The following is a 110,827-nucleotide window of genomic DNA, read 5'->3' on the forward strand; positions in this document are numbered from 1 at the left end:
CCCGCGCCCGCTGAGGCTTCCGAAGCGGCACCCGTCGCCGAAGTTCCGCTGACGGTGGCCGAGCGCCAGGCGCAGGCTGAGGAGAAGGCGGCCCAGGCCGCAGCCGAGAAGTCGACGGATGCCCCCGCGGCAGCCTCGGCCGAGACCGACGTCGTGAAGCCCACGGGTGCTCCGAAGCCCGCCGGTTCCGCCCCGCGTCCCGGCGCTCCGCGCCCTGGCGCGGGAGGCACGCCGCGCCCCGGCAACAACCCGTTCTCGAGCTCGCAGGGCATGGGCTCGCGCCCGGCCCAGCCGCGCCCGGGCAACAACCCCTTCACCAGCGCACAGGGCATGGGCCAGCGCCCGAGCCCCGGCAACATCCCGCGCCCGCAGGCCCCGCGTCCCGGTTCGCCGCGCCCCGGCGCTCCGCGTCCGGCCGGTGCAGGCGGTCGCCCCGGCGGCGGCTTCCAGCGTCCCGGTGGCGCAGGCGCCGGTGCAGGAGCTCGTCCCGGCGGTGCCGGTGGCGGATTCCAGCGCCCGGGCGGCGGTGCACCCGGTGGCGGCTTCGGCGGCCCGCGTCCCGCTGGTGGCGGCGGCCGTGGCCGTGGCCCCGGCGGCGGCACGGCCGGCGCGTTCGGTCGTGGTGGCGGCAAGAGCAAGGCCCGCAAGTCGAAGCGCACGAAGCGGCAAGAGTTCGAGATGCGGGAGGCCCCGTCGCTCGGCGGTGTGAGCGTTCCCCGTGGCGACGGCAACACCGTCATCCGACTCCGCCGCGGCGCCTCGATCTCCGACTTCGCCGACAAGATCGACGCGAACCCCGGTTCGCTCGTGACGGTGCTGTTCCACCTCGGTGAGATGGCGACGGCGACCGAGTCGCTCGACGAGGCCACCTTCCAGGTGCTCGGCGAAGAGCTCGGCTACAAGATCCAGGTCGTCTCGCCCGAAGACGAAGACCGCGAGCTCCTCGAGGGCTTCGACATCGACCTCGACCAGGAACTCGAGGACGAGACCGACGAGGAACTCGAGCAGCGACCCCCGGTGGTCACCGTCATGGGTCACGTCGATCACGGTAAGACCCGACTCCTCGACGCGATCCGCAACGCGAACGTCGTCGCGGGCGAGGCCGGCGGCATCACGCAGCACATCGGTGCGTACCAGGTGCACACCGAGCACGAGGGCCGCGAGCGCGCGATCACCTTCATCGACACCCCGGGTCACGAGGCGTTCACCGCCATGCGTGCACGTGGTGCGCAGGTGACCGACATCGCGATCCTGGTCGTCGCGGCCGACGACGGCATCATGCCGCAGACGGTCGAGGCGCTGAACCACGCACAGTCGGCCAACGTGCCGATCGTCGTCGCGGTCAACAAGATCGACAAGCCCGACGCCAATCCCGCCAAGGTGCGCCAGCAGCTCACCGAGTTCGGCCTCGTCGCCGAGGAGTACGGCGGCGACGTCATGTTCGTCGACGTGTCGGCTCGCGAGAACATCGGCATCCAGGACCTGCTCGACGCAGTGCTCCTCACCGCCGACGCCGGTCTCGACCTGCGTGCGAATCCCAACAAGGATGCGCGAGGAGTCGCCATCGAGGCGAAGCTCGACAAGGGTCGCGGTGCGGTTGCGACCGTGCTCATCCAGTCGGGAACGCTGCGCGTCGGCGACGCGATCGTCGCGGGCACGGCCTACGGCCGAGTGCGTGCGATGGCCGACGAGAACGGCGACGCCGTGCCCGAGGCCACGCCGGCACGTCCGGTGCAGGTCCAGGGCCTGTCGAGCGTTCCGCGCGCCGGCGACACCTTCCTCGTCACCGAAGACGACCGCACTGCGCGTCAGATCGCCGAGAAGCGTGAAGCAGCCCAGCGCAACGCCCAGCTCGCGAAGGCGCGCAAGCGCATCTCGCTCGAGGACTTCACCCGTGCTCTCGAAGAGGGCAAGGTCGAAGCGCTCAACCTCATCATCAAGGGTGACGTGTCGGGTGCCGTCGAGGCGCTCGAGGAGTCGCTCATGAAGATCGAGGTCGACGACAGCGTGCAGCTGCGCATCCTCCACCGCGGTGTGGGCGCCGTCACCGAGAGCGACATCGACCTCGCGACGATCGACAACGCGATCGTCATCGGGTTCAACGTCCGCCCCGACGTGAAGGCGCGTGAGCGTGCCGCCCGTGAGGGTGTCGACGTGCGCTTCTACTCGGTCATCTACAACGCGATCGACGACATCGAGAACTCGCTCAAGGGCATGCTCAAGCCCGAGTTCGAAGAGGTGCAGTCGGGTGTCGCCGAGATCCGCGAGGTGTTCCGCTCCTCGAAGTTCGGCAACATCGCCGGTGTCATCGTGCGGTCGGGAACGATCACGCGAAACGCCAAGGCGCGCGTCATCCGCGATGGCGTCGTCGTCGGCGACAACCTCGCGATCGAGTCGCTGCGTCGCTTCAAGGACGACGTCACCGAGGTTCGTACGGACTTCGAGGCCGGCATCGGCCTCGGCAAGTTCAACGACATCCAGCTCGGCGATGAGATCGAGACGATCGAAATGCGCGAGAAGCCGCGGGTCTGATCGTGGTCGGGGCTCCCGGATCTTCCCTTCAGGTGAAGAGACGGGGGCCCCTTCACCCCGATTCACCTGAAGAGAAGATCCGGGAGCCCCTTCAAGCGGATGTCGCACACGCGCATTCGATCGAGGGGAAGGGGAGGTAGAGGAATATGGCTGATCCGGCACGGGCCAGGAAGATGGCCGACCGCATCAAGGAGATCGTCGCCAAGCGGCTCGACAAGGGGCTGCGCGACCCGAGGCTCGGGTTCGTGACGATCACCGACGTGCGCGTCACGGGCGACCTGCAGCACGCGAGCATCTTCTACACGGTGTACGGCACCGATGAGGAGCGCGAGGACTCGGCCAAGGCCCTGAAGGCGGCGACCGGGATGCTCCGCAGCGAGGTCGGCCGCAACATCACGGCTCGACTCACCCCGTCGCTCGAGTTCATCGCCGACGCGATCCCCGAGAACGCCCAGCACATCGGTGCGCTCCTCCAGGAAGCGCGAACGCGCGACGCCCAGACCGCGGCGCTCGCGTCGACGGCTGAGTATGCGGGCGAGGCCGATCCGTACGTGAAGCCGCGCGAGTTCGATGAGCTCGACGAGTTCGACGACGAGCCGCCGGCGACGCCGGCCACGGCGCCGGTCGGCGAACCCGAGGCATCCGACGACGACCTCGATCTCGACGAAGCAGCACCCGGCGACGCACGCTGACACGCCTCACGAGCGCGTCGGCACGCCGGCGAGCTCGCCGGCGACGGCGGCGATGCGTGCACGCAACGCTTCGATGAAGGCGAGCACGGTCGGTTGGCGGAGCGCCTCGGGCCGGCAGACGAGCCAGTAGGGGAGTCGCTCGTCGATCTCGTCGGGGAACAGGCGCACGAGATCGTCGTGCGGATCCGCGAGGAACGCCGGCAGCAGCCCGAACCCCGCTCCGGCGCGCGTCGCGTCGACGTGCACGTAGACGTTCGTGCTCGAGACGGCGTCGACCATGCCCCGCGTCGAGCGCCGTGCCTCGTCGAGCGCGTCGACCTGCAGCATCGACTCGATGAAGTAGACGAGCGGACCGCGCGCGAGCTCGCGCGTCGACGCGGGCGTGCCATTCCGTTCGAGGAAGGACCGGCTCGCATACAGGCCGAGCGCGTAGTCGGCGAGGTGCACCGCCTCGGCGCGGTGCACGTGCGGTCGGCCCACCACCACCTCGAGGTCGACGCCCACGCGCTGCGCCGCCGCTCGCCGGGTGGCGGCAACGATCTCGAGCGACACGTCGGGGTGGGCGCGACGCACGGCCACGATCGCGGGTGCGGCGATGTACCCGCTGAAGCCGTCGGTCGCCGAGAGGCGCACGACGCCGGCGAGCCGCGGCTCCTCGGGTGAGAGCGCCTCGATCGCCCGTTCGACCGCTTCAGCTGCCGAGATGGCGTGCTCGCCCAAGGGGGTGAGCACCCAGCCGGCGGCGCCGCGTGCGAGCACCCGGCCACCGAGGGCGTCCTCGAGCGCACTGATGCGCCGGGCGATCGTCGTGTGGTTCAAGCCGAGCTCCGCGGCGGCGGCCGTGTACCGGCCACCGCGGGCGACGGCGAGCAGCACGAGCAGGTCGTCGGCGCTCGGCGGATGCGGGGTCAGGCAGGACGAAGACGGCATCTGTGCATAATTGCACATTCCTCTTGCAGCTTTCGATATTGGCTGCACGGATGAGTGCAGCCATACTCAGGCGAGGCGCGAACGCGCCGACGTATGCAAAGGAGCATCGGATGACCCAGACCCCCGTTGGCGAGGCGGAGACGACCGCCGCGCCGCCCACCGGACTCCGACGAGTCGTCACAGCCTCGATGGCCGGCACCGTCGTCGAGTGGTACGAGTTCTTCCTCTACGCCTCGGCGGCCACGCTCGTCTTCGGCACCGTCTTCTTCCCGCCATCGGATGACCCGCTGAGCGGGATCATCGCCGCCTTCCTGACCTACGCCGTCGGCTTCGTCGCGCGCCCCCTGGGTGGCATCGTGTTCGGTCACTTCGGCGACAAGTACGGCCGCAAGCGGCTCCTGCAGCTGAGCATCATCCTGGTCGGCGTCGCCACGTTCCTCATGGGCTGCCTGCCGACGTACGCGCAGATCGGCCTCGTCGCGCCGCTGCTCCTCGTCTTCCTGCGGTTCCTCCAAGGCTTCGCCATCGGCGGCGAATGGGGCGGCGCCGTGCTCCTCGTCGCCGAGCACAGCCCGGCGCGTTCGCGCGGCTTCTGGGCGAGCTGGCCCCAGGCGGCGGTGCCGGTCGGCAACCTGCTCGCGACCCTCGTGCTCTTCACGCTGTCGGCGACCCTCACGCAGGAGGCGTTCCTCAGCTGGGGCTGGCGCGTCGCGTTCTGGCTGTCCGCGGTGATCGTGCTCATCGGCTGGTACATCCGCACCAAGATCACCGACGCCCCGATCTTCCTCAAGGTGCAGGCCGAGCGTGAAGCCGCGAAGGCGGCGTCCTACGGCGTGTTCGAGGTGCTGCGGCGGTACCCGCGCGGCGTCATCACCGCGATGGGCCTCAGGGTGGGGGAGAACATCCTCTACTACATCGTCGTCACGTTCTCGATCGTGTACCTCACGCAGGTCGTGAAGGAGGGCACGACGAACACGCTCCTCCTCCTCATCGGCGCCCACCTCGTCCACTTCGCGGTGATCCCGCTCTTCGGACGGCTCACCGACCGCATCGGCCGTCGTCCCGTCTACGCGGCCGGCGCGATCCTCGGTGCGACGTGGGGCTTCTTCGCCTTCCCGCTCATGAGCACCGCCCAGCCGGTCGTGATCTGGGCCGTGATCTCCATCGGCCTCGTCTTCCACGCCGCGATGTACGCGAGCCAGCCGGCGATCATGGCCGAGATGTTCCCGACGCGCATGCGCTACTCGGGCGTCTCGCTCGGCTACCAGGTCACGTCGATCTTCGCGGGCTCGCTCGCCCCGATCATCGCGACCGCCCTGCTCTCGCAGTACGGCTCGAGCGTGCCGATCGCGATCTACGTGATGATCGCCTGCATCGTCACGCTGGTCGCGGTCTGGGCCGCCCGCGAGACCCGCGGCCTCGACCTCAACGAGGTCGACGCGGCCGACCGTGAACGCGAGCTCGAACGACTCTCCGCCTGAGTCTCGAACGGAGAAGAGGGCGGATGCCCCGGGCCCCTGGCTCGGGGCATCCGCTCGCGCTCGTTCACGTGGCCGTCGCGACCGGGCGGGTTCCCGAGTGCAGCGGTTCCGCCTCACGCCTCGGGGAGGTGGAAGCCCTCGCCGTCGGAGACCGCGAGCCCGTCGGCGACGAGGCCGGCGACGGCGCGGTCGAGTTGTGCGGCATCCGCCCAGAGCGCAGCGAGCTCAGCCCTCATCACGGGTCGATGCGCCCCGCGCAGCTCCCGCATGACGAGCCCGCGAACCTGTCGGTCCGATCCCTCGAAGCGCGCCTGCGTCGCCTTGCGGGCACCGTCGTACGGCGGGTAGCCGGCGGCACGCCAGGCGCACGCTCCGGCGATCGGGCAGTCGTCGCACTGCGGCGTGCGCGCCGTGCACACCGTCGCCCCGAGTTCCATCGCCGCGGCGTTGAACGCGCGAGCCTCGACGTCGTCGTGGGGGAGCAGGGCGGCCATCGCGCCGAGGTCGCGGGCCGTCGAGGGCGGGCCCGGCTCACCCTGACCGGCGACCGCGCGGGCGATGACCCGCCGCGTGTTGGTGTCGACCACCGGATGCCGCGCGCCGAACGCGAAGGCGGCCACCGCCCGGGCGGTGTACGGGCCGACGCCCTGCAGCGCGAGCAGCGCGTCGAGATCGGCAGGGACCTCGCCGCCGTGCCGCTCGACGATCTCGACCGCGGCCCGGTGCAGCCACAGCGCACGCCGGGGGTACCCGAGCCGGTCCCACGCCCGCACCGCCTCCGACGGCGGCTCGGCGGCGAGCGCGGACGGCGTGGGCCAGCGGCGGATCCACGCCTCCCAACGCGGGACCACGCGGGCGACCTGCGTCTGCTGGAGCATGAACTCGCTCACGAGCACGGCCCACGGCGACACATCGGCGGCTCGCCAGGGGAGCGGCCGCGCGGCATCCGCGAACCAGGCGACGAGGCTGGCGGCGATCGTCTGGGCGTCGGCGCGGGGCATCCGTTCAGCCTATGACGGGGCGCAGGGCGTCGCGTTAGGCTCGCACCATGCGGCTTGTCACGACGCCCCGGATCACGTTCCTGCGTGCGCTCGCCGACGAGATCCTGCAGCACTACGGTCGCGGCCGTATGATCGTCGCGATCGACGGACCGCTGCAGAGCGGCAAGACCCGCTTCGCCGACGACCTCGCCGCGGTGCTCGCCGAGCGCGATCACGCCGTGTTCCGGGCGAGCATGGAGGACTTCCACCGCTCACGCGCCGCGCAGGGCGACTTCGGCGACGACACGCCGACACGATACCTCCGGTACGGCTTCGACGAGTCGGCGCTGCGCCGCGTGCTCGTCGAGCCGTTCCGACTCGGCGGATCGACCGCGTTCGTCACGCGGGTGTTCGACCCGGCGCGCGATGCGTGGGTCGAGCCGAAGTGGCTGACGGGCCCGGATGACGCGATCCTCGTGATCGACGGGCGTTTCGTGCTTCGCGAGCGGCTCGCGGGCCTCTGGGACTTCCGCATCGCGCTCGACGGCGATCCCGTGGATGCCGCCGACGTGCTCGCCTACGCCGAGAGCGACCCCCGGCTCGTCGCCTCGGCGGTCGTCGACAACCGGGACGCGGAGCATCCGCGGCGCCGCTTCTTCGACAGCTGCTGACACCGCGCGCCCCAACACCGCCACGCTCGAGGTGAACCCCGAGCTCGACGTGGCACTCAGCTACCCGCCCGCGACGCCTGACTGTGCAGCTGCTCCGCCCGCCGCCGCGGGTGGCGGCCTGCTCGTGCTGCGTCGCACACGTCGCGTTCAGGGCTGACACCCGACGATCTGACGCTCGGCTGAGGGGGCCCGGTTCGCCGGGTCCCCTCAGTTGTCGGTCCCCAGAAAGGGGGACAATGTTCCCCAATTGTGAAAATAGGAGGACACCGGGACGATTGGCACGCCATACTGGTGAGACTGCCAGCCCCCCGGCTACGCGAACCCGCCCCACCGCACCACCCGAGTACCCGATCCCCGTCGAGCGCGCCTCACCCGCGCGTGCCCGCGGTCTTGCGCCCTCCAGGCGCGACGGAGTCCTCCCAATGGTTCGCCGCGCGCCGGCACGACCAATGGAGAGACACCCGAATGAGCAAGCCCCGCGCCGCTTCTGCGCCCGCTGCCCACGGCGACACTGGAGCGAGGAAGCGATCCACGTCGCCAACCCTGTTCCGCCGCGCAGCCGCCGCCATCACCGCCCTGGTGCTCGGAGCCGGCCTCGCTCTCGTGGGCCTCGCCGCCCCTGCCAGTGCGCACACCGGCGACCTCAAGGCCAGCGCCGTGTGCAACACGGCCACCGGTGAGTACGACGTGACCTACACGCTGAAGCTCACGAACGTGCCGAACAACAAGACGGGCACGACGAAGTGGCGTGTCGGCGACACCGACTTCGACGGCACGCCGACGAGCGCGGCGAACCTGGATCGCGGCCCGATTTCCACGAACGGCAACGCCACGATCGAGCTCGGCACCGAGCACCTCGCCGGTGACACGCAGGGCTATGGACCGTGGGTCTACGCCTACACGACCTGGCCCGGATCCGACAAGGGATCCGATGGCAGACTCACGACGGCACTCGAAGGCGACTGCGCCCAGACCGGCCCGGTCGTCAAGAAGATCGAGTTCTGCCACGCGACCGGCAGCGAGACTCACCCCTACGAGCGCATCGAGACGGCTGTCGAGGCCTTCTTCAGTGCTGGTCACGATGCTCACCAGAACAACGGCGACATCTATCCCGCCTTCAGCTACCTGAAGCACGGCAAGGTCATCCACGTTCCCGCCCAGGGCGATCAGAGCCTGCTGCAGTACGAAGACTGCGTGAAGCCGCTCGTCAAGATCCCGGTCGAGGGTGAGCCCACATTCTCCGACGCCTGTGGCCCCGACAACGAGGTGCCGAACCTTCCCGGTGATACCGAGAAGATCGATTGGAACACGGTCGAGGCGAGCGGGGTCATCACCGTGACCGCCACCGCGAAGCCGGGCTACGCCTTCCAGAAGGATGCGCAGACGACGTGGACGTTCACGATCGACGACGCTCCCTGCATCGAGCCGAGCCTCAGGGTCGCGGCCGCGACCGGCACGTGCGTCGCGGATGCTCCGTGGATCTTCTACGACATCGAGCTCGCCGACCCCGATCACCAGTCGACCGGCAACACGGCGCGCCTCGTCCTGACCGACGGCACGAACACTGAGACGATCGAGCTCGGCGAGCTCGACGGCGGCAAGCTCAAGAGCAAGGTGCTCTGGCCCGGTGCCTCCGTCGCCGCCGATGGCGTGACGCCCACCGGCTGGCCGGGCTGGGCGCTCGTCGGCACCACGTGGGTGCAGGTCGACGACAACTTCGCCTGGACGCGTGGCGACATCCAGGCGACCGTCGAGGTGAACCCGACTGCTGCGGTGACGCTCTCGTACCCGCCGGCCACTCCCGAGTGCGCCACCGGGCCGAAGGCTTCAGGGTCAGGCGGCTCACCGGCGGCAGCAGGCACCGGCCTCGCCAGCACCGGCTTCGCGGGAACCACCATCGCGATCGTCGCCGGCATCATCGTCGTGGCGGGCATCGCGTTCCTCGTGATCGCGCGCATCCGACGCAAGCGCGCGTAGAGTCGCTGAGTCGATGAGGGGGGTCCGGTTCGCCGGGCCCCCTTCATCGTCGAGAGGCGCGGCCGTACCAAGTAGTCAGGAACGAACGGCGTCGATCACTCGCTGCGCCGGCAGGGAGCTGCCACCGTCCTCCACTTCGTGCACGAGCGCGGTGAGCGCACGATTGATCGGGGCGTCGAGGCCGGCGACGGATGCCTCACGCACGACCGCCCCGTTCAGGTAGTCGATCTCGGTCGGCTGTCCGCGGCGCACGCTCTGCTGCGTGGAGCCGAGGTTCGGCACGTTGCCCATGCGCACGCGCATGAGCCACGGGAGCACCTGCCCGACGACGAGCGGCAGGCGGGCGAAGAATCGGAGGCGGCGATCGCCGAGACCCTGGAGCGCACCGAAGCGCACACCTCGGGCGATGCCCACCCGCACGGTCTCGCGCATCGACGCCGCCACCACTCGTCGCAGAGGACCGTCGTCGATGACGTCTTGCACGCTGCGGCCCACGATGGTCGGCACGGCGTTGACCATGTTGACGACGAGCTTCGTCCACTGGGCGCCGCGGAAACCCGGAATGGCAACGACCGGCACGGCGTCGGAGAGCACGGCGGCGATACGCACGCATTCGGCGTCGGCGGGTCCGTCGCCGCGGCCCAGATAGCTCGTCGCCGTCGTCGTGACGCGCACCACGCCGGGTTCGGTGTAGTTCGCGGCGATGATCGAGAGCACGCCCAGGCACGATGAGGCAGGCAGGAGCCGCTCGGCGGTGGTGACACCGTCGAGGCCGTTCTGCACGACGACGACCGGCACGCCGTCGATCAGCGCGGCATTCGCCTCGATCGCGGCCGCGGCGTCGTGCGCCTTGGTGCACACGAGCACGAGTTCGGGGCGTGCGCTGAGCCGTTCGCCGGCCGCGACGCGGGCGAATGCGTCACCGTAGCCGCCGCTCAGGCGGATGCCGGCTTCCCGGATCGCCACAAGGCCGGCACCTCGGGCCGTCACCTCGACCTCGTGTCCCGCCCGGGAAAGCAACGCCGCGAACGTGCCGCCGAGCGCGCCCGCGCCGATGATCCCGATCCTCACCCTTCCAGCGTAGGCGGAGCCGCACCGGCGCCGAGCTCGCGACTGTTAGCCTGTACGGCGTGAACAGCGGCATCCTCCTCGTCGACAAGCCGCAGGGAATCACGAGCCACGACGTCGTCTCCCGCATGCGCCGACTCGCCGGCACTCGCAAGATCGGTCACGCCGGCACGCTTGATCCGATGGCGACGGGTCTCCTCGTGCTCGGCGTGAACGGTGCGACCCGGTTGCTCCACTACCTCGTCGGACTCGACAAGGAGTACCTCGCGACCGTGCGCATCGGCTGGGCCACGACGACCGACGACGCCGAGGGCGACGCGTTGGCCGCAGCACCGTCCGATGTGGTCGCCGCCGTGACCGAGCCTGCGATCCTGGCCGCGATGGCGCCGCTCACGGGCGAGATCGAACAGGTGCCGAGTGCGGTGAGCGCGGTGAAGGTCGCGGGCAAGCGCGCCTACCAGCGGGTTCGCGACGGCGAGACCGTCGAGCTCGCGGCTCGCCGGGTCACGGTGTCGGCGTTCGAGCTCCTCGCGTTGCGTCCGGGCGACGGATGGCTCGACCTCGACGTGCGGGTCGACTGCTCCTCCGGCACCTACGTGCGCGCGCTCGCGCGCGACCTCGGCATCGCGCTCGGTACCGGCGGGCACCTCACGGCGCTTCGGCGCACCCGCATCGGACGGTTCGACGTCGCCGAGGCATCCGCCCTCGAGGGATTCGACGTCGCGGCGTCGCTCATCAGTCCTGCGGATGCTGCGCGGCGGGCGATGCCCGTCATCGACGTGACCGCACAGGAGGCCGTCGACCTCGGGCACGGCAAACGCGTCGATGCCCGCGAGACACCCGAGCCCGCGGCATCCGTTGCCCGCGCCGATGCGGCCATCGCCGCGATCGCCCCCGATGACCGGCTCGTGGCCATCGTCGAGCGTCGTGGCGCGCAGTTGAAGGTCATCGCCGGCTTCGCGAGTGACGAGGCCGACGCGTGATCGAGTGGTTCATGTGGGCCCAGCTCGCGGTCGCCGTGTGCGCGGGTCTCCTCTGCATCGTGCTCGGGCTCGCCGGCCGGGTACCGAACGACCTCACCCTCGGCGCGCTCGCGCTCGTCGAGTTGCTGCTCGTGGCCCAACTGGTCGTGGCGATCATCGCCCCGGCGGTCGGCAACACGCCCACCGGAAGCGTGCTCGAGTTCTACACCTACCTCGTCGGGGCGCTCCTGCTGCCGCCCGCCGCGGCCTTCTGGGCGCTGCTCGAACGCAACCGCTGGTCGACCGTCGTGCTCGGCGTCGCGGCACTCGCGGTCGGGGTCATGGTCTACCGCATGTTCCAGATCTGGACAGTGCAGCAGGCCTGACGGCGTCTGAGAGAATCGATCGACATGACTGATGTGCGGAATGCCCGGGCCCAGGCCGATCGCGGGCGACGGATGAGCGGCGTCGGGCGGGTGCTCGTCGCCGTCTATGACGTGCTCGCGCTCGCGGCGATCGGCCGCTCGTTCGTGCAGATCGTCTCCAAGTTCGACGAGGCGCCGCTCGCGTACTCGCTCTCGGCGCTCGCCGCCGCCGTCTACGTCGTCGCGACCATCGCGCTGATCCGGTCGGGGCGGGGCTGGTACCGCGTGGCCTGGGCCACGATCGTGTTCGAGTTCGTCGGCGTCGTCGCGGTGGGCACGCTCAGCGTCCTCTTCCCCGAGCTGTTCCCGCACGACACCGTGTGGTCCTGGTTCGGTCGCGGCTATCTGTTCATCCCGCTCGTGCTGCCGGTGCTCGGCATGTGGTGGCTCGCGACCCACCGACCCGACTCCGCTGCCTCAGCGAAGGCGGATGCCGCGTGAAGACGTTCAAGGGACTCGACGGCATCCCAACGGGGTTCGGGCCCTCGGCCGTGACCATCGGCAAGTTCGACGGCGTGCACCGGGGGCACCGCGCGGTCATCGACCGCATCCGCTCGATCGCCGAGGAGGGCGAGCTGCAGGCCGTCGTCGTCACGTTCGACCGCAATCCGCTCGCGCTGCTCGCACCCGAGAAGTGTCCCGACTCGCTCGTGAGCGTGCGGCAGAAGCTCGAGCTGCTCGCCACGACCGGCGTCGATGCGACGCTGCTCCTGCCGTTCGACCGCGCGCTCGCCTCGGTGCCGGCGACCGAGTTCGTCGAGCGGGTGCTCGTCGACGGGTTGCAGGCGAAGGCCGTGCTCGTCGGCAGTGACTTCCGGTACGGGGCGCGGGGTGCGGGCGATGTCGGCCTGCTCATCGAGCTCGGGGCGAAGTTCGGCTTCACCGTCGAGGTCGTCGACGACGTTCGGCCCGAGGGCGAACGGCGGGTCTCGTCGACGTGGATCCGCGAACTCCTCGCCGAAGGCGATGTCGCGCAGGCGACCCGGCTGCTCGGACACACGCCGACCGTCTCGGGCATCGTCGTGCACGGTGCCGCCCGCGGCCGCGAGCTCGGCTTCCCGACGGCGAACCTGACGCCCGAGTCCGAGGGGCTCATCCCGGCCGACGGCGTGTACGCGGGCTGGCTCACCGACGCCGGCACGAGGTACCCGGCGGCGATCTCCGTCGGCGACAACCCCACGTTCCAGGGCGTGGCGAAGAAGCAGGTCGAGGCCTACGTGCTCGATCGTGAGCTCGACCTCTACGACCACGTGGTCGATGTCGAGTTCGTCGAACGCATCCGCGGCATGGTCGCGTTCACGAACATCCCCGACCTCATCGCGACGATCCGCGATGACGTCGACCGCATCCGGGTCATCCTCTCCGCCTAGGCTCGAAGGCGTGCAGCCGATCCAGTCCAGGCCCCTCTGGGCCGGGCGAACCCTGGCGCTCATCGGCATCGTGTTCGTCGCGTTCAACCTCCGCACGGCGGTCGCCTCGCTCTCGCCGATCCTCCACCAGCTCGAGGCCGAGATCCCGCTGAACCCGGCGGTCGTCGGATTCCTCGGCATGCTGCCGCCGCTGTGCTACGCGGTCTTCGGCATCCTCACGCCGATGGTGGCGAAGCGGATCGGGCTCGAAGCGGCCCTCATCACCTCGCTCGTCGCGCTGGCGATCGGACTCCTGGGCCGCGGAGTGGCCGGCTCGGCGCTGTGGCTGGTCGCCGCGAGCGCGCTGACGTTCGCTGCGATCGGCGTCGGCAACGTGCTGCTGCCGCCGCTCGTGAAGCGGTACTTCCCCGATCGCATCGGCCTCATGACGACGATCTACGTCATGGCCATGTCGGTCAGCACGTTCGCGCCGCCGCTCGTCGCCGTGCCGGTGGCGGATGCCGCGGGCTGGCGGGTCTCGCTCGGTGAGTGGGCGCTCCTCGCCGCGATCTCGATCGTGCCATGGGTCGTGCTGCTGGCTCATCCGAAGCGCAGGAGCCGAGCGGCACTCCCCGAAGAGGCCGATCGCGGGCAGTTGCGGCACGCGCTGCGATCCTCTCTAGCCTGGTCGCTCGCCATCGTCTTCGCGGTGTCGGGCTTCAACGCGTATGCCGCGTTCGCCTGGCTGCCGACGATCCTGCATGACATCGCGGGCTCGTCGCCCGCCGAGGCGGGCGTGCTGCTCTCGCTCTACGCGGCGATGGGGCTGCCGGCCGGGCTCCTGGTGCCGGTCATCGCCGTGCGGTACGGCAGGGTGCGCCTCCTGATCGCCGTCGCGGTCGCCGCCTTCGTCGCCGGCTACCTCGGACTGCTGCTCGTGCCCACATGGGCGACGTGGCTCTGGGTGGCCCTCGCAGGGCTCGGGCCGCTGCTGTTCCCGCTCGCGCTCGTGCTCATCAACCTCCGCACCCGAACGCACTCGGGCGCGGTCGCCCTGTCGGGCTTCGTGCAGTCGGTCGGCTATCTCATCGTCGCGATCGGGCCGCTCGCGGTCGGCATCCTCCACGACGCCACGGGTGGCTGGGGCTGGCCACTCGTCTTCCTGCTCGCGTCAGCGGTGCCGGCCGCGATCGCCGGCCTCGTGGTCGCCCGGCCGCGCTACTTCGAAGACGAACGCGTCAGCTGAGGGTCGCCGATGCTTGCGCACACCGACTCGCGCGCCGTAGCATCCGCTCCCATGGACCTCCCCACCATCTTGGCCGAAGCCGTCGCCGCCCCGAAGCCACCGAACCTGTGGGGCGCGCTCGGGTGCGCGCTCGCCTACTCGGGGGCGCTGTTCGCCACGGTGGACGCGTTCGCCGACATGCTGCTCGCGTCGGGCGACGGGTCGAGTGGCCGGCTGAGTCCGGCACTTCGGCTGAAGTCCGGGTCGAAGCTGGCGGCGGCGGCGATCACGGTGGTCTCGGCCGGCACCGTGCTCGCGCTCGACGCGAACTGGTTCGCGCTCACCGTGCTCAGCGTGGTGTTCGTCATCCTCGCGGGCATCGGAGCGATCGTGCTCGTGCGACACCGCGCCCATGCGTCCGTGCCGTCGCTTGGCGGCGATCGCGGGCTCGGCCCGGACCCGGTGGGAGCCGACGTCGGCGGCTGAGTCACGGTCGCGCGCCGGCTGCGAAGCGCCGTCGGTCAGGCGATGAACTCCGGCCGATGCACGAGCGCTGCGGCTCCGATGAGCGGGCCTTCGTCGGACAGGCCGGAGGGCACGATGCGCACCCGCCGGACGAACGGGAACGCCGCGCGCTCGGCGAGCGCGGCGCGCGCGTGGTCGAAGAGGTCGGGGGAGACACGCGAGAAGCCGCCGCCGATCGCGACCACGTCGAGGTCGAGCAGGCTCGCCGATGAGGCGATGGCGTGACCGATCGCGGTACCGGCGCGAGCGACGGCCGCGATCGCGATGGGGTCGCCCTCGGCGTGGGCGAGGGCGAGCTCCTCGCCGGTCTCGCCGGTGAACCCCTGGGTTCGGGCCCAGGCGACGGTGCGCGGGCCCGAGGCGACCGCCTCGAGGCAGCCGCGACCGCCGCAGGCGCAGAGGTCGTCGAAGCCTCCGACCTCGATGTGGCCGATGTGACCGCCGTTGCCGGTGGGACTCGGCGCGGCGCGGCCGCCGAGCAGCAGGCCGCCACCCACACCGGTCGAGACGATCATGCCGAGCAGGTTGGCGGCGTCGCGGCCGGCGCCGACCCAATGCTCGGCGAGGGCGATGCAGAGTCCGTCGACCCGCAGGGTCACGGGCGCCTCCGGCACGAGCCGGATGATCCGCTCGGCGAGCGGATGGTCCCGCCACGCGGGGACGTTGAGGGGTGACACGCGGCCCGCCGCGACGTCGACGGGCCCGGCCGCGCCCACGCCGACGCCGAGGAGCCACGCGCCCTCGGGCAACCCGGAACGGGTCGCGCTGACGACGTCGCGCACCGCCGCGTCGAGTGCGTCGCTCGAGCTCGCGGCGCCGGTCGGGCGCCGGTGGCGGGTGCCGGGGAGCAGGCGGCCGCGATCATCGATGAGGGCGGCCTCGACCTTCGTGCCGCCGAAGTCGATCGCGAGCGCGAGAGGCCGATGCATTGCACCAGCTTAGGCGCGCGACATCCGTCGGCTGGTTGCTCATATGAGCAGGATGTGCTGCGAGTGTTGCCGATGCGCCCTCCGGTGCCTACGCTGGAGGCAGCGGAAGGAGGGCGCATGGACGACGTCGATGAACTGCTGTCGATCCGGGCGGCCGAGCTCTACTACGAGGAGAACAAGACGCAAGACGAGATCGGGCAGGCTCTTCGGCTCACCCGGTGGAAGGTCGGGCGCCTGCTCGCCCAGGCGAAGCAGCGCGGATTCATCCGCATCGAGATCCTGCACCCGCGTGCGCGACGGCTTCCCATCGAGCGACGCCTCCGCGAAGAGCGCGGCCTCGTCGACGCCATCGTCGTCTCCTCGGCGGGCGTGACCTCCTCCGAAGAGCTCCAGTCGCGCACCGCTCAGGCCGCAGCCGACTACCTCACCGGGCTCCGCCCCGTGCCGCGCACGCTCGGCGTCAGTTGGGGGCGCACCCTGTTCGACATCTCCCAGCATCTTCGCAACGGCTGGGCGACCGGCGTCAACGTCGTGCAGATCAACGGCGGCGTGAGCCTCAACCGGCGCCCCGGCACCGCGGCGGCCACGGCCGTCGGCATCGCGCAGAAGGGCGGCGGCAGCGCCACGCTGCTGCCCAGCCCCGCCATCCTCGAGCGACTCGCCACGAAAGAGGCCATCGAGGCCGACCGCGTCGTCGCCGGCGTGATCGAGCTCGCCAGGTCGGCCGACGCCTACCTGTTCAGCGCCGGTGCCGCCGATCACACCTCGGTGCACGTCGAGAGCGGCTATCTCTCCGAAGCCGACGTCGACGTGCTCGTGCAGAAGGGCGCCGTCGGCGATGTCGTCGGCCGCTACCTCGACTCCGACGGGAACATCGTCGATCCGGCCCTCGACGCGCGCACCGTCGGGCTCACGCTCGACGAGCTCCGGCGCGCCTCCCTCGCCATCGCCGTGGTCTCGGGCCCGGCCAAGCATGCGGTCGCCGACGCGGTCGTGCGCAGTCGCCTGTGCACGGTGCTCGTCACCGACGAGGCGACCGCCCTCCATCTCCTCGACGGCTGAACGGGCGGCATCCGCTCGGCGCACCCTCGTCCTCACGAAAGCAAGGTCACCACCATGTCAGGCAGTTCCCTCGTCACCGCACGCGAGCGCGCGCTGGCCGTGCTCGGCGGCGAACCCGACGACCAGACCCTCCGCCGCTACCTCCACGGCATCGCCGGCGTCGACGCGGTCGGCCTCGAGCAGCGGGCGGCCGGGCTCGGCACGCGCTCGATCAAGACCACCTCCAAGCGGTGGGCCCTCGACAAGATCATCACGCTGATCGACCTCACGACGCTCGAGGGCGCCGACACACCGGGCAAGGTCCGCTCGCTCGTCGCGAAGGCGATGACCCCCGACCCGTCCGACGCCACGGCGCCGCGCGTCGCGGCGGTCTGCGTCTACGGCGACATGGTGCCCCACGCGGTCGACGCGCTCGGCGCCGCCCACGGCGACCCCGACGACGGCCTCATCTCGGTCGCGGCCGTGGCCACCGCCTTCCCGAGCGGCCGCTCGTCACTCGAGATCAAGCTCGCCGACACCGCTGAGGCGGTCGCGGCCGGCGCCGACGAGATCGACATGGTCATCGACCGCGGAGCCTTCCTCGCCGGTCGCTATGGGCTCGTCTTCGACCAGATCGCCGCCGTCAAAGAGGCGTGCCGGCGCCCCGACGGCACGAGCGCGAGCCTCAAGGTCATCCTCGAGACCGGCGAGCTCGTGACGTACGACAACGTGCGACGCGCCTCGTGGCTCTCGATCCTGGCGGGCGGCGACTTCATCAAGACCTCCACCGGCAAGGTCTCACCGGCCGCGACGCTGCCGGTGACGCTGCTCATGCTCGAGGTCGTGCGCGACTGGCACCTGGCCACCGGCCAGCGCATCGGAGTGAAGCCCGCCGGCGGCATCCGCTCGTCGAAGGACGCGATCAAGTACCTCGTCACCGTGGCCGAGACCGTCGGCGAGGAGTGGCTGCAGCCGCACCTCTTCCGCTTCGGCGCCTCCAGCCTGCTGAACGACGTGCTGCTGCAGCGCCAGAAGCTCGCGACCGGACACTACTCCGGCGCCGACTACGTGACGATCGACTGAGTTGGAGCACGACATGAGTTTCCTCGAGTACGCACCCGCCCCCGAGTCGCGGGCGATCCTGTCGCTTCGCGACAGCTACGGACTCTTCATCGACGGCGAGTTCGTCGACGGCCGTGGCGAACCATTCCAGACCATCTCGCCGGCGAGCGAAGAGCGCATCGCGATGATCGCGAACGCGAACGAGGCCGATGTCGAGACCGCCGTCGCCGCCGCCCGCCGCGCCTATGACCGCACCTGGTCGCGCATGAGCGGCCGCGACCGCGGCAAGTACCTCTTCCGCATCGCCCGGCTCGTGCAAGAGCGCGCCCGCGAGCTCGCCGTCGCAGAGTCACTCGACAACGGCAAGCCGATCAAGGAGTCGCGCGACGTCGACGTGCCGCTCGTCGCGGCCTGGTTCTTCTACTACGCGGGCTGGGCCGACAAGCTCGACCACGCCGGGCTCGGGGCGAACCCGCGCTCACTCGGCGTGGCCGCGCAGGTCATCCCGTGGAACTTCCCGCTGCTGATGCTCGCGTGGAAGATCGCGCCGGCCCTCGCTGCAGGCAACACCGTCGTGCTCAAGCCCGCCGAGACGACTCCGCTCTCGGCCCTCATCTTCGCCGAGATCCTCCAGCAGGCGGAGCTCCCGCCGGGCGTCGTGAACATCATCACCGGGGCCGGCGACACGGGTGCCGCGCTCGTCGCCCAAGAGGGCGTCGACAAGGTCGCCTTCACGGGCTCGACCGGTGTCGGGCGGGCCATCGCGAAGCAGATCGCCGGAACCGACAAGAAGGTCACGCTCGAGCTCGGCGGCAAGGCCGCGAACATCGTCTTCGACGACGCGCCCATCGACCAGGCCATCGAGGGCATCGTCAACGGGATCTTCTTCAACCAGGGGCACGTGTGCTGCGCAGGCTCGCGCCTGCTGGTCCAGGAGAACATCCACGACGAGGTCGTCGAGCGGTTGAAGCTGCGCCTGTCGACGCTCCGCCTCGGCGATCCGCTCGACAAGAACACCGACATCGGCGCCATCAACTCGAAGGAGCAGCTCGAGCGCATCCGCGAGCTCTCCGACGTCGGGGTCGCCGAGGGCGCCGATCGGTGGAGCGCGCCGTGCGTGATCCCCGAGAACGGCTTCTGGTACGCGCCGACGATCTTCACCAACGTGCAGACCTCGAGCCGCATCGCCCGTGAGGAGATCTTCGGCCCGGTGCTCTCGGTGCTCACCTTCCGCACGCCCGCCGAGGCGATCGCGAAGGCGAACAACACGCCCTACGGCCTCTCCGCCGGCATCTGGAGCGACAAGGGCAGCCGCATCCTCGCGGTCGCCGATCAGCTGCGCGCCGGCGTCATCTGGGCCAACACCTTCAACCGCTTCGACCCCTCGAGCCCCTTCGGCGGCTACAAGGAGAGCGGCTACGGCCGCGAAGGCGGCCGCCACGGCCTGGCGGCCTACCTCTCCCCGGCGCCGATCGGCCAGCCCGCCACGCGGCAGAGCCTCGCCGCCCCGGCCACGACGAAGCCGATCGAGGCAGCGGATGCCGCGCCCAAGCGCACCCGTCGAGCCGCACAGCGCCGGCAAGCAGACACTGCCACGAAGGGAACGAAGCGATGACCCGCCTCGCCGTGCCGAAGACGTACAAGCTCTACATCAACGGCGCCTTCCCGCGCAGCGAGTCCGGACGCACCTACGAGGTGCGGGCGGCCGACGGCGGCTTCCTCGCGAACGCGGCCAAGGCGTCCCGCAAGGACGCGCGCGACGCGATCGTCGCGGCGCGCGGCGCCGTGCCGGGTTGGTCGGGTGTCACCGCGTACAACCGCGGACAGGTGCTCTACCGCATCGCCGAGCTCCTCGAGGGCCGCCGTGCGCAATTCGTCGCCGAGATCGAGGAGGCCGAGGGCGTTACCCGCGCCGTGGCATCCGCCCAGGTCGACGAGGCCATCGACCGCTGGGTCTGGTACGCCGGCTGGGCCGACAAGTTCGCGCAGGTCACCGGCAATGCGAACCCCGTGGCGGGCCCGTACTTCAACATCTCGGTGCCCGAGCCCACGGGAGTCGTGGCGATCATCGCTCCCCAAGACTCGTCGCTCCTCGGATTCGTCTCGTCGGTGGCTCCGGCCCTCGTCGCGGGCAACACCGTGGTCGTCGTGGCCAGCGAGCGCTTCCCGCTCTCGGCGATCAGCCTCGCCGAGGTGCTCGCCACGAGCGACGTGCCGAAGGGCGTCGTCAACGTGCTCACCGGCTCGCCGGCCGAGGTCGCGCCGTGGCTTGCGAGCCACGCCGACGTGAACGCGCTCGACCTCGTGGGCGCCGGAGCCCTCGACTGGATCGCACTCGAGGTCGATGCCGCCGACACGCTCAAGCGGGTGCTTCGACCCGAGTCCGGGCCCGACGCCGCCGCACCCACCGTCGGCCGCATCGCCGCCTTCACCGAGACGAAGACGGTGTGGCACACGAAGAGCCTCCTGTAGGCGACGATGGCGGGGCGCGCGGGTGCTTCCGATGAACGGGACCGGCTGACTGCCGATCCCTTCGACTACCGCGTCACGAAAGAAGGCGCCGTGATCGTGTTCCGGGGCGGCCGGCCGGTGATGACCGTCGGCGGCCACGATGCGGCACGCCTCGTCGAGGCGCTGCAACTGGCCGACGATTCACAGGCTCAGCACCTGCTGGCCAGGGCGAGCGGCAACTATCGTCGAGGCAACGAACGGTCGTAGGTTGGCGACGCGGTCGATTTCCGGCCCGCTCTGGTCACCGCTACTGGCGGTCGATCGACGTGGCGTAGCCTCAGCAGGAGGCCGTCGACGGTGCGGCCGTGATCCGGCGACGAGTTCGCAGCGGATTCCTCTGAGTGATACCCGGCGAGTGCAGCGCACCGCCGGGAGACGGGAAACATCCCATGGCCACCACCCCTCGACTCCTGCGTCTCGGAGTTCTGGCGCACTCGAGCAAGCCCGACGAGAAGCGGCTGCCGTTGCATCCGTCGCACTTCGAGAAGATCGATGCCGACCTGCGCGGGCAGATGATCCTCGAACGCGGGTACGGCGAGCGGTTCGGCGTCACGGACGCCCAACTGGAGTCGTTCGTCGCCGGCCTCGCCTCGCGCGAGGAGATCATCGCCGACTGCGACGTCATCCTCCTGCCGAAGCCGCAGGCGTCCGACCTGGAGGGCCTGCGCGACGGCCAGGTGCTGTGGGGCTGGCCGCACTGCGTTCAGGACCGCGCCATGACCCAGCTCGCCATCGACAAGCGACTCACCCTCATCGCCTGGGAGGCGATGAACCACTGGACGGCGAGCGGTGGCTTCGGTCTGCACGTGTTCCACAAGAACAACGAGCTGGCGGGCTACTGCTCTGTGCTGCACGCACTGCAGCTCTGCGGGTCGACGGGTGACTACGGCCGGCGCCTCAGTGCGGTCGTGATCGGGTTCGGTGCCACCGCCCGCGGGGCGGTCACGGCGCTGAACGCCCACGGCGTCCACGATGTGCGGGTGCTCACGAACCGGGACACCGCCGCGGTGGGGTCGCCGATCCCGTCGGTCGACATCATCCAGTTCGAGCACAACCCCGATGCGCCGTTCCTGAGCACCGTCAACACCGAAGACGGCCCGGTGCCGCTCGCCCCGTTCCTGGCTGAACGGGACATCGTCGTGAACTGCACCCTGCAGGACCCGAACGCCCCGCTCACCTACCTGCGCACGGAGGACCTCGGCGCGTTCCGCCCGGGCAGCCTCATCATCGACGTGTCCATCGACGAGGGGATGGGCTTCAGCTGGGCCCGGCCGACCTCGTTCACCGAGCCGATGTTCACGGTGGGGGAGTCGACGAACTACTACGCCGTCGATCACAGCCCGTCGTACCTCTGGAATTCGGCGACCTGGGAGATCAGCGAAGCGCTCATGCCGTTCCTCCGCACGGTGATGGAGGGTCCTGACGCGTGGGCCCAGTCGGAGACGATCCAACGGGCGACCGAGATCGCCGACGGGCGCATCCTGAATCCCGCGATCCTCGAGTTCCAGGGCCGGTCGGCGGAGTACCCCCACCTCCCGGTCTCGTAGGCGGCACACGGCCCCCGAATGGGATGTAACGAAATGGTAACGGGCTTGCTAGAGTGACCTGCACCGTCGCGCAAAGGCGCGCGCCCGGTGGAAAGGCCCGAACCCGTGACCCGAACCTCTCGTGCGATCGACCCGCCGAACGCACCCCAGGCCTTCTCCGAATGCCCACCGGCCCGACGCCTGCTCGATCACCTCGCACATCCGCCCCGTCGCGCCGTGCGCATCCTGCTCGCGACACTCGCCGTGACGACGACCGCGTCCGCGCTCCTCATCGCGGCCACCCCGACGACCGCCTCGGCGGTCGACGTATTCGGGGCGCTCCGCGTGCCGGGCGAAGCCGCGTTCATCGTCGGGCATCGCGGTGACCGCGCCGAGGCGCCCGAGAACACGATGCCCTCGCTCGAGCTCGCGATGGACGACCTCGACTTCGTCGAGACCGACGTGCAGATGAGTCGAGACGGGGTCCCGGTGCTCTTCCACGACACGACCCTCGAACGCGTGGCGGGTGCGAGAAGTTCGATCGGCGACCTCGATCTCGAACACCTGCGACGCCTCGACGTCGGCGCCTCGTACGGCGCCGAGTACGCGGGCGAGCGGATCCCCACCCTCGACGCGTTCCTCGAGGCGCTCGCCGACCGCGAGACGGCTCGCGCCCTCGTGGAGCTGAAGGCCGACTGGACCGTCGAGGAGGTGCGCACGGTCGTCGACCTCATCGAGCGCCATGCGTTGCGAGGCCGCGTGGTGCTGCAGAGCTTCAGCCTCGAGACGCTCTTCGCGATCCAGCGGGTGTCGCCCACAACGCCCCGCATCATGCTCATCCGCGAACTGCCAGTCGACCCCGTGCCACTCGCCGGGCGGCTCGGGGTGATCGGGTTCGGCACCACCGTGGCATCCGTCACCGCCGTGCCCGACGCCCTCGAGGCGTTGCACGAGGCCGGCGTGGCCGTGCTCTGCTACACCCTCAACAGCCACGACCACTGGCAGGAGGTGAGCGCGCTCGGCGTCGACGGGATCATCACCGACCAGCCGAGCGAGCTCGACGAGTGGCTCGCCGTCACGGCGCCCGGCACCTGAAGCCGAGTCAGCCGGTCTCGATGCCGAGATGGCCGGCCGCGGCCTGGAACTCGTCGTGCATGCGTTGGGAGAAGAGCACGAAGCGCACGAGCGGCGGGGCCGTCTGCGCCGCGGCGACGGTGGCGATGGCCACGCGCGCGGCGTCGTCGGCCGGCCAGCCGTAGACTCCCGCCGAGATCGCCGGGAAGGCGACGGATGCTGCGCCGAGCCCGGCGGCGACGGCAATCGAGTTGCGGTAGGCCGCCGCGAGCAGCTCCCGCCGTGCGTCCGCCTCGGCGCCGGGCCCCGGCCATACGGGCCCGACCGCGTGGATGACCCAACGCGCGTGCAGCCGCCCGGCGCCGGTGGCCACCGCCTCACCGGTGGGCAGGCCGTCGGGGAGTGTCGTGGCGCGCAGGCGCCGGCACTCGGCGAGGATCTCGGGTCCGCCGGCACGGTGGACCGCACCGTCGACCCCGCCGCCGCCGAGCAGGGCCGAGTTCGCGGCGTTCACGATCGCGTCGACGTGCTCGGCCGTGAGGTCGCCCGTGACGAGCTCGATGCGTGGCATCCGCCGGACTATCCCCGGTTGTTGGAGAGCTCGAAGATGCGCACGAGCTCGCTGACGGCAGCATCGCGCTGCTCGCCGCCCGCCTCGTACATGTCGCTCACGTGCGTACGCAGGTGGTTCTCGACGAGCAGCTTGTTCAGGGAGGCGAGCGACTTCTGAACGGCGAGCGACAGGGTGATGATGTCGACGCAGTAGTCGTCGTTCTCGATCATCTTCTCGATGCCGCGCAACTGGCCCTCGATGATCTTCGTGCGGTGCAGGGAGCGCTTCTTGATGTCCTCGATCACCCTCACAGGATACTCCGTTTGCATGAGATACCCCCTGGGGGTACCGTTGGGCTTCGGAAGACCGCACAGGAGGCACTGGATGACCCTGCAACACGATGCCCGCACGATCGACCTCGACATCGAGGGAATGACCTGTGCGAGCTGTGTGGGGCGGGTCGAACGACGTCTCGGCCGGCTCGACGGCGTCGAGGCAGAGGTGAACCTCGCGACCGAACGGGCGCGCGTGCGCTTCCCGTCGACGACCTCGATCGACGAGCTGCTCGACGCGGTGCGTGCCGCCGGATACCGTGCGCAGGTCACCGCCCCGCCCGAGCCGCCGGCGTCCGCCCCATCGGTCGCATCGGTCGAACCCCGAGGGGTCGTGACGGATGCGACGGCACCTGCGGATGACCCGCTGCGCACGCGACTCGTCGTCTCGGCGCTGCTCACGGTGCCCGTCGTGGTGCTCGCGATGGTGCCCGCGCTCCAGTTCACGTACTGGCAGTGGCTCTCGCTCACCCTCGCCGCTCCGGTCGTCGTGTGGGGCGGCTGGCCGTTCCATCGCGCGGCCGCCGTCAACCTGCGCCACGGTACGCTCACCATGGACACCCTCGTCTCGCTCGGCACGCTCACCGCATTCGCATGGTCGCTCTGGGCGCTCTTCCTCGGTCACGCCGGCATGCCCGGCATGACGCACGGGTGGACCTTCGGCGTGCGCGGCACCCCGGGCGGAGACGTCTACCTCGAGGTCGCGGCCGGTGTCGTCACGATCCTCCTACTGGGCCGGGTGCTCGAGGCGCGCTCGAAGCGTCGCGCGGGGGAGTCCCTGCGCACGCTCCTCGACCTCGCGCCTCGTGAGGTCGCCGTGCTCCGACGCGCCGGCCGCGGCGCCGCTGACGCCGCCGGCACCCTGTCGGCGGAGCTCGAGGAGCGCGTGCCCATCGCCGCGCTCCGCGTGGGCGACCGCTTCGTCGTGCGCCCCGGCGAGCGCGTCGCGGCCGACGGCATCGTCGAGCGGGGTGAGGCGGGCGTCGACGAGAGCATGCTGACCGGCGAGCCGGCCCCGGTCGACGTCGCAGCGGGCGACACCGTCACGGCGGCGACGATCGTGCACGGCGGCAGCCTCGTCGTGACGGCGACGCGAGTGGGCTCCGACACCCGCCTCGCGCAGATCGCACGCCTCGTCGAGGACGCACAGCTGGGCAAGTCCCGCTCGCAGCGTCTCGCCGATCGCATCTCCGCCGTCTTCGTCCCGATCGTCATCGCGATCGCCCTCGGCACCGCCGTCGTGTGGCTCGCGACCGGCAGCCCGCTCGAGCAGGCGGTCACCGCGGCCGTCGCCGTGCTCGTCATCGCGTGCCCGTGCGCGCTCGGGCTCGCGACCCCCGTGGCGATCCTCGTGGGCACCGGCAGGGGCGCCGAGCGCGGCATCCTGATCACCGGTCCCGAGGCACTCGACCGCACCGCCGGCGTCGACACGATCCTGCTCGACAAGACGGGCACGCTCACCACCGGACACATGCGGCTGACGGGTGTCACCACCACCCCCGCCACCGACCGGGCTCGGGCGCTCGGCATCGCCGCCGCGCTCGAGCGGGGCTCGGAGCATCCGGTCGCCCGCGCCATCACCGAAGCGGCCGAAGGCGACGCCCAGGTGCCGATGCTCTCCGTCGCGGGATTCCGCGCCCACAGCGGCCTCGGCGTCTCGGGTTCGGTCGACGGGATCGCCTCGGGCGCCGGGCGGCCGGCCTTCCTCGCCGAGCGCGGCTATACGATCCCCGAGCAGCTCGAAGCCCGCGCGGCCGAGTCCGATGACACGCTCGTCGCCGTCGGGTGGGACGGCGAGGTACGCGCGCTCCTCGAGATCGGCGACTCCGTGCGCGACGGTGCCGCCGAGGCGGTCGCCCGCCTCCGGTCGCAGGGGCTCCGCCCGGTGATCGTCACCGGGGACACGCCCCGGGCGGCCGCCCGCACCGCCGCGAGTCTCGGCATCGACGACGTGCACGCCGGGGTGAGCCCCGAGGGCAAGCTCGCGATCGTGCGCGGGCTCCAGGCCGGCGGCGCCACCGTCGCGATGGTCGGCGACGGGGTGAACGATGCCGCCGCACTCGCCGCGGCCGACCTCGGCATCGCGATGGGCGGGGGCACGGATGCCGCAGCCTCGGCGAGCGACCTCGCACTGACGCGCGACGAGCCCGCGGCGATCCCCGATGCCATCGCGCTCGCCCGCGCCACTCGCGGCACCATCCGCGGCAACCTGTTCTGGGCCTTCGCGTACAACGTCGCGGCGATCCCGCTCGCGGCGGCCGGGTTCCTCAATCCGATGATCGCCGGGGCGGCGATGGCGTTCTCGAGCGTCTTCGTGGTGCTCAACAGCCTGCGGCTCCGACGCGCGTGAGGACCGCCGAGCGCTAGCGTGGTGGCATGGCCCGTGTGCGCTCCGCCCGATCGTTCGCCGCCGCGGTGCTCGCCGCGGGCCTCGCGCTCGCGCCGGCCGCAGGTGCCCTCGCGATGACGCCGGGTGCGGAGCCCGACGGCCGCGGCGACGCCGTCGCCGCGGCATCCGCCGTCATGGGCCTGCCGGCGGGCGTCGACGACTTCACCTTCGCCTCCTTCGATGCGATCTACGAGCTCTCCCGTGACGCGGGCCGCCGCTCGGTGCTCGAGACCACCGAGACGCTCGTCGCGGTCTTTCCCGACTTCGACCAGAATCGAGGCATCCGGCGGGCGATTCCGCTCGACTACGACGGCCACCCGACCGACCTCGAGATCCTGTCGGTGACGGATGCCGCGGGGGAGCCGCGCCGGTTCGAGACCGCCGAAGACGACGCCGGTGAGTTCCTCCTCGTCACGATCGCCGGCTCCGACTACGTGCACGGCGAGCAGACCTACGTCATCGAATACCGCCAGCGGAACGTGACGCACGTGCCCGACGATGCGGCGATCGACGAGTTCTACTGGGACGTGAACGGCACCGGCTGGGCCCAGCCGTTCGGGCGCGTGAGCGCCGAGCTGCGCATGAGCGACGAGGTCGGCCGCGGGTTCGATGGCGACGTCGCGTGCTACCGCGGATGGAGCGGCTCGAGCACCCCGTGCGAGGAGCTCGCCGTCGACGAGTCGCCGCCGCCCGTCGTCACCGCCGCGGCGGCCGAACTCGGCCCCTACGAGAACCTGACGATCGCAGCCGGCTTCGAGTCGGGTACCTTCGTGCCGCGCGACGAGGCCTTCACGTCCTCTCCGGCCGCGGTCACGAGCGGGGTCGCGGGCCTCGTCGCGCTCATCACCGCGGTCGCCGCGATCGTCACCCGGGCGACCCGCTGGCGTGACCACCCGGGCCGCGGCACGGTCATCGCCCAGTACGAACCGCCCGCCGACGTGAGCGCGATGGTGGCCGCCGACCTCGTCGGGCGGCCCGGCAAGGGAGTGACCGCGACGATTCTCGAACGAGCCGTCGACGGTGAGGTCCGCATCGTCGAGACCGGTCGCAAGTCGTACGCGGTCGAGTACACCGGCGAGGGTGCGGTCCCGGCCGATGCCGAGGCGCGCCGAATCCTCGCCGCACTCTTCGGCGGCAATCCGGCACGCGGAGCGCTGCGCTCGCTGAAAGCCCGCGACACCGCACTCGGCAAGCGCCTGCTCGCCATCCGCCAATCGGTCACCAAGCACGTCGTGCAGTCAGGGCTGCGCCGCCGCCCCGAGCTCGGGCGGCGCGTGCTGTTCGCGCTCGTCGCGCTCGTCGCCACCGTGCTGAGCGTGGTCTTCGGCATCGTCGCGCTCGACGATCGCATGGGTGGCGGCTGGCCGTTCCTCTGCCTCATCCTCGCCATCGCCGCAGCGCTCGCGACGCTCGTGACCGTCGCCGGCGTACGGCCGCTGACCGAGCGCGGTCGCGCGATCCGCGACCACCTCGAGGGGCTGCGGCTCTACATCCGCCTCGCCGAGGCCGATCGGCTTCGGGTGCTCCAGAGTCCGGTGGGAGCCCTGCGGGTCGAGCGCGACGGGCTGTCGTCGGCATCAGGGCCGCCCGATCCGGTCGTGGTGCTCAAGCTCAACGAGCGGCTCCTGCCCTACGCCGTGCTGTTCGGCCTCGAGCGCGAGTGGAGTCGCGAGCTTGCGGCCCTCTACGAGCAGACCGGGGAAGCACCCGGCTGGTACGACGGACGTTCCACGTTCAACGCGAGCGCCTTCGCGGCCGGCGTCTCGTCGTTCTCCTCGACGTCGAGCACCTCGTGGTCGGGCTCGAGCTCGAGTTCGTCGTCGAGCGGCTCCAGTGGCGGCGGGTCCTCGGGCGGCGGTGGCGGTGGCGGCGGTGGCGGCGGCGTCTGACGCCGGTCACTCCTCGCCGGCGACGCCCTCGTCGGCGAGGTCGACGCGGCGTTCCTCGTCGATGCCCGGCGGTTCGTCGTCGAGGCTGTCGTCGAGCGCGCGGTCGTCGTCATCGACCGCCGCACCCGGCTCGTCGAACTCCGTGTCCTGCGCGACCGTGAAATCGTCGTCTTCGGGTGCGATCTCCGCGCCCGCCCCCGCGATGTCGTCCATGCCCCCAGAGTAGGCCTGTCGGACCGATCCCGCACTGACAGGACTCGGTGCGGCTGACGCGCCAGACCGCGTCGACGCGGCACGCGCGTCCGGTGTGCCGTGAAACGGCGGGCATCCGGCTAGAATGAACGTGCGCCCGACGAATCCGTTCTTCGGCCGACCGCGTGAGCCCGGCTCGCGTGCTGCTCGGTTCGGGATTCGGCGTCCCGCCATCCGATGCATCCCCGTGATGTTCTGGGCGGGCTCGATCACCACGACCGGTGGCGAGGGGGCGTGCCGGAGACGGCAGACGAACGGGAGGACCATGGCCCAGACGAGGCAGCGCCAGCGCACGCGTTCACGCGACGATGACGCACCCATCATCCCGATCCTCGCGCGCAAGGTGCGCGAGGTCGAGCAGAAGGCGCAGAAGGGCAAGCTGGGGCCCACGAACCGCACCAAGTTCCAGGTCATCGCGCTGCTCATGCGTGAGGAGCGTGCCCGGGTCAAGGCCGACTCCGAGGTGACCGACTCCGCGCGCGCCGAGCTCCTCAAGCGACTCGACGGCATCGCCCAGATCCTCGCGAAGACCGCCGCACGCGACACGAGCCTCATCGCACTGCTCGAGCCCGACGCCTCGATCTCCACGGTCGCGCAGCGCTTCCGCCGCGACTGGCTCCTCGAGTCCGGCGCCGAGCTCTCACCCGACGAGCTCATCATCACGCGCGAGCCCGAGATCAAGCTCGAGCTCGCCGAGAACCAGGTGATCCCGGCATCCGTCCGGTCGCGCCAGCTCGCGAACCCGTTCCTCCCGCCCGACTTCTCCAAGCCCACGACTCCGGTCGTGCCCGTGCGGCGCCTCGCGAACTGGGAGCTGCTCGGACCGCTGTTCAAGTCGTTCGAGGTCGGCTCCGGCGGCCAGGCCGCGAGCATGGAGCTCCCCGAGGCGCCCAAGGTCGATCGGCTCTCGCCGCGCGGCCTCGAGCTCATGAAGCACCAGGTGCGGTTCATCGAGTCCGCCCGTGAGGGCCACCGCACGTTCCTGCTCGCCGACGAGCCGGGCCTCGGCAAGACGGCGCAGTCGGTGCTCGCGGCATCCGTCGCCGGCGCCTATCCGCTGCTCGCGGTCGTGCCGAACGTCGTGAAGATGAACTGGGCCCGCGAGGTCGAGCGCTGGACGCCGAACCGCCGCGCGACGGTCATCCACGGCGACGGCCACTCGCTCGACGCGTTCGCCGACGTCGTCATCGTCAACTACGACGTGCTCGACCGTCACATGGCATGGCTGTCGACGCTCGGCTTCAAGGGCATGGTCGTCGACGAGGCGCACTTCATCAAGAACCTGCAGTCGCAGCGCTCGAGGAACGTGCTCGCCCTCGCCGAGCGAATCCGCCGCGCCGCCCCCGGCGGCGACCCGCTGCTGCTCGCGCTCACCGGCACGCCGCTCATCAACGACGTCGACGACTTCCGAGCGATCTGGAAGTTCCTCGGCTGGATCGACGGTGACAAGCCCTCGCCCGAGCTCCTCGGTCGCCTCGAAGAGACGGGGCTGACGCCTGCCGATCCGGGCTTCTACACCGAGGCGCGTCGCGCCGTGATCGACCTCGGCATCGTGCGCCGCCGCAAGGTGGATGTCGCGGCCGACCTGCCAGCCAAGCGCATCGCCGACCTCCCCGTCGAACTCGACGACGAGTTGGGCCGTTCGGTCCGTGCCGCCGAGCGTGAGCTCGGCAACCGCCTCGCCGGGCGCTTCCGCGCCCTCGTGGAGGCGCGCAAGCTGCGCATCGGCGACCTCGACGACGAGCAGCGCGACCAGTTCATCCGTGCCGTCGCGAGTGCCGAGCTCGAGGAGTCGAAGTCGGCGAAGTCCGGCGAGAACGTCTTCACGATGGTCCGTCGCATCGGCCAGGCGAAGGCGGGCCTCGCGGCCGATTACGCCGCGCAGCTCGCGCGGTCGGTCGGCAAGGTCGTCTTCTTCGCGAAGCACATCGACGTGATGGACCAGGCCGAGGCGGCGTTCGCAGCCCGCGAGCTCCGCACCGTCTCGCTCCGCGGCGACCAGACGGCCTTCCAGCGCCAGGCCGCGATCGACGCGTTCAACAAGGATCCCGAGGTCGCCATCGCCGTCTGCTCGCTCACCGCGGCGGGCGTCGGCGTGAACCTCCAGGCCGCCTCGAACGTGGTGCTCGCCGAGCTCAGCTGGACGGCCGCCGAGCAGACGCAGGCGATCGACCGCGTGCACCGCATCGGGCAGGACGAGCCGGTCACCGCGTGGCGCATCATCGCCGCGCACACGATCGACGCCCGCATCGCGGAGCTCATCGACTCGAAGCAGGGCCTCGCCGCGCGTGCGCTCGACGGCAGCGACGTCGAGCCGGGCTCGGCCGACTCGGTGCAGCTCGACGCGCTGCAGAGCATCCTGCGCTCGGCGCTCGACGGCAGCCTCTGACCGGAGGCTGACCGGCCGACGGAGGGTGCACCTGCGGAGGCTATAGACTGCGGCAGTCGAATTGCCCCGCCGACGTGGCCACCGGCAACACCATGTTCATTGAGCACCTGGAGTCGTCCACACCATGAAGATCGGGATCCTGACGAGCGGCGGCGACTGCCCCGGACTGAACGCGGTCATCCGCGGCGCGGTGCTGAAGGGCGTCATCTCGCACGACGCCGAGTTCGTCGGGTTCCGCTGGGGTTGGCGAGGCGTGGTCGAGGGCGACTTCATGCCGATCGAGCGCCACGATGTGCGGGGGCTCTCGAAGCAGGGCGGCACGATCCTCGGTTCGAGCCGCACGAACCCGTTCGAGGGCGAGGGCAGCGGCCCCGAGAACATCCAGCGCATGCTCGACGAGAACGGCATCAACGCGATCATCGCGATCGGCGGCGAGGGCACCCTCACCGCCGCGCGCCGGCTCACCGACGCCGGCCTGAAGATCGTCGGCGTGCCGAAGACGATCGACAACGACCTCGCAGCCACCGACTACTCCTTCGGCTTCGACACCGCGGTCGAGATCGCGACCGAGGCCATCGACCGTCTGCGTACGACCGCGGAGTCGCACGGGCGCTGCATGGTGGTCGAGGTCATGGGACGCCACGTGGGCTGGATCGCCCTGCACTCCGGCATGGCGGGTGGGGCGCACGCGATCCTCATCCCCGAGCACCCGACGAACATCGACCAGATCTGCGAATGGGTCGAGTCGGTGCGCGACCGGGGCCGTGCTCCGCTCGTCGTGGTCGCCGAGGGCTTCCACCTCGACGACATGGACGAGGCGCACTCGCACAAGGGCCTCGACGCGTTCAACCGGCCGCGGCTCGGCGGCATCGCCGAGCGACTCGCTCCGATGATCGAGGAGCGCACCGGCATCGAGTCGCGCGACACCGTGCTCGGCCACATCCAGCGCGGCGGCGCCCCTTCGGCCTACGACCGGGTGCTCGCCACACGACTCGGCATGGCCTCGGTCGACGCGGTCTACGACAGCGCCTGGGGCTCCATGGTCACCCTGCGCGGCACCGACATCGAGACGGTGTCGATCGCCGAGGCGGTCGGCAGCCTGAACCGCGTGCCCGAGTCCCGCTACGACGAGGCGAAGATCCTCTTCGGCTGACGGATGCCACTGCCCCAGGTCTGCGTCTGCTACCTCCTGCGCGAGCGCGAGGGGCGCGTCGAGGTGCTGCTCGGTCGCAAGAAGCACGGGCTCGGCATGGGGTACTTCGTCGGACTGGGCGGCAAGCTCGAGCCGGGCGAGACGGCGACGGATGCCGCCGTGCGTGAGGTCTTCGAGGAGTCGGGCGTGACCGTGGCGGCGGGCGACCTCGAACCGCGGGGACTCCTGACGTACCACTTCCCGCACCGTGAGGCGTGGAGCCAGGAGTCGAGCGTGTTCGTGTGCCGCCGATGGGAGGGCGAGCCCGCGGCATCCGACGAGCTCGATCCCGAGTGGTTCGACGTGGCGACGGTCCCGTTCGCGCAGATGTGGGATGACGCCCGGCGATGGCTGCCCGGGGTGCTCGATGGAGGCCTGGTTCGGCGCACCTTCGTCTTCGGTGCCGACCTCGCGACGGTGGTGGAGGAGCCCAGTTCGGTCGCGTAGTATCGTCGATTGCACGGCGATCGCCGGTACTGCAACCAACGTCCGCTGAACATCTGGTGAAACTCTCACCGATCCCAGAGAAAGACGCCGGTGGATCTCACCCTCATCGTCGTGCTGGTCATCGCACTGGCGCTCTTCTTCGACTTCACGAACGGCTTCCACGACACCGCGAACGCGATGGCAACGCCCATCGCCACCGGGGCACTCCGTCCCAAGGTCGCGGTCGGCCTCGCCGCGATCCTCAACCTCGTCGGTGCGTTCCTCTCGACCGCGGTGGCAACGACCATCTCCGGCGGCATCATCAATGAGGGCGAGGGCGGGGTGCTCATCACCCCCGAGCTCATCTTCGCCGGACTCATCGGTGCGGTCGTCTGGAACATGGTCACGTGGCTGCTCGGCCTCCCGTCCTCGTCGAGCCACGCGCTCTTCGGCGGCCTCATCGGAGCTGCGCTCGTCGGATTCGGGGTCGAGGCGATCAACTTCAGCGTCGTCCTCTCGAAGGTGATCCTGCCCGCGATCCTGGCGCCGCTGACCGCGGGCCTCATCGCCTACGCGGCGACGAAGCTCGCCTACGCCATCACCCGGCGCTACGACGGCAAGCCCGACGGTCGCGATGGCTTCCGGCACGGACAGATCTTCTCGTCCTCGCTCGTCGCGCTCGCGCATGGCACGAACGACGCGCAGAAGACGATGGGCATCATCACGCTGACCCTCGTCGCAGCAGGCCTGCAGAGCTCGGGCGACGAGGTGCAGACGTGGGTGATCGTCACCTGCGCCATCGCGATCGCGCTCGGCACATACATGGGCGGATGGCGCATCATCAAGACCCTCGGAACAGGCCTCACCGATGTGAAGCCCGCTCAGGGTTTCGCTGCAGAGACGTCGACGGCCGCGACGATCCTCGCCTCGACGCATCTCGGCTTCGCGCTCTCGACGACGCAGGTCGCGTCGGGATCCGTCATCGGCTCAGGGCTCGGCCGCCGCGGCTCGAAGGTGCGTTGGCGCACGGCGGGCCGAATCGGCATCGGATGGCTGTTGACCCTCCCGGCCGCAGGCGCGGTCGGTGCGCTCGCCGCGTTCATCGCACTGCAGGGCGTGGTGGGCGTCATCATCGACGCGGTCGCCGGGGTCGTCGTGATCTCGACGATCTTCCTCTGGTCTCGTCGCAACGAGGTGTCGCACCGGAACGTCGTCAGCGAGGTCGCCGCGTCGGGCCGCGCGGTGAAGATCAAGCGGAATCCCAAGCCCAAGCGGAAGGTGGCGCCGTGATCGACTGGTTCGCATTCGTCATCGTGCTCGTGACGGCGCTCGTGGGCTCGACCATCGTCGTCGTCGCCTACGCGTTGGGTATCCGGCTCCTCACGCTCTCGGGTCGCACGCCCATCGTGTCGCCGGCGGAGTTCACCGACGCGATCACCGTGGTCACGCCCGCTGAGATCCGCCAAGCCGAGAAGCGCGCCGCGAAGGCGGCGAAGAAGTCGCCGCTCAGCCAGGGGCAGAAGCGTGCAGCCCTCATCGGCGCCCGGGCCTGCTTCGTCGTGAGCGCCGCAGCGGTGATCTTCGGCATCTACCTCATCGTCGGCGAGCACCTGCTGCTCCTGTTCGGCTGAGCGCGCTCCTCCCGGTGTGCGCCCGGCCGTTCCGCCTCGCTACAGTCGTCGGGTGACTACATCGACGCCCCCCGAGGCTCCGCCGCAGCGCGCGAAGCCCGTCAACGCCATCGACCGCTTCTTCGAGATCACCGCGCGTGGCTCCACCGTGGGAACCGAGGTGCGTGGCGGCATCGTCACCTTCGTCACCATGGCCTACATCGTGATCCTGAACCCGATCATCCTCTCGTCGGGTGTCGACGTCGACGGCGATCAGCTCGGCTTCGCGCAGGTCTCGGCGGTCACCGGCCTCACCGCCGGCGTGATGACGATCCTGTTCGGCCTCGTCGCCCGGCTTCCGTTCGCGTTCGCCGCCGGTCTCGGCATCAACTCGTTCCTCGCGGTCTCGGTCGTCGGACAGGTGACCTGGCCCGAGGCGATGGGCCTCGTGCTCATCAACGGCCTCATCATCGTGCTGCTCGCGGCCACCGGGCTTCGCCGCCTCATCTTCGATGCCGTGCCGATCCAGCTGAAGCTCGCGATCACGGTCGGCATCGGGCTCTTCATCGCGTTCATCGGCTTCGTCGACGCCGGATTCGTCACGGCGACGGGCGCCGGCTCGCCGCCCGTCGGCCTCGGTGTCGATGGCTCGGTCGCGACGGTTCCGGCGCTCGTGTTCGTGGTCACGCTCCTGCTCACGGCGATCCTCATGGCCCGCAGGGTGCGAGGGGGCATCCTCATCGGCCTCGTCTCCGGCACCGTGCTCGCGGTCGTCGTCGAGGCGATCTGGAACATCGGCCCGAAGTTCGCGGGCGACGACGTCAACCCGGGCGGCTGGGGCCTCTCGGTGCCCGAGCTCACGGGGTCGTGGGTCAGCGTGCCCGACCTCTCCCTCGTCGGCCAGGTCTCGTTCGGGAGCTTCGAGCGCATCGGCGTGCTCGCCGCCCTGATGCTCGTCTTCACCCTCGTGTTCACGAACTTCTTCGACGCGATGGGCACCATGACCGGCCTGTCGAAGGAAGCCGGCCTCTCCGACGCGAAGGGCGACTTCCCCCGCCTGAGGTCGGCGCTGATCGTCGAGGGAGTCGGCGCGGTCGCCGGCGGATACGCCTCGGCATCGTCGAACACGGTCTTCATCGAGTCGGGTGCCGGCATCGGCGAGGGCGCGCGAACGGGGCTCGCGAACATCGTCACCGGCGTGCTGTTCCTCGTCGCCATGTTCTTCACGCCGCTCGTGTCGATCGTGCCCAGCGAGGTCGCCGCGGCCGCGCTCGTCATCGTCGGTGCGCTCATGATGGCCCAGATCAGGGGCATCGACTTCAGCGAGTTCTCGGTGCTCATGCCGGTGTTCCTCACGATCACGGTGATGCCGCTCACCTATTCGATCGCGAACGGCATCGGTGCCGGGTTCATCAGCTGGGTGATCATCCGGTCCCTCGCCGGCCGGGCGAAGGAGATCACCCCGTTGCTTTGGATCGTGTCGGCGGGCTTCCTCATCTACTTCGCGCGGGGCCCGGTCGAGGCGCTGCTCGGCGGCTGAGGCGCCGGGCCGCGGGCGCGCCCACCACGCGATCGGGGGGATAGCCCCATATTGCGGCGCCCGAGGCATCCGTAGCGTGGAATCACACCCACGAACAGGAGATCTTCGATCATGACCACCGCCACCCACACCGAGCCGCAGGCCCCGTTCGCCACGCCGAACCCCCACGCCGTGCCGAGCGCGGAGACGCGCGGGTTCAGCATCTCGAGCCTCGTGCTCGGCCTCGTGTCGATCGTCGCGAGCTACACGTTCTTCGTGCCCGTCGTCGGGCTCGTGCTCGGCATCATGGCGCTCAAGCGCGAACCCGCGTCGCGCACCATGGCGATCTGGGGCATCGTCCTCAACTCGGTGATGCTCGCCGGCGCCGTGCTCGTCACGGTCGGTGCGCTCGTCTTCGGGCTGGCCATGCTGCCCTTCGCGTTCCTCTGAGCGCAGGCGCCGTCAGGGCGTGACCTCGCGATGGCGGGCGGTGCTTCGGCACCGCCCGCCATTCGCTGTTCTCGCTGGCGAACGTGGCGGGCGATAGGCTCGGTTCGAGTGAACACGCGCCACAAGCGCAACCGAACGGCAATGGAGCCAACTGTGTCGAACCCGACCGCACACCTGTCCGATCCCGACACCCTGGGGGCCAGCATGCACTTTCCGGGCCCCGGAGAGCCCACCCGCACCGAGACCGACTCGCTCGGCTCCGTCGAGGTTCCGGCCGACGCCTACTGGGGCGTGCACACGATGCGCGCACTCGAGAACTTCCCGATCTCCAAGCGGCCCATCTCGGTCTACCCCGACCTCATCGTCGCCCTCGCCTCGGTGAAGCAGGCCGCCGCCCGCGCCAACCGCGAGGTCGGCGTGCTGAACGCCGAGAAGTCGGCGTGGATCGACGAGGCGTGCCAGCGCATCATCGACGGCGAGCACCACGACCAGTTCGTGGTCGGCGTCATCCAGGGCGGCGCGGGAACGTCGACCAACATGAACGCGAACGAGGTCATCGCGAACCTCGCGCTCGAGATCGCCGGCTACGAGAAGGCACGCTACGACGTCGTTCACCCCATCGACGACGTGAACCGCAGCCAGTCGACGAACGACACCTACCCCACAGCACTGAAGATCTCGCTCGCATTCTCGCTCAAGACGCTCCTCACCGAGCTGGAGCTGCTCCGGCAGTCGTTCAGTCGCAAGGCCCAGGAGTTCCACGAGGTGCTGAAGGTGGGGCGCACCCAGCTGCAGGACGCGGTGCCGATGACCCTCGGCCAGGAGTTCCACGGCTTCGCCACGACGCTCGGCGAAGACCACGCCCGTCTCACCGAGACCATCTGGCTGCTCTCCGAGATCAACCTCGGCGCCACCGCGATCGGCACCGGCATCACGGCCGACCCCGGCTACGGCGCTGCCGCCGTGCGTCATCTGAACGAGATCACCGGACTCAGCCTCGAGTCCGCGCCCGACCTCATCGAGTCGACGAGCGACGCGGGCGCGTTCATGTCCTTCTCGGGCTCGCTCAAGCGCAGTGCCATCAAGCTGTCGAAGATCTGCAACGACCTCCGCCTGCTCTCCTCTGGCCCGCAGGCGGGCTTCGGCGAGATCAACCTCCCGCCCCGCCAAGCCGGCTCGAGCATCATGCCGGGCAAGGTCAATCCGGTCATCCCCGAGGCCGTCAGCCAGGTCGCCTACGCGATCGCGGGCACCGACGTCACGGTGACCATGGCCGCCGAGGCGGGCCAGCTGCAGCTGAACGCCTTCGAACCCGTGATCGCCCACTCGCTGCTGCAGTCGATCGTCTGGCTGCGGCAGGCGTGCTGGACCCTCCGCGTCAACTGCGTCGACGGCATCACGGCGAACGTCGAGCGACTCGACTCGATGGTGGCCTCGAGCGTCGGCGTCATCACCGCCCTGATCCCGTTCATCGGCTACACTGCCGCGGCGGTCATCGCGAAAGAGGCCCTGGCGACCGGCCGTCCGGTCGCCGACCTCGTGGTCGAGGCAGGTCTGATGAGCCGGAGCGACGTCGTGCGGCAGCTCGCGCCGTCACGGCTCTCGGGCATCCACCCGATCACGACCGCCATTCCGGTCATCGACCTGCAGGGCGAGCCGTCGGAGTAGCCGCCAGCGACGCTCAGATGACGCGGCAGTGGGTGGTGAGCGAGCCGATGCCGCCGATCGAGACGGTGACGGTCGCGCCGTCGCGGAGGAACACCTGCGGGTTGCGCGAGTAGCCGGCGCCGCCCGGACTTCCGGTCGAGATGAGCGTGCCCGGCGGGATGGTGGCCGAGCGCGAGAGGTACGAGATGATCTCGGCGACGCTGCGCACCATCTCGCTGGTGGAGGCATCCTGCAGGATGCGGCCATCGACGTTCGTGGTCAGCCAGAGGTCTTGCGGATCGGCGATCTCATCGGCCGTGACGACGACCGGGCCCGTCGGTGTGAAGCCGTCGAACGACTTGCAGCGCGACCACTGCGCCTCGCTGAACTGCAGGTCGCGCGCGGTGATGTCGTTGACGACCGTGTATCCCCAGACGTAGTCGAGCGCGTCGCGCGCGTGCACGCCTCGCGCCGGCCTGCCGATGATGACGCCGAGCTCGGCCTCGTAGTCGACCTGCTTCGTGAGGTCTTCGGGCCAGGTGGTGGTGGCGCCGTGGCCCGTGAGCGAGTTCGGCCAGAGGGAGAAGATCGTCATCGCGGTCTCGGAGCGCAGCTTCAGCTCGGAGGCGTGCGCGGCGTAGTTCGCGCCGATCGCGATGACCTGCGCGGGGCGCAGCACGGCCGAAGAATGACGCAGCTGCGCGACGGCCGTGAGCTCGGCGCCGGCTGCAAGGCCGGCATCGACCGCGATGCGGGCCTCTGCGAGGCCGGCATCGCCGCGTTCGATGAGGTCTTGGAGGTCGCGCGGGGCGCGCTCCATGATCTCGTCGAGGAAGATCGCGGAGTCTCCGACCACCGCCGCGAGCCGAGGGGTGGTCTGGCCTTCGACTCTGAGGTGGGCGAATCTCACTCCTTCAGGCTATCGGGCCGGCTCGTGGCGTGACTGTGCGGGGTGTACAACGAACCGGCCCGAATGCGCCGTGACGTCGACAATCGATCAGTGCGCCGCCGGTCGCAGGCGAAGCTCCTGCATGCCGCCGTCGACGGCGAGCGCCACACCAGTCGTCGAGCCGGCGTTCGGGCTGGCGAGGTACGCGACCGCCTCGGCGACCTCATCGGCCGAGACCAGCCGGCCATGCGGCTGGCGTGCCTCGAGGGCGGCGCGCTCGGTGGCCGGGTCGGGCGCCGAGGCGAGGAGGCGGCCAATCCAGGGGGTGTCGGCGGTTCCCGGGTTCACGGCGTTCACCCGGACGCCCTGGCGCAGATGATCAGCGGCCATCGCCCGTGTCAACGCGGCGACGGCACCTTTGCTGGCGCTGTAGAGGGCCCGCTCGGGGAGACCGGCGGTCGCGGCGATCGATGAGGTGTTCACGATCGCAGCGGCGGGGGAGCGGCGCAGGTGCGGGAGTGCGGCCCGCGCGACACGCACCATGCCGAGCACGTTGATGTCGAAGACGCGGTGCCATTCGTCGTCGGCGTTCGCCTCGATCGTGCCCTGCGCGCCGATGCCCGCGTTGTTCACGACGATGTCGATACGGCCGAACTCGGCGGCGACCCGCTCAACGGCCGCTCGTACGCTCGCATCGTCGGCGACGTCGACGGCGATGGCGAGGTCGGCGTGCGGTGCGCCATCCGGCTGCAGGTCGAAGACGGCGACCCGCGCGCCGCCCGACTTGAGACGGCCCGCGATCGCGGCGCCGATGCCGGAGGCGCCGCCGGTGACGATGGCGATGAGGTCGGTGAAGTCCTGGTTCATGATGGTCCCTTCCGGATCAGGCCGAAACGTAGCTCTGGCGCTGGCGCCCGAGTCCGTCGATCTCGAGCTCGACGACGTCGCCAGGGGCGAGGTACGGGAAGCGACCCGAGAGCGCCACGCCCTCCGGCGTGCCCGTGAGCACGAGATCGCCCGGCTCGAGCGCGAGCACCTGGCTCAGCTGCCAGACGATCGTGTCGATGCCGAAGATGAGGTCGCTCGTGCGCGAGTCCTGACGGGGTTCTCCATTGACGAAGCTCCGCAGGCGCACGTCGTCGGCGTCCACGTCGTCGCCGGTGACGAGCCACGGGCCGGTCGGGCAGAAGCCGGGCGCGCTCTTGCCCTTGCTCCACTGGCCGCCCGAGGTCGCGAGCTGCCAGTCGCGCTCGGAGAGGTCGTTGACCGTGACGTATCCGGCGATGTGGGCACTCGCGTCCGCGGCGGAGTCGAGGTAGCTCGCCCGAGCGCCGATGACGATGCCGAGCTCCACCTCCCAGTCGGTCTTCGCACTGCCTCGGGGGATCGTGACGTCGTCGAACGGACCGACGACCGTATTCGGCGACTTCATGAACATGACGAGCTGGGTGGGTGGCTCAGACCCGGACTCGGCGGCGTGGGCCGCGTAGTTCATGCCGATGCAGTACACGGCAGACGGGCGCGCGATGGGGGATCCAACGCGAAGCGACGCGGCATCCGGAAGCTCGGGGAGGCTGCTCGCGGCGACGGCGGCCCGTGCTCGCTCCACGCCGCCGTCGGCGAGGAATGCGCCATCGATGTCGGCGGTGACGGGGCGCAGGTCGAGCGTGCGCCCCGCATCGATGACGACGGGGATCTCGGCGCCGGCTGCGCCGAGGCGGGCGAATCTCATATGGGTCCTCTCCGTTGAAGCACTCCATGAACATCTGAGCTCTCAGCTGTTGTCAGTGCGGAATGAGGAAGATTCTTGCATACCTTCCAAGAGTTGACAGCACAGACATCCGATGTTTATGCTCGAGTTCGCCACGAAAGGACGCAATGAGCACGATCGTCAGCGTAGACACCCGGGACATCCGCTTCCCGACTTCCCTCGAGCTCGACGGCTCCGACGCGATGAACCCCGATCCCGACTACTCGGCGGCATACGTCGTCGTCGGCACGGATGCCCCCAGACGGCCTCTCGGGCCACGCGTTCGTGTTCACCATCGGCCGGGGAAACGACGTCGAGGTCGCAGCGCTCGAGGCACTTCGCGGTCACCTGCTCGGCCGGGACGTCGAGCAACTCCTCGGTGACATGGGCGCGACCTGGCGGCTCCTCGCGCACGACTCCCAGCTGCGCTGGCTCGGGCCCGAGAAGGGGGTCATGCACATGGCCATCGGGGCGGTGCTCAACGCCCTGTGGGATCTCAAGGCCAAGCGCGCCGGCCTGCCGCTCTGGCAGCTCCTCTCGACACTGAGCCCCGAAGAGCTCGTCGACCTCGTCGACTTCCGCTACCTCAGCGACGCGATCACCCCCGAGGAGGCGCTCGAGCTGTTCCGCAGCGCGGAGTCCGGCCGCGCCGAGCGCATCGAGACCCTGCTCGCCTCGGGCTATCCGGCGTACACCACCACGCCGGGCTGGCTCGGCTACTCCGACGAGAAGCTCGACCGGCTCTGCCGCGAAGCCGTGGCCGACGGATTCCCCCAGATCAAGCTCAAGGTGGGTGCGAGCCTCGACGACGACGTGCGTCGTCTGCGGATCGCGCGCGCTGCGGTCGGCGAGGGGTATCCGATCGCCGTCGACGCGAACCAGCGGTGGGACGTCGCCGCTGCGATCGAGTGGGTGAACGCCCTCGCCGAGTTCGAGCCCGCCTGGATCGAGGAGCCGACGAGCCCCGACGACGTGCTCGGACACGCGGCGATCGCGCGCGGCGTGGCCCCGATCCGCGTCGCCACGGGCGAGCACGTGCAGAACCGCGTGGTGTTCAAGCAGCTGCTCCAGGCTGGCGGCATGCAGGTCATGCAGATCGACGCCACGCGCGTCGGCGGCGTCAACGAGAACATCGCGAATCTCCTGCTCGCCGCGAAGTTCGGCGTGCCGGTCTGCCCGCACGCGGGCGGGGTCGGGCTCTGCGAGGCCGTGCAGCATCTCTCGATGTTCGACTACGTCGCGCTGTCGGGCACGATGGAAGGACGCATGATCGAATACGTCGACCACCTGCACGAGCATTTCGTCACGCCCGTCGTGATCGAGCGCGGCCGCTACGTCACCCCCACGGCACCGGGCGCCGGCACTGAGATGCTCGCGGCATCCGTCGAGGAGTATGCCTGGCAGGGCGTGCACGCCGGCGAGGTGGCGCTGTGACCGCCGACCTGACCTCCCCCGAGCGGCTCGGGCCCATCGGGTACGGCGCCGCGTCGATCGGCAACCTCTACCGCGAGGTCGGCGACGCCGAGGCCGATGCCGCGCTCGCCGCCGCCTGGGATGGCGGCATCCGTTACTTCGACACCGCTCCGCACTACGGTCTCGGATTGTCAGAGCGCCGGCTCGGCGCATTCCTGCGCACTCGTCCAGACGACGAGTACGTGCTTTCGACGAAGGTCGGCCGCGTGCTCGACCCGAATCCTGAGTTCTCCGGCGGCGACGACCTCGCCGCCGACTTCGCCGTACCGGACGAGACCGTCCGACGGTTCGACCCGAGCGAGGCCGGCGTGCGGCGCAGCATCGAGGACTCGCTCGAGCGACTCGGACTCGACCGCATCGATATCGCCTTCCTGCACGACCCAGACGCGTACGACCTCGACCGCGGCCTCCGCGAAGGGCTCCCCGCGCTCGTGAAGCTCCGCGACGAGGGCGTCGTCGGCGCCATCGGCATCGGCACCAACAGCGCGGATGCCGCGGCCCGCGCGGTGCGCGAGGCCGACCTCGATCTCGTGATGATCGCCGGTCGCTACACGCTCATCGAGCAGCCGGCGCGCGACGAGCTGCTGCCGCTCTGCGAGGAGCGCGGCGTCGGCGTGGTGGCGGCGGCGGTCTTCAACTCGGGGCTGCTCGCCACTGACGCGCCCGATCGCACCGCGCGATACAACTACGGCGAAGTACCTCCCGAGGTGCTCGCGCACACCGGGCGCCTCGCGGAGGCGTGCCGCGCCGCGGGCGTGTCGCTGCCTGCGGCAGCGCTCCAGTATCCGCTGCAGCATCCGGCGGTCCGGTCGGTGGTGGTCGGGTCGGCGCGAGCCGCAGACATCCGCCAGAACATCGATCGGGTGCACGCGACGGTGCCCGACGGGTTCTGGGACTCGCTGCGTGCCGACGGGCTCATTCCGTGACGATCGAAACCAGTAATCCGACCTCTCGTGGTCGAATGATGCAGAATCACAACAATGTGTCCTGAGGGCTGATCAAACATCGGATGAGCAGTACACTCATCCCGAATCTCAAGGAAGAGAGGCGAACGTGCTGAGCGGCATCCACCCGATCCTCAGCGGCGAGCTGCTCGCCGCGCTCGATCGTCTCGGCCACGGCGACGAGCTCGTCGTCGCCGACGCGAACTTTCCCGCGCATCGCATCGGCGAGACGGTCATCGAGGCGGCGGGCCTCGCTGCCCCCGCGGTCGTCGGCGCGATCCGCACGGTGCTGCCGCTCGACTCGTACGAGGGGGCATCCGTTCTGCTCATGGCCGCAGAGGGCGGCGAACGGCTCCCGGTGCAGCACGAGCTCGTCGAGGCCGCGGATGCCTCGCCCGACCGCGTGGACGAACTCGAGCGCTTCGCCTTCTACGAGCGGGCCGCGAGCGCACGCCTCCTGGTGCGTACCGGCGAGCTCCGGCCCTACGGCAACCTCATCGTCCGCAAGGGCGTCGTGAACCGCTACGATCCGACGGGAGCCGCACGATGACGGCGAGCACCGATTCCGCAACGCCGCTGCTCCACGTCGAGGGTGTGAGCAAGGGGTTCCCCGGCGTGCAGGCGCTCGATGATGTGCGGCTCGACCTCCGCCATGGCGAGGTGCTCGCGCTCGTCGGCGAGAACGGCGCCGGCAAGTCGACGCTCATGAAGCTGCTGGCGGGCATCTACACCCCCGACACCGGCACGTTCCGGCTGAACGGGGAGGAACTCGCGATCGAGGGGCCGCGCCACGCGCAGGAGCTCGGCATCTCGATCATCCACCAGGAGTTCAACCTCATGCCCGACCTCACGGTCGCGCAGAACATCTTCATCGGCCGCGAGCAACGCAGCGCCGGGGTGTTCCTCGACGATCGCGCCCTGAACCGTCGCGCGCAGGAGCTGTTCGACCGGCTGGGGCTCGCGCTCGACCCGTCCGAGCGCGTCGAGCAGCTCACGGTCGCCAGGCAGCAGATGGTCGAGATCGCGAAGGCGCTCTCGTTCGACGCCAAGGTCCTCATCATGGACGAGCCCACCGCAGCGCTGAACGACGCCGAAGTCGACGTGCTGCTGGACCTGATCCGGCGGTTCCGCACGCCCGAGACCGGGGTGATCTACATCTCCCACCGCATGGAGGAGCTGGCGCGCATCTCCGATCGGGTCACGGTTCTGCGCGACGGGCGTTACGTCGGCACGAGGGTGACCGCCGAGACCGATCCGAAGGAGATCATCTCGCTCATGGTGGGCCGGGAGATCACCGGCGAGCAGCGACCGGCCTCGACGCCGCACGAGGGCGAGCCGATGCTCTCGGTCCGCAACCTCAGCACCAAGAACCTGCTGCGCGGCGTGAGCTTCGAGGTCCACGCCGGTGAGATCCTCGGCTTCGCCGGGCTCATGGGCGCAGGGCGCACCGAGGTCGCCCGGGCGATCGTCGGCGCCGACCGCCTCGATGCCGGCGAGATCCTCGTGCGCGGCCGGGCGGTCACGATCACGAATCCGGCCGAGGCGGCGAAGCTCGGCATCGGCTACCTCTCCGAGGACCGCAAGCAGCTCGGCGTGCTCCTCGAGCGCAGCGTGCGCGAGAACATCGTGCTCGCGTCCCTGCGCGACTATGTCACGCGCCTCGGCTTCGTGCGCGACGGTCGAATCGAGGCCACGGGCCGCGAGTACGTCGAGAAGCTCCGCATCAAGACCCCGTCGACCGCACAGCTCGTGCGGAATCTCTCCGGCGGGAACCAGCAGAAGGTCGTCATCGCGAAATGGCTCGCGAAGGACTGCGACGTCCTCATCTTCGACGAGCCGACGCGCGGCATCGACGTCGGAGCCAAGGAGGAGATCTACACGCTCCTGCGGCAACTCGCCGACCAGGGGAAGGCCGTCATCATGATCTCCTCGGAGCTGCCCGAGGTGCTCCGCCTCTCCGACCGCATCGCCGTGATGGCCGAGGGTCGGCTCACTGCGGTGCTCGACAACGCCGACGCCACGCAGGAGAACCTCATGGACTACGCCACCCGATTCTCAAGCGAAGGAACGATCGCACAATGAGCCCGACGACCACGCAACCGACCTCCGGTCCGACCCCGTCGACCACGGCGTTCGCCGCGGTCGAGGCCGGGACGCCACGACTCGCGTGGCTCCGGGGCTCGGTGCAGCAGCTCCTCGCATTCGCGAGCCTCATCGTCATCGTGGCGGTGTTCTCGTTCGCGAGCCCGCACTTCTTCACGACGAACAACCTCGTCTCGATCCTGACCGCCGCGACCGTCACGGGCATCCTCGCGCTCGGCACGACCTTCGTCATCATCACCGGCGGAATCGACCTCTCGATCGGCACCGCGATGGTGCTCTGCGGCGTGATGGCCGGCGTCTTCCTCACCTACCTGGGGTGGCCCCTGTGGGCAGGCGTCGGGGCGACGATCCTGTTCGGGGCGCTCATCGGGTTCATCAACGGCGTGAACATCTCGGTGTTCGGCATCCCGCCCTTCATCGCGACGCTGGGCATGATGCTGATCGCCGCAGGCCTGTCGCTCGTGATCTCCGGTACCAAGCCGATCTACTTCACCGAGACGCCCGACTTCCAGTCGATCATGAACCTCTCGATCGTTCCGGGCATGCGTTTCCCGCTCGGCGTCGCGATCTTCATCGTGATGATCGTGGTGGCCGCGGTGCTGCTGTCGAAGACCATCGTCGGCCGCTACACCTTCTCGATCGGTTCGAACGAGGCGGCGACGGCGCTCTCGGGCGTCAACGTGCGGCGCTGGAAGATCATCGTCTACACGCTCGCCGGGCTCTTCGTCGGACTCGCCGGAGTGCTCAGCGCATCACGTCTCTCGTCGGCGCAGCCGACGGGCGGCATGGGCCTCGAGCTCGAGGCGATCGCCGCCGTCGTGATCGGCGGCACGTCGCTGCAGGGCGGCAAGGGCTCGATCGTCGGCACCGTCATCGGCGCCCTCATCATGGCCGTCCTCACGAACGGCCTGCGCATCATCTCCGTTCCCCAGGAGTGGCAATCCGTCGCCGTGGGCATCGTGATCCTCGTCGCCGTCTACCTCGACATGCTGCGACGTCGTCGCACCTGACCAGACCCGGAGCGCTGCCCCTGACCCAGGCACTCGGTCGCACGCGCTCCACCCGCGAATACCCACCACAACACCAAGGAGTGAGCATGTTCAAGAAGCGCACGATGGGCGCCATCGCCGGCGCGGTTGCCGCAGCCCTCATCCTCGCCGGTTGCGCCAACGATGGCGGCGGCAGCGGATCCGACGAGGGGGGCGGCGGCGACAAGCCGTACATCGCACTCGTCTCGAAAGGGTTCCAGCACCAGTTCTGGCAGGCCGTGAAGACGGGGGCCGAGCAGGCCGCCGAGGAGTTCGACGTCGAGATCACCTTCGAGGGTCCCGACACGGAAGCCGATGTCGACCAGCAGATCCAGATGCTGCAGACCGCCCTCGACAAGAACCCGGCGGCGATCGGGTTCGCGGCGCTCGACAGTCAGGCGGCCGGCCCGCTGCTGCAGCAGGCGAAGGATGCCGGCATTCCGGTGATCGCGTTCGACTCGGGTGTCGAGAGCGACATCCCGCTGACCACCGCGGCAACCGACAACACCGCTGCCGCAGCCGAGGCCGCCAAGCAGATGGCCGAGGCGGTCGGGCACGAGGGCAAGGTCGCGCTCGTGGTGCACGACCAGACCTCGGTGACCGGCCAGGAACGCCGCGACGGGTTCGTGGACTACATGGAGGAGAACGAGCCGAACATCGAGATCGTCGACGTGCAGTACGGTGGCGGCGACCAGGCGAAGTCCGCCGACCTCGCCAAGGCGATCATCTCGGCCAATCCCGACCTGAAGGGCATCTACGGCTCGAACGAGGGTTCGGCGATCGGTGTCGTGCAGGCCGTCAAGGAGCTCGGCATCGACCCGACGCAGCTCGTCGTGGTCGGGTTCGACTCGGGCAAGGCGCAGATGGATGCGATCCGCGACGGACTCATGATCGGCGCGATCACGCAGAACCCGGTCGGCATCGGCTATGAGACGGTGAAGGCGGCCGTCGAGGCGCTCGACGGCAAGGACCTGCCGAAGACCATCGACACGGGCTACTACTGGTACGACGCGTCGAACATCGACGACGAGGAGATCCAGGCCGTCCTCTACGAGTAGGGAACGATGCCACGAGGGGTGTCGGCGTCGGCCGGCGCCCCTTCTCCGCGCAGTCGGGCTGCTCAGGGCGCGGTGCCGGGCAGTCCGTAGAACGAGGTCGCGGTTGCGGCGTCGACCGCCTCCCGCTCGGTGGTCGACGGGTTCGTCGCGGCGTGCACCCGGTCGATCCACTCGCCGAACGTGCCCGCGGCTCCGAGCTTCGCACTGACGGGCCAGTCGCTTCCGACCATCGAGCGATCGGCGCCGAACGCCTCGACCGCGTGCCGGATGAAGGCGGCCGCATTCCGGTCGAGCGACGCGGCGTCGCGAGCCTCGGGCGCGAGCCCCGAGACCTTGATGCTCACCGAATCGAGCGCGGCGAGGTCGTCGATTGCTGAAGCCCATCGCCGGCCCGACTCCCCGTCGATGCCCTCGTCGACCGGCGGCTTGCCGAGATGATCGACGACGACTCGCAGCGATGGCGACTGCTCGAGCAGCGACGCGAGCAGGGGGAGTTGTTCGTGCCGCACGCAGGCGTCGAACGTCAACCGGCGCTCCGCGAGCGCAACGAGCCCGTCGCGCAGGGCCGGGCTCCTGAAGAAGTCGTCGGGCTCGCCCTGCAGGAGATGGCGCACACCGACCACACGCCGCATCTGCGTGAGGGCGTCGAGGTGCGCGGCGAGGCCGACGCGGTCGCGGAGGTCGACGCCGGCCACGATTCCCGCGAGCTCCGGCCAATCGAGCCCATCGACCCAGCGCGCCTCATCGAGCGCGCTGCGCGAGTCGCAGTCGGCCTGCACGAAGACCATCGCGCTGACGCGGCCACCGGCGCGGTCGATGTCGGTGGGCAGCATCGGTCGGTCGAGCGGTTCGAGCCCGTTGAGCCACGGGTAGTCGAAGCGTCGTGGATCCCAGATGTGGGTGTGCGAGTCGACGACGTGCATCGGACGCCTTCCTAGGACTGCGCGGCGGCGCGCAGCCACTGCTCGATGCCGCTCACGTGCACCACGGTGAGCGCGGAGGCGAGCTCGGCGTCATGGGCATCGATCGCGTCGAGGATCGCGTGGTGCTCCTGCAGGGTGCGCTCGACGGCGCCCTCCTGGGTGATGCCTCGCCAGATGCGGGCGCGCACGGTGTGGCTCGACAGGGAGTCGATGAGGCTGGCGAGATAGGTGTTGCCGGTGGAGTCGGCGATGCCGCGGTGGAACTCGAGGTCATGGGCGACGAGGTCTTCGACACCGGCGGCGTGGTCGACCTGCGCAACGGTCTCGCGGAGTCGGGCGAGCTGGGCGTCGTCGGCGTTCGCGGCGGCGAGCGCCGACGCGGCAGGCTCGAGGATGCGGCGGACGGCGAAGATCTCGAGCACCGACTGGTCGTCGTGCAGGTCGACGACGAACGACATCGCCTCGAGGAGGAGTCGCGGCTCGAGGCTCGTGACGTAGGTGCCGTCGCCCCGGCGCACGTCGAGCACCCGGATGACCTCGAGCGCCTTCACGGCCTCGCGCAATGAGGATCGCGAGAGTCCGAGACGCTCGCTCAGCTCCTTCTCGGGCGGGAGCCGATCGCCGGGTGACAGCTCACCAGCGAGGATCATCTCTTTGATGCGCAGAATTGCTTCGTCGGTGACCGCCATGGTCGCATCGTAGCGCGGCAGCGGGCAGACGTCAGATCTTTACGCCCGCGGCGCGCCAGAGGTGCATCGACGCGTAGCTGCGCCACGGGGCCCAGCGCGAGCCGAGCCCAGCCAGGGCGGTGGCTGATGCGGGCAACCCGAGTCGTTCGGCGCCGCTGCGCAAGGCCAGGTCACCGGTGAGCAGCACGTCGGGCGCGCGGGTGACCCGCATGGCGACGTACCCGGCCGTCCAGGGGCCGATGCCGGGGATGGCGAGCAGGTCGGCTTGGAGCTCATGCCGCTCGCGCTCGGACGCGACGACGAGCTCGCCGGACGCGAGACGCTGCGCGACATCGAGGATCGTGCGCACCCGGGCCGCCGGCCCCCGCAACACCGTGTCGCCCTCGAGGGCGATCGCACTTGCCGTGGGAAAGAGCAGGCTCGGCCCCTCGTCGGCGCGGGACATGCGCTCACCGAGTTCGACGGCGAGTCGCGTGAGTGAGGTGCGGGCGGCCTTGACCGACACCTGTTGCCCGATGAGCGCGCGGAAGACGAGTTCGTGCGGGTCGAGGCATCCGGGTACCCGGATGCCGGGCGTCTCGGCGACGGATGCCGCGAGGGCGGGGTCGTTGCCGAGCGCGGCGTCGATCGCCACTGCGTCGGCGTCGAGGTCGAACAGCCGACGCACCCTTGCCACGAGCGGCGGCAGGTCGGCGAGTGTCGCAAGTCTCGCGTCGACTTCGATGGCCGGTGCCGCATCGTCGTGATTGCCCGCGAAGGCGACGACGGCCGGACCGCCCGGCAGTCGCAGGGTGCGCTCGTACCGGTCGTCGCTCGCGAGTTCGATGCCGTCGAGTGCCCGCGCCGCGAGCCAGGCGAAGACGCCGGCCGCGTCGAACGGCGGCCGGGCCGGCAGGCGGAGGTGTACGACGCCGGCATCGACTGCGGCCGGCGGGCTCGACGAACCGGGCGACGGCGACCCGGGCTGCCGAGCCGGTCGGCGCTCGCGCTCGCGCACCCGCGCTGCGGCGCGCAGCTCGAGCGGACTGCGCTCGTAGACCGCTCGGATGGTGTCGTTGAACTGGCGGATGCTGCCGAAGCCCGACGCGAAGGCGACGTCGGCGGCCGGCAACGAGGTCGCGGTGAGCAGGGTGCGAGCGGTCTGCGCCCGGTGCGCTCGGGAGAGGGCGAGCGGCCCGGCGCCGAGCTCTGCGGTGAGGACCCGCGTGACGTGTCGCGGCGTGTAGCCGAGTCGTGCGGCGAGCCCGGGCACGCCCTCGCGCTCGACCACGCCGTCGGCGATGAGTCGCATCGCGCGGGCGGCGAGGTCGTCGCGCAGGTCCCACTCGGGGGAGCCGGGAACCGCATCGGGCAGGCAGCGCTTACAGGCCCGGAGACCGGCTTCGTGGGCGGCTGCTGCCGTGAGGTAGAAGCTCACGTTCGAGGCCTTCGGCGCGACGGCAGGGCAGCTCGGCCGACAGTAGATGCCGGTCGAGTGCACACCCGTGATGAACTGCCCGTCGAAGCGCGAGTCGCGGGCCTGCATCGCCCGGTATCGCTCGGCGAAGACGGGGTCGGCCAGTGGATCGGCCGGCCGTCTGAGTGTGCGCTGCGCGTCGGTCATGCGTCCAGCCTCGCACGGCCCGGCGACATCGACTGGCGGGAATCGGACACCGCCTCCGGCGCTAGGGTGGTGGGATGCCGCACGACGTCGTCTCCCAGCTCCGGCGCGCCATCGGAGCATCCGTCTCCACCGATCCCGAGTCGCTCGAGGCAACGCGGGAAGACCGCTCCGGATGGCGGAGCGCCGTGGTCCCGCTCGCCGTCGTGCACGCGACATCCGTCGACGAGGTCCAGGCCGTCATGCGCATCGCCCACGCGACGGGCACCCCGGTCGTGCCCCGTGGGGCCGGCACCGGGCTCGCCGGCGGCGCCATCGCGAGCCCCGGCGCGATCGTGCTCGACCTCTCGCGCATGAACCGCATCATCGAGATCTCCGAGGCCGACGAGCTCGCGGTGGTCGAGCCGGGCGTGCTGAACGGCGACCTCAACGACGCGCTCGCGCCCCTCGGCATGTGGTTCGCGCCCGACCCCGCGAGCCGCGCGATCGCCTCGATCGGCGGCAACATCGCCACCAACGCGGGGGGCCTGCTGTGCGCGAAGTACGGCGTCACGCGCGAGGCGGTGCTCGGCCTCGCCGTCGTCCTCGCCGACGGGCGCCTGCTCCGCACCGGCCACCGCACGGTCAAGGGGGTCACGGGCTATGACCTCACGGCCCTGTTCACGGGCTCCGAGGGCACGCTCGGCGTCATCGTCGAGGCGACCGTGCGGCTGCGTCCCGTGACCATCGGCGACACCGTGACCGTCGCCGCCGCGTTCCCCGACGTCGAGACGGCCGCCGCGGCATCCGCTGCCGTCACCGCTGCCCGCATCCGCCCGGCGGTGCTCGAGCTCATCGATGCGGCGGGCCTGGCACGGGTCGCCGCCTTCCTCGGTCCCGTGGCGCTCGCGGGCACGCCGCTCGAGACGATCGCCCCCGACGAGACGTTCCTGCTCGCCCAGAGCGACGCCGCCGGCGCCGCGGTCGAGGCCGCCGAGATCGCGGCGCTCTTCGCGGCCAACGGCGGGCGCGTGACGATGTCGACGGATGCCGCCACGGGCCAGCGCCTGCTCGACATCCGGCGGGCGGTGCACCCCGCGCTCGCGGCCTCGGGGCAGGTGCTCATCGAAGACGTCGCGGTGCCGCGCTCCCGGCTGCCCGAGATGTTCCGCGCGATCGACGAGATCGGGCGGCGGCATGGCATCGAGATCCCCACGATCGCGCATGCCGGTGACGGCAACCTGCACCCGAACTTCGTGTTCACGGGCAGCGAGGTTCCCGAGCACATCTGGACGGCCGCCGACGAGATGTTCCGTGCCGCGGTCGCGCTCGGCGGCACGCTCACGGGCGAGCATGGCGTCGGCATCCTCAAGCGACGCTGGCTCGCCGACGAGCTCGGCGACGACTCCTTCGAGTTGCAGCGGGGCATCAAGGCGCTGTTCGATCCGAGCGGCATCCTCAAACCCGGGGGTCATGTTCGAGGCATCCGTCGGCCCTGCTCGATAGGCTGCCCGCGTGACCAACGCGTCTCCCAGCCCCGCGCCCAACCCAACGCCCGCGCCGTCGCTCTTCGCCGCACCGCCGCCCGCGCGCGGCGGCACGGGCGTCTTCGCCGCCATCGGCATCGTCGTCGGCGCCCTCGTGGGCCTGCTCGTCATCGCCTACATCGGGCTCGCGCTGGGCGTCTCGGCGCTCGTCATCGGGTCGCTGCTGGCGCTCGCGCCCCTCGCGATCGTGCTGTTCACCGTGGCGTGGGTCGACCGGTGGGAGCCCGAGCCGCGGTGGGCACTGTGGTTCGCCTTCCTCTGGGGAGCGGCCGTGTCCGTCGCCATCGCGCTCCTCGTCGACCTCAGCCTGCAGCTGCTGCTCGCGTTCACCGAGCCCGGCGGAAGCCCGAACGCGGCGCTGGCGGCGGTGGTGCAGGCGCCGATCGTCGAAGAGACCGCGAAGGGCATCGGCGTGCTCTGCTCCTCTACGCGTTCTCGCGCTCGCACTTCGACGGACCGGTCGACGGCCTCGTCTACGCGGCGACGGTGGCCGCAGGCTTCGCGTTCACCGAGAACATCCTCTACTTCGGTGCCGCGCTCGCCGAGGGCGGTCCGAGCGAGCTCGGCGCCACGTTCGTCGTGCGCGGGCTCTTCTCGCCGTTCGCACACGTGCTGTTCACCGCCTGCACCGGGCTGGCCATCGGCATCGGCGCACGGCGCGGCGGTGGGGCGGGCGTCGTGGGGTGGTTCCTGCTCGGCCTCGCCGGTGCGGTCGTCCTGCACGCCCTCTGGAACGGATCGCTCACGTTCGCCGACGACATCGTCGGGCTCTACTTCACGGTGCAGGTTCCGATCTTCGTCGGTGCCGTGCTGCTCACGGTCTTCCTGCGTCGTCAGGAGGTGCGGGTGACCCGCGCACGCCTTCGGGAGTACGCGGCCGCCGGATGGTTCAGCGCGGCCGAAGTCGAGATGCTCGCGACGCCGGCCGGCCGGCGACAGGCCCGTGCCTGGGCGGGGGCGCAGACCCCACCGCGCACCGCGCTCATGCGACGACTCATCGCCGACGCCACGAAGCTCGCCTTCAATCGGCACGCGCTCGTCACGGGTCGCGCCGACGTGCGACGCATCATCGATGAGCGCGTGCTGCTCGAGGCCGTCGCCGCCGACCGGGCGGCGCTGCTGCGCTGACGCCGTGCACCGTGCACTGGTACCGGCACGAAGAAACTCGCCGCCCAAGTGGTGTGGCAGTGCCGACAGCGCTCCGTGGGCGACGAGTTCTCGGATTCCAGCGTGCAACGTGTTCGCAGTCAGCGCAAGAGGGGGGTGGACGGTTGTCCACGTTTGCCTCGCGGGCGGGCATCTGTTTGGCTGGACGCATGACCGATACCAGCAAGAAGCCCGAGATCGACGCCCCCGAGGGGCCCGCCCCCGCCGACCTCGTCATCGAGGACATCGTCGTGGGCGACGGTGCCGAGGCCGCGTCCGGCTCGACGGTCGACGTGCACTACCTCGGCGTCGAGTACGACACCGGTGAGGAGTTCGACTCGTCGTGGAGCCGCGGCCAGTCGATCAACTTCCCGCTGCGCTCGCTCATCGCGGGCTGGCAGGAGGGCATCCCCGGCATGAAGGTCGGTGGCCGCCGCAAGCTCACGGTGCCGCCGCAGAAGGCCTACGGCCCCGCTGGCGGCGGACACCGCCTCTCGGGGCAGACCCTCATCTTCGTGATCGACCTGCTCGGCGTCAGCTGAGCGAGCTGCACGACCTCGAGGCCGGTGGGCAGTCGCCCACCGGCCTTCGTCGTGTCTGCCGGAACATCGGTGCGACGGATGCCCGGGGCCGCTCACCCGCTCGGCTACGATGCTGAGACGCCCGGGGAACCCGACCACTCGAGAGGCACGCGTGTGACTGCGCCCGACTCCGCATCAACTGGCGTTCGCGGCGCGCCCACGGCCCGTCGCACCCTCGTCGCGTTCGCGCCCTTCCTCGCCCTCGCGGTCGTGCACCTCGCCATGATCGCGCTGGGGCTCGACGAGGCGGCGCGCGTCTCGAAGCTGCTGCTCATGCCGGCGCTCGCCTTCGCGGTCATGCTCGCGCTGTGGCCGGTGCGCAGCGACGCCTCGTGGCTGCTCATCACGGCGATCGCCTTCTCATGGGGCGGTGACGCGGCGCTCACCGTCCCGGGTGAGTGGTGGTTCATCATCGGGCTCGGGTCGTTCCTGCTCGCGCATCTCGCCTACATCGCGCTGTTCTTCCGGCTTCCGGCCGAAGGGCGCAGGCTCAACGCCTGGGCGCTCGGGTACGCCGTCTGGTACATCGGGTTCCTGGCGCTGCTCGCCCCGCACCTCGGCGGCATGATCGTGCCCGTCGCGGTCTACGGTGCGGTGCTCGGAGCGATGGCCGCGCTGGCGGCAGCGCACGGCGGGCTCATCGCCGCCGGTGGTGCGTTCTTCGTGGTCTCCGACTCGGTGCTCGCGCTCGGCAGGTTCCTGCCCGGCTACGAGTTCGCGCTGCACGACGTGACGGTGATGACGAGCTACCTCGCCGCGCAGGGGCTCATCGCGTTGGGGGCCGTGTCGGCGATTCGCGCCGACCGCCGCGCTCGGGTTCCGTCGCGTCCTGCACGCGATCGACGAGCTTCCGCCACGGCCCGGTGAGCTGCCGTTCGGCGAGGGTCGCCTCGTGCGGCTCGCAGCGGATGCGGTAGACGAACCGGTCGGGTTCGGGCGGAACCGGCGGGGGCGCGCTCCACGGGATCTCCTCGATCAGGAGATACCACTCGTCGCGATCGGGCTGGTCGTCGATGCGGACATGCCAGGTCAGCCGGAGTCCGGCGAGGCCGCCGCTTCGCGACACGAAGACGTCCATGCCCGCGATGCTACTCCCGTGGCACCTCGATGCCCACGGCCGACCAGCCTCCGGCGACCGCCCGCTCCTCGGCGGAGTCTCGGCCGAACCGCTCGCGTGCGGCACGCGCGGTCTCGGCGGCGAAGCGGTGGAAGCCGTCGTTGGCCCGGAGCCGGCCCGAGGTGAGCACGTCGTACCAGATGCGGCCCACGTGCTCCCACGCGAACCCGCCGAGCTCGACCGCGGCGAGGGCGAAGGCCCGGTTGGGGATGCCCGAGTTCAGGTGCACGCCGCCGTTGTCGTCGGTGGTCTCGATGTACCGGTCGAAGTGGTCGGGCTGCGGGTCGCGGCCGAGCACGTCGTCGTCGTAGGCCGTGCCCGGCTCGAGCATCGAGCGGATGGCGCGACCCTCGACCAGCTCGGTGAACACGCCCTCGCCGATGAGCCAGGTGGCGGCCTCGGCGTCTTGGCCCATGGCGTACTGCTCGACGAGCGCGCCGAAGACGTCGGACACGTGTTCGTTGAGGGCACCGGACTGGCCCTGGTACCGCAGCCCCGCGGTGCGTTCGGTGACGCCGTGCGCCACTTCGTGGCCGATGACGCTGAGCGATTCGGTGAACCCGCGGAACACCTCGCCGTCGCCGTCGCCGAAGACCATGCGCTCACCGTCCCAGAAGGCGTTGTCGTAGCGGTCGCCGAAGTGCACGGTGGCCTCGAGGGGCATGCCGGCGTCGTCGATGGAGTCGCGGCCGTAGACCCGGGCGAACAGGGCGAAGGTCTCGCCGAGGCCGTCGTAGGCGTCGTCGGCTGCGGCGTCGCCGGTGGGCGGCTGGCCTTCGCGGCGCACGATGCGACCGGGCAGGGTTTCGAGGCCGCCCGCGTCGGAGATGCGCCGATCGGGTGCGGGCGCCTGGCCCGGGAGCGCCGCCGGCCGCTCGTCGCGGGCAGGGCGCGCGGGGTGCTCGGACGCGATGAAGGACGGTACCTCGCCGGAGCGGCGCCATTCGCGCAGCGGCGCGTCGCGGAGGAGCGAACGGCGAGCGGCCTCGGATGCCGCGCCGAAGCGAGGATCGTCGGTCGCCGCGATGCGCGCCAGGAGGTACGGCGGCACGATCGCCGCGTGCGGCGACGGATGGGTGTAGGGCCGGGGCATCCGCGTCATGCATCGATGGTGGCACGTCCCCACGACAGCGCGTCCTCGTGTGACGGGCGAGCCGCGGGAGCGGACTGGACCCGGCACCGGGCGACCCGCGGTGGACGCACGACTTGCCGCAGCCCCGAGCCCTTGCGAAGCTTGGGCCGTGACCTCCGCCGCCCTCGCCGCACCGTTCGAGGTGCGCACCCACCCCATCGGGCTGGTGCCGGCCGCCATCGTCTGCGGCGCCGCGGTGCTGCTGTTCGGATTCCAGCTGCGCATCCCGGGCTACGTGATGCTGGCCGTCGGGCTCCTCGTCGCGTGGCTCGTCGACCGGTCCGGCCGCACGACCCGCCTGCTTCCCGACCTCGCACTCATCGCCCTCGGACAGGTGATCATCTCGACGATGTCGCTCGAGGCCGATATCAGCTACCCCAACATGGTCCGATTCACGATCGTGCTCGGGTCCGCTGTCCTCGTGCCGTATCTGATCTCGCGGTTCGTGTACCGCGATCACGTGATCCGATTCCCATGGCGCACGGGCAGGCGCTGGACGCGCGTGCAGTGGGGCTACCTCCTGCTCGTGCTGTTCCTCGGCTGGGCGATCCTGCCGTTCTACTTCATCACGTCGGGCGTGTACACGAACTGGCCCACCGTCACCGAACCCGACGAGATCGCGCGCCTCTTCGTCGGCGTCAACGCCGTGGGCACGTGGGACGAGCTCTTCTTCATCTGCACGGTGTTCGCGCTGCTGCGCCGCCACTTCCCGACGTGGCAGGCGAACCTGCTGCAGTCGATCGTGTTCGTGTCGTTCCTCTGGGAGCTCGGCTACCAGAGCTGGGGTCCGCTGCTCACGATCCCGTTCGCCCTGCTGCAGGGCTATACGTTCAAGCTCACGAAGTCGCTCACGTACGTGCTGGTCGTGCACCTGCTGTTCGACGCGATCGTCTTCGCCGTGATCGTGTACGCGCACAACGGCTGGCCGGCGATCTTCCTCCTGGCCCCGTGAGCGAAGGCGAGCGGCTGCCGCCACTCGAGCGCAGCGCGGCCGGCCACGATGCGGCAGCCGACCTCGCGGCCCGAATCACGGCTACCTGAGCTGTCCGCGAATCTCGCCCGGGCCGTTCAACGGCGTGTGCACGTTCACGTAGTAGTCCTTCGGGTTCGCCTCGATCGCGGCGAGCACTGCGGAGCTCACCGTCTTGCACTCCGACACCTCGGAGGTCGCGCCGGGCGGCGTCATGAGCGGGACGACCACGGGGCCGGGGGTGTTGCGCTCGCCGATGTGGATGTGCGCGGCCACAGGTGCCGCCGAGAGGCCGGTGACTGAGAGCGTATAGCAGAGCTGGTCGCCGTCGATCGAGTAGGAGAAGGAGCCGTGGGCGCCGCCGACAGACGGTGCGGGCGTCTCCTGGCCGGTGTTCAGCGGGACGGTCGTCATGGTGGGGGGTGCCGCCTGTGCGGCGCCGGCGCCGCCGAAGGCGAGGGCGGCGACGGCCGCGAGGCCGACTGCGGTGATGCGCGCGTGCCTGCTCATGGACATGATGGAGTCTCACTTCCTCGGGTCATTCCGCACGCTACGCCGACCGCGGGCAAGTCTCAAGGGTCGACGGATGCCCCGTGCTCGCCGAGCCAGTCGAGCAGCACGGCGGCGTGGTTGACGAGCTCGTCGCGGGCGCCGAACAGGAGGGTGACGCGGTCGTGCTCGCGTCCCAGCTGGAGCAGCGCCTGCGCCGCCGGGTTCGCGTCGAGCTCGGAGCGGTACGTCGCCGCGAACTCGTCGAAGCGCTCGCGGTTGCGGTGCCACTCCGTGCGGAGCGCGGCGGAGGGCGCGGCATCCTTCGCCCATTCATCGAGTTCGGCCTTCTCCTTGCTCACTCCTCGCGGCCAGAGCCGGTCGACGAGCACCCGGTAGCCGTCGGATGCCTCGGCCGGCTCGTAGACGCGCTTGATGGCGAACGCCATGCTCAGGCCTGACCCCTCCTGCGCAGCCCGAACAGCACGAGCGCGATGCCGGCGATCGCGATGATCGGTCCGAGGACCGCCCAGAAGCCGGAGCCGGTCATGGCGCTGCCGCCGACGAACCCGAGGCCCTGCAGCGTGAACACGACGCCGCAGAGGGCGACGATCACGCCGACCGTGATGAGAACGGGCTTGCGCATGTGGTCTCCTTCGCGCCGGGCTCGTGACCCGAGCGCAGCGCCTCCATTGTCGCTCCCCGCCACCCCTCGGGCGCAAGGCTCGGCCTCGGGCGCAAGCTCGAGTGCCGCTCCACGCGGCGATCCGGGGTCATCCGCTCTGGTAGAGTATTGAGGTTGCCGTCATGACGGCCGCGCACAAAGAGAGCCCAGGCATTCGGCCACGGGCAGCGCGCAACGAATGAGAAAGGGGATCCCATCTATGGCACTTGAAGCTGATGTCAAGAAGGCGATCATCGAAGAGTACGCGACGCACCCCGGTGACACTGGATCCCCCGAGGTCCAGATCGCGCTCCTCACGAAGCGAATCAAGGACCTCACCGAGCACCTGAAGGAGCACAAGCACGACCACCACTCGCGTCGTGGCCTGCTCCTCCTCGTCGGTCAGCGTCGTCGACTGCTCGGCTACCTCGCCGACGTCGACATCGCGCGCTACCGCAAGCTCATCGAGCGTCTCGGTCTGCGCCGCTAGGCAAGTACTGCGCCGCACTCGTGCGGCCTTGCGGCTCTCGCTGATACCGCGAACTTCTTGCGAACGCCCCTGCTCCGGCAGGGGCGTTCGTCATTTCCGGGCGGATGCCACGACGCGGCGTGGAGACCGCCTCAGATCAGCCCCTGGTCGATGCCTGCCGCGATGCGGTCGAGCATGTCCTCGGCACCGCGCTGCGCGGCAGCGGGATCGGACGGCGGCTCCAGCGTCGCCAGGGTGTACGTGAGTTCCGACGTCGCGGCGCGCGCCGGCTCGATCGTCACGGTCACGACCTCGCGCGGGTCGTCGAACTCCAGCACCACGCGGTGGGGTGGATCGAGCTCGCGGTACCGGAATCCGAACGGGATCTCCGAGCCGTCGGCATCGGAGACCATCACCGCCTCGACGCCTCCGCCGGGCTGGGGCGTGCTGCGGATCCGTTCGGCCGGGGTCTGGAACCCGTCGACGACGAACCACTGCTCGAGTCGCGACGGGTCGATGAACGCCGCGAAGACGCGGTCGGGCGGGGCATCGAGGTGCCGTCGAACGGTGAAGACCTCGTCGTCGGTCGCGGGCACGATCGCTCCTCTCAGCCGGCCTCCACTCACGGTAGGTCGGTTGGACGCGGGCGTCCAGCCCAGAAGCGGTCACACGGCGCGTGCGCGGTACGCGCGCACCGCCATGCGGTTGCCGCAACGCGTGGTGCAGAACCGGCGTGAGGCGTTCTTCGAGAGGTCGACGTAGAGGCTCTCGCAGTCGTCGGCGTCGCAGACGCGCAGCCGGTCCATCTGGTCGGCGCGGATGACGTCGACGAGGGCCATCGCCGCCTCGACGAGGATGCGACGGGCGAGCGGTGCATCGGGTTCGGTCGCGTGGATGTGCCAGTCGATGTCGTCGTGGCGCACGAGGCGGGGGAGCGCTCGAGCTTCGGCGAGGAGCTCGTTGACCGCGTCGGCCGCGTCGTCGCGGTCGAGCAGCCACAGTTCGCGCAGGCGGGTGCGGACCTCGCGCACCTCGTCGAGCTCCACATCGCCGCCATCGCGACGCCCGGAGTACTTCCAGGCGTCGAGCAAGGCCGTCAGCTGCGCTTGCGTCGCCAGCTCGTCATCGCCCGAATCGGACGCCTCGGGCGTCGTGTCGGCGAGCGCCGCGACGAAGCCGAGTGCAGCTTCGGTGTCATGGGTGAAAAACATTTGACTCCTGACGCACAGCTCAGATACCGTCATGAGTATAACGAGTTTCGGGCATGACGGTGCCGGTGACTCGCGGATCGGACGGGGATACGCATGCGCGGCTCACGCGGCTTCATCGGAATCGTGCTCGGCCTTGCGGCCGGCCTCGCGTTCGGCGCGGGCGGCGCGATCGTCAAGCCGCTGCTCGAATCCGGCTGGTCGCCGGGAGCCGCAGTGTTCTTCCGCATCACGGTGGCGGCCCTGCTGCTCGCGGTGCCGGGGCTCATCGCCCTTCGGTTCGACCTGCGCCCGCTCTGGCGTGCGAAGTGGACCGTGCTGGTCTACTCCGTCATCGCGGTCGCGGGCGTGCAACTCGCGTTCTACACGGCGATCGCGCGAATCCCCGTGAGCACGGCGCTGCTCATCGAATACCTCGCGCCCGTCGCCCTCGTCGCCTTCGCGTGGGTGCGCACTCGTCATGCTCCTCAAATCGTCGTGCTCGCCGGCTCGGTCGTCGCGATCGCGGGACTCGTGCTCGTGATCGGGCCCACCGGCGGCCCGCTCGATCCATTCGGCGTCGTGATCGCCGGCGTGGCGATGCTCGGCGTCGCGGTCTACTACGTGCTGGGCGAACGATCCGATCTCGGGGTCCCGCCGATCGCGCTCGCCGCGGCCGGATGCCTCATCGGAGCCCTCGTGCTCGGCGCCGCGGCGCTCGCCGGGCTCGTGCCCTTCGAAGCCGAGTTCACCGACGTCGGGTTCTTCGGCGGCACCGCCCCCTGGTGGGTCCCCGTCCTCATGGTGGCGGCGATTTCCACGGCGTTCGCCTACGTGGCCGGCATCCAGGCGATCCGGCTGCTCGGCACGAGGCTCTCCTCGTTCCTCGGCCTCTCGGAGGTCGTGTTCGCGGGAATCGTCGCCTGGGCGCTCCTCGGCGAGGCGATCGGGCCGGTACAGCTCATCGGCGGCATCCTCATCCTCGGCGGCATCGTGCTCGTGCGCCTCGAGCGGAGCGCGCCCCGCGCCGGCGTCCCCGTCGCCCCGGCGCTCGACGCCGACGTCGAACCCGGGCCGGGCCGGCTCGAAGTCAACCCGTTGCCGCCTGCACCGGCGCCTGCCTACCGTGGACCCTCCGACGAGTGAAGGAGGAGTCATGCCATCGCAACTCGAGGGCAAGAGGGTCGCGTTCCTCATGACCGACGGGGTCGAGCAGGTCGAGTTCACCGAACCGTGGAGCGCGCTCAGGCAAGCCGGCGCCGAGGTGACGCTCGTGTCGCCGACCGAGGGCACCGTGCTCGGGCTGCATCACCTCGACAAGGCCGACACGTTCGACGTCGACCTCGGCGTGACCGGCGCCGACGCATCCGACTTCGACGCGATCGTGCTGCCCGGCGGCGTCGTGAACGCCGACCACTTGCGCATGGACGCGGCATCCGTCGCCTTCGTGCGGAGCTTCTTCGAACAGCACAAGCCGGTCGCCGCGATCTGCCACGCACCGTGGATCCTCGCCGAGGCGGGCGTCATCCGCGGTCGCAGTCTCACGTCGTACCCGAGCCTGAAGACCGATCTCGTGAATGCGGGCGCCGACTGGAGCGACGAAGCCGTCGTCGTCGACCAGGGGCTCGTCACGAGCCGCAGGCCCGACGATCTCCCGGCCTTCATCGACAAGGTCATCGAGGAGATCGCCGAGGGCGAGCACGCCGGGCAGACCGTGTAGCCGGCCCTCCCGGAGCGGACCGCCACACTACGACGACCACCCACTGCTCGCGTCGCGGATCCGTAGACTCGGACCATGCGCTTCGGCATCGTCATCCTCCCGCAGTACGACTGGCCCGATGCGACGCGCTACTGGCGCGGCGCCGAAGCGTACGGCTTCGACCATGCCTGGACCTACGACCACCTCTCCTGGCGCAGCCTCGCGGGTCAACGCTGGCATGCCACCGTGCCGACGCTGACGGCGGCCGCGATGGTCACCGAGCGCATTCGGCTCGGAACGTTCGTCACGAGCCCGAACTTCCGCCACCCGGTGCCCTTTGCGAAGGAGGTCGCGACGCTCGACCAGATCTCGGGCGGGCGCCTGGTGCTCGGCGTGGGCTCCGGGGGCACCGGATTCGACGCGTCGGTGCTCGGCCAGCCCGAGCTCACGCCTCGCGACCGCTTCGCCCGGTTCGCCGAGTTCACCGAGTCGCTCGACACGCTCCTGCGATACGAGCAGCCGGGCGCCGGCGGCATCTCGTTCGAGGGCACCTGGTTCACGGCATCGGGCGCGCGAATGGTCGGCGAGCCCGCCCAGCTGCCGCGCACGCCGATCCATCTCGCGGCGAACGGGAGGAAGGGGCTCGCGCTCGCGGCACGCCTGGCCGACGGCTGGATCACGACCGGCCCCGACGACGACGGTACCGACGCCTGGTGGCGCGGGGTCGCCGAGCTCGCCGAGCGATTCGACTCGGCCTGCGCTGAAGCCGGCCGCGAACCCTCGAGCGTCGACCGCACCCTCTCGCTCGACTCCGAGCGGCGGTACAGCCTGACGAGCGCCGCGGCGTTCGAGGACGCCATCGGCCGGGCCGCCGAGTTGGGCTTCACCGACGTGGTGACGCACTGGCCGCGCCGCGACGGCATCTACGCCGGTGACGAGGCCGTGCTCGACGAGGTCGCGTCGCGTCTCGCGACGCTGCGCTGACGCGCTCGCCACCGTTCGTCGCGATACCCTGAGGCCCATGCCCGCGCCCCGATCGAAGCCCCTGCTCGCCTGGGAGCCGCTCCCGTACTTCGTGCTGTTCGTCCTCGTCGTCGCCGTGAGCCTCGTTCGGCCCGAGCGGGCGCCCTGGGGGTTCTGGCCGCTGCTCGTGCTCGTGGTCCTGGTCGCGGCGTGGCTCGTCCGTTCCATCATGCGAGACCGCCGGCCCGCGAATCCCGACCGATGGGGCGACCTCTCGAGCCTCGAGGGGCTCGACGGCCTCGAGGTCGTCGACGCGCCTGCGGTCGATCGCGCGGTCCGCTCCGTCGTGCCGGTCGTCGACACCGAGCGACACCAGGCGGCGATCGAGCTCGCGCGCCTCCACGGCGGCGCCGAGCAGGCAGCGTTGCTCGTGCCACGTGCGAGCCGATGGATGTCCCGTCGCTACCGCATCGGCGTACAGCTCGTCGGCGGTGACCGCCCTCGCCACGCGGGATTCCTGGGCACGCGAGCCGACGACCGCTGGCGCGACGTGCTCGATGCCGCCCGCATGCGCGGAGTGCTGATGCGGGTGCCCGCGCTCGTCACCCGCGACGCGCGGCCCTTCGGGGTCGAGCTCGATCTCAGCGGGCTCGCGCGACTCGAAGAGGCGGCCTGACCGGCATCCTCGGTCGCTGCGCGCGGACGGTCAGGCGGATGCCGCGCCGGATCGTGCTTCGGCGTCGGCTTCCTGACGGTCGAGGTCGGCGCGCACCTGCTCCATGTCGAGGGCGCGCACCTGTGAGATGAGTTCGTCGAGCATCGGGCGGGGGAGCGCGCCAGCCTGGGCGAAGACGCCGATGCCGTCCTTGAAGGCCATGATCGTCGGGATCGACGTGATGTTCATGGCCGCCGCGAGCTGCTGCTGGTCTTCGGTGTCGACCTTCGCGAAGGTGAGGTCGGGGTTCGCCTCGGCGGCCGCCTCGTAGTTCGGCGCGAACTGGAGACACGGGCCGCACCATCCGGCCCAGAAGTCCACGAAGACGGTGCCGCCTCCGAGGATCGTCTGCTCGAAGGACTCCAGGGTGAGTGCGACGGTAGCCATCGCTCCAGCCTAGGGCGACGAACTGGGCGTCTGCCCGGGTTTCGCTGTGAGCGACCGATGAACGGACGCTCGCTGCGTCGATCCCCGCGGCGTCGCAGGTCTTCGCTATCGTGAATCCGTGGTCGCATTCGGAGGCGTGCTCGGGTCGTTCCGGCGTCGCTCCGCCGCGGGCTCGCCGCTCTCGGCCGCGGTGGGTGCCGACGACGCGCTCGCGCTCGACGCGTCGCTTCACGAGGTCGACTGGCGCACGTTCCCGCCGGGTACGGAGTTCACCAGATTCGAGGCTCCGAGCGGCCCGCTCGCACGCGTCGCGCTGGGGCCGGTCGATGCGCCACGTGTCGTGCTGGTACCGGGCGCGACCGGCTCCAAAGAGGATTTCATCCTCATGTTCCCGCTCTTCGCCGCGGCGGGCTACCGGGTCGAGTCGTTCGACCTCGCGGGCCAGTACGAGTCGTCGGGCGCCGGGCCGTGGAATCTCGACCCGCCGCGGTCGAGGTACGACGAGCGCCTGTTCCTCGACGACCTCATCGCCGTGCTCGACGACGGGGCGGCACACGCCCACGTGCTGGGCTACAGCTTCGCGGGCACCCTCGCCGAGCTCGCCCTGGTCGAGCGGCCCGACCGGTTCGCGAGTCTCACCCTGTTGAGCGCGCCGCCCGAGCCCGGCCAGGCATTCCGCAACGTCAAGCGCATCGGCCCGATCAGTGCGTTCACCTCGCCGCGCCAGGGAGCGGCGCTCATGCTGTGGGGCATCCGCAACAACCTCAATCGGGTGCTTCCGGGCCGGCTCGCCTTCGTGCGCGAGCGCTTCGCGCACACCCGGCGCGACAGCGTCGACGACATCATCGCCCTCATGATGCAGACGCCCGACGTTCGCGCCCGGGTCGCGCTCGCGACCGTGCCGAAGCTCGTCGCGGTCGGCGAGCACGACCTCTGGCCGCGCGAGCTGCACGAGCGCTCGGCCCGCGAGCTCAACGCGACGTTCGCGGTCTACGCCACCGGTCACAGCCCGTGCGAGACGGCACCGCATCAGCTCACCCGCGACATGCTCGCGCTCTTCGAGGCGAGCGGCCACACCGCCTGAGCGGCAACGGCGCAGGTCACACGGCCAACGGGCGCTCGCCGTCGGCGTCGGCGTCGAATGCCGGCCCGCCGGCCGTGCCGTGGTGAGGCGCGCGACGACGATCGGCCCGGCGCTCGAGTGGCGGCCACTCGGGCCATTCGACGGCGAGGGTGTGGAACCCCATGCCCACGCGCCGGGCGAGACCGGCCACGCTCGAGAACGGCCGCGCCGAGACGCCGACGATGAGCCGGTGCTCGCGCACGACCGTCATGCCGGGTTGCAGCCACCACGACAGGTCGAGGTCGTCGTGCACGTCGGCGCGATCGCGGTGCACGATGTCGCGCAGCCGCCGCCACGCGTCGCGCCGAATCGCATAATTCGAGCCGAAGACCGGCGGGTGGCCGAGCAGGGCGCCGATGACGGTGAAGTAGCTGCCGAGGTAGATGTTGTGGGCGATCCAGCGCAGCACCGCGTTGCCGCCGTAGAACTGTCCCGAACCGGTGACCACGGTGGGCCGATCGGCGCCGCGCATGCGCCGCTCGATCTCGGCGATCCAGTCGGGCGCCGGGACCGAGTCCGCGTCGAGCCGTGCGAGCAGGTCGCCGGATGCCGCGTCGAAGCCCGCGGCGGTCGCGGGCCAGATGCCGCGCAGCGGCTCGTCGACGACTCGAGCGCCGGCGGCGCGGGCGACGGCGGTCGTGTCATCCGTCGAGCCGTTGTCGACGACGATGACCTCGTCGGCCGGGCGGGTCTGGCGAGCGAGCGCGTCGAGGCAGGCGGCGAGGTAGCCCGCGTCGTTGAGACTCGGAATGACGACCGAAATGGTGCCCATCGTGGCGAGTCTAGCCACCGCGTGAGTCGCTGACGCACGTTTCGTGCGTCGTGCCCGGCTGGATCGGGGCAGGGGCTGTTGTGGGTGCTGAGGGTCCGCATATGCTGACCCTCAGCCGGGGGCCAATGGGGGCACCCGGTTCCGAAGGGAAGACGATGTACACATCTGCAACACTTTCCAATCGCGCGAAGACGGTGATGATCGCCACCGCGGCCGTCGCCACCCTCGCGCTCGTGCCGGCCGGAGCCGCATTCGCGGCGCCGAGCTCGCAGGGCTGCGACAGCCGCACGAACAACACCTACGACAAGTTGCTCGGCTGCGTCACGGTCGACGGCGTGCTCGAGCACGAAGAAGCCTTCCAGGCCATCGCGGATGCCAATGACGACAACCGCGCGGCAGGAACCACCGGCTACACCGAGAGCGTCGAGTACGTCGTCGACACGCTCGAGGCCGCCGGATGGAGCGTCGAACTCGACGAGTTCGACTTCACCTATGTTCCGCCGCCAACGCTCGAGCAGCTCACCCCGGTGGCTGCGGAGTACGAGTCGGCGGTGTTCACGGGCACCGGGTTCGGCGACGTCACCGGCAACGTGGTTCCGGTCGACGTCGTGCTCGCACCGCCGCGCGATCCGGTGACCAGCGGCTGCGAGGCGGCGGACTTCGCCGGCTTCCCGGTGGGCAGCATCGCCCTCGTGCAGCGCGGCACCTGCGAGTTCGGCGTCAAGGCGATCAACGCCCAGAATGCCGGCGCCTCGGCCGTCATCATCTTCAACCAGGGCAACACCGATCTACGCTCGGGTCTGGTCACGGGCACGCTGTTCGGCGTCAACCAGACGCCGCTGAGCATCCCGGTCGTCGGTGCGAGCTTCGCCGATGGTGCTGCGCTTGCGCAGACCGGCTCGACCGCGCGCGTCGCGGTCTTGTCGCCTGAGTCGCGCCCGCAGGTCAACGTGATCGCAGAGCTGCCCGGCAAGAACGACGACAACGTCGTGATGGCCGGTGCGCACCTCGACTCGGTGCAGGCGGGCCCCGGCATCAACGACAACGGCAGCGGGTCGGCGGCGCTGCTCGAGATCGCCCAGCAGATCTCGAAGCTGAAGCCCGAGAACACCATCCGGTTCGCATGGTGGGGTGCCGAGGAGAGCGGCCTTCTCGGTTCGCGTGCCTACGTCGCCGACCAGGTCGCCGCGGGCACGCTCGACGAGGTGGCGCTCTACCTGAACTTCGACATGGTGGCCTCGCCCAACTACATCTTCATGGTGTACGACGGCGACGAGTCCGGCTGGGACGCGCCCCAGGGCGTGCCCATCCCCGAGGGCTCGATCCAGATCGAGGATCTCTTCGAGAGCTACTACACGTGGGCCGGCGTGCCCTACGACGACGCGCAGTTCAGCGGTCGCAGCGACTACCAGGCGTTCATCCTGAACGGGGTGCCAGCGGGCGGCCTGTTCACGGGCGCCGAAGTCGTGAAGACCGCTGAGCAGGCTGAGATCTGGGGCGGCACCGCCGGTGCGCAGTACGACCCCTGCTACCACCTCGCGTGCGACGACATCGACAACCTCGCGCTCGACGCGCTCGACGTCAACTCCGACGCCATCGCGGCGGCGGTGCTGACCTACGCGTACTCGACCGAGACGGTCAACGGCGTGGTCGGCACGAAGGTTCCGGGCAACTTCACGTTCCCGGCTCCTGCCGGACCCGAGGGCACCGTCAACCTGCCCGGTGGTGGCGGGCTCGCGCCCGACCACGGTCACGAGCACGACGCCGTCGACTGATCCGACGCGCTGAAAGCGGGGCGGGGGTGCCGAACGGCGCCCCCGCCCTTCGCGTGTGCGAAGTCGGTTCGCATCGGGAATAGTGGGCGAGGGGCATCCGTTCAACACGATGTATGCAAATGCATGCAACGTGTGACACAGGGATGAGCCCAGGAGGGCGACATGCAATTCGGAATCTTCACCGTCAGCGACATCACGCAGAACCCGACGACCGGCCGGACGCCGACTGAGCATGAGCGCATCACCGACGTGCTGACCATCGCGCAGCACGCCGAGGAGGTCGGCCTCGACGTCTTCGCGCTCGGCGAGCACCACAACCCGCCGTTCTTCTCCTCATCGCCCACGACGACGCTCGCCTACATCGCGGCGAAGACCTCGAAGCTGCAGCTCTCGACGGCGACGACCCTCATCACGACGAACGACCCGGTGAAGATCGCCGAGGACTTCGCGATGCTCCAGCACGTCGCCGACGGTCGCGTCGATCTCATGCTGGGCCGCGGCAACACCGGTCCCGTATACCCCTGGTTCGGCAAGGACATCCGCCAGGGCATCAACCTCGCCATCGAGAACTACGCGCTGCTCCACCGGCTGTGGCGCGAGGACTTCGTCGATTGGGAGGGGCAGTTCCGCACGCCCCTGCAGGGCTTCCAGTCGACGCCGCGTCCCCTCGACGATGTGCCGCCGTTCGTGTGGCACGGGTCGATCCGCAGCCCCGAGATCGCCGAGCAGGCCGCCTACTACGGCGATGGCTTCTTCGCGAACCACATCTTCTGGCCGGCCTCGCACACGCAGCGCATGATCGCCCTCTACCGCCAGCGCTTCGAGCACTACGAGCACGGCACCGCCGAACAGGCGATCGTCGGCCTCGGCGGTCAGGTGTTCATGCGCAAGAACTCGCAGGACGCGGTGCGTGAGTTCCGCCCGTACTTCGACAACGCGCCGGTGTACGGCCACGGGCCGAGCCTCGAGGAGTTCACCTCGCAGACGCCGCTCACCGTGGGCAGCCCGCAGGAGGTCATCGACAAGACGCTCGGCTTCCGCGACTACGTCGGCGACTACCAGCGCCAGCTGTTCCTCATGGACCACGCCGGCCTGCCGCTGAAGACGGTGCTCGAGCAGCTCGACCTGCTCGGTTCCGAGGTCGTGCCGGTGCTGCGCCGGGAGTTCGCCAAGAACCGCCCGGCGACGGTTCCGGATGCCCCGACGCACGCCTCGCTCGTCGTGGCTCGCAACGCGGCGACCGCAGCATCTGCCGATGCCGCGCCCAAGGGCGCCGCGTTCGGCGCCGCCGCCGTGAAGGGAGCCTGAAATGACCACGCGCACCCTCGCGGTCGTCTCGGCCGGCCTCAGCCAGCCGTCGTCGACCCGCATGCTCGCCGACAAGCTCGCCGACCAGACGGTGGCGAAGCTCAAGGCCGAGGGCATCGACACGACCGTCGAGACCTTCGAGCTGCGCGACGTCGCGACCGACGTCATGAACCACATGCTGACGGGCTTCCCGAGCCCGAAGCTCGAGGCCGTCATCGAGGCCGTCACGGGTGCCGACGGCCTCATCGCCGTCACGCCGATCTTCACGACGAGCTACTCGGGCCTGTTCAAGTCGTTCTTCGACGTCATCGACAGCGCCGCGCTCGCCGGCATGCCGGTCGCGATCGGCGCGACCGCCGGCACGCCGCGCCATTCGCTCGCGCTCGACTACGCCCTTCGGCCGATGTTCACCTACCTGCACGCAACCGTCGTGCCGACGGGCGTGTTCGCCGCGACGAGCGACTGGGGCGACGCGGCCGACTCGGTGAAGACGCTGCCCGCCCGCATCGATCGTGCCGCGGGTGAGCTCGCCGCACTGGTGGCCGCGAGCGACCGGTCGACGACGGTGCGAGACCCGTTCGCGCTCGACCGGCCCTTCGGGCACCTCATCGGCGGGCTCGCGGGGGAGTGATCGAGCGGATGCCGCGGGCGAGCGCTTCGCTCGCGGCATCCGATGCTCAGGGCTCCTCGACGACGTCGGTGGGCCGCCGCGAATCGCGTCGCAGCGCGTCGAGATCGCATGCCGAGCTCGCGGGCGGCGCGAGCGGTCACCCGTGAGTCGCGTGCAAGGTCGCTCAGTCGTCGAGCACGAAACTGACCTCGAGCACCACGGACCACGCCGTGATCTTGCCCTCGGTCGCCTCGACCTTCTGCTCCTTCACCCACGCGCCGCTGACATGGCGCAGCGTCTGCGCGGCGCGTTCGATCCCGGTTGCGACAGCATCTTCGAAGCTGGTGTCCGAACGAACAGTGATGGTGGTGACCCTTGCGACGGATGACATGGCGTTTCTCCTTGATCGGTCAGGTGTACTTCAGGGCAATCATCCGCCGTTCACCGGCTGAACGCGAGGGCTTGACGCGTCGGACGCCAGAGCACGACGCTGCGCCGACGGGCGGGCGAACGGCATCCGTCGTCTTGGTGAACCCTCGCCGTCGCGAGGCGGTTCCGGCCGTCGCGGAGCTCGGCCGCCGTCACGCTGGGATCGTGAAGGTCCTCCTCCTCGCCGAATCGTTCCTCCCGCACATGAACGGGGTGACGCATTCGCTGCTGCAGGTGCTTCGTCACCTCGAACGGCGTGGCCACGACTCGCTCGTGGTGGCGCCGCGGTCCGGCCCCATCGACCACACCCTCTACGGCGCACGTGCCGTGCTGCTGCCGTCGATGCCGCTGCCGAGCTACCCCGACGTGCGTGTGACACTCGCGACCGCCAATCGACTCGCCTCCGTCATGCGCGAGCACCGGGCTGACGTGGTGCACCTGGCGTCACCGTTCGTGCTCGGCTGGCGGGGCGTGCTCGCCGCCGAGTCGCTCAGCGTGCCGACCGTCGCCGTCTACCAGACGGACATCCCCGCCTATGCCGAGCGTTACGGCGTGCCGGGCGCCGCGCCGGCGTTGACCCGGCACCTCGGCCGGCTGCACCGCCGTGCCACGCTCACGCTCGCGCCGTCGTCGTCGGCCATCGAGCGGCTCGCGTCGGTCGGCGTCGACCGCATGCGCCTCTGGCGACGTGGCGTCGACACGGAGCGGTTCGCTCCCGAGCGGCGCAGCGACGACTGGCGTCGCGAGGCGGCCCCCGGCGGGGAGCTCATCGCCGGGTACGTCGGCAGGCTCGCACCCGAGAAGCAGGTCGAGGACCTGCAGGCGATCGCCGGCCTGCCGGGCGTCCGGCTCGTGATCATCGGCGACGGCCCGTCGAGGGCGGCGCTCGAGCGGCTGCTGCCCTCCGCGCACTTCGCCGGGTTCCTCGACGGCGACGAGCTCGCCCGTGCGACCGCGAGCCTCGACGTGTTCGTGCATCCGGGGGAGAGCGAGACGTTCTGCCAGACCATCCAGGAGGCGCTCGCCAGCGGCGTCCCCGTCGTCGCGACCGGGCGCGGCGGCCCCCTCGACCTCGTGCAGAGCAGCGTCAACGGATGGCTCTACCGCCCGGGAGACCTCGACGACCTGCGGGATCGGGTGCGCGACCTCGTCGGCGACGACGCGAAGCGGCGCGCGTTCGGCGAGCGCGCACGTGAGTCGGTGGCAGGACGCAGCTGGAGCCGTCTCGGCGACGAGCTCCTCGACCACTACGAGGAGGCGCGCCGCCTCCCTTCGATGCGGCCGGTTCGCTCACGTGGGTCGCACGCCGGCGCGATCGCCCGGCGCAGGGCCGGGGGCGCGGTGATCGGCGACCCGATCACGACGGTGTCGACGGATGCCCCCGGTGCCGACGTCGACGGAACCGATCGCGCCGCCCGGCGTTCCCGCTTCGCGCCGGTGGCGGCGCTACGTCGCCGTCGGCGACTCGCTGACCGAGGGTCTCTGCGACGTCTCCCGGATGCCGGACGGCGAGTACCGCGGCTGGGCCGACCGGCTCGCACTGCTGCTCGCGCTCGCGAGTCCCTCGTCGGCGCCGGTCTCGTATGCGAATCTCGCGGTACGGAGCCGCAAGGTGCGTGACGTCGTCGAGGTGCAGCTCGCGGAGGCCGAAGCACTCGGCGCCGATCTCGTCTCGGTGCTCGTCGGCGCGAACGACCTCGTCGGAGCACGCGTCGACCCCGTGCGGCTCGCCGATCGCCTGGAGGAGCGCATCGCCTCGATCCGTGCGGCGGGCGCCGACGTGCTGCTCGTGACGCCGTTCATGCCCCAGCGGCCGGCGACGACGCTCTTCCGACGCCGGTTCGCGGCGTACAACGCGCGGCTCCGCGCGATGGCAGAGCGAACCGGGTCGATGCTGCTCGAGGTGACCGCGGACTCGGAGCTCGTCGCCCTCGACCGATGGGCCGAGGATCGCGTGCACCTGAACTCCACCGGCCACCGCGGTCTCGCGTATGCCGCCGCACGGGTGCTCGGCGTGCCCGACGCGAGCGAACTCGGCGCGCTGGAGCTCGCCGTGCACCGCGCGGACGAGGATCAGCCGGCTCGTGGCGTGGGTGACCTCGAGTGGTTGCGCAAGCACGCGGCACCGTGGGTGCTGCGTCGCCTCCGCGGCCGTGTGGCGGGTGACGGACGAGGTCCGAAGCGGGCCGCGCTCGAGCCGGTGATCCGGCCGGGCGGGTGACTAGCCGCTCTTGCGGCGGAACTCGCGCTTGTGGTCGGCCGGGCCCTGCGTGTGCTGGGCGCCGCCGCCGCCGTCGAGGTGCGATTCGCCCTCTCGCTGCTTCGAGGCCTTGTTCTTGCGATCGAGGGCCTCGCGGAACTTGCGCTTCGTCTCCTCGGAGGGGCCAGTGGTGCTCTGCTCGTCGGAACTCATGCATTCGAGTCTGCCATGGATGCGAGGGGTGCACGGCGCAGGCCCGCGTCGGGAGCGTGCCGCGCTCACGGGACATCCGCGGTTCATGGGCCGGAAATCGCCACTCTGCTAGCATTGGGTCGGTACCCGATGGGTTGCCCTCGTCTGGAGTGCCGCGAACGCGGCGCGACATCCGTTCGGATGCAGGCGAGCAACTGAACATCGAGCACCGATGGAGCAGGCCGGCAGGAAGCTGGTCCCCTGTGGTGGATCACCAACGACGAGCGTCGGGTGGTGGACTTCTACTGGTGGCCAGCGTGAGCGCATCGTCTGATGCGTTTCGTAATGCCTGTTCCCTGCTCCGGAGTATGAGTCGCGCCCACACGGGGTGCGACGTAAAACAAAGGAGAAGACCTCTTGGAAGGTCCTGAAATCACGTTCGCCGAAGCCGTCATCGACAACGGCAAGTTCGGCACCCGCACCATCCGCTTTGAGACCGGCCGTCTCGCCCAGCAGGCGCAGGGATCCGCCGTCGCCTACATCGACGAAGAGACCATGCTGCTGTCGGCGACCTCCGTCTCCAAGCAGCCGAAGGAGCACTTCGACTTCTTCCCGCTCACGATCGACGTCGAAGAGCGCATGTACGCCGCGGGCCGCATCCCCGGCTCGTTCTTCCGTCGTGAGGGCCGCCCCTCGACCGAGGCGATCCTCACCTGCCGCCTCATCGACCGCCCCCTGCGCCCCTCGTTCGTCGAGGGCCTCCGCAACGAGGTGCAGGTCGTCGTCACCGTGCTCGCCATCGAGCCCGACGAGTACTACGACGTGCTCGCGATCAACGCCGCGTCGCTCTCGACGCAGCTCTCGGGCCTGCCGTTCTCCGGCCCGGTCGGCGGCGTCCGCGTCGCGCTCATCGACGGCCAGTGGGTCGCGTTCCCGAAGTACTCGCAGATCGAGGACGCCGTGTTCAGCATGGTCGTCGCCGGTCGCGTGGTCACCGAGGCCGACGGCTCGCAGGACGTCGCGATCATGATGATCGAGGCCGAGGCCACCGACAACGCGTGGAACCTGATCCAGGCCGGCGCGACGAAGCCCGACGAGGCGGTCATCGCGCAGGGCATCGAGGCGTCGAAGCCGTTCATCAAGCAGCTCGTCGAGGCGCAGCAGTCGGTCGCCAAGACCGCAGCCAAGCCCACCGCCGACTACCCGACGTTCCCGCCCTACCAGCCGGGCACGAAGAGCGTCGTCGAGGCGATCGCGCTCGAGGAGCTCAAGGGCATCTACCAGATCGCCGGCAAGGTCGAGCGCCAGAACGCCGACGACGAGCTCAAGGCCCGCGTCAAGGCCGAGGTCGCCGAGAAGGTGTCGAACGGCGAGCTCCCGCAGTCCGCCAACGATGAGGTCTCCGCTGCCTACAAGTCGGTCACGAAGCACGTCGTGCGCTCGCGGGTCCTCGAAGAGGGCGTCCGCATCGACGGCCGCGGCCTCGCCGACATCCGTCCGCTCGATGCCGAGGTGCAGGTCGTGCCCCGCGTGCACGGCTCAGCCATCTTCCAGCGCGGCGAGACCCAGATCATGGGCATCACCACGCTGAACATGCTGAAGCTCGAACAGCAGATCGACTCGCTGAGCCCGGTCACCAAGAAGCGCTACATGCACAACTACAACTTCCCGCCGTACTCGACGGGTGAGACGGGTCGTGTCGGTTCGCCGAAGCGTCGTGAGATCGGGCACGGCGCACTCGCCGAGCGCGCGCTCATGCCGGTGCTGCCCACGCGCGAGGAGTTCCCCTACGCGATCCGCCAGGTCTCCGAGGCGCTCGGCTCCAACGGATCGACCTCCATGGGCTCGGTCTGCGCGTCCACGCTGTCGCTGCTCAACGCCGGTGTGCCGCTGCGCGCCCCGGTCGCCGGCATCGCGATGGGCCTCATCTCCGACACCGTGAACGGCGAGACCCGCTACGCGGCCCTCACCGACATCCTCGGTGCGGAAGACGCGCTCGGCGACATGGACTTCAAGGTCGCCGGCACGTCGGAGTTCGTCACGGCGATCCAGCTCGACACGAAGCTCGACGGCATCCCCGCGTCGGTGCTCTCCGGCGCGCTGACGCAGGCGAAGGACGCCCGCACGACGATCCTCGCCGTGCTCAACGCCGCGATCGACGGCCCCGACGAGATGGCCGCCACGGCGCCTCGCGTCATCTCGGTGCAGATCCCCGTCGACAAGATCGGCGAGCTGATCGGCCCGAAGGGCAAGACGATCAACGCGATCCAAGACGAGACCGGCGCCGACATCTCCATCGAGGAAGACGGCACCGTCTACATCGGCGCGACCGACGGCCCCTCGGCCGAGGCCGCCCGTGCCCAGGTCAACGCCATCGCGAACCCGACGAACCCCGAGGTCGGTGAGCAGTTCCTCGGCACGGTCGTGAAGATCGCCGCCTTCGGCGCGTTCGTCTCGCTGCTCCCCGGCAAAGACGGGCTGCTGCACATCTCAGAGGTGCGAAAGCTCGCCGGCGGCAAGCGCGTCGAGAACGTCGACGACGTGCTCGGCGTCGGCCAGAAGATCCTCGTCGAGATCACGAAGATCGACGACCGCGGAAAGCTCTCGCTCGCCCCGGTGCTGGCCGAAGACGCCGACACCGACGGCCGCGACTCGAGCGGCGTGCACGCCGAGGAGCCCGCAGAGGGCGTCGACGCGTAGTCGATCGTCTCGTTCGGATGCCCGTCCTGCTTCGGCAGGGCGGGCATCCGTCGTCTCGGCCCCCTTCAGGCGCCGGCGAGCCTCGCGAGCGTCGCATCGGCGAGGCGGCCGGCGCTGCCGGGCGCGAGGTCGAAGTAGAGCATCGGTTCGATGAGCTCCAGCTCGAGCACCGCGAGGCGCCCGTCGACGCGCACGACATCGAATCTGGCGTAGAGCAGGTCGAAGGGCAGGCGGGCGAGCATCGCCTCCACCTCGGCCGCGTCACCGGCGCTCGCAGCCGCTGCGACGACCGTGCCGCCGTAGATCCCGTGTGCACGGAAGTCGCCCTTCGCCGGCCGCTTGCGCAGCACATGGCTCAGTGCTCCGCCGACGAAGATGAACGAGAGCTCTCCCTCGTCGAGGATCGCGTCGACGAAGGGTTGCACCATCACCTCGGTGCCGGACGGAATGGCTTGGAGCACGTCCTCGAGCGACGCCAGGTCGGTGCGCACGACACCCGACCCTCCGACGCCGACGGCGGGCTTCAGCACGAGTTCGCGCCACCCCGAATCGGTGATCGCTGCGCGGATCCGGGTCGCATCGGCAGGCGTTCCGCGAACGAGCGGCACGATGGGGACGCCCAGCCGGTCGAGGTCGTCGAGGTAGCGCTTGTCGGCATTCCACCGCACGGCGTCCGGCGGATTGAGGAGCATGCAGCCCGACCGTTCGATCGCCGCAGCCGTCTCGAGGAACCGCGCGGGGCGGTCGACGTAATCCCAGGTGCTGCGCAATACGGCCGCGTCGTACGCTCTCCAATCGGCAGCGGGGTCGCTCCACGCCACCGGCTCGGCATCGACGCCGCGCTCGGCGAACGCCTCGATGAGCCGCCGGTCGTCGCCGAACAGCGACTCCACGTCGGATATCTCCCACGTCACGAACCGCGGGAGCCGCTCGCACCGGAGCACCGCGACGCGCATCGGTGTCACGCCGTGCGGTCGAGGAGCGGGCCCAGCCGGTAGGGGATCAGCTCTCCCATGGCGAGCGACGTCTCGGTGCGCTCGACCCCGTCGATCGCGAGGATCTCGCCGTCGATGCGGAAGAGGTCGTGGGCATCACGGCAGACGACGCGCACGAGCAGGTCGACGGCGCCGGAGAGCCCGTGCGCCTGGATGACCTCGGGGATCTCGGCGATCTCGTCGACGACATCGCGCAGTCGCTTCTGCCGCACATGCACGGCGATGAACGCCTCGAGCGGATAGCCGAGCGGCGCCGGGTCCATGCTGCGCTCGAAGGAGAGGAAGGCGCCGGATGCCTCGAGGCGCGACATCCGCGCCTGCACCGTGTTGCGCGAGAGGCCGAGCTGGTCGGCCAGCGCCACGACGGTCGCCCTGGGGTCGGGGGCGAGGGCGACGAGGAGGGCCCGGTCGATCGCGTCATAACCGCTCATATCGCCACACGATAGCACCTGAATCGCGGTTGCAACTTGGCAACATGCTCAACGGCGGCTCGCTCGGTTGAGCTGTGTGCCAGATCGACGTAGGCTCAAGTATCCGGCAGAGTTGCCGGGCGCGGGCCGCCCACGAAGCAGGCCCGCCGATAGCGAGGATCGACGATGACCCCATCCGACCGAGACGCCACCGGGCTGTTGACCCGCCCCGACGACTTCGTGCAACTCGTGAGCCCCACCGGCGAGCGGCGCGCGAACGCGGACTTCGATGCCTGGATCACCGACATCGACGCCGCCGCCCTCGGTCGCCTCTACCGCGACATGGCCATCGTGCGCCGGCTCGACACCGAGGCCACCGCACTGCAGCGACAGGGCGAGCTCGGGCTCTGGCCGCCCCTCGCCGGCCAGGAGGCCGCCCAGATCGGTTCGGCACGCGCGCTTCGCGACGACGACTTCGCCTTCTCGAGCTACCGCGAGCACGCCGTGGCGTGGTGCCGCGGCGTCGAGCCGGCCGAGCTCCTCACGGTCTGGCGCGGCACGGCGTCCTCGGGCTGGAACCCCTTCGACCGCGGCATGGCCGTGCCGCAGATCATCATCGGCGCGCAGGCGCTGCACGCGACCGGCTGGGCGATGGGCGCCGCTTGGGAGGGGTCGGACGCCGCGGCAGTCGCCTACTTCGGCGACGGCGCCACGAGCGAGGGCGACGTGAACGAGGCCCTCGTCTTCGCCGCGAGCTTCGACGCCCCCGTCGTCTTCTTCTGCCAGAACAACCAGTGGGCGATCTCCGAGCCCGTCGGCCTGCAATCGAAGCAGCACCTCGCACGCCGCGCCGATGGCTTCGGGATGCCCGGCATCCGAGTCGACGGCAACGACGTGCTGGCCGTGCTCGCCGCGACCCGCATCGCGCTCGACCGTGCACGGCGCGGCGATGGGCCGACGTTCATCGAGGCCGTCACCTACCGCATGGGACCGCACACGACGGCCGACGACCCCAAGCGCTACCGCACCGATGACGAGCTCGCCGACTGGCGGGCGCGCGACCCGCTCACCCGCGTGCTGGCCCTGCTCGAGGCATCCGGCGTCGACGTCGCGGGCTTCGAGCGCGACGTCGCGGCCGAGGCCGATGTCGCCGCGACGGAGCTCCGCGCCGCGGTCACGACGATCCCCGACCCCGCACCGCTCAGCGTCTTCGACCATGTCTACGCCGAGCCGAACAGCCACGTCGACCGCCAGCGCGACCACTACACGCGCTACCTGGCGCTGTTCGATGACCCGGATGCCGCGGCATCCGGTGCTGCCGAAGGAGCCGCACGATGACGACGCTCACCCTCGCGAAAGCCCTGAACGCCGGCCTCCGGCGCTCGCTCGCCGGCGACGACAAGGTCGTGCTGATGGGTGAGGACATCGGTACCCTGGGCGGGGTGTTCCGGGTCACCGACGGACTGAAGGCCGAGTTCGGCGCGAACCGCGTCGTCGACACCCCCCTGTCGGAGGCCGGCATCGTCGGCACCGCCGTGGGGCTCGCGTACCGCGGCTTCCGCCCGGTCGTCGAGATCCAGTTCGACGGGTTCATCTACCCCGGCTTCGACCAGATCGTCGCCCAGGTCGCGAAGCTCCACTACCGCTCGCGCGGCAACGTGCGCATGCCGATCACGATTCGCGTGCCGTTCGGGGGCGGCATCGGCGCGGCCGAGCATCACTCGGAGTCGCCCGAGGCGTACTTCGCCCACACCGCGGGGCTCCGCGTCGTCGCGTGCTCCAACCCCGCCGACGCCTACGTCATGATCCAGCAGGCCATCGCGAGCGACGACCCGGTGCTCTTCTTCGAGCCAAAGCGCCGCTATCACGTGAAGGGCGAGGTCGATGAGACCGCGAGCGTCGCCGACGCGCGCCCCATGGGCGTCGCGACGACCATCACGAACGGCACCGACGTCACGCTCGTGACCTACGGCGCCCTCGTGCAGACCGCGCGAGACGCGGCCATCGCGGCGGCCGAAGACGGGGTCTCGATCGAGGTCATCGACCTGCGATCGCTCGCGCCCGTCGACTATGCGACGGTCGAGGCATCCGTGCGCCGTACCGGACGCCTCGTGGTCACCCACGAGGCCGGCCAGCAGGGCGGCGTCGGGGCCGAGATCGCCGCGAGCATCACCGAGCGGTGCTTCGAGTTCCTCGAGGCCGCGCCGGTGCGCGTGACCGGCCACGACATCCCGTACCCGCCGGCGAAGCTCGAGCGGCACCACCTGCCCGACCTCGACCGCATCCTCGACGGCGTCGACCGGGTGCTCGGGCGTCCGAACTCGCTGAGCGGGGTGGAGGCGTGACGAGCATGATCCGCGACTTCGCACTGCCCGACCTCGGTGAGGGTCTCACCGAGTCCGAAATCGTCGCCTGGCGGGTCGCCGTGGGCGATCGCGTCGAGCTCAACCAGATCATCGCCGACGTCGAGACGGCCAAGGCCGTCGTCGAGCTGCCGTCGCCGTTCACCGGCGTCGTCACGGCCTTGCACGCCGCCGAGGGCGAGACCATCGACGTCGGCGCGCCGCTCTTCTCCTGCGAGACGGGCGACGGCCCCGTCTCCGTCGCCGACGAGCCTGACGCCGCGGGCCGAGAGCCGGCTGCTGCGGCGGCTGCGACGACGGCGACGTCGTCGAGCGAGGCGACCCCGGTGACGGATGCCGCGCCCGGGCCGAACCTCGTCGGCTACGGCGCCCGCGACGAGGGCGGTCCGAAGCGCCGCACCCGCCGCAGCGCGTCGCTCGTGGATGAGCTCGTACCATCGATCCCCGCCGGCGGCGAGGTCGCGCCCTCGCCGGAGACCGCACCCGCACCTGCGGGGGTGCCGTCGGCTGATGGCCACGGCACGCGTGAGCGCCCCGCCGAGCGGCCGCGCTCCACGCCGCCGGTGCGCAAGCTCGCACGCGACCTCGGCGTCGACCTCGAGGCCGTGACCGGCACGGGGGAGCGCGGGCTCATCACGCGTGACGACGTCGAGCTCGCGGCATCCGCTCAGCCGCTCGCCGCGGCGGAGCCCACCGTCACGACACGCCGGGTTGCCGGGCCGCCGGCCGCCGGTGAGACGCGGATCCCGATCAAGGGCGTGCGCAAGCACACCGCGGCGGCGATGGTGCGCAGCGCGTTCACCGCACCGCACGTCACCGAGTTCCTCACGATCGACGTGACCGGCACGATGGAGCTCCTGCGGGGCATCCGCGACGATCGCGCCTTCGCGGGCCACAAGGTGACCCCGCTCGCGGTCGTCGCCAAGGCACTCTGCATCGCCGCTCGACGCACGCCCGAGGTCAACGCGCGCTGGGACGACGACGCGCAGGAGATCGTGCAGTTCGGCGGCGTGAACCTCGGCATCGCGGCGGCCACCGAACGCGGCCTCGTCGTGCCGAACGTCAAGGGCGCCGAGCGGCTCACGCTCATCGAGCTCGCCGACGCGATCACCGCGCTCGCCGAGACGGCTCGCGCCGGGCGGACGACCCCGGCCGACCTGTCGGGCGGCACCATCTCGATCACGAACATCGGGGTGTTCGGCATCGACGCGGGCACGCCGATCCTCAACCCCGGAGAAGCGGCGATCCTCGCCATGGGCGCCGTGCGCCGGCAGCCGTGGGAGCATCGCGGTGAGATCGCCCTGCGCGAGATCATGACGTTGAGCCTCTCGTTCGATCACCGGCTCGTCGACGGGGCGCAGGGATCACGGTTCCTCGCGGACATCGGCGCGATCCTCAGAGAGCCGGGTGTCGCGCTCACCATGGCGTGAACACCACGTCAGCGGGAGGATGTGCACATGGACCAACAGCGCATCCTCTCGCCTGACGATACCGCCGACGAACTCGCTGGCACCGCCTTCGTCCACGTCGGCGAACAGCTGGCCGGCGCGTACGCCACGGCCGACTTCGCGAGTGCCGTGCGTCTCGTCGACGCCGTCGCCGTCGTCGCCGATGAGGCCGATCACCATCCCGACATCCGGCTCGGCTGGGGCAGGGTCGAGTTCGAGCTCTCCTCGCACGATGTCGGGGGCGTGACCTCGCGCGACCTCGCGCTCGCCCGTCGCATCGGCGACATCGCCGAGGAGCAGGGCGCGAAACCCGGCAACTGAGCGCTCAGCGCGTGCGGGCGGCATCCGCCCGCCGCTCTCAGTCGAGCGTGTAGACGCGCTCCTCGAGCTCGGTACCGCGGGCGTTCGCGAAGCCGACCTCGATGGCGAGCTGCCGGAACCCGAGCTTCTCGAGCACTGCGATGGAGCCGGCGTTGTCGGAGGCGACGCGGGCACGCACCGGACGCTCGGGCAGGGAATCGATGAAGAGCCGCATCGCGCGGGTCGCGATGCCCTGGCCCCAGCGTTCGGGGTCGATCCAGTAGGTGATCTCGGCGAGGCCGTCGTCGAACCAGCGGGCGACGCTGCCCGCGATGTCGCCGTCGGCGCGGATGGTGCGCGCGTCGACGGCCGGGTCGGCGAGCAGGCGTTGCCAGTGCGCGTCGAACGATGCGCGGTCGTCGGGGTCTGCCGCCGTGAACGCGGCCATGTGCACCGCCCCGGGATGCCGCGCGAACTGGAACAGTGCGTCGAGATCGCCGGCGCGGGTCGCGCGCAGGGTCACGACATGAGGCTCGCCCATGCCATCTCCTCCAAGATGCCGCGGATGGTGCCGTCGGCGGGTCTGCGCCCAGGGATGCGGGCGCTGTGCGGAGTGGAGTTCAGGAGGCCGAAGGCCGCGTGAGCCCGGAACCTGAGCTCCGCCTCGGCCCGATCGGGCCGGAGTCGGGAGAGCACGTCGACCCAGTGTTCGACGTAGCGGCGCTGGAGGAGCCGCACCTCGTGCCGGGCACCGAGATCGAGCTGCTCGAGCTCGCGGTCCTGCACGAGGATGACATCGGCGTCGCCGAGCGCGAAGTCGACATGGTGGGCGATGAGCGAGCGGAGAGCGGATGCCTCGTCGGGTGCCTGTTCGAGCACCCGCTCGGCACCGTCGAGCAGTGCTTGGCTGGCGCCCTGCAGGATCGCGGCGAGCACGGCCGCCTTGCCGGGGAAGTGCCGGTAGACGGCCGGACCGGACACGCCGACCGCGGTGCCGAGGTCTTCGATGGTCACACCGGCGTAGCCGCGTTCGGCGAAGAGCGTCGCCGCCGCGCTGAGGATCGCGGCGCGACGGTCGGCCTTCTGGCGGCTGCGTTCGGTGAGAACGGGAACCGAAGCCGCGTCGGCGGCGCCGAGTGTGCTTGCCATGTCGGTGAGTGCTCGCTAACATCGGGAATCGAGTTAGTGCACACTAACCGAAATCCGGCGCCGTTCACAAGAGGACGCGCCGTCGACGAGGACAGGCGGACCGGATGGGAATCCTGCACACGGCCATCGACCCTGCAAGCGAGCGCGCCCGGGCGAATGCAGCGGCACTCGCCGAGCTCGTCGGCGAACTGCGTTCGCGGGTCGCGACCGCGGCGCTCGGCGGGCCGCAGGTGTCCCGCGAACGACACGTCGCACGCGGCAAGCTGCTGCCCCGCGACCGCGTCGACCGGCTGCTCGACGAGGGCAGCCCCTTCCTCGAGCTCTCGCCGCTCGCAGCCGAGGGCCTCTACGACGGCGACTCGCCGGGCGCCGGCATCATCACGGGAATCGGGCTCGTGCACGGGCGCCCGGTCATGGTGGTGTGCAACGACGCCACCGTCAAGGGCGGCACCTACTATCCGATGACCGTGAAGAAGCACCTCCGCGCCCAAGAGGTCGCCAAGGAGCACCGGCTGCCGTGCGTCTACCTGGTCGACTCGGGCGGCGCATTCCTCCCGCTGCAAGACGAGGTGTTCCCCGATCGCGAGCATTTCGGCCGGATCTTCTACAACCAGGCGCAGCTCTCGGCCGCGCGCATCCCGCAGCTCGCCGCCGTGCTCGGCTCGTGCACCGCGGGCGGCGCGTATGTGCCGGCCATGAGCGACGAGAGCGTCATCGTACGCAACCAGGGCACCATCTTCCTCGGCGGCCCGCCGCTCGTGAAGGCGGCCATCGGCGAGGTCGTCACACCCGAGGAGCTCGGTGGCGGTGAGCTGCACTCGCGCATCTCGGGCGTCACCGATCACCTCGCCGACGACGACGAGCACGCGCTCGAGATCCTGCGCGACATGGTCGCGACCCTGCCCGAGCAGGCGCCGCGGGCCTGGGCCGTGCGCGAGCCCCGCCCGCCCGCGGTCGACCCGGCCGGACTGACCGCGGCCGTGCCGGTCGACGTGCAGGAGCCCTACGACGTGCGCGAGGTGATCGCGCGGCTCGTCGACGGCAGCGAGTTCGCCGAGTTCAAGCGCGAGTACGGCGACACCCTCGTCACGGGCTTCGCGCATCTCGACGGGCACCCGGTGGGCATCATCGCGAACAACGGCGTGCTGTTCAGGGAATCGGCCATGAAGGGCGCCCACTTCATCGAGCTCTGCGACCAGCGGGGCATCCCGCTCGTCTTCCTGCAGAACATCTCGGGCTTCATGGTGGGCCGCGACGCCGAGGCGGGCGGCATCGCCAAGCACGGCGCGAAGATGGTCACCGCTGTGGCGACCACGCGTGTGCCGAAGTTCACGGTGGTGATCGGCGGTTCGTTCGGTGCGGGCAACTACTCCATGTGCGGCCGCGCGTACTCGCCGCGGTTCCTCTGGATGTGGCCGAACGCGCGCATCTCGGTGATGGGCGGCGAGCAGGCGGCATCCGTGCTCTCGACGGTCAAGCGCGACCAGCTCGCGGTCAAGGGCGAAGAGTGGTCGGATGCCGCAGCCGAGGCCTTCAAGGCGCCGATCCGCGCGCAGTACGACGACCAGGGCAGCCCGTATCACTCGACCGCACGGCTCTGGGACGACGGCATCATCGATCCGGCCGACACTCGCACGGTGCTCGCGATGGCCCTCGAGCTCGCGAGTCGCACCCCGCTGCCCGAGCCGGCGTTCGGCCTGTTCCGGATGTGAGCGGGATTACGACCCCGATGCCGCGGCGGCCTCGCTGACCTCGCGCACCGCTTCGTCGACGCCGCGGTTCCACGGCGTGCCGTGGCCGGGGAGCACCCAGGTGGCTCCGAGCCCCTCGAGCCGGCGGAGTGACGCAAGCGCCTCGGCGGGGTCGTCGGTGAACGGCGCCGGCTGCGGGCCCAGCGCGCCGGTGAGCACGTGCCTCGTGGTGAGCGCGTCGCCGACGAACACGGCGTCGGCGATGGGGACGTGGATCGCGATGCTGCCGGGGGAGTGCCCCGGCATGCCGATCACCCGCGGCGCGCCGGGGAGGTCGAGCACGTCGCCGTCGCGAACGGCGACGACCTCGGTGAGCGGCGTCGTGCGCAGCCCGCTGTTCCGCAGGGCGTACCAGAGGAATCGCGCCGTGGGGCCGACCTTCATGTGGCCCCATTCGGGCTTCGAGGCGACCTCGCCGCGGGCGCGGGCCGCGTCAGCCTCGTGCACGTGGATCGGCACGCCGTGGTCGCGGCGCAGCCGCTCGGCGAAGCCGATGTGGTCGGTGTCGCCGTGGGTGAGCACCACTCCTCGGATGTCGACGAGCGAACGGCCCATCGCCTCGAGCTCGGCCGTGAGTTCTCGCCACTGGCCGGCGAGCCCGGCGTCGATGACCGTGACGCCCTCGGCCGTGTCGACGAGGTAGACCGCCACGATGTCGGAGCCGATGCGGTGCAGGGAGGGGCCGAGTCTCATCATGGTTCCTTGCCGGTCGAGTGTGTCGTGATGGTGATAGCTATGCTACATAGCTATGATGGCTACGGTCAATAGCCGTACGAACCGATGGATGGAGTCCCGATGCCGACACCCGACCGCACCTCGCTCGACGAGATCGTCGCCGCCGGACGCTCGCTGCTCGAATCAGGCGGTCTCTCAGGCCTCACGATGCAGGCCGTCGCCGACCGAGTCGGCGTGCGTGCGCCATCGCTCTACAAGCGGGTGCGCGATCGCAGCGAGCTCGTCGCGCGCGTCGCGGAGGCGACCATCCGCGAGCTCGGCGACCGGCTGGATGCCGCCGCCGCGGGCGAGCCCGATCCGCGACGGGCCCTCGCGGCGCTCGCGCGCGCCGTGAGATCGTTCGCGCGCGGGCGGCCGGTCGCATTCGGGGTCGTGTTCAGCCCCGGCGCCGATCTCGACCTCGATCCCGAGTCGCTTGCGCGGGCGAGCGCCACGGTGATCCGCATCGCGGCCGAGCTCGCCGGCGAGGAGCGCGCGCTCGACGCGGCGCGAACCGTGACCGCCTGGCTGAACGGGTTCGTCGGAATGGAGCTCTCGGGCGCGTTCCGCCTCGGCGGCGACGTCGACCGCGCGTTCGAGTTCGGCATCGTCACCCTCACGGAGGCCCTGACGCGGCGTGGGTGAGTTGTGCCAGGCGGCCTCTTGCCATTCCCGGGACCCCGCACTAGCATCGGTTTCAGTTAGTGCGCGTTAACTGTGCGCATGCGAGGCATCGTTGCGAGAGGCCGTGGGTGTGCGCCGCTGCTCACCGGCAGAGGAAAGGACCCCGGCCCGATGAAGATCGTCGTCCTCGTGAAGGAGGTCCCCGACACCTACGGGGAACGCAAGCTCGACCTCGAGACGGGACTCGCCGACCGTGCCGCGAGCGAAGCCGTGCTCGACGAGATCAGTGAGCGGGCACTCGAGGTGGCGCTCTCGTTCGCCGACTCGAACGATGCCGAGGTCGTCGTCGTGTCGATGGCGCCCGAGAGCGCAGCCGCGACCGTTCGCAAGGGCCTCGCGATGGGAGCGGCATCCGCCGTGCACGTCGCCGACCCCGCCCTCGCCGGAGCCGACCTCGGTCTGACCGCCCGCGTACTCGCGGCCGCGATCCGCCGAACGGGGTTCGACCTCGTGATCACCGGCAACCTCTCGACCGACGGAAGCGGCGGCGTGCTTCCCGCGATGCTGGCCGAACTGCTCGACGTGCCGAACGCGACCGCCCTCTCCTCGGTCGAGATCACGGCCGACTCGGTGTCGGGCACGCGCAACACCGACGACAGCACCATGCGTGTCAGCACGAAGCTGCCCGCCGTCGTCTCGATCACGGAGGCGCTCCCCAATGCGCGCTTCCCGAACTTCAAAGGCATCATGGCGGCCAAGAAGAGGCCGTTCGAGACGTTGAGCCTGGCAGATCTCGGCATCGAGCCGAATGATTTCTCGGTCGCCATGTCGATCATGACCGCCATCGCCGAGCGGCCCCCGCGTGCAGCGGGCATCAAGATCACCGATGAGGGCGATGGCGGCACGAAGATCGCCGAGTACCTGATCGCGAACCGGCTGGTCTGAGAGGAACACATGCCCGACTACCCCGCAGACTCGATCCTCGTGCTCCTCGAGACCTCGCCGGGCGGTGAACTCGCCACGAGCGCCGCCGGTCTCCTCGGCGCCGCCTCGCTCATCGGCACGCCCATTGCCCTCGCGGTCGTCCCGCCCGGCCAGGCGCAAGCGCTCGCCGAGCAGGCTGCCGCTGCCGGAGCAGCCAAGGTCCTCGCCGTCGAGACGAACTCGACGCAGTCCCAGCTCACGGTGCCGCTCGTCGACGCGCTCGAGGCCGCCGTCGCTGCCGTCGACCCTCACGCCGTGCTCGTCTCGAACTCGATCGACGGCCGCGACATCGCAGGCCGCTTCGCCGCCCGCACGAGCGCCGCGATCGCCGTCGACGCGATCGGCGTCTCGCGCGACGACGAGGGCATCATCGCCCACCACTCCGTCTACGGCAGTGCGTACAGCGTCGACTCCGCCGCGACCTTCGGACCGCTCGTCGTGACCGTGCGACAGGGCGCCATCGAAACGCGTGCCGACGCACGACCCGTTGCGCTCGAGCAACTCGACGTGCACGCCTCGGGCGCGGCGTCCGCCACCATCGACTCGATCGAGCCCGTGATCGAGACGTCGAGCCGCCCCGAGCTGCGGGGAGCGACGCGGGTCGTCTCGGGCGGTCGAGGCCTCGGCTCAGCCGAGAAGTTCGCACTCGTCGAGGATCTCGCCGACACGCTCGGCGCCGCCATCGGCGCATCGCGCGCCGCCGTCGACGCCGGCTACATCCCGGCGAGTCACCAGGTGGGGCAGACCGGCGTCTCGGTATCGCCGCAGTTGTACATCGCGCTCGGCATCTCGGGTGCCATCCAGCATCGCGCCGGCATGCAGTCCGCCAAGAACATCATCGCCGTGAACAAGGACCCCGACGCGCCGATCTTCGAGGTCGCCGATTTCGGCGTGGTCGGCGATGTCTTCACCATCGTGCCGCAGCTCATCAGCGCCCTCGCCGAGCGGAAGCGGTGACCAGTGGCCGCCCACATGCCGACCGCGCGCCGCGGCCTTCCTCGCCAACGCGGGGGTGGCGCCTGGCCTCCGGTCGGCGAGGCGCCCGACGACCTCGTCGCCGCGCCGGCAGAGCCCCTCGCGTCGGCTGAAGCACCGGTTGCAACGGCAGCTGCTCCGTCGGTCGCGGCCGCTCCGGTCGTCGTCGCACCGGCATCGCACGCTCGCCTTCGAAGCGGGCTTCCGCGGGCGACGGGCGGTCCGCCGTGGCCGGAGGCCGGCGAGGCGCCTCGCGCGGCGGACCCCGAGGTGACGGATGCCGCGGCCGTCGCTCCACCGGCGAGTGTCGGCGAGTCGAGGCAACTGCCGGCCGCTCCTCAGCCTGCCGCACCACAGCCCGCCCCCGCCGCTGCGCGCGCGGCGGCATCCGTCAGTGCGGTACGTCGCGGCCTGCCGCGAGTCGCCGCGGGAGAGCCGTGGCCGTCGCCATCGCCGGTCGTGCCGGTCGCAGTATCCACGGCCGCCCCCGCGCCGGTCGTCGCCTCGGTACCGGCGGCTCCAGTTCCCGCGACCGCCGTCCCCCCGGCGCCGGCACCTCCCATCGCCCCACCACCCGCGCCTTCCGCAGCGGCACCTCCCGCAGCAGTACCTCCCGCCCCGGTCCCTACCGCCGCGGCGTCGGCGCCCGCGGCGTCCGCGACCCAGGCGAGCGCCACCACGGCCTCCGGTTGGAAGCGATACGGCACGCTCACGCCGAGGCAGTGGGTCGGCGCATCCGTTGTCGGCATCCTCGCGATCATCGGCGCCGCGACCATCGTCGTCCAGCTCACGCGGTGGTTCCTCGGGCTGGACTTCATGCAGGACTTCCTGGCGACCTATCCGGGCGAGGTGCACCTGCCCGAGGGTGCGCCGGTGGGCCTGCCGGCCTGGCTCGGCTGGCAGCACTTCTTCAACGCCTTCCTCATCGTGCTCATCATCCGCTCGGGGCTGCAGATGCGCACCGAGAAGCGACCGGTCGCGTTCTGGACCCCGCGATGGTCCAAACTCGGGCGGAAGATCAGCCTGAACCTGTGGTTCCACCAGGCGCTCGACGTCCTCTGGCTGGTGAACGGCGTCATCTTCGTCGTGCTCCTGTTCGCCACCGGCCAGTGGATGCGCGTCGTGCCGACGAGCTGGGAATACCTCCCGAATGCGGTCTCGGCCGGGCTCCAGTACTTGTCGCTGGACTGGCCGCTCGAGAACGGCTGGGTCAACTACAACAGCCTCCAGGTGCTCGCATACTTCGCGACGATCTTCATCGCGGCGCCCCTCGCCGTCGCGACCGGCGTGCGCATGTCGGGGGTCTGGCCGAAGAACGCGGCGACGCTCACCCGGGTCTACCCCGTCGAGTGGGCACGCGCCGTGCACTTCCCGGTGATGCTGTACTTCGTCGCCTTCATCGTGGTGCACGTCGTGTTGGTCTTCACGACCGGGATGCTTCGCAACCTGAACCACATGTACGCGGCGCAAGACGCCGACAACTGGCTGGGCTTCTGGATCTTCGTCACCTCACTCGTGGTGATCGCGGCGGCGTGGGTCGCGGCTCGACCGACGGTGCTTGCCCCGATCGCGGGAGTGTTCGGCAAGGTCGGTCGGTAGCGCTGCGGCGCTTGTCATTTCAGTTAGCGACCGCTAACATCTACTTCAGTTAGTGCGCGCTAACTGGATGGCGCGCGGACTTGTCGCAGAGAGGCGCGGATGGTCACGCACATGAGCCCGCCCGATCGTCCATCGACGCCGAGCCCGCACGCCGCGCCGCCGCGGCCCTTCGACCGAGTGCTCGTCGCCAACCGCGGCGAGATCGCCGTTCGGGTCATCCGAACGCTGCGCCGCCTCGGCATCCGCTCGATCGCCGTCTACTCCGACGCCGACGCCGACGCGCCGCACGTGCGGCTCGCCGACGAGGCGGTGCGAATCGGGCCGGCGCCCGCGACCGAGAGCTACCTCGACCCCGAGCGCATCATCGCCGCCGCCCTCGAGACCGGCGCCGAGGCCGTGCACCCGGGCTATGGATTCCTCTCAGAGCATGCCGGCTTCGCCCGGGCGTGCCGCGATGCGGGGTTGGCGTTCGTCGGGCCCGGCATCGAGGCGCTCGACGTCATGGGCGACAAGATCCGTGCCAAGCAGCACGTCGAGGCGTCGGGTGTGCCGACGGTGCCGGGCGTCGCCGACCCGACGCTCGACGATGCCGCGCTCCTCGTGGCGGCCGACCCCGTCGGCTTCCCCGTGCTCGTGAAGCCGTCGGCGGGCGGCGGCGGCAAGGGCATGCAGATCGCCCGCGATGCCGGCGAACTCGCCGCAGCACTGCCCGCGGCGCGCCGCATCGCGCTTGCGGCCTTCGGCGACGACACGCTGCTGATCGAGCGGCTCATCGAGCGCCCCCGACACATCGAGGTGCAGGTGCTCGCCGACGCACACGGCACCGTCGTGCACCTCGGAGAGCGCGAATGCTCCCTGCAGCGACGGCACCAGAAGGTCATCGAGGAGTCGCCGTCACCGCTGCTCGATGCCGCGACGCGGTCGCGGATCGGGCAGGCTGCGTGCGACGCCGCCCGAAGCGTCGACTACCTGGGTGCGGGCACGGTCGAGTTCCTCGTGTCGGATGTCGCGCCCGATGAGTTCTTCTTCATCGAGATGAACACCCGGCTCCAGGTCGAGCACCCCGTGACGGAGCTCGTCACCGGTGTCGACCTCGTGGAGCAGCAGCTTCGCATCGCCGCGGGCGAGCGGCTCGCCTTCGCGCAGGACGAGATCCAGCTGCGCGGGCACGCGATCGAGGCCCGCGTCTATGCCGAGACCCCGCACCGCGGCTTCCTCCCGTCCACGGGTTCGGTGCTCGCCTGGCGGGCTCCGGCCGGCGAGGGCGTGCGAGTCGACGCGGGCATCGACGAGGGGCTCGAGATCACCGCCCACTACGATCCGATGATCGCCAAGGTGATCACGTACGGCTCCGATCGCGCTCAGGCCCTCGACCGGCTCGACCGCGCACTCGCCGACACCGTGGTACTCGGCGTCGACACGAACATCGCCTTCCTCCGACGGCTGCTCGCCGACCCCGCGGTGCGCTCGGGTGACCTCGACACCGGATTGATCGACCGGATGCCCGAGCTCGATCACGCCGACCTGTCGCCATCGCTCGTCGAGGCGGCTGCGCGCCGGCTCGCGAGTGACGAGGCCGCCGACCGGCTCGCGTCGGCCGCCATAGGGCCGAGAGCGTGGCAGTCGGCAATGGGCTGGCGCCCGGGGTCTGCGCGTCCCACCGAGGTGCTCCTCGCCCCGCGCGATCATCCGCACGATGTGCGGTCGGTCGTGGCGGAGCCCGACGGCACCCAGCCTGCCCGCCGCCCCGACGACACGGTTTCACGGGTCGGCGACGACGGCTCGGTCTGGGTCCACCGCGATGGCGAGTCGGCCGCATTCGTGCGCATCGACCGTCGCGCCCACGCCGAGCATCGTCGAGCCGCAACCGAACGCGGAGGCGCGCTCGCTGCCGACCCCGAGCTGCGCGCACCGATGCCGGGAACCGTCACCGCGGTGTTCGCAGTCGATGGCGACGCGGTCGAGGAGGGCGACGCCATCGTCGCCATCGAGGCGATGAAGATGGAGCACCGCGTCGTCGCCGCACTCGACGGCACCGTTCGGCTCAGCGTCGCCGTGGGCGATCTCGTGAGTCGTGACCAAGCGGTCGCACGCATCGAGCCGCACCCTCTGGCATCCGAATCCGACTCGACCGACGGCCCTCACGAGGGCGCCGTCGCACACGCATCCCACCAGGAATGAGGAACACCATGCACGACCTGAGTCCCGAGGAACAGCAGCTCTACGACATGGTCTGCGAATTCGCCGACACCGTGGTCGCCCCCCAGTCGTACGAGGCCGACCGCACCCACACGTTGTCGATGGACGTCGTCGCGCAGATGGGCGAACTCGGCCTCTTCGGCCTGCCATTCCCCGAGGAGCTCGGAGGCCAGGGCGGCGACTACATGGCGCTGGGGCTCGCCATCGAGGCACTCGCCCGTGTCGACCAGTCCATCGCGATCACCCTCGAAGCGGCCGTCGGGCTGGGAACCATGCCGATCTTCCGTCACGGAACGGATGAGCAGAAGGCCGAACACCTGCCTGACCTCGTCGCCGGACGCGCGCTCGCCGGGTTCGGCCTCACGGAGTCCGAGGCCGGGTCCGATGCCGGCGCCACGCGCACGACGGCGGTGCTCGAGGGTGACGAGTGGGTCATCAACGGCTCGAAGCAGTTCATCACCAACTCGGGCACGCCGATCACCAAGTTCGTCACCGTCACGGCGGTGACCGGTGAGCGCACGCGCCCCGACGGCTCGGTGTCGAAGGAGTTGTCGACGATCATCGTCCCGAACGGCACGCCCGGCTTCACCGTCGGCCCGGGATACGACAAGTCGGGCTGGCGCGCCTCCGACACGCACCCGCTGACGTTCGACGACGTGCGGGTGCCCGCCGCCAACCTGCTCGGTGAGCGGGGCCGCGGCTTCGCCAACTTCCTGCGCACGCTCGACGAGGGGCGCATCGCGATCGCCGCGCTCGCGACGGGTGTGGCGCAGGGCTGCCTCGACGAGGCCCTCGCCTACGCGAAGACCCGCAACGTCTTCGGCGTGCCCATCGCCTCCCACCAGTACATCGCCTTCACGATCGCCCAGATGCAGGCGCGCGTGTACACCTCCCGCCTTGCGTGGCACGACGCCGCTCGGCGTGTCGACGCGGGCCTCCCGTTCAAGAAGGAGGCCGCGATGGCGAAGCTCGTCTCGAGTGACGCGGCCATGCTCAACTCGCGCGATGCCACCCAGATCTTCGGCGGCATGGGTTTCATGAACGAGAGCCTCGTCGCCAGGCACTACCGTGACTCGAAGATCCTCGAGATCGGCGAGGGCACGAACGAGGTGCAGCTCATGGTCATCGCACGTGAGCTGGGCCTCGAGTAGGAGGTCCCCATGACGGATGTCCCGATGCGCGAGGTCGTGCAACGCGGCCTCTGGTTCGAGGAGTTCGAGGAGGGCGTGCGCTACCTGCATCGTCCAGGTCGCACGGTCACTGAGGCCGACAACGTCCTGTTCACCACGCTCACCATGAATCCGCAGCCGCTCCACCTCGACGCGGCATGGTCGGCCGACCAGCCGTTCGGCCAGCGGCTCGTGAACTCGCTGTTCACGCTCTCCACGCTCGTGGGGCAGTCCGTCAGCCAGCTCACGCAGGGCACCCTCGTGGCGAACCTCGGATTCGGCGCGGTCGCGTTCCCGCACCCGGTCTTCGTCGGCGACACGCTCTACGGCGAGAGTGTCGTGGAGTCGAAACGGCTCTCGTCGTCGCGTCCCGGCGAGGGCGTCGTCTCGCTGGCCCACACGGCGCGCAACCAAGATGGCGTGGTGGTCGCCACGGCGTCCCGCACGATGCTCGTGTGGACGCGCGAGGCGGGCGAACGGGCCGCGGCCGCTGGTGGAGCCGGCCGCGAGGAGGCCGACGGATGACGCACCCGCCGTTCCGCTTCGGCCCCGCGCTGCTCTTCTGCCCGGCCGACCGGCCCGACCGGTACGCGAAAGCGCTCGAGCGCGCCGACGCGGTGATCCTCGATCTCGAGGATGCCGTCGCCGAGGATGCGAAGGAGGCGGCGCGTGCCGCGCTCGTCGCAACGCCCCTCGATGCCGAACGCGTGATCGTGCGTGTGAACCCCGCGTCCACGCCGCACCTCGCCCGCGACCTCGCAGCGCTCGCCGAGACCGAGTACCGCACGGTGATGCTCGCGAAATGCGAGGACACGGCCGATCTCGTCGCCCTCGCCGACTTCGAGGTCATCGCGCTCGCCGAGACCGCGCGAGGGGTGCTCGCCGCGGCCGAGGTGGCCGCCCTGCCGAACGTCTCCGCCCTCATGTGGGGCGCCGAAGACCTCGTCGCCTCCTTGGGCGGCTCGTCGAGCCGTTTCGCCGACGGCACCTACCGCGACGTCGCGAGGCATGCCAGGTCCCAGGTGTGCCTCGCGGCGGGCGGCAACGGCATCGCCGCCGTCGATGCCGTGCACCTCGAGATCGGCGATACGGCCGGCCTCCGGGCCGAGGCTGAAGACGCCGCAGCGCTGGGCTTCGCGGCAACCGCCTGCATCCACCCGTCGCAGGCCGACATCGTGCGAGCGGCGTACCGCCCCGACGCCGACCGCCTCGAGTGGGCGCGCGCGGTCGTCGCGGCTGCGGCCGACGAGCCCGGCGTGTTCGCGTTCCGCGGCTCGATGGTCGATGCGCCGCTGCTCCGCCAGGCGGCGGCGCTGCTTCGGCGCGCCGGCCACTGAGCTGCGGCGGCCACGCCCTCGAGCACGCCGAGCGGATGCCGCGACCACACGTTCGGTCGCGGCATCCGCTCGCTCGTCAGACGGCGACGTCGCGGCGCCGGAACACGATCCAGCCGATCACGAGGAGCACCGCCGCAACGGCGTAGAGCAGCCAGATCCGCCAGTCCCAGCCGTTGGTCAGCGGCTCGGAACCGAACGCCCAGGCATACGGCGACCAGTCGTGCAGGCCATCGAGGTCGTCGCTCTGGTTCGAGAGGGCGTTCATGACGTAGCCGTAGACCGCGATGCCCGCGCCGGCCCCGAGGGCCCAGCTGCGCCGGCCGGCGATGGCGCCGACGGCGATCGCGGCCGCCGCCGAGAGGAAGCTCAGGCCGACGAGCGCGGCTGAGGTCGCGACCAGCGGCCCGACCTCGATGCCGAGCTCCGACGGCTCGTTCAGCGCGAGCACCGTCACGACGGCGACGAGGGCGAGCCAGGCGAGCTTCACGAGCACTGCGGCGCTGCGTTCCGCGAGCACCTGGCCACGCGTCACGCCGTGCGCGAGGGTGAGCTCGAGCTGTCCGTTCTCCTCGTCGTTCGCGATCGCGCCGGTGCCCCAGCCGACCGCGGCGATCGTGAGCAGCACGAACCCGACCAGGCCGAAGAACGTCGACTGGGCGTAGCCGGCGCCGGTGCTGATCTGGTCGTAGCCGATGGTGCGCACGAGCTCAGGCGGAAGCGACTCGACCAGCTCCTGCATCTGGCCGTTGCCGCCGAACGACGGGTAGATCGGCAGGTAGAGCAACAACGTCGCGACGACGCCGGCGGTCCAGCCGGCGAGTCCGCGCCAGGAGTCCGCGAGAGTGCGGCGGAAGAGGGGAAGCACCCGGTTCATTGCACGCCCGCCTCGTCGTCGTAGTAGGCGAGGACGGACTGCTCGAGGTCAGGCTCCTCGATGGTCAGATCGACGAGGTCGTGCCCGGCGAGCGCCTTGACGAACGAGTCGACATGCGTGTCGAGGGTGGCCTCGACGCCGACCGTGCCCGGCAGGTCGCCTGAGACGCGCAGCTCCGCCACGCCCGGCACGCGTTCGAGCGTCGCCTGGAGTGCGGGAGCATCGGCCTCGGCGACGATCACCCGCACCCGGCGCACCGCCGCCTCGCGGAGGCCGGCGACCGTCGCGAGCTTCACGATGTTGCCGGCGCGGAGGATGGCGACCTCGTCGGCCGCCTGCTGCACCTCGCTCAGCACGTGCGAGCTCAGGAGGACGGTGCCGCCGCGCCGCTTCACCTCGTGCAGCATGCGAAGGAACTCCTGCTGCACGAGGGGGTCGAGCCCACTCGTCGGCTCATCGAGCACGAGCAGCTCGGGCTCGTGCATGAACGCCTGGATCAGGCCGAGCTTCTGCTTGTTCCCCTTCGAGAGGCTGCGGACGGGCCGTGCGAGATCGAGGCCGAGTCGATCGGCGAGCGAGTCGACGACGCCGGCGCGCACCGGCCCGGAGATGTGCGCATAGTGCGCGAGCAGCTCGCGGCCCCGGATGCGGCTCGCGAGGTGCAGCTCACCGGGCAGGTACCCGATGCGGCGCCGCAACGCGGCCCCTCCGGTGCGCGGCTCCTCGCCGAGCACGCGCAGCTCGCCGCCCGACGGGCGGATAATGTCGAGGAGCAGGCGCATCGTCGTGGTCTTGCCGGCGCCGTTCGGCCCGATGACGCCGAACACGCCGCCTCGGGCGATGTCGAGGTCGATGCCGTGGAGCGCCGTGCGTGATCCGTATCGTTTCGTGAGGCCGCGCGTCGTGACGGCGGCGGTTGCGGTCGTGGTCATTCCGGTCCGTTCCGAGGTCGAGTGGTCGACGGATGCCCCAGCGGTGCTCCGTCGGTTGTGACGTGTCAGTCGGTGCGCGGGGGATCGGGGTCCTGGTTCGGGTTGCCGGGTCCCTTGTCGGAACGCATGGTCTCGCCGGTGGCGATGGTGCCCTCGAGGGCCGCACGGGCGGCGTCGAGCACGGTCGTGTCGGTGTAGAGGCCGTGGGTGTAGAGCTCGAGCGACGGCAGGGTCATTCGGCGCACGCCCGCCGAGCTGTCGAGCGGCACGCCGAGCACCCGCGCGACCTGCTCGCGGAGGAGGAGCGGCGCGAGGCCGTTGAGCGTGATCATGACGGCGCGCATCTCGGGGTCGTCGCTTGGATGCATCGCGCCGGTGTCGACGCCGTGCTCGAGCATGGCGGCCGTCTCGCGGAGCAGCAGGTCGAAGAGCCGGTTGCCGCCCTCGCCGCCCGCCGCCAGCATGGTCGCGAAGTACTCGATGAACGGATGGAAACGGCTCGGGTCATCGAGCCAGCCGCGCATCGTCTCCGCGATCGCCGGCCCCTCCGTCAGCCCCTTCTCGCTCACCAGCTCGCGGACGAGCCACTCGTCGCACGCCTGGCGCAGTCCGTCTTTCGAGCCGAAGTGGTGGATGACGAGGCCTGGGCTCACCCCGGCGTCGCGCGCGATGTCGCGAACCGACGTGCCGTCGTAGCCGTGCGTGCCGAATCGGGCGATCGCGGCGTCGCGGATGCGGGCGTTCGCCGTGAGGTCGGTGGAGCGGGTTGAACGCATGTTCACCATGCTAAACAATTGCTCAGCCCGGCGGCAAGACCTCTGGCTGCAAACGATTCGATAACAGTTCACGCGGCGTTTCTCGGAGCGCATACCCCGCCACGTATGGTCGAAGTCAATCCTGGGGAGGAGGAGCGCGTGGCACGACGGCACCTGTATCGAGCCAACACGGCGAGCGTCGCGGGGGCGGCACTCGCCGAGGCCACCGAGCTCGACACCGATCTGGCACGAACGTCCGTCGCCGGTGTCGAGGTGACGGCAGCCGACGCGGCGATCCGTCACGCCTCATCCTTGGGTGACACGCTCTCCTCGAACCCCATCTCCGGTCCGATCACCGTGCCGTGCCGCGTTGCCATCGGCGAGACCGGCATCGAGGCGCATCCGCTCGCTCTGGGTGGCAGCACCTTCGGGTGGACGCTCGGACCCGAAGCGGCCTTCGATGTGCTCGACCGTTACGCCGGGGTCGGCGGAACGCTCGTCGACACCGCCGACAGCTACGCGGCCGGCCGCAGCGAATCGATCATCGGCACGTGGATGGACTCCCGCGGCACGCGCGACCGCATGACCGTCATGACGAAGGTCGGGCGTCACCCCGACCACCGCGGCCTCGGCCCGGTCGACCTCACAGCGGCCGTCGACGACTCGCTCACGCGGCTCCGCACCGACCGCATCGACGTGCTGTACTTCCACGGCGACGACCCCATGGTCCCGCTCGAGGAGAGCCTCGGCGCGGTCGACGCGCTCATCGCCGCGGGCAAGGTGGGCGTGATCGGCGCCTCCGACTTCTCGCCCGAACGACTCATCGAGGCTCGGGTCCTCGCCGCCAACGGGCTGCCGCGGTTCCAGCTGCTCACCGCGAGGTACAACCTCATGGACCGTCTCCCGTTCGAGGGTGCGCCCGAACTCGTCGCGCACGCGCAGGGACTGGCCGTCCTGCCCTATTTCGGACTTGCGAACGGATTCCTCGGCGGGCAAGTACGGCGTCGGGCCGACGTGCGCCACGACGCACGCGGGGCCCGGCAGGCCCGCCACCTCGGGCGGCGCGGCCACCGCGTGCTCACCGCGGTCGACGAGATCGCCTTCGCGCACGGCGTGCAGCCGGCGACCATCGCGCTCGCATGGCTGCTCGCCAAGCCGACGGTCGTCGCACCGGTCGTGAGCGCGAGCCGGCCCGACCAGGTCGACGCGCTCGTCGCCGCGGCATCCGTCGAGCTGCAGCGCTCGGAGCTCGTCGAACTCGACCGCGCTTCAACCTGACGCCACGCCGAGCGGCTCGCCGTGCCGCATCCGACCCGCGCGTTCCCGACGCCGGTGCCATAGGCTGTTCACGATGAACGGCGCCGTCGACCTCCCTCTCGGCACGTCCGAACTCTCCTTCCAGGCGGCGGGCGACTCGCGCGTACGGCGCAGCATCCTCCCCTCTGGCGTGCGGGTGCTCAGCGAACAGGTGCCGGGCAGCCGCAGCGTCACGGTCGGCTTCTGGGTCGCCGTGGGCTCCCGCGACGAGCAGCGCGCCGAAGCCGCCCACCCGGCGACCTACGGGTCGACGCACTTCCTCGAGCACCTGCTGTTCAAGGGCACCGCGACGCGCACGGCACTCGACATCGCGATCTCGTTCGACGCGGTCGGCGGTGAGCACAATGCCATGACCGCCAAGGAATACACCTGCTACTACGCGAAGGTGCAGGATCGAGAGCTCCCCATGGCCGTCGAGGTGCTCGCCGACATGTTCACCTCCTCGCTCCTCGACCCCGACGAGTTCGAGAACGAGCGCGGCGTCATCCTCGAAGAACTCTCGATGGCCGGCGACGACCCAGCCGACGTGGCGAACGAGCGGTTCTTCGAAGCGGTGCTGGGGGAGCATCCGCTCGGTCGCCCGATCGGCGGCAGCCCCGAGGCGATCCGGCTCGCCACCCGCGACGCCGTGTGGGAGCACTACCGGGCCAACTACCGGCCCAGTGACCTCGTGGTCACGGTCGCCGGCGCCGTCGACCACGACGTGCTCGTCGCCGAGCTCGAGCGCGCGCTCACGACCTCCGGCTGGGACCTCTCGGTCACGGATGCCCCGGTCGAACGTCGTTCGCCGGGCAGCTCGCCGCTCGCGGTCGGCCGCCCCCTCACCGTCGTCGAGCGGCCCAACGAGCAGGTGAACCTGCTGCTCGGCGTTCCGGGCCTCGTCGCAACCGACGAGCGACGCTCGACCATGAGCGTGCTCAACGCGATCTTCGGGTCGGGCATGTCGTCGCGGCTCTTCCAGCAGGTCCGCGAGCGTCGCGGACTCGCCTACTCGGTGTACTCGTTCGCGCCCGCCTACTCCGACGCGGGGCTGTTCGGCATGTACGCCGGGTGCGCACCGGCCAAGGCCGGCAACGTCGCCGAGCTCATGCGCGCCGAACTCGAACGGCTCGCCGAGCACGGCGTCACCGCCGACGAGCTCGCGCGTGCGGGGGGCCAGCTCGCGGGTGCCTCGGCGCTCGCCCTCGAGGACTCCGACACGCGGATGTCCCGCCTCGGGCGCGCCGAGCTCACCCTCGGCGAGTTCGTCGACCTCGACGAGGCGCTGCGCCGCATCGCACTCGTCACCGAAGACGACGTCCGGACGCTCGCGGCCGACCTCGCCGCCCGGCCGTTCTCGCTCGTCGCCGTCGGCGCGATCGACGAGTCGGCGTTCCGCACCGCGGTCGACCAGGCCGCCCCGAGCATCGACGTCGCCTGAGCGGCCCGAGCAGTACAGGAACCGATACACGTGCCACACCACCTCTACCTCGTCCGCCACGGCGAACAGCTCGATGCCGAGCACGGCATGCCCGACGGACCCTTGTCACCCAGAGGCAGGCGTCAGGCCGAACTCCTCGGCGAGCGGCTCGGCGGCATCCCGTTCGACAACGCGTGGCACTCGCCCCTTCAGCGGGCCACCGAGACGGCAGCGATCATCGCGGCGAAGATGCCGGCCCTGAACCCCGAGCCGTCGGCGTTGCTGTTCGACTGCATCCCGTCGGGTCCCGCACCCGAGACGCCGAAGGTGTACGACCCGTTCTTCGGGTCGGTGACCGAGGCCGAGATCGAGGCCGGCAGCGCGCAGATGGCCGACGCCCGCGCCGAGTTCCTGCGCGGTCACCGCGAAGACCGGCACGACCTCCTCATCACGCACAACTTCGTGATCGGCTGGTTCGTGCGCGAAGTGCTCGACGCACCGGCCTGGCGCTGGGTCGGCATCAACCAGGCCAACTGCGGGCTCACGGTACTGACCCAGCGGTCGGGCAGGCCATGGAACCTCGTCACGCACAACGACCTCGCGCACCTGCCGCCCGAGCTGCGCACCGGACTCCCTGAGGCCTACGGCGTCTGACCCGCCGTCCGGGCGGTCAGTCGAGGCGCTTGCCGAACCAGTGCGTCGCGTTCGGGTTCGCGTTGTACGGCTCGACCTCGGTGTATCCGCTCGAGCGGTAGAGGGCCCCGGCCGCTTCGAGGCTGGCATTCGTGTCGAGCACGACCTCCTGGGCGCCGAGCTCATGCGCCCGCCGCTCGAGTTCCGCGAGCAGTCGGCGTCCCTCGCCGTGCCCGCGCGCCGTGGGCGCGAGCCACAGGTGCTTCACCTCGAAGCGCACCTCGTTGGTGTCTGGGCGTCGCTGGATGCGGCGAACCCCGCCGCAACCCACCGCCTCGTCGCCATCGTCGACGATGAGGAACACGCCGGCCGGGGGAGTGAACTGCGCGCTCGACGGCCACGTGGGCGAGTACGCGCCCTGTGTGGCGGGGAACCCGGCCGCGCGCTCGGCGAAGTACGCCTCGAGCAGGGCGTGCCCGTCGGCATCGGTGACGTCGGCCTCTCGGAAGCGCAGCATGCTCCAAGCCTATTCGTGTCCGAGGTGGCGGCATTCCGGTCGGATGCCTCCGCAACCCTCCCGCACGGTGCCTTGGTAGGGTGAGTGCCGTGACGATACGGGTGGCCGTGGCCGGTGCGACGGGCAAGATGGGCAAGCTGGCAGTGCGGCTCATCGAGGCATCCGACGATCTCGAATTGCATGCGGCGCTCGACTCGCGCTCGAGCCTCGACGAGATGCTCGGCGCGGACGTGGCGCTCGATGTCACGCACCCGGGTGCCAGCGCCGGCATCGTCGAGTTCGCGACCGGTGCGGGAATCCCGATCGTCGTCGGCACGTCGGGCTGGTCGAGCGACCGCATCGCCGAGATCACCCGCTTCGTGCGCGGCCACGCCGACGCCGGCGCCGTGCTCTTCATCCCGAACTTCTCGGTCGGCAGCGTGCTCGGCACCGCGTTCGCAACCCTCGCCGCGCGCTTCTTCGACTCGATCGAGATCGTCGAGGCGCATCACGCGAGCAAGGTCGACTCGCCGTCGGGCACCGCGGTGCGCACCGCCGAGCTCATCGGCGCCGCCCGCGGCGATGCCGGGCCCGTCGCGGCGCCGCACACCGACCAGCGCGCCCGCGGCCAGCTCGTGTCGGGCGTGCCCGTGCACAGCCTGCGCATGTCGGGGCTCCTCGCCGAGCAACGCGTCGTCTTCGGCGGCGAGGGCGAGACACTCACGATCACGCACTCGACGCTCTCACCGACCTCGTACGAGGCGGGCATCCTGCTGGCGCTCCGCAGCGCGCCCGAGGCCGACGGCGTGCTCGTGGGGCTCGATGCCCTGCTCGACCTCGGCCTCCCTACGCGATGACCGCGAAGTACAGCGCGCTCCTGATGGCCGCGCTGCTCGCGGTCTACGTGGTGCTCGTCGGCTGGCGTGCCGTGCAGTTCGTCTCGACCGGAGAGCCGGTCGGTGTGGCCATGGGCATCGCCCTCATCGTGCTGCCGATCATCGCGGCGTGGGCCATCTGGCGCGAACTCGCGTTCGGCATCCGCTCGCAGGCGCTCGTGAAGCGGCTCGACGCCGAAGGCGGTCTCGACCTCGGACTCCCGCTATTGCCGAGCGGTCGCCCCGAGCGTTCCGCGGCCACCGCGGCCTTCGACGGCTTCCGCGCCGATGTCGACGCCGAGCCGGCATCGTGGCGCGCGTGGTTGCGACTCGGCCTCGCCTACGACGCCGCCGGCGACCGCCGGCGTGCCCGACAGGCCGTGCGGAAGGCTATCGAACTGGAGCGCGCCGCCCGCTGAGCATCGTCTCGAGTGCCGCCTCGACGGTGGCGTGCCGGAATCGGTAGCCGTCGTCGATGAGCCGCTGCGGGCGCACCTTCTGGCTCGAGAGCAGCAGTTCGTCGGCGGCACGACCCAGCGCGATCTCGAGCATTCGCTCGGGAACCGTGAACGCGTAGGGCCGGTGCATCTGCTCGGCCATCGCGGTCATGATGCGGTCGGCCGTCGCTGGGGTGGGACCCGAGAGGTTGACCGGTCCCGCGACACGGGACGTGAGCAGGTGTGCGATCGCACCGACCTCGTCGTCGAGCGAGATCCACGGCCAGTGCTGGCCGCCCGTGCCGAGCCGTCCCGAGACGCCGAGACGTGTGAGGGTGCCCACCCGCTGCATCGCCCCGCCATGACCGACCACGATGCCGGTGCGGAAGACGACGGTGCGCGTGGTTTCCGGGGCGAGGAAGGCCGCCGACTCCCACTTCGCGACGACATCGGAGAGGAAGCCGGTTCCGGCGCTCGAGTGCTCGGTCAGCAGCTCGCCGGGCCGATCACCGTAGTACCCGACGGCCGACGCGTTCAGCAGCACCGCCGGCGGGTTGCGGGCCTTGCGCATCGCGTCGGTGATGGTGCGGGTCGCGGCGACCCGGGAGTCGAGGATCTCGCCCCGGTACGAGCGCGTCCACGGCAGGCGGGCGAGCGAGGCACCCGAGAGGTTCACGACCGCGTCGACCCGGTCCATGACGGTGAACTCGATGATGCCGGCCGTCGGCGACCAGGATGCCTCGTCGGGACTCTGCGCCCGACGTCGCACGAGGCGCACCACCTCGTGCCCGTCGGCGAGGAGGCGCTCGACGAGCGCGGTACCGATGAAGCCGGACGCGCCGGCGACGAGCACCCGCACCGTCAGGCGAGTTCGGCTTCGATCGTGATCGGGATGCTGAGCGCCTGGGAGATCGGGCAGTTGCGCTTCGCGTCTTCGGCGATCGCCTCGAACTGCTCTTCAGAGATGCCGGGAACCCGCGCACTCACGAGCAGGTGACTGCCGAGCACGCCCTTGCCGGCCTCGAACGTGACGGCCGCGGTGGTCTGGATGCTCTCGGGCGGCGTGCCCGCCTGCGCGAGCGCGAGCGAGAGCGCCATCGAGAAGCACGACGAGTGCGCCGCGGCGAGCAGCTCCTCGGGGTTCGTCGTGTTCGCCTGCCCCTCGGATCGCGCCTTCCAGTTGACGGCGAACGTGGCGAGGCCCGACGAGTCGAGTGCGACGTTGCCGCCTCCCTCGAAGAGCGTGCCGGTCCAGACGGTGGTCGCTTCACTCGTGACTGCCATGGGTCCTCCTCATCGAGCCGAGATCCCAGCCTAGCCCGCGACGACTCCGGTGTGTCAGGTCCTCGCGATGACTCTGGCACGCACGAGCAGCAGGTAGATCTGGCATCCGAGGCAGTACCCGAACGCGGCGTTCAGGAAGGCGGCGACGAAGGCGAGCCCGGCGGCGATCGGCACCGCGTTCTCGACCCCGAACGCGCCCAGGATGACGCCGGCGACGGTCACCACGAACCCGACGGCCTGGGCGAACGTCGGTGGGCGCGGATCCTCGAGGTCGGCCGGCGGCGCGAGCCGGGGGCGCACGAGCCGCTGAAAGATCACGCCGAAGGGGTTGCGGCGCACGCCGGCCACGGCGCTCCACGCGAAGACGGCGCTGAGCGCGGCGAGCAGGACCCAGGCGGCGAGTTCCGCTCCTCCGACGGCGAGCACGACGGTCGCGAGCAACAGCGTCGCGGTGATCGCTGCAGCGAATCGCGGGCCGCGCGGGTCGATGCCGGCGGGTTCGGCTGCTTCAGTGCTGGACATGGGTCCTCCCGGTGAGGGTGTCGAGATGGCGGCGCACCGCGGCGGCACGAGGGACGCCGCCGATGCGGGCGGTGAGCGCGCCATCGGCGCCCAGGATCAAGGTCGTCGGCGTCTGCAGCACCGCGAACCGGGCCGCGAGGTCGGCGCGGTGCGTGAGGTCGATCTCGACGTGGCGCACCCCGTCGTAGTCACCCGCGACGGCCGAGAGTTGCCGAGCGGTCGGGCGGCAGCCGCTGCAGTACTCCGTCGAGAACTGCACGAGCGTGGCCCGGTCTCCGAGCGTGTCGGCGTCGAGGTCGAGCGCAGCGGCGGCACTCGTGCCGGCAGGGCCGGGGGCGGCCGTGCCGGAGGCGACACGCACCCGGCCGGTGCGCGCCTTCCAGACGAGCCCGACCGCGGTCGCGGCCGCGAGCAGCGCGACGCCCGCGATGAGTGCAGCCGGCCAGTCCATGCGGTGATGCTACGTGGGGCGGATGCCCCGCCGGCGGTGTGTGACGGACGATGACGGGCTGCCGCGGCGCGCGCCGGGGCATCAGCTCGCTGTCGGCGGGCGGGGTTACGATCGACCCGATGGCCGAGACGATTCCCACGCCCTACGAAGACCTGCTGCGCGATGTGCTCGAGCACGGCACGCACAAGACCGATCGCACCGGCACGGGCACGCGCAGCGTGTTCGGGCGCCAGCTGCGGTTCGACCTCTCGCAGGGCTTCCCGCTCGTCACCACGAAGCGCGTGCACTTCAAGTCGATCGCCTACGAGCTGCTGTGGTTCCTACAGGGCTCGTCGAACGTCGGCTGGTTGCGCGAGCACGGGGTCACCATCTGGGACGAGTGGGCGGATGCCTCGGGCGAGCTCGGTCCCGTCTACGGCGTGCAGTGGCGCTCGTGGCCGACGCCCTCGGGCGAGGTCATCGACCAGATCTCGCAGGTCGTCGAGCAGATCCGCACGAATCCCGACTCACGCCGGCTCATCGTGTCGGCGTGGAACCCCGCCGACATCCCCGACATGGCGCTCGCTCCCTGCCACGCGCTGTTCCAGTTCTACGTGGCCGACGGCAAGCTCTCGTGCCAGCTCTACCAGCGCAGTGCCGACCTCTTCCTCGGGGTCCCGTTCAACATCGCGTCGTACGCGCTGCTCACCCACATGGTGGCCGAGCAGACCGGGCTCGAGGTCGGCGACTTCGTCTGGACCGGCGGCGACTGCCACATCTACGACAACCACGTCGAGCAGGTGACCGAGCAGCTCACGCGCACGCCCTTCCCGGCACCCACGCTGCGGTTCGCCCGCACGCCCGACTCGCTCTTCGGCTATGAGTTCGACGACTTCGTGGTGGAGGACTACCAGCATCACCCGGCTATCCGTGCCGCGGTCGCCGTATGAGCGTTGCCGGCGACGTTGGCCGCTCGTCGCCCCGCGTGGGGCTCATCTGGGCCGAGGCCGAGGGCGGTGTCATCGGCCGCGACGGCGGCATGCCCTGGCACGTGCCCGAAGATCTCGCCCACTTCAAGCAGATCACCCTCGGTGCTCCGGTGATCATGGGCCGAAAGACCTGGGAGTCGTTGTCGCCGCGGTTCCGGCCGCTGCCCGGCCGCCGCAACATCGTCGTCACCCGGCGGGCCGACTGGTCCGCCGAGGGCGCCGAGACCGCCGCATCGGGCGAGGCGGCACTCGAGCTCGCGGCCGAGGGCGACGACGAGTGGGTGTGGGTCATCGGAGGCGCCGAGCTGTTCACTGCGGTCGTCGACCGAGCCGATCGGCTCGAGGTCACCGAGCTTCGCCACGACGACGGTGACGCCGGCGCGTTCGCGGCCGCCGAGGGCGACGTGCTCGCGCCGGCCATTCCCGCTCCCTTCCGGCTCACTGCCGCCGATCCACCCGAGGGTGCGCACGTCTCGCGCTCCGGCATCCGCTACCGCTTCCTCAGCTACGCCCGGGCCTGAGCTCCACTCCCGCGGGGTGGCCTGCGCCGGATCGGGTGCGCGCGAACCGATACGCTGGAGGGCGTGACTTCTGAGAATCCCTTCGGACAAGTGCTCGTCGCACTCGTCACGCCGATGACGGCAGACGGCGAAGTCGACTGGCCCGGAGTCGAGAAGCACATCGACGACGTCATCACGGCCGGGGCCGACGGCATCGTCGTCACCGGCACCACGGGCGAGACGTCGACGCTCACCGACCCCGAGAAGATCAGGCTCGTCGAGGTCGGCAAAGACGTCGCGGCCGGTCGCGCGAAGATCATCACGGGCGGCGGCTCGAACGAGACCGCGCACGCGATCGAACTGTACAAGCACAGCGAGCAGGCCGGTGCCGACGGCATCATGATCGTGACGCCGTACTACAACAAGCCCACCCAGGCCGGCATCCTCACGCACTTCCGGCTCGTCGCCGATGCCACCGACCTCCCGGTCATCCTCTACGACATCCCGGGTCGCACGGGCGTGCCCATCAAGTACGAGACGATCCTGCGCCTCGCGAAGCATCCGAACATCCTGGCGGTGAAAGACGCCAAGGGCGACTTCTCCGAGGTCAGCCGGGTGCTGAACCAGACCGACCTGATGTACTTCTCGGGCGACGACGCGAACGTGCTCCCGCACCTCGCGATCGGCGCCACCGGGCTCATCGGCGTGACGTCGAACATCGCGCCGGCGCCCTACCGCCAGATCATCGACGCTGTGAACGCGGGCGACCTGGCGACCGCGACGGCCGCGCATCGCCAGCTCGAGCCGCTCGTACGCGCGGTCATGACGCACGTGCCCGGCACCGTCGCGGTGAAGTACATCCTGCACGGCCTCGGGCGCATCGCGAGCCCGCGTGTGCGGCTTCCCCTCGTCGGCCCCGAAGAATGGGAGGCCGCACTCATCGAAGACGAGATCGACCTCGTGCAGGGCATCGCGGGCGTCGACTTCCACAACTTCCGTCCCGACCGCAACGCCGCCGCAGGCGGCGCGTTGCCGAAGGTGGCGGGCACCACGCGCTGAGCGCACCCTCGGGCGTTCGCGCCCCCGAGACATCCGCGGCCCTGAACGGCCGCACTGAACTGAACACCGCAACGTAAGGAGGGCACATGCCCGACGTCGTCATCGAACCTGCCCCGGTCGAAACCGGAACACTTCGCATCATCCCCATCGGCGGCCTGGGGGAGATCGGCCGCAACATGACCAGCTACGAGATCGACGGCAAGATCCTCATCGTCGACTGCGGTGTGCTCTTCCCCGAGGAGCACCAGCCGGGCGTCGACCTGATCCTGCCCGACTTCGGCTTCCTGAAGGAGCGCATCGCCGACGTCGTCGGCGTCGTGCTCACGCACGGCCACGAAGACCACATCGGCGCCGTGCCCTACCTCCTGCGGCTGCGCGCCGACATCCCCCTGATCGGCTCGCAGCTCACCCTCGCGCTCGTGGAGGCGAAGCTCAAGGAGCACCGCATCCAGCCCTACAGCCTCACGGTGAAAGAGGGCCAGGCCGAGCAGATCGGGCCGTTCCGGCTCGAGTTCATCGCGGTCAACCACTCGATCCCCGACGCGCTCGCCGTGGCGATCAAGACGAGCGCCGGCACGGTGCTCGCGACCGGCGACTTCAAGATGGACCAGCTTCCCCTCGACGGCCGGCTCACCGACCTGCGCGAGTTCGCACGGCTCGGCGAAGAGGGCGTCGACCTGTTCATGGTCGATTCCACGAACGCGGACGTCCCGGGCTTCACGCCCCTCGAGCGCTCCATCGGCCCGGTGCTCGACGAGGTCATCAACCGTGCACCACGCCGCGTCATCGTCGCGAGCTTCTCGAGTCACGTGCACCGCGTGCAGCAGGTGCTCGACGCCGCGTGGGCGAACCACCGCCGTGTCGCGCTGCTCGGCCGCAGCATGGTGCGCAACATGACGATCGCCGCCGAACTCGGCTACCTCAAGGTGCCCGAGGGCGTGCTCATCGACTACAAGAAGGCCGGCGACATCCCCGACGACCAGATCGTCTACATGTCGACGGGTTCGCAGGGCGAGCCGATGGCGGTGCTCTCGCGCATGGCCAATCGCGACCACCAGATCGAGGTCGGCGAAGGGGACACCGTCATCCTGGCCTCCAGCCTCATCCCGGGCAACGAGAACGCGGTCTACCGCGTCATCGACGGGCTCACGAAGCTCGGCGCGAACGTCGTGCACAAGGCCAATGCGAAGGTGCACGTCTCCGGTCACGCGGCGGCGGGCGAGCTGCTCTACTGCTACAACATCCTGAAGCCCAAGAACGTGCTGCCGATCCACGGCGAGTTCCGGCACCTGTTCGCGAACGCGAAGCTCGCTCGCGATACGGGCATCCCCGAGGCGAACACCTTCATCGGCGAGAACGGCACGGTCTACGACCTGCGCGACGGCGTCGTGAAGGTCGTCGGCCAGCTCGATCTGGGATTCGTCTACGTCGACGGCTCCACGGTCGGCGAGATCACCGACGCCGACCTGAAGGACCGCCGTATCCTCGCCGAAGAGGGCTTCATCTCGGTCATCGTCGTCGTCGACGCGACGACGGGCCGGGTCATCACGGGTCCCGAGATCCATGCGCGCGGCTTCGCCGAAGACGACTCGGTGTTCGAAGACGTCAAGCCGAAGATCATCGCCGCGCTCGCCGAGGCGGCGCAGAGCGGGGTTCGCGACTCGCACTCCCTCTCGCAGGTCGTGCGCCGCGTGCTCGGCGGCTGGGTGAACCGGCGCCTGCGCCGTCGCCCCATGCTCGTGCCGCTCGTCATCGAGGCATAGCGGGCCGGTACGAGCCGTCCGCGCGCGAAACGCGGCCGAAACACCCATGGCGTAGCCTCCGCCCATGGTGGACTTCTCGATCCGCCCGGCCACCTCCTCCGACGGCGCATTCCTCGCCGACATGGTGGTCGAGGCGGCGAACTGGCGCGCCGGGGTCACGAGACCCCGTCCGACGGTGCTCGCCGACCCCGTCCACCGTGGGTACATCGCCGGCTGGCAGCGTCCCGCCGACCGTGGCTTCGTCGCCGTCGATCGAGCCGGTCGCGCCATGGGCGCGGCGTGGTACCGCCTCTTCGCCGCCGACGCCCGGGCGTACGGCTTCGTCGCGACGGGGGTGCCCGAGCTCATCATCGGCGTCCGTCCGCTCTGGCGCGCGCAGGGCGTGGGCCGTGCCCTCATGCGACAGCTGACGGATGCCGCCCGCGCTGCCGGCTTCGCCCGCCTCACCCTGAGCGTCGAGCACGGCAATTTCGCGCAGACCCTCTACCGCACTGAGGGGTTCGCGGTCCGTCGCATCCGTCGCCGGACGCGACACCATGGTGCGCGTCCTCGGCTGATCCGGCTGCGGGTCGAAAGCGCGTCGATCGGCCCGGGAGTCGCCGAACCGCGGGCGTCGGCGCCACCTTCTTCTGGTCGGCCGATCGCAGACACTCGCGGCGTCCTGACGGCGCGAGTCGGCGGGCGGCCTTAATGTGGGGAGCATGGCTACGAGCACCAGGTCGAACGGTCGTGCCTCGGGCACGTCGACGCGTGGCTCGAGCACTCGAACCGCACCCACGAAGAAGCTGCCCGCCTCGACGACCCGTGGGGCGGCGGCATCCAAGCGCGCCCCGGCGGCGCCCGAGAAGCCCAACCTCCTCGTGCGGGCGTGGATGGGGCTCGCGCACCTCACGGGCGGGGCGGCCCGCGCGCTCGGGCCAGAGACGCTCCAGAAAGAGGAGCGGCGCGACGGCCTGCCGTTCTTCATCGTCGTGCTCGCGATCGCCGGTGCGGTCGTCGAGTGGTTCTTCATCAACGAGCCCGTCGCACAGGCGCTCGACTCGTGGACCTTCGGGGGCCTCTTCGGCCGCGTCGCGTTCGCACTGCCGGTGATCATGCTCCTCTTCGCAGTCTGGCTGTTCCGGCACCCGAGCTCGGTGCACGACAACACGCGCATCGGCATCGGCCTCGGCCTCCTGCTCCTCACGGTGTCGGGGCTCTGCCACCTCTTCGGCGGCCAGCCCGAGCCGAGCGCGGGCATGGCGGTGCTGGCTCGCGCAGGCGGCATCCTCGGCTGGATGCTCGCGGCACCGCTCGTGCTGCTCATCACGCCGGCGGGTGCCACCATCGTCGTGATCCTGCTGCTCCTGCTCGCCGTGCTCATCATCACGAAGACCCCGCCCACTCGCATCCCGGCGCGATTCCGCGAGCTCTACACGTGGCTGTTCGGCGCACCCGCGGGCGACGAGGCGGTGACGGATGCCCCGACCAAGCCGTCCCGGCGCGACCGCAAGAAGGCCGTGCAGACCGAACTCGACGGCATCGACGGCCCCGCCGATGCCGACGAGGCCGAGCACACCGGGCTCGTGCCGTGGTGGCGCCGCAACGACTCCAACCGCGAAGAGAGCCCGGCGTTCGAGCCGACCGGCCTCGAGGGGCTCACCGAGGTGTTCGGCCCCGGCTCGGCGGCCGGCAGTTTCGAGACGCCGCTCGAGGGCGTCGGCGGACCGGCATCGTACGGCACCGAAGTGCTCGGCGACCTCGCGCGAGCCGAGTCCGCCCTGCAGCAGTTCACGGGTGACGTGCCCCGTGGCGGCACGGGCCTTCGCGGTGACGACGGCGGGGCGACGTCGGTGCTCGCCGTGTTCGATGATCCGGCCGACGCCGGCCAGGCAGCCGGCACGAGCGGCGACGCGGTTCCGGCGGCAGTCGCACCCGAAGCGCAGGCGATGCCCGACCGGCCCTATCACCTCCCGGCCGCATCGACCCTCGCTGCAGGCCCGCCCGCGAAGGCGCGTTCCGCGGCGAACGACGACGTGGTCCGCCAGATCACCGGGGTACTCGAGCAATTCCAGGTCGACGCGAAGGTCACGGGCTTCTCGCGCGGCCCGACCGTGACGCAGTACGAGATCGAGCTCGGTCCGGGCGTGAAGGTCGAGCGCGTCACCGCCCTGTCGAAGAACCTCGCCTACTCCGTCGCCTCGAACGAGGTGCGCATCCTCTCGCCGATCCCGGGCAAGAGCGCCATCGGCATCGAGATCCCGAACGCCGACCGTGAGATCGTGACGCTCGGCGACGTGCTGCGTTCGGGCAACGCCGCGAACGCGAACCATCCCATGACCATCGGCGTCGGCAAAGACGTCGGCGGCGGTTACGTCGTCGCGAACCTCGCGAAGATGCCCCACCTGCTCGTCGCGGGTTCGACGGGCTCCGGCAAGTCGAGCTTCGTGAACTCGATGATCACCTCGCTCCTCATGCGCGCGAAGCCGTCAGACGTGCGCATGGTGCTCATCGACCCGAAACGCGTCGAGCTCGCGCCCTACGCCGGCGTGCCGCACCTCATCACGCCCATCATCACGAACCCGAAGAAGGCCGCCGAGGCCCTCTCCTGGGTCGTGAAGGAGATGGACATGCGATACGACGACCTCGCGTCGTTCGGGTTCCGCCACATCGACGACTTCAACAAGGCCGTGGTCAACGAGGAGATCGTGCTCCCGGCCGGTTCGGAGCGAAAGCTCAAGCCCTACCCGTACCTCCTCGTCGTCGTCGACGAGCTCGCCGACCTCATGATGGTCGCCCCTCGCGACGTCGAGGACTCGATCGTGCGCATCACCCAGCTCGCGCGTGCCTCGGGCATCCACCTCGTGCTCGCGACCCAGCGGCCGTCGGTCGACGTGGTCACCGGCCTCATCAAGGCGAACGTCCCCTCGCGACTCGCCTTCGCGGTCACGAGCGTCACCGACTCCCGCGTCATCCTCGACCAGCCCGGCGCCGACAAGCTCATCGGCCAGGGCGACGCGCTCTTCCTGCCCATGGGTGCGTCGAAGCCGATCCGCGTGCAGGGCGCGTGGGTCAGCGAGGCCGAGATCGAGAAGGTCGTGAAGCACGTCACCCGACAGGCTCGACCCGAGTACCGGCAGGATGTCGCGGCGGCCGTCGAGCGCAAGGAGATCGACTCCGACATCGGCGACGACCTCGAGCTGCTGCTCGCCGCGGCCGAGCTCGTCGTCTCGACGCAGTTCGGCTCGACGTCGATGCTGCAGCGCAAGCTCCGCGTCGGGTTCGCGAAGGCCGGCCGGCTCATGGACCTCCTCGAGTCCCGCGAGATCGTCGGTCCCTCCGAGGGATCGAAGGCGCGCGACGTCCTCGTCACGGTCGAGCAGCTGCCCGGAGTGCTCGCGCGGCTGCGCGGTGAAGAGCCCGTGGCAGCGCACGCTGCAGCGCCTTCCGGCGGCGCAGTCTCCCAATCGACCGGCCCGCTCGGCGGCGGCATCGGCGGCACCGAGTCCTACGGCGCTCCCGACGCGCGGTACGACGGCGATCCAGTCGCCCAGTCGAGCCAGGGGCTGCCCGAGGTCGAGGGCGACTCCGACGATGACGCGTGGGGCCTCACCGGCCGCGACTGACGACGCCGTGGCACGACGCCCAACGGCCTCCGGGCCGAGCTGCGGCATCCGTGCCCCGCTATCCTTGGGCGTATGACCTCCTCCGCCGGTACCCCCGGGCGCTCGGCGAACTGGAACCTCCCCAACGTGATCACGGTCGTGCGCATCCTGATGGCGCCGCTGGTGTTCTGGCTGCTCCTCGCCGATGGCGGGGCCGACGGCCCGCTGCGGTGGTGGAGTGCGGTGCTGTTCATCATCGCGATCTCCACCGACTGGGTCGACGGCTGGCTCGCGCGGTCCCGCGGTCTCGTCACCGACCTCGGCAAGATCCTCGACCCGATCGCCGACAAGCTCCTCACGAGCGGGGCGCTCGTCTGCCTGTCGATCCTCGGCGAGCTGCCGTGGTGGGTCACGGCGATCATCCTCGTCCGCGAGATCGGCATCACCGTGTGGCGTCTCGTGGAGCTGCGTCGGGGCAATGTGGTGCCCGCGTCATCCGGCGGCAAGCTCAAGACCATCGTGCAATCGGTCGCGATCTCGTTCGCGCTCGTCCCGCTCTGGACCGTGTTCGGCGAGTGGGTGCACTGGGTGAACGGCGTCCTCATGACCGCGGCCGTGATCCTCACCATCTGGTCGGGCCTGCTCTACGTCCGCGATGCCGCGCAGCTCGCGCGTGCCGCACGGCGACCCCTGAAGTGAGCGAGCGGATGTCCCGTCACGACGGCCCGGATGCCGCGAGCGT

111 protein-coding genes and 4 pseudogenes (2 of these 115 cut by a window edge) are annotated in these 110,827 nt (G+C 70.4%); 78 read left to right on the top strand and 37 right to left on the bottom strand.

Annotated features, from left to right (window positions below):
- Nucleotides 1-2,532: the 3' portion of a translation initiation factor IF-2 gene (gene infB / locus QFZ26_RS15860; RefSeq protein WP_307043806.1), read on the top strand. Its footprint begins 282 nt before the window's first position; only the last 2,532 of its 2,814 coding nucleotides appear in the window; the start codon falls outside the window, past its left edge; it ends in the stop codon at nucleotides 2,530-2,532.
- 146 nt (nucleotides 2,533-2,678) lie between these two features.
- On the top strand, nucleotides 2,679-3,224 hold the full coding sequence (gene rbfA / locus QFZ26_RS15865) for a 30S ribosome-binding factor RbfA (RefSeq protein WP_307043808.1): 546 nt from the start codon (nucleotides 2,679-2,681) through the stop codon (nucleotides 3,222-3,224).
- Between the two features lie 6 nt (nucleotides 3,225-3,230).
- Here the strand turns inward: rbfA and QFZ26_RS15870 are convergent, their stop codons facing one another.
- The gene (locus QFZ26_RS15870; RefSeq protein ID WP_307043810.1) at nucleotides 3,231-4,154 is read right to left on the bottom strand and encodes a LysR family transcriptional regulator; all 924 of its coding nucleotides are present in this window, start codon (nucleotides 4,152-4,154) and stop codon (nucleotides 3,231-3,233) included.
- A gap of 110 nt (nucleotides 4,155-4,264) precedes the next feature.
- Between QFZ26_RS15870 and QFZ26_RS15875 the strand changes: the two genes are divergently transcribed.
- A complete protein-coding gene (locus QFZ26_RS15875) occupies nucleotides 4,265-5,635 on the top strand; it encodes an MFS transporter (protein WP_307043812.1) in 1,371 nt (456 codons plus the stop codon).
- Between the two features lie 113 nt (nucleotides 5,636-5,748).
- On the opposite strand, the gene QFZ26_RS15880 is transcribed toward QFZ26_RS15875, so the two are convergent.
- Nucleotides 5,749-6,636, bottom strand: a complete 888-nt coding sequence (locus QFZ26_RS15880) for an A/G-specific adenine glycosylase (protein WP_307043814.1) — start codon at nucleotides 6,634-6,636, stop codon at nucleotides 5,749-5,751.
- Nucleotides 6,637-6,683: 47 nt separating this feature from the next.
- On the opposite strand from QFZ26_RS15880, the gene QFZ26_RS15885 reads away from it, so the two are divergent.
- Entirely contained in the window at nucleotides 6,684-7,286 is a 603-nt protein-coding gene (locus QFZ26_RS15885; RefSeq protein WP_307043816.1) for a hypothetical protein, read from the top strand.
- Nucleotides 7,287-7,751: 465 nt separating this feature from the next.
- Entirely contained in the window at nucleotides 7,752-9,263 is a 1,512-nt protein-coding gene (locus QFZ26_RS15890; RefSeq protein ID WP_307043818.1) for a hypothetical protein, read from the top strand.
- Nucleotides 9,264-9,338: 75 nt separating this feature from the next.
- Here the strand turns inward: QFZ26_RS15890 and QFZ26_RS15895 are convergent, their stop codons facing one another.
- Nucleotides 9,339-10,334, bottom strand: a complete 996-nt coding sequence (locus tag QFZ26_RS15895) for a ketopantoate reductase family protein (RefSeq protein WP_307043819.1) — start codon at nucleotides 10,332-10,334, stop codon at nucleotides 9,339-9,341.
- A 59-nt stretch (nucleotides 10,335-10,393) separates the two neighbouring features.
- Between QFZ26_RS15895 and truB the strand changes: the two genes are divergently transcribed.
- The 6 genes from truB to QFZ26_RS15925 are packed head-to-tail and all read left to right on the top strand — an operon-like array spanning nucleotide 10,394 to nucleotide 14,778.
- Nucleotides 10,394-11,314: a tRNA pseudouridine(55) synthase TruB gene (gene truB / locus QFZ26_RS15900; protein WP_307043821.1), complete on the top strand. Its 921-nt coding sequence runs from the start codon at nucleotides 10,394-10,396 to the stop codon at nucleotides 11,312-11,314.
- Nucleotides 11,311-11,679, top strand: coding sequence for a hypothetical protein (locus QFZ26_RS15905; protein ID WP_307043823.1), 369 nt, complete (start codon nucleotides 11,311-11,313; stop codon nucleotides 11,677-11,679). Before truB ends, QFZ26_RS15905 begins: the two co-directional genes overlap by 4 nt.
- 24 nt (nucleotides 11,680-11,703) lie before the next feature.
- Nucleotides 11,704-12,159, top strand: coding sequence for a hypothetical protein (locus tag QFZ26_RS15910; protein WP_307043825.1), 456 nt, complete (start codon nucleotides 11,704-11,706; stop codon nucleotides 12,157-12,159).
- Complete coding sequence (locus QFZ26_RS15915) at nucleotides 12,156-13,088, top strand: bifunctional riboflavin kinase/FAD synthetase (protein ID WP_307043826.1); 933 nt, start codon at nucleotides 12,156-12,158, stop codon at nucleotides 13,086-13,088. The genes QFZ26_RS15910 and QFZ26_RS15915 overlap by 4 nt, the downstream gene beginning before the upstream one ends.
- A gap of 10 nt (nucleotides 13,089-13,098) precedes the next feature.
- Entirely contained in the window at nucleotides 13,099-14,313 is a 1,215-nt protein-coding gene (locus QFZ26_RS15920) for a CynX/NimT family MFS transporter (protein ID WP_307043828.1), read from the top strand.
- Nucleotides 14,314-14,364: 51 nt separating this feature from the next.
- Complete coding sequence (locus QFZ26_RS15925; RefSeq protein ID WP_307043830.1) at nucleotides 14,365-14,778, top strand: hypothetical protein; 414 nt, start codon at nucleotides 14,365-14,367, stop codon at nucleotides 14,776-14,778.
- 35 nt (nucleotides 14,779-14,813) lie between these two features.
- On the opposite strand, the gene QFZ26_RS15930 is transcribed toward QFZ26_RS15925, so the two are convergent.
- Nucleotides 14,814-15,746: an ROK family protein gene (locus QFZ26_RS15930; protein ID WP_307043832.1), complete on the bottom strand. Its 933-nt coding sequence runs from the start codon at nucleotides 15,744-15,746 to the stop codon at nucleotides 14,814-14,816.
- 117 nt (nucleotides 15,747-15,863) lie between these two features.
- Between QFZ26_RS15930 and QFZ26_RS15935 the strand changes: the two genes are divergently transcribed.
- From QFZ26_RS15935 to QFZ26_RS15965, 7 genes are all read left to right on the top strand, one after another.
- Complete coding sequence (locus QFZ26_RS15935; RefSeq protein WP_307043834.1) at nucleotides 15,864-16,808, top strand: sugar-binding transcriptional regulator; 945 nt, start codon at nucleotides 15,864-15,866, stop codon at nucleotides 16,806-16,808.
- A 54-nt stretch (nucleotides 16,809-16,862) separates the two neighbouring features.
- Nucleotides 16,863-17,870: a deoxyribose-phosphate aldolase gene (gene deoC / locus QFZ26_RS15940; RefSeq protein WP_307043836.1), complete on the top strand. Its 1,008-nt coding sequence runs from the start codon at nucleotides 16,863-16,865 to the stop codon at nucleotides 17,868-17,870.
- Nucleotides 17,871-17,883: 13 nt separating this feature from the next.
- Nucleotides 17,884-19,464 (top strand): aldehyde dehydrogenase family protein, encoded by a 1,581-nt coding sequence (locus tag QFZ26_RS15945; protein WP_307043837.1) that lies wholly within the window; start codon nucleotides 17,884-17,886, stop codon nucleotides 19,462-19,464.
- A complete protein-coding gene (locus QFZ26_RS15950; protein WP_307043839.1) occupies nucleotides 19,461-20,321 on the top strand; it encodes an aldehyde dehydrogenase family protein in 861 nt (286 codons plus the stop codon). Before QFZ26_RS15945 ends, QFZ26_RS15950 begins: the two co-directional genes overlap by 4 nt.
- 6 nt (nucleotides 20,322-20,327) lie before the next feature.
- Nucleotides 20,328-20,567, top strand: coding sequence for a hypothetical protein (locus tag QFZ26_RS15955; protein ID WP_307043841.1), 240 nt, complete (start codon nucleotides 20,328-20,330; stop codon nucleotides 20,565-20,567).
- Nucleotides 20,568-20,749: 182 nt separating this feature from the next.
- Nucleotides 20,750-21,907, top strand: coding sequence for a N(5)-(carboxyethyl)ornithine synthase (locus QFZ26_RS15960; protein WP_307043842.1), 1,158 nt, complete (start codon nucleotides 20,750-20,752; stop codon nucleotides 21,905-21,907).
- Nucleotides 21,908-22,012: 105 nt separating this feature from the next.
- Complete coding sequence (locus QFZ26_RS15965; RefSeq protein ID WP_307043844.1) at nucleotides 22,013-22,981, top strand: glycerophosphodiester phosphodiesterase; 969 nt, start codon at nucleotides 22,013-22,015, stop codon at nucleotides 22,979-22,981.
- A 7-nt stretch (nucleotides 22,982-22,988) separates the two neighbouring features.
- Here QFZ26_RS15965 and QFZ26_RS15970 read toward each other — a convergent pair whose 3' ends face one another.
- Both QFZ26_RS15970 and QFZ26_RS15975 read right to left on the bottom strand, forming a co-directional pair.
- Entirely contained in the window at nucleotides 22,989-23,531 is a 543-nt protein-coding gene (locus QFZ26_RS15970) for an O-acetyl-ADP-ribose deacetylase (protein ID WP_307043846.1), read from the bottom strand.
- 8 nt (nucleotides 23,532-23,539) lie between these two features.
- Nucleotides 23,540-23,818, bottom strand: coding sequence for a metal-sensitive transcriptional regulator (locus QFZ26_RS15975; RefSeq protein WP_307043848.1), 279 nt, complete (start codon nucleotides 23,816-23,818; stop codon nucleotides 23,540-23,542).
- Between the two features lie 79 nt (nucleotides 23,819-23,897).
- Between QFZ26_RS15975 and QFZ26_RS15980 the strand changes: the two genes are divergently transcribed.
- Together QFZ26_RS15980 and QFZ26_RS15985 are read left to right on the top strand one after the other, a co-directional pair.
- Complete coding sequence (locus QFZ26_RS15980) at nucleotides 23,898-26,195, top strand: heavy metal translocating P-type ATPase (protein WP_307043850.1); 2,298 nt, start codon at nucleotides 23,898-23,900, stop codon at nucleotides 26,193-26,195.
- 26 nt (nucleotides 26,196-26,221) lie between these two features.
- Nucleotides 26,222-28,123 carry a DUF2207 domain-containing protein gene (locus QFZ26_RS15985; protein WP_307043852.1) on the top strand — a complete coding sequence of 634 codons (1,902 nt, stop codon included), beginning with the start codon at nucleotides 26,222-26,224 and terminating at the stop codon, nucleotides 28,121-28,123.
- A gap of 6 nt (nucleotides 28,124-28,129) precedes the next feature.
- On the opposite strand, the gene QFZ26_RS15990 is transcribed toward QFZ26_RS15985, so the two are convergent.
- Nucleotides 28,130-28,336: a hypothetical protein gene (locus QFZ26_RS15990; protein ID WP_307043854.1), complete on the bottom strand. Its 207-nt coding sequence runs from the start codon at nucleotides 28,334-28,336 to the stop codon at nucleotides 28,130-28,132.
- Nucleotides 28,337-28,640: 304 nt separating this feature from the next.
- Between QFZ26_RS15990 and QFZ26_RS15995 the strand changes: the two genes are divergently transcribed.
- The 8 genes from QFZ26_RS15995 to QFZ26_RS16030 all read left to right on the top strand — a co-directional run bounded on the left by QFZ26_RS15995 (nucleotide 28,641) and on the right by QFZ26_RS16030 (nucleotide 37,629).
- Nucleotides 28,641-30,764 carry a DEAD/DEAH box helicase gene (locus tag QFZ26_RS15995; protein WP_307043856.1) on the top strand — a complete coding sequence of 708 codons (2,124 nt, stop codon included), beginning with the start codon at nucleotides 28,641-28,643 and terminating at the stop codon, nucleotides 30,762-30,764.
- A 124-nt stretch (nucleotides 30,765-30,888) separates the two neighbouring features.
- Nucleotides 30,889-31,917 carry a 6-phosphofructokinase gene (locus tag QFZ26_RS16000; protein WP_307043858.1) on the top strand — a complete coding sequence of 343 codons (1,029 nt, stop codon included), beginning with the start codon at nucleotides 30,889-30,891 and terminating at the stop codon, nucleotides 31,915-31,917.
- A gap of 3 nt (nucleotides 31,918-31,920) precedes the next feature.
- Nucleotides 31,921-32,403 (top strand): 8-oxo-dGTP diphosphatase, encoded by a 483-nt coding sequence (locus QFZ26_RS16005; RefSeq protein WP_307043860.1) that lies wholly within the window; start codon nucleotides 31,921-31,923, stop codon nucleotides 32,401-32,403.
- A gap of 90 nt (nucleotides 32,404-32,493) precedes the next feature.
- Nucleotides 32,494-33,672 (top strand): inorganic phosphate transporter, encoded by a 1,179-nt coding sequence (locus tag QFZ26_RS16010; RefSeq protein WP_307043862.1) that lies wholly within the window; start codon nucleotides 32,494-32,496, stop codon nucleotides 33,670-33,672.
- The gene (locus QFZ26_RS16015; RefSeq protein WP_307043864.1) at nucleotides 33,669-34,013 is read left to right on the top strand and encodes a peptidase; all 345 of its coding nucleotides are present in this window, start codon (nucleotides 33,669-33,671) and stop codon (nucleotides 34,011-34,013) included. Before QFZ26_RS16010 ends, QFZ26_RS16015 begins: the two co-directional genes overlap by 4 nt.
- A 52-nt stretch (nucleotides 34,014-34,065) precedes the next feature.
- A complete protein-coding gene (locus QFZ26_RS16020) occupies nucleotides 34,066-35,532 on the top strand; it encodes an NCS2 family permease (protein WP_307043866.1) in 1,467 nt (488 codons plus the stop codon).
- A gap of 111 nt (nucleotides 35,533-35,643) precedes the next feature.
- Nucleotides 35,644-35,961 (top strand): DUF4190 domain-containing protein, encoded by a 318-nt coding sequence (locus tag QFZ26_RS16025; protein ID WP_307043868.1) that lies wholly within the window; start codon nucleotides 35,644-35,646, stop codon nucleotides 35,959-35,961.
- 204 nt (nucleotides 35,962-36,165) lie between these two features.
- Nucleotides 36,166-37,629: an aspartate ammonia-lyase gene (locus QFZ26_RS16030; RefSeq protein WP_307045109.1), complete on the top strand. Its 1,464-nt coding sequence runs from the start codon at nucleotides 36,166-36,168 to the stop codon at nucleotides 37,627-37,629.
- 13 nt (nucleotides 37,630-37,642) lie between these two features.
- On the opposite strand, the gene QFZ26_RS16035 is transcribed toward QFZ26_RS16030, so the two are convergent.
- The 3 genes from QFZ26_RS16035 to QFZ26_RS16045 form a co-directional block, all read right to left on the bottom strand.
- Complete coding sequence (locus tag QFZ26_RS16035; protein ID WP_307043869.1) at nucleotides 37,643-38,518, bottom strand: fumarylacetoacetate hydrolase family protein; 876 nt, start codon at nucleotides 38,516-38,518, stop codon at nucleotides 37,643-37,645.
- Nucleotides 38,519-38,605: 87 nt separating this feature from the next.
- Entirely contained in the window at nucleotides 38,606-39,364 is a 759-nt protein-coding gene (locus tag QFZ26_RS16040; RefSeq protein WP_307043871.1) for an SDR family NAD(P)-dependent oxidoreductase, read from the bottom strand.
- Between the two features lie 16 nt (nucleotides 39,365-39,380).
- A complete protein-coding gene (locus QFZ26_RS16045; protein WP_307043874.1) occupies nucleotides 39,381-40,229 on the bottom strand; it encodes a fumarylacetoacetate hydrolase family protein in 849 nt (282 codons plus the stop codon).
- 146 nt (nucleotides 40,230-40,375) lie between these two features.
- Here QFZ26_RS16045 and QFZ26_RS16050 point away from each other — a divergent pair.
- The 6 genes and pseudogenes from QFZ26_RS16050 (at nucleotide 40,376) to QFZ26_RS16075 (ending at nucleotide 46,853) form a co-directional block, all read left to right on the top strand.
- A pseudogene (locus QFZ26_RS16050) lies at nucleotides 40,376-41,681 on the top strand (L-fuconate dehydratase).
- On the top strand, nucleotides 41,678-42,646 hold the full coding sequence (locus tag QFZ26_RS16055; protein ID WP_307043876.1) for an aldo/keto reductase: 969 nt from the start codon (nucleotides 41,678-41,680) through the stop codon (nucleotides 42,644-42,646). Before QFZ26_RS16050 ends, QFZ26_RS16055 begins: the two are co-directional and overlap by 4 nt.
- A gap of 127 nt (nucleotides 42,647-42,773) precedes the next feature.
- Nucleotides 42,774-43,214 (top strand): RbsD/FucU family protein, encoded by a 441-nt coding sequence (locus QFZ26_RS16060; protein ID WP_307043878.1) that lies wholly within the window; start codon nucleotides 42,774-42,776, stop codon nucleotides 43,212-43,214.
- Nucleotides 43,211-44,746 carry a sugar ABC transporter ATP-binding protein gene (locus tag QFZ26_RS16065; protein ID WP_307043881.1) on the top strand — a complete coding sequence of 512 codons (1,536 nt, stop codon included), beginning with the start codon at nucleotides 43,211-43,213 and terminating at the stop codon, nucleotides 44,744-44,746. The genes QFZ26_RS16060 and QFZ26_RS16065 overlap by 4 nt, the downstream gene beginning before the upstream one ends.
- A complete protein-coding gene (locus QFZ26_RS16070) occupies nucleotides 44,743-45,777 on the top strand; it encodes an ABC transporter permease (protein WP_307043883.1) in 1,035 nt (344 codons plus the stop codon). The genes QFZ26_RS16065 and QFZ26_RS16070 overlap by 4 nt, the downstream gene beginning before the upstream one ends.
- 86 nt (nucleotides 45,778-45,863) lie before the next feature.
- The gene (locus QFZ26_RS16075; RefSeq protein ID WP_307043885.1) at nucleotides 45,864-46,853 is read left to right on the top strand and encodes an ABC transporter substrate-binding protein; all 990 of its coding nucleotides are present in this window, start codon (nucleotides 45,864-45,866) and stop codon (nucleotides 46,851-46,853) included.
- 62 nt (nucleotides 46,854-46,915) lie between these two features.
- On the opposite strand, the gene QFZ26_RS16080 is transcribed toward QFZ26_RS16075, so the two are convergent.
- The 3 genes from QFZ26_RS16080 to QFZ26_RS16090 are packed head-to-tail and all read right to left on the bottom strand — an operon-like array spanning nucleotide 46,916 to nucleotide 50,068.
- Complete coding sequence (locus tag QFZ26_RS16080) at nucleotides 46,916-47,776, bottom strand: amidohydrolase family protein (protein ID WP_307043887.1); 861 nt, start codon at nucleotides 47,774-47,776, stop codon at nucleotides 46,916-46,918.
- An 11-nt stretch (nucleotides 47,777-47,787) separates the two neighbouring features.
- Nucleotides 47,788-48,465, bottom strand: coding sequence for a FadR/GntR family transcriptional regulator (locus QFZ26_RS16085; protein WP_307043889.1), 678 nt, complete (start codon nucleotides 48,463-48,465; stop codon nucleotides 47,788-47,790).
- Between the two features lie 31 nt (nucleotides 48,466-48,496).
- Nucleotides 48,497-50,068: an AlkA N-terminal domain-containing protein gene (locus tag QFZ26_RS16090; RefSeq protein WP_307043891.1), complete on the bottom strand. Its 1,572-nt coding sequence runs from the start codon at nucleotides 50,066-50,068 to the stop codon at nucleotides 48,497-48,499.
- 74 nt (nucleotides 50,069-50,142) lie between these two features.
- Between QFZ26_RS16090 and QFZ26_RS16095 the strand changes: the two are divergent.
- From QFZ26_RS16095 to QFZ26_RS16110, 5 genes and pseudogenes are all read left to right on the top strand, one after another.
- Nucleotides 50,143-51,513, top strand: a pseudogene (locus tag QFZ26_RS16095) (FAD-binding oxidoreductase); the annotation flags it as partial.
- Between the two features lie 172 nt (nucleotides 51,514-51,685).
- A pseudogene (locus QFZ26_RS18925) lies at nucleotides 51,686-51,943 on the top strand (PrsW family intramembrane metalloprotease); the annotation flags it as partial.
- On the top strand, nucleotides 51,835-52,719 hold the full coding sequence (locus tag QFZ26_RS16100; protein ID WP_307045111.1) for a PrsW family intramembrane metalloprotease: 885 nt from the start codon (nucleotides 51,835-51,837) through the stop codon (nucleotides 52,717-52,719). The pseudogene QFZ26_RS18925 and the gene QFZ26_RS16100, both read left to right, overlap by 109 nt.
- Before the next feature lie 188 nt (nucleotides 52,720-52,907).
- Nucleotides 52,908-53,279 (top strand): FKBP-type peptidyl-prolyl cis-trans isomerase, encoded by a 372-nt coding sequence (locus tag QFZ26_RS16105; RefSeq protein WP_307043892.1) that lies wholly within the window; start codon nucleotides 52,908-52,910, stop codon nucleotides 53,277-53,279.
- A 153-nt stretch (nucleotides 53,280-53,432) separates the two neighbouring features.
- Nucleotides 53,433-54,185, top strand: a complete 753-nt coding sequence (locus QFZ26_RS16110; protein ID WP_307043895.1) for a lysoplasmalogenase — start codon at nucleotides 53,433-53,435, stop codon at nucleotides 54,183-54,185.
- Here the strand turns inward: QFZ26_RS16110 and QFZ26_RS16115 are convergent.
- A complete protein-coding gene (locus tag QFZ26_RS16115; protein ID WP_307043897.1) occupies nucleotides 54,085-54,396 on the bottom strand; it encodes a protealysin inhibitor emfourin in 312 nt (103 codons plus the stop codon). The genes QFZ26_RS16110 and QFZ26_RS16115 overlap by 101 nt on opposite strands.
- A 10-nt stretch (nucleotides 54,397-54,406) precedes the next feature.
- Complete coding sequence (locus QFZ26_RS16120; protein WP_307043899.1) at nucleotides 54,407-55,537, bottom strand: M4 family metallopeptidase; 1,131 nt, start codon at nucleotides 55,535-55,537, stop codon at nucleotides 54,407-54,409.
- Nucleotides 55,538-55,676: 139 nt separating this feature from the next.
- Between QFZ26_RS16120 and QFZ26_RS16125 the strand changes: the two genes are divergently transcribed.
- A complete protein-coding gene (locus tag QFZ26_RS16125; RefSeq protein ID WP_307043901.1) occupies nucleotides 55,677-56,519 on the top strand; it encodes a CPBP family glutamic-type intramembrane protease in 843 nt (280 codons plus the stop codon).
- Between the two features lie 81 nt (nucleotides 56,520-56,600).
- Here the strand turns inward: QFZ26_RS16125 and QFZ26_RS16130 are convergent, their stop codons facing one another.
- From QFZ26_RS16130 to QFZ26_RS16140, 3 genes are read right to left on the bottom strand one after another with little or no spacing between them, the layout of a single operon-like run.
- Nucleotides 56,601-57,053 carry a CHRD domain-containing protein gene (locus tag QFZ26_RS16130; protein WP_307043903.1) on the bottom strand — a complete coding sequence of 151 codons (453 nt, stop codon included), beginning with the start codon at nucleotides 57,051-57,053 and terminating at the stop codon, nucleotides 56,601-56,603.
- A gap of 56 nt (nucleotides 57,054-57,109) precedes the next feature.
- A complete protein-coding gene (locus tag QFZ26_RS16135; protein ID WP_307043905.1) occupies nucleotides 57,110-57,475 on the bottom strand; it encodes a DUF488 domain-containing protein in 366 nt (121 codons plus the stop codon).
- Between the two features lie 2 nt (nucleotides 57,476-57,477).
- Nucleotides 57,478-57,672, bottom strand: coding sequence for a hypothetical protein (locus QFZ26_RS16140; RefSeq protein WP_307043907.1), 195 nt, complete (start codon nucleotides 57,670-57,672; stop codon nucleotides 57,478-57,480).
- Nucleotides 57,673-57,910: 238 nt separating this feature from the next.
- Here QFZ26_RS16140 and rpsO point away from each other — a divergent pair, with 238 nt between their 5' ends.
- Complete coding sequence (gene rpsO, locus QFZ26_RS16145; protein ID WP_307043909.1) at nucleotides 57,911-58,180, top strand: 30S ribosomal protein S15; 270 nt, start codon at nucleotides 57,911-57,913, stop codon at nucleotides 58,178-58,180.
- Nucleotides 58,181-58,311: 131 nt separating this feature from the next.
- Here rpsO and QFZ26_RS16150 read toward each other — a convergent pair whose 3' ends face one another.
- A complete protein-coding gene (locus tag QFZ26_RS16150; RefSeq protein ID WP_307043911.1) occupies nucleotides 58,312-58,755 on the bottom strand; it encodes an SRPBCC family protein in 444 nt (147 codons plus the stop codon).
- Nucleotides 58,756-58,824: 69 nt separating this feature from the next.
- Nucleotides 58,825-59,370, bottom strand: coding sequence for a CGNR zinc finger domain-containing protein (locus tag QFZ26_RS16155; protein ID WP_307043912.1), 546 nt, complete (start codon nucleotides 59,368-59,370; stop codon nucleotides 58,825-58,827).
- A gap of 93 nt (nucleotides 59,371-59,463) precedes the next feature.
- Here QFZ26_RS16155 and QFZ26_RS16160 point away from each other — a divergent pair, with 93 nt between their 5' ends.
- From QFZ26_RS16160 to QFZ26_RS16175, 4 genes are all read left to right on the top strand, one after another.
- Nucleotides 59,464-60,492, top strand: coding sequence for an EamA family transporter (locus QFZ26_RS16160; RefSeq protein WP_307043914.1), 1,029 nt, complete (start codon nucleotides 59,464-59,466; stop codon nucleotides 60,490-60,492).
- 10 nt (nucleotides 60,493-60,502) lie between these two features.
- Nucleotides 60,503-61,066, top strand: a complete 564-nt coding sequence (locus tag QFZ26_RS16165) for a type 1 glutamine amidotransferase domain-containing protein (RefSeq protein WP_307043916.1) — start codon at nucleotides 60,503-60,505, stop codon at nucleotides 61,064-61,066.
- A gap of 75 nt (nucleotides 61,067-61,141) precedes the next feature.
- Nucleotides 61,142-62,029: an LLM class flavin-dependent oxidoreductase gene (locus QFZ26_RS16170; RefSeq protein WP_307043917.1), complete on the top strand. Its 888-nt coding sequence runs from the start codon at nucleotides 61,142-61,144 to the stop codon at nucleotides 62,027-62,029.
- Between the two features lie 37 nt (nucleotides 62,030-62,066).
- Nucleotides 62,067-62,684 (top strand): hypothetical protein, encoded by a 618-nt coding sequence (locus QFZ26_RS16175; RefSeq protein WP_307043920.1) that lies wholly within the window; start codon nucleotides 62,067-62,069, stop codon nucleotides 62,682-62,684.
- Between the two features lie 30 nt (nucleotides 62,685-62,714).
- Here QFZ26_RS16175 and QFZ26_RS16180 read toward each other — a convergent pair whose 3' ends face one another.
- A complete protein-coding gene (locus QFZ26_RS16180; protein WP_307043922.1) occupies nucleotides 62,715-63,110 on the bottom strand; it encodes a thioredoxin family protein in 396 nt (131 codons plus the stop codon).
- A gap of 118 nt (nucleotides 63,111-63,228) precedes the next feature.
- Between QFZ26_RS16180 and QFZ26_RS16185 the strand changes: the two genes are divergently transcribed.
- On the top strand, nucleotides 63,229-64,194 hold the full coding sequence (locus QFZ26_RS16185; protein WP_307043923.1) for an alpha/beta fold hydrolase: 966 nt from the start codon (nucleotides 63,229-63,231) through the stop codon (nucleotides 64,192-64,194).
- Between the two features lie 16 nt (nucleotides 64,195-64,210).
- On the opposite strand, the gene QFZ26_RS16190 is transcribed toward QFZ26_RS16185, so the two are convergent.
- Nucleotides 64,211-65,005, bottom strand: a complete 795-nt coding sequence (locus QFZ26_RS16190; RefSeq protein ID WP_307043925.1) for a glycosyltransferase family 2 protein — start codon at nucleotides 65,003-65,005, stop codon at nucleotides 64,211-64,213.
- Nucleotides 65,006-65,202: 197 nt separating this feature from the next.
- Between QFZ26_RS16190 and QFZ26_RS16195 the strand changes: the two genes are divergently transcribed.
- The 3 genes from QFZ26_RS16195 to QFZ26_RS16205 all read left to right on the top strand — a co-directional run bounded on the left by QFZ26_RS16195 (nucleotide 65,203) and on the right by QFZ26_RS16205 (nucleotide 68,719).
- Nucleotides 65,203-66,780 (top strand): M28 family peptidase, encoded by a 1,578-nt coding sequence (locus QFZ26_RS16195; RefSeq protein WP_307043927.1) that lies wholly within the window; start codon nucleotides 65,203-65,205, stop codon nucleotides 66,778-66,780.
- 162 nt (nucleotides 66,781-66,942) lie between these two features.
- Nucleotides 66,943-68,088, top strand: a complete 1,146-nt coding sequence (locus QFZ26_RS16200) for an LLM class flavin-dependent oxidoreductase (RefSeq protein WP_307043929.1) — start codon at nucleotides 66,943-66,945, stop codon at nucleotides 68,086-68,088.
- A 1-nt stretch (nucleotide 68,089) separates the two neighbouring features.
- Nucleotides 68,090-68,719: an FMN reductase gene (locus tag QFZ26_RS16205; protein ID WP_307043930.1), complete on the top strand. Its 630-nt coding sequence runs from the start codon at nucleotides 68,090-68,092 to the stop codon at nucleotides 68,717-68,719.
- A gap of 163 nt (nucleotides 68,720-68,882) precedes the next feature.
- Here the strand turns inward: QFZ26_RS16205 and QFZ26_RS16210 are convergent, their stop codons facing one another.
- Nucleotides 68,883-69,089: a dodecin family protein gene (locus tag QFZ26_RS16210; RefSeq protein ID WP_307043932.1), complete on the bottom strand. Its 207-nt coding sequence runs from the start codon at nucleotides 69,087-69,089 to the stop codon at nucleotides 68,883-68,885.
- A 242-nt stretch (nucleotides 69,090-69,331) separates the two neighbouring features.
- Here QFZ26_RS16210 and QFZ26_RS16215 point away from each other — a divergent pair.
- Together QFZ26_RS16215 and QFZ26_RS16220 are read left to right on the top strand one after the other, a co-directional pair.
- Nucleotides 69,332-70,273, top strand: a pseudogene (locus QFZ26_RS16215) (glycosyltransferase family 4 protein); the annotation flags it as partial.
- 352 nt (nucleotides 70,274-70,625) lie between these two features.
- Nucleotides 70,626-71,348 (top strand): SGNH/GDSL hydrolase family protein, encoded by a 723-nt coding sequence (locus QFZ26_RS16220; protein ID WP_307043934.1) that lies wholly within the window; start codon nucleotides 70,626-70,628, stop codon nucleotides 71,346-71,348.
- Here the strand turns inward: QFZ26_RS16220 and QFZ26_RS16225 are convergent, their stop codons facing one another.
- Nucleotides 71,349-71,540, bottom strand: a complete 192-nt coding sequence (locus tag QFZ26_RS16225; protein ID WP_307043936.1) for a DUF5302 domain-containing protein — start codon at nucleotides 71,538-71,540, stop codon at nucleotides 71,349-71,351.
- Nucleotides 71,541-71,936: 396 nt separating this feature from the next.
- Between QFZ26_RS16225 and QFZ26_RS16230 the strand changes: the two genes are divergently transcribed.
- Nucleotides 71,937-74,219, top strand: a complete 2,283-nt coding sequence (locus QFZ26_RS16230; RefSeq protein ID WP_307043938.1) for a polyribonucleotide nucleotidyltransferase — start codon at nucleotides 71,937-71,939, stop codon at nucleotides 74,217-74,219.
- 65 nt (nucleotides 74,220-74,284) lie between these two features.
- Here the strand turns inward: QFZ26_RS16230 and QFZ26_RS16235 are convergent, their stop codons facing one another.
- Nucleotides 74,285-75,175 (bottom strand): ATP-grasp domain-containing protein, encoded by an 891-nt coding sequence (locus QFZ26_RS16235; protein WP_307045112.1) that lies wholly within the window; start codon nucleotides 75,173-75,175, stop codon nucleotides 74,285-74,287.
- Between the two features lie 5 nt (nucleotides 75,176-75,180).
- Entirely contained in the window at nucleotides 75,181-75,645 is a 465-nt protein-coding gene (locus QFZ26_RS16240; protein WP_307043940.1) for an Lrp/AsnC family transcriptional regulator, read from the bottom strand.
- Nucleotides 75,646-75,810: 165 nt separating this feature from the next.
- On the opposite strand from QFZ26_RS16240, the gene pdhA reads away from it, so the two are divergent.
- Genes pdhA through QFZ26_RS16260 form a run of 4 tightly spaced genes read left to right on the top strand, consistent with a single transcriptional unit; the run spans nucleotide 75,811 to nucleotide 79,756 of the window.
- Complete coding sequence (pdhA, locus tag QFZ26_RS16245) at nucleotides 75,811-76,962, top strand: pyruvate dehydrogenase (acetyl-transferring) E1 component subunit alpha (protein ID WP_307043942.1); 1,152 nt, start codon at nucleotides 75,811-75,813, stop codon at nucleotides 76,960-76,962.
- Nucleotides 76,959-77,969 carry an alpha-ketoacid dehydrogenase subunit beta gene (locus QFZ26_RS16250; RefSeq protein WP_307043944.1) on the top strand — a complete coding sequence of 337 codons (1,011 nt, stop codon included), beginning with the start codon at nucleotides 76,959-76,961 and terminating at the stop codon, nucleotides 77,967-77,969. The genes pdhA and QFZ26_RS16250 overlap by 4 nt, the downstream gene beginning before the upstream one ends.
- Nucleotides 77,970-77,974: 5 nt before the next feature.
- Nucleotides 77,975-79,417 carry a dihydrolipoamide acetyltransferase family protein gene (locus QFZ26_RS16255; RefSeq protein WP_307043946.1) on the top strand — a complete coding sequence of 481 codons (1,443 nt, stop codon included), beginning with the start codon at nucleotides 77,975-77,977 and terminating at the stop codon, nucleotides 79,415-79,417.
- A 27-nt stretch (nucleotides 79,418-79,444) separates the two neighbouring features.
- Nucleotides 79,445-79,756 carry a 4a-hydroxytetrahydrobiopterin dehydratase gene (locus QFZ26_RS16260; protein ID WP_307043948.1) on the top strand — a complete coding sequence of 104 codons (312 nt, stop codon included), beginning with the start codon at nucleotides 79,445-79,447 and terminating at the stop codon, nucleotides 79,754-79,756.
- A 37-nt stretch (nucleotides 79,757-79,793) separates the two neighbouring features.
- Here the strand turns inward: QFZ26_RS16260 and QFZ26_RS16265 are convergent, their stop codons facing one another.
- Both QFZ26_RS16265 and QFZ26_RS16270 read right to left on the bottom strand, forming a co-directional pair.
- Complete coding sequence (locus tag QFZ26_RS16265; protein WP_307043949.1) at nucleotides 79,794-80,276, bottom strand: GNAT family N-acetyltransferase; 483 nt, start codon at nucleotides 80,274-80,276, stop codon at nucleotides 79,794-79,796.
- The gene (locus QFZ26_RS16270) at nucleotides 80,255-80,884 is read right to left on the bottom strand and encodes a TetR/AcrR family transcriptional regulator (protein WP_307043951.1); all 630 of its coding nucleotides are present in this window, start codon (nucleotides 80,882-80,884) and stop codon (nucleotides 80,255-80,257) included. The genes QFZ26_RS16265 and QFZ26_RS16270 overlap by 22 nt, the downstream gene beginning before the upstream one ends.
- Nucleotides 80,885-80,988: 104 nt before the next feature.
- Here QFZ26_RS16270 and QFZ26_RS16275 point away from each other — a divergent pair, with 104 nt between their 5' ends.
- Nucleotides 80,989-82,596: a carboxyl transferase domain-containing protein gene (locus QFZ26_RS16275; RefSeq protein WP_307043953.1), complete on the top strand. Its 1,608-nt coding sequence runs from the start codon at nucleotides 80,989-80,991 to the stop codon at nucleotides 82,594-82,596.
- A gap of 6 nt (nucleotides 82,597-82,602) precedes the next feature.
- On the opposite strand, the gene QFZ26_RS16280 is transcribed toward QFZ26_RS16275, so the two are convergent.
- Nucleotides 82,603-83,331: an MBL fold metallo-hydrolase gene (locus QFZ26_RS16280; RefSeq protein WP_307043955.1), complete on the bottom strand. Its 729-nt coding sequence runs from the start codon at nucleotides 83,329-83,331 to the stop codon at nucleotides 82,603-82,605.
- A gap of 99 nt (nucleotides 83,332-83,430) precedes the next feature.
- Between QFZ26_RS16280 and QFZ26_RS16285 the strand changes: the two genes are divergently transcribed.
- The 8 genes from QFZ26_RS16285 to QFZ26_RS16320 all read left to right on the top strand — a co-directional run bounded on the left by QFZ26_RS16285 (nucleotide 83,431) and on the right by QFZ26_RS16320 (nucleotide 92,236).
- Entirely contained in the window at nucleotides 83,431-83,994 is a 564-nt protein-coding gene (locus QFZ26_RS16285; protein ID WP_307043957.1) for a TetR/AcrR family transcriptional regulator, read from the top strand.
- A gap of 150 nt (nucleotides 83,995-84,144) precedes the next feature.
- On the top strand, nucleotides 84,145-84,918 hold the full coding sequence (locus QFZ26_RS16290) for an electron transfer flavoprotein subunit beta/FixA family protein (protein ID WP_307043958.1): 774 nt from the start codon (nucleotides 84,145-84,147) through the stop codon (nucleotides 84,916-84,918).
- Between the two features lie 9 nt (nucleotides 84,919-84,927).
- Nucleotides 84,928-85,914 (top strand): electron transfer flavoprotein subunit alpha/FixB family protein, encoded by a 987-nt coding sequence (locus tag QFZ26_RS16295; RefSeq protein ID WP_307043960.1) that lies wholly within the window; start codon nucleotides 84,928-84,930, stop codon nucleotides 85,912-85,914.
- Nucleotides 85,915-85,917: 3 nt separating this feature from the next.
- Nucleotides 85,918-87,531, top strand: coding sequence for a cytochrome b/b6 domain-containing protein (locus tag QFZ26_RS16300; protein WP_307043962.1), 1,614 nt, complete (start codon nucleotides 85,918-85,920; stop codon nucleotides 87,529-87,531).
- A gap of 111 nt (nucleotides 87,532-87,642) precedes the next feature.
- Nucleotides 87,643-89,712 carry an acetyl/propionyl/methylcrotonyl-CoA carboxylase subunit alpha gene (locus QFZ26_RS16305; RefSeq protein WP_307043964.1) on the top strand — a complete coding sequence of 690 codons (2,070 nt, stop codon included), beginning with the start codon at nucleotides 87,643-87,645 and terminating at the stop codon, nucleotides 89,710-89,712.
- Between the two features lie 8 nt (nucleotides 89,713-89,720).
- Complete coding sequence (locus tag QFZ26_RS16310; protein WP_307043967.1) at nucleotides 89,721-90,881, top strand: acyl-CoA dehydrogenase family protein; 1,161 nt, start codon at nucleotides 89,721-89,723, stop codon at nucleotides 90,879-90,881.
- Nucleotides 90,882-90,890: 9 nt separating this feature from the next.
- Nucleotides 90,891-91,424, top strand: coding sequence for a MaoC family dehydratase (locus QFZ26_RS16315; RefSeq protein ID WP_307043969.1), 534 nt, complete (start codon nucleotides 90,891-90,893; stop codon nucleotides 91,422-91,424).
- Complete coding sequence (locus QFZ26_RS16320) at nucleotides 91,421-92,236, top strand: HpcH/HpaI aldolase/citrate lyase family protein (RefSeq protein WP_307043971.1); 816 nt, start codon at nucleotides 91,421-91,423, stop codon at nucleotides 92,234-92,236. The genes QFZ26_RS16315 and QFZ26_RS16320 overlap by 4 nt, the downstream gene beginning before the upstream one ends.
- Before the next feature lie 76 nt (nucleotides 92,237-92,312).
- On the opposite strand, the gene QFZ26_RS16325 is transcribed toward QFZ26_RS16320, so the two are convergent.
- From QFZ26_RS16325 to QFZ26_RS16335, 3 genes are all read right to left on the bottom strand, one after another.
- Entirely contained in the window at nucleotides 92,313-93,110 is a 798-nt protein-coding gene (locus QFZ26_RS16325; protein WP_307043973.1) for an ABC transporter permease subunit, read from the bottom strand.
- Complete coding sequence (locus tag QFZ26_RS16330) at nucleotides 93,107-94,042, bottom strand: ABC transporter ATP-binding protein (protein ID WP_307043975.1); 936 nt, start codon at nucleotides 94,040-94,042, stop codon at nucleotides 93,107-93,109. The genes QFZ26_RS16325 and QFZ26_RS16330 overlap by 4 nt, the downstream gene beginning before the upstream one ends.
- 65 nt (nucleotides 94,043-94,107) lie before the next feature.
- A complete protein-coding gene (locus tag QFZ26_RS16335) occupies nucleotides 94,108-94,818 on the bottom strand; it encodes a TetR family transcriptional regulator (protein WP_307043978.1) in 711 nt (236 codons plus the stop codon).
- A gap of 138 nt (nucleotides 94,819-94,956) precedes the next feature.
- Between QFZ26_RS16335 and QFZ26_RS16340 the strand changes: the two genes are divergently transcribed.
- The 3 genes from QFZ26_RS16340 (at nucleotide 94,957) to QFZ26_RS16350 (ending at nucleotide 98,167) form a co-directional block, all read left to right on the top strand.
- Complete coding sequence (locus QFZ26_RS16340) at nucleotides 94,957-96,075, top strand: aldo/keto reductase (protein ID WP_307043980.1); 1,119 nt, start codon at nucleotides 94,957-94,959, stop codon at nucleotides 96,073-96,075.
- A gap of 73 nt (nucleotides 96,076-96,148) precedes the next feature.
- Nucleotides 96,149-97,534 carry a M16 family metallopeptidase gene (locus tag QFZ26_RS16345; RefSeq protein ID WP_307043982.1) on the top strand — a complete coding sequence of 462 codons (1,386 nt, stop codon included), beginning with the start codon at nucleotides 96,149-96,151 and terminating at the stop codon, nucleotides 97,532-97,534.
- Nucleotides 97,535-97,564: 30 nt separating this feature from the next.
- A complete protein-coding gene (locus QFZ26_RS16350; RefSeq protein ID WP_307043984.1) occupies nucleotides 97,565-98,167 on the top strand; it encodes a histidine phosphatase family protein in 603 nt (200 codons plus the stop codon).
- A 16-nt stretch (nucleotides 98,168-98,183) separates the two neighbouring features.
- On the opposite strand, the gene QFZ26_RS16355 is transcribed toward QFZ26_RS16350, so the two are convergent.
- A complete protein-coding gene (locus QFZ26_RS16355) occupies nucleotides 98,184-98,663 on the bottom strand; it encodes a GNAT family N-acetyltransferase (RefSeq protein WP_307043986.1) in 480 nt (159 codons plus the stop codon).
- 89 nt (nucleotides 98,664-98,752) lie between these two features.
- Between QFZ26_RS16355 and dapB the strand changes: the two genes are divergently transcribed.
- Nucleotides 98,753-99,499 carry a 4-hydroxy-tetrahydrodipicolinate reductase gene (dapB, locus tag QFZ26_RS16360; RefSeq protein ID WP_307043988.1) on the top strand — a complete coding sequence of 249 codons (747 nt, stop codon included), beginning with the start codon at nucleotides 98,753-98,755 and terminating at the stop codon, nucleotides 99,497-99,499.
- Nucleotides 99,496-99,936, top strand: coding sequence for a tetratricopeptide repeat protein (locus QFZ26_RS16365; protein ID WP_307043990.1), 441 nt, complete (start codon nucleotides 99,496-99,498; stop codon nucleotides 99,934-99,936). Before dapB ends, QFZ26_RS16365 begins: the two co-directional genes overlap by 4 nt.
- Here QFZ26_RS16365 and QFZ26_RS16370 read toward each other — a convergent pair.
- Genes QFZ26_RS16370 through QFZ26_RS16385 form a run of 4 tightly spaced genes read right to left on the bottom strand, consistent with a single transcriptional unit; the run spans nucleotide 99,908 to nucleotide 102,211 of the window.
- Complete coding sequence (locus QFZ26_RS16370; RefSeq protein ID WP_307043992.1) at nucleotides 99,908-100,813, bottom strand: TIGR01777 family oxidoreductase; 906 nt, start codon at nucleotides 100,811-100,813, stop codon at nucleotides 99,908-99,910. The two genes, QFZ26_RS16365 and QFZ26_RS16370, sit on opposite strands and share 29 nt — an antisense overlap.
- 2 nt (nucleotides 100,814-100,815) lie before the next feature.
- Nucleotides 100,816-101,238, bottom strand: a complete 423-nt coding sequence (locus tag QFZ26_RS16375; RefSeq protein WP_307043994.1) for an OsmC family peroxiredoxin — start codon at nucleotides 101,236-101,238, stop codon at nucleotides 100,816-100,818.
- A 54-nt stretch (nucleotides 101,239-101,292) separates the two neighbouring features.
- The gene (locus QFZ26_RS16380; RefSeq protein WP_307043996.1) at nucleotides 101,293-101,760 is read right to left on the bottom strand and encodes a DUF4395 domain-containing protein; all 468 of its coding nucleotides are present in this window, start codon (nucleotides 101,758-101,760) and stop codon (nucleotides 101,293-101,295) included.
- Nucleotides 101,747-102,211: a thioredoxin family protein gene (locus tag QFZ26_RS16385; RefSeq protein ID WP_307043998.1), complete on the bottom strand. Its 465-nt coding sequence runs from the start codon at nucleotides 102,209-102,211 to the stop codon at nucleotides 101,747-101,749. Before QFZ26_RS16385 ends, QFZ26_RS16380 begins: the two co-directional genes overlap by 14 nt.
- 119 nt (nucleotides 102,212-102,330) lie before the next feature.
- Here QFZ26_RS16385 and QFZ26_RS16390 point away from each other — a divergent pair, with 119 nt between their 5' ends.
- The 8 genes from QFZ26_RS16390 to QFZ26_RS16425 all read left to right on the top strand — a co-directional run.
- Nucleotides 102,331-103,140, top strand: a complete 810-nt coding sequence (locus QFZ26_RS16390; RefSeq protein ID WP_307044000.1) for a thymidylate synthase — start codon at nucleotides 102,331-102,333, stop codon at nucleotides 103,138-103,140.
- Nucleotides 103,137-103,700, top strand: coding sequence for a dihydrofolate reductase (locus tag QFZ26_RS16395; protein ID WP_307044002.1), 564 nt, complete (start codon nucleotides 103,137-103,139; stop codon nucleotides 103,698-103,700). Before QFZ26_RS16390 ends, QFZ26_RS16395 begins: the two co-directional genes overlap by 4 nt.
- 63 nt (nucleotides 103,701-103,763) lie before the next feature.
- Complete coding sequence (gene dapA / locus QFZ26_RS16400; RefSeq protein ID WP_307044003.1) at nucleotides 103,764-104,738, top strand: 4-hydroxy-tetrahydrodipicolinate synthase; 975 nt, start codon at nucleotides 103,764-103,766, stop codon at nucleotides 104,736-104,738.
- A gap of 86 nt (nucleotides 104,739-104,824) precedes the next feature.
- On the top strand, nucleotides 104,825-106,501 hold the full coding sequence (locus tag QFZ26_RS16405) for a ribonuclease J (RefSeq protein WP_307044005.1): 1,677 nt from the start codon (nucleotides 104,825-104,827) through the stop codon (nucleotides 106,499-106,501).
- Nucleotides 106,502-106,565: 64 nt separating this feature from the next.
- Nucleotides 106,566-107,192, top strand: coding sequence for a GNAT family N-acetyltransferase (locus tag QFZ26_RS16410; protein WP_307044007.1), 627 nt, complete (start codon nucleotides 106,566-106,568; stop codon nucleotides 107,190-107,192).
- Nucleotides 107,193-107,202: 10 nt separating this feature from the next.
- On the top strand, nucleotides 107,203-110,106 hold the full coding sequence (locus QFZ26_RS16415) for an FtsK/SpoIIIE family DNA translocase (RefSeq protein ID WP_307044010.1): 2,904 nt from the start codon (nucleotides 107,203-107,205) through the stop codon (nucleotides 110,104-110,106).
- Between the two features lie 72 nt (nucleotides 110,107-110,178).
- A complete protein-coding gene (pgsA, locus tag QFZ26_RS16420) occupies nucleotides 110,179-110,784 on the top strand; it encodes a CDP-diacylglycerol--glycerol-3-phosphate 3-phosphatidyltransferase (RefSeq protein WP_307044012.1) in 606 nt (201 codons plus the stop codon).
- 8 nt (nucleotides 110,785-110,792) lie between these two features.
- Nucleotides 110,793-110,827: the beginning of a CinA family protein gene (locus QFZ26_RS16425; protein WP_307044014.1), read on the top strand. 484 nt of this gene lie beyond the right edge of the window; the window shows 35 of its 519 coding nt (coding positions 1-35); its start codon is at nucleotides 110,793-110,795; its stop codon lies off the right edge, out of view.

Source organism: Agromyces ramosus (assembly GCF_030817175.1).
Classification (GTDB): Bacteria; Actinomycetota; Actinomycetes; order Actinomycetales; family Microbacteriaceae; genus Agromyces; species Agromyces ramosus_A.

Bases quoted from the DNA above. Each gene is read 5' to 3' on its own strand.
- rbfA (WP_307043808.1), top strand. From the start codon at position 2,679: ATGGCTGATCCGGCACGGGCCAGGAAGATGGCCGACCGCATCAAGGAG.
- QFZ26_RS15870 (WP_307043810.1), bottom strand. From the start codon at position 4,154: ATGCCGTCTTCGTCCTGCCTGACCCCGCATCCGCCGAGCGCCGACGAC.
- QFZ26_RS15875 (WP_307043812.1), top strand. From the start codon at position 4,265: ATGACCCAGACCCCCGTTGGCGAGGCGGAGACGACCGCCGCGCCGCCC.
- QFZ26_RS15880 (WP_307043814.1), bottom strand. From the start codon at position 6,636: ATGCCCCGCGCCGACGCCCAGACGATCGCCGCCAGCCTCGTCGCCTGG.
- QFZ26_RS15885 (WP_307043816.1), top strand. From the start codon at position 6,684: ATGCGGCTTGTCACGACGCCCCGGATCACGTTCCTGCGTGCGCTCGCC.
- QFZ26_RS15890 (WP_307043818.1), top strand. From the start codon at position 7,752: ATGAGCAAGCCCCGCGCCGCTTCTGCGCCCGCTGCCCACGGCGACACT.
- QFZ26_RS15910 (WP_307043825.1), top strand. From the start codon at position 11,704: ATGACTGATGTGCGGAATGCCCGGGCCCAGGCCGATCGCGGGCGACGG.
- QFZ26_RS15925 (WP_307043830.1), top strand. From the start codon at position 14,365: ATGGACCTCCCCACCATCTTGGCCGAAGCCGTCGCCGCCCCGAAGCCA.
- QFZ26_RS15930 (WP_307043832.1), bottom strand. From the start codon at position 15,746: ATGCATCGGCCTCTCGCGCTCGCGATCGACTTCGGCGGCACGAAGGTC.
- QFZ26_RS15935 (WP_307043834.1), top strand. From the start codon at position 15,864: ATGGACGACGTCGATGAACTGCTGTCGATCCGGGCGGCCGAGCTCTAC.
- deoC (WP_307043836.1), top strand. From the start codon at position 16,863: ATGTCAGGCAGTTCCCTCGTCACCGCACGCGAGCGCGCGCTGGCCGTG.
- QFZ26_RS15945 (WP_307043837.1), top strand. From the start codon at position 17,884: ATGAGTTTCCTCGAGTACGCACCCGCCCCCGAGTCGCGGGCGATCCTG.
- QFZ26_RS15950 (WP_307043839.1), top strand. From the start codon at position 19,461: ATGACCCGCCTCGCCGTGCCGAAGACGTACAAGCTCTACATCAACGGC.
- QFZ26_RS15955 (WP_307043841.1), top strand. From the start codon at position 20,328: ATGGCGGGGCGCGCGGGTGCTTCCGATGAACGGGACCGGCTGACTGCC.
- QFZ26_RS15960 (WP_307043842.1), top strand. From the start codon at position 20,750: ATGGCCACCACCCCTCGACTCCTGCGTCTCGGAGTTCTGGCGCACTCG.
- QFZ26_RS15970 (WP_307043846.1), bottom strand. From the start codon at position 23,531: ATGCCACGCATCGAGCTCGTCACGGGCGACCTCACGGCCGAGCACGTC.
- QFZ26_RS15980 (WP_307043850.1), top strand. From the start codon at position 23,898: ATGACCCTGCAACACGATGCCCGCACGATCGACCTCGACATCGAGGGA.
- QFZ26_RS15985 (WP_307043852.1), top strand. From the start codon at position 26,222: ATGGCCCGTGTGCGCTCCGCCCGATCGTTCGCCGCCGCGGTGCTCGCC.
- QFZ26_RS15990 (WP_307043854.1), bottom strand. From the start codon at position 28,336: ATGGACGACATCGCGGGGGCGGGCGCGGAGATCGCACCCGAAGACGAC.
- QFZ26_RS15995 (WP_307043856.1), top strand. From the start codon at position 28,641: ATGGCCCAGACGAGGCAGCGCCAGCGCACGCGTTCACGCGACGATGAC.
- QFZ26_RS16000 (WP_307043858.1), top strand. From the start codon at position 30,889: ATGAAGATCGGGATCCTGACGAGCGGCGGCGACTGCCCCGGACTGAAC.
- QFZ26_RS16005 (WP_307043860.1), top strand. From the start codon at position 31,921: ATGCCACTGCCCCAGGTCTGCGTCTGCTACCTCCTGCGCGAGCGCGAG.
- QFZ26_RS16025 (WP_307043868.1), top strand. From the start codon at position 35,644: ATGACCACCGCCACCCACACCGAGCCGCAGGCCCCGTTCGCCACGCCG.
- QFZ26_RS16030 (WP_307045109.1), top strand. From the start codon at position 36,166: ATGCACTTTCCGGGCCCCGGAGAGCCCACCCGCACCGAGACCGACTCG.
- QFZ26_RS16040 (WP_307043871.1), bottom strand. From the start codon at position 39,364: ATGAACCAGGACTTCACCGACCTCATCGCCATCGTCACCGGCGGCGCC.
- QFZ26_RS16045 (WP_307043874.1), bottom strand. From the start codon at position 40,229: ATGAGATTCGCCCGCCTCGGCGCAGCCGGCGCCGAGATCCCCGTCGTC.
- QFZ26_RS16065 (WP_307043881.1), top strand. From the start codon at position 43,211: ATGACGGCGAGCACCGATTCCGCAACGCCGCTGCTCCACGTCGAGGGT.
- QFZ26_RS16070 (WP_307043883.1), top strand. From the start codon at position 44,743: ATGAGCCCGACGACCACGCAACCGACCTCCGGTCCGACCCCGTCGACC.
- QFZ26_RS16075 (WP_307043885.1), top strand. From the start codon at position 45,864: ATGTTCAAGAAGCGCACGATGGGCGCCATCGCCGGCGCGGTTGCCGCA.
- QFZ26_RS16080 (WP_307043887.1), bottom strand. From the start codon at position 47,776: ATGCACGTCGTCGACTCGCACACCCACATCTGGGATCCACGACGCTTC.
- QFZ26_RS16085 (WP_307043889.1), bottom strand. From the start codon at position 48,465: ATGGCGGTCACCGACGAAGCAATTCTGCGCATCAAAGAGATGATCCTC.
- QFZ26_RS16090 (WP_307043891.1), bottom strand. From the start codon at position 50,068: ATGACCGACGCGCAGCGCACACTCAGACGGCCGGCCGATCCACTGGCC.
- QFZ26_RS16105 (WP_307043892.1), top strand. From the start codon at position 52,908: ATGACCGATACCAGCAAGAAGCCCGAGATCGACGCCCCCGAGGGGCCC.
- QFZ26_RS16115 (WP_307043897.1), bottom strand. From the start codon at position 54,396: ATGGACGTCTTCGTGTCGCGAAGCGGCGGCCTCGCCGGACTCCGGCTG.
- QFZ26_RS16120 (WP_307043899.1), bottom strand. From the start codon at position 55,537: ATGACGCGGATGCCCCGGCCCTACACCCATCCGTCGCCGCACGCGGCG.
- QFZ26_RS16130 (WP_307043903.1), bottom strand. From the start codon at position 57,053: ATGTCCATGAGCAGGCACGCGCGCATCACCGCAGTCGGCCTCGCGGCC.
- QFZ26_RS16135 (WP_307043905.1), bottom strand. From the start codon at position 57,475: ATGGCGTTCGCCATCAAGCGCGTCTACGAGCCGGCCGAGGCATCCGAC.
- QFZ26_RS16140 (WP_307043907.1), bottom strand. From the start codon at position 57,672: ATGCGCAAGCCCGTTCTCATCACGGTCGGCGTGATCGTCGCCCTCTGC.
- rpsO (WP_307043909.1), top strand. From the start codon at position 57,911: ATGGCACTTGAAGCTGATGTCAAGAAGGCGATCATCGAAGAGTACGCG.
- QFZ26_RS16155 (WP_307043912.1), bottom strand. From the start codon at position 59,370: ATGTTTTTCACCCATGACACCGAAGCTGCACTCGGCTTCGTCGCGGCG.
- QFZ26_RS16160 (WP_307043914.1), top strand. From the start codon at position 59,464: ATGCGCGGCTCACGCGGCTTCATCGGAATCGTGCTCGGCCTTGCGGCC.
- QFZ26_RS16165 (WP_307043916.1), top strand. From the start codon at position 60,503: ATGCCATCGCAACTCGAGGGCAAGAGGGTCGCGTTCCTCATGACCGAC.
- QFZ26_RS16170 (WP_307043917.1), top strand. From the start codon at position 61,142: ATGCGCTTCGGCATCGTCATCCTCCCGCAGTACGACTGGCCCGATGCG.
- QFZ26_RS16175 (WP_307043920.1), top strand. From the start codon at position 62,067: ATGCCCGCGCCCCGATCGAAGCCCCTGCTCGCCTGGGAGCCGCTCCCG.
- QFZ26_RS16180 (WP_307043922.1), bottom strand. From the start codon at position 63,110: ATGGCTACCGTCGCACTCACCCTGGAGTCCTTCGAGCAGACGATCCTC.
- QFZ26_RS16190 (WP_307043925.1), bottom strand. From the start codon at position 65,005: ATGGGCACCATTTCGGTCGTCATTCCGAGTCTCAACGACGCGGGCTAC.
- QFZ26_RS16195 (WP_307043927.1), top strand. From the start codon at position 65,203: ATGATCGCCACCGCGGCCGTCGCCACCCTCGCGCTCGTGCCGGCCGGA.
- QFZ26_RS16200 (WP_307043929.1), top strand. From the start codon at position 66,943: ATGCAATTCGGAATCTTCACCGTCAGCGACATCACGCAGAACCCGACG.
- QFZ26_RS16205 (WP_307043930.1), top strand. From the start codon at position 68,090: ATGACCACGCGCACCCTCGCGGTCGTCTCGGCCGGCCTCAGCCAGCCG.
- QFZ26_RS16210 (WP_307043932.1), bottom strand. From the start codon at position 69,089: ATGTCATCCGTCGCAAGGGTCACCACCATCACTGTTCGTTCGGACACC.
- QFZ26_RS16220 (WP_307043934.1), top strand. From the start codon at position 70,626: ATGCCGGACGGCGAGTACCGCGGCTGGGCCGACCGGCTCGCACTGCTG.
- QFZ26_RS16225 (WP_307043936.1), bottom strand. From the start codon at position 71,540: ATGAGTTCCGACGAGCAGAGCACCACTGGCCCCTCCGAGGAGACGAAG.
- QFZ26_RS16235 (WP_307045112.1), bottom strand. From the start codon at position 75,175: ATGCGCGTCGCGGTGCTCCGGTGCGAGCGGCTCCCGCGGTTCGTGACG.
- QFZ26_RS16240 (WP_307043940.1), bottom strand. From the start codon at position 75,645: ATGAGCGGTTATGACGCGATCGACCGGGCCCTCCTCGTCGCCCTCGCC.
- pdhA (WP_307043942.1), top strand. From the start codon at position 75,811: ATGACCCCATCCGACCGAGACGCCACCGGGCTGTTGACCCGCCCCGAC.
- QFZ26_RS16250 (WP_307043944.1), top strand. From the start codon at position 76,959: ATGACGACGCTCACCCTCGCGAAAGCCCTGAACGCCGGCCTCCGGCGC.
- QFZ26_RS16255 (WP_307043946.1), top strand. From the start codon at position 77,975: ATGATCCGCGACTTCGCACTGCCCGACCTCGGTGAGGGTCTCACCGAG.
- QFZ26_RS16260 (WP_307043948.1), top strand. From the start codon at position 79,445: ATGGACCAACAGCGCATCCTCTCGCCTGACGATACCGCCGACGAACTC.
- QFZ26_RS16265 (WP_307043949.1), bottom strand. From the start codon at position 80,276: ATGGGCGAGCCTCATGTCGTGACCCTGCGCGCGACCCGCGCCGGCGAT.
- QFZ26_RS16270 (WP_307043951.1), bottom strand. From the start codon at position 80,884: ATGGCAAGCACACTCGGCGCCGCCGACGCGGCTTCGGTTCCCGTTCTC.
- QFZ26_RS16275 (WP_307043953.1), top strand. From the start codon at position 80,989: ATGGGAATCCTGCACACGGCCATCGACCCTGCAAGCGAGCGCGCCCGG.
- QFZ26_RS16280 (WP_307043955.1), bottom strand. From the start codon at position 83,331: ATGATGAGACTCGGCCCCTCCCTGCACCGCATCGGCTCCGACATCGTG.
- QFZ26_RS16285 (WP_307043957.1), top strand. From the start codon at position 83,431: ATGCCGACACCCGACCGCACCTCGCTCGACGAGATCGTCGCCGCCGGA.
- QFZ26_RS16290 (WP_307043958.1), top strand. From the start codon at position 84,145: ATGAAGATCGTCGTCCTCGTGAAGGAGGTCCCCGACACCTACGGGGAA.
- QFZ26_RS16295 (WP_307043960.1), top strand. From the start codon at position 84,928: ATGCCCGACTACCCCGCAGACTCGATCCTCGTGCTCCTCGAGACCTCG.
- QFZ26_RS16305 (WP_307043964.1), top strand. From the start codon at position 87,643: ATGAGCCCGCCCGATCGTCCATCGACGCCGAGCCCGCACGCCGCGCCG.
- QFZ26_RS16310 (WP_307043967.1), top strand. From the start codon at position 89,721: ATGCACGACCTGAGTCCCGAGGAACAGCAGCTCTACGACATGGTCTGC.
- QFZ26_RS16315 (WP_307043969.1), top strand. From the start codon at position 90,891: ATGACGGATGTCCCGATGCGCGAGGTCGTGCAACGCGGCCTCTGGTTC.
- QFZ26_RS16320 (WP_307043971.1), top strand. From the start codon at position 91,421: ATGACGCACCCGCCGTTCCGCTTCGGCCCCGCGCTGCTCTTCTGCCCG.
- QFZ26_RS16325 (WP_307043973.1), bottom strand. From the start codon at position 93,110: ATGAACCGGGTGCTTCCCCTCTTCCGCCGCACTCTCGCGGACTCCTGG.
- QFZ26_RS16330 (WP_307043975.1), bottom strand. From the start codon at position 94,042: ATGACCACGACCGCAACCGCCGCCGTCACGACGCGCGGCCTCACGAAA.
- QFZ26_RS16335 (WP_307043978.1), bottom strand. From the start codon at position 94,818: ATGCGTTCAACCCGCTCCACCGACCTCACGGCGAACGCCCGCATCCGC.
- QFZ26_RS16345 (WP_307043982.1), top strand. From the start codon at position 96,149: ATGAACGGCGCCGTCGACCTCCCTCTCGGCACGTCCGAACTCTCCTTC.
- QFZ26_RS16355 (WP_307043986.1), bottom strand. From the start codon at position 98,663: ATGCTGCGCTTCCGAGAGGCCGACGTCACCGATGCCGACGGGCACGCC.
- QFZ26_RS16365 (WP_307043990.1), top strand. From the start codon at position 99,496: ATGACCGCGAAGTACAGCGCGCTCCTGATGGCCGCGCTGCTCGCGGTC.
- QFZ26_RS16375 (WP_307043994.1), bottom strand. From the start codon at position 101,238: ATGGCAGTCACGAGTGAAGCGACCACCGTCTGGACCGGCACGCTCTTC.
- QFZ26_RS16380 (WP_307043996.1), bottom strand. From the start codon at position 101,760: ATGTCCAGCACTGAAGCAGCCGAACCCGCCGGCATCGACCCGCGCGGC.
- QFZ26_RS16385 (WP_307043998.1), bottom strand. From the start codon at position 102,211: ATGGACTGGCCGGCTGCACTCATCGCGGGCGTCGCGCTGCTCGCGGCC.
- QFZ26_RS16390 (WP_307044000.1), top strand. From the start codon at position 102,331: ATGGCCGAGACGATTCCCACGCCCTACGAAGACCTGCTGCGCGATGTG.
- QFZ26_RS16395 (WP_307044002.1), top strand. From the start codon at position 103,137: ATGAGCGTTGCCGGCGACGTTGGCCGCTCGTCGCCCCGCGTGGGGCTC.
- QFZ26_RS16405 (WP_307044005.1), top strand. From the start codon at position 104,825: ATGCCCGACGTCGTCATCGAACCTGCCCCGGTCGAAACCGGAACACTT.
- QFZ26_RS16410 (WP_307044007.1), top strand. From the start codon at position 106,566: ATGGTGGACTTCTCGATCCGCCCGGCCACCTCCTCCGACGGCGCATTC.
- QFZ26_RS16415 (WP_307044010.1), top strand. From the start codon at position 107,203: ATGGCTACGAGCACCAGGTCGAACGGTCGTGCCTCGGGCACGTCGACG.
- pgsA (WP_307044012.1), top strand. From the start codon at position 110,179: ATGACCTCCTCCGCCGGTACCCCCGGGCGCTCGGCGAACTGGAACCTC.